Origin of the sequence: Streptomyces lavendofoliae (genome assembly GCF_014649735.1) — a bacterium.
In the GTDB taxonomy this organism is placed as follows: Bacteria; Actinomycetota; Actinomycetes; order Streptomycetales; family Streptomycetaceae; genus Streptomyces; species Streptomyces lavendofoliae.
Window position 1 is genome coordinate 1 of sequence record NZ_BMTP01000013.1, and the last position, 113,276, is coordinate 113,276.

A 113,276-nucleotide genomic window follows, 5' to 3' on the forward strand; every position below is an offset into this window, starting at 1 on the left:
GATCACCGAGCGCGGCGACCACACCACCGGCGCGACCCTGACCGGCGACTACGCGGTCTGACCCGGCCCTCGGCCCGGCGACTCGGCGGGCGTCCCGCCCGGACCACGGCCCCCCCCGGGCACGGCACGCTCGTCGGGGTGGGCCGGCGGCGAGGGGGCTACTCGCCCGTGACCCGGATGCGGACCTCGTCGGAGCGCGCCCCGCCGTCGGCGGTGCGCCAGCCGGCGTCGGACTCCGCCGCGCTCCACACCCGGCCCGCGTACGACACCTCCGCGATCCCCAGGGCGTCCGCCCGGGCCACCGCCCACTGCGCCCGCTCCCAGCCGCCGCGCGAACCGCCGCCCGGCGTGGCGCCCTCGGGGCCGGACGCCCCGGCGGCCACGCTGTGGACCGGCACCGCGATCTCGGGCGCCGCCCCGCCCGGCGGCAGTTCGCCGAACGCCCTCTTCAGCTCCGCCCGCACCTTCGCCGGGTCGCCGGCCCGCACCGGCCCGCGCTCGGTCGTGCACGTCAGGGACGCCGGGGAGCGCCCGGTGAGCGCGGCGGCGAGCAGCGAGGCGTCCGGCTCGTGCTTGGCGTACGCCTGCGGGAAGCCGCTGCGCTGCACGCGCTGCGCGGCCACCGTCAGCGGCAGCCGAGAATAGCCCGGCACCTCGGCGAGGTGGTCGTAGAACTTGCCGGCCGAGAAGACCGGGTCGAGGATCTGCTCCCTGGTGCCCCAGCCCTGAGAGGGCCGCTGCTGGAACAGGCCGAGCGAGTCGCGGTCGCCGTACCGGATGTTGCGCAGCGCCGACTCCTGGAGGGCGGTCGCCAGCGCGATGGTGACCGCGCGTTCGGGCATCCCGCGCGATGTGCCGACCACGGAGATCGTCGCGGCGTTGGAGGCCTGCTCGGGGGTGAACCGGTAGGTGTTGTTCCCGCTGCCCACGAGGCAGTGAGGGGCGTCCTTGCCGCCGGTCGCGTACTGCACGACGACGTATGCGATCAGCGCCAGCAGCACGGCGAGCGCGACGGCGATCCTCGGTCGGCGGGGGCGGGTGGACTCGGACACGGAGCCCACCGTACTGGAGGGCCGGGATAGGCTCGGCACCATGTCCGAGACCATGCCCGCCACCGTGCTGGACCTCACGCAGGACGGCCCGGCGCTCACCGCCGCGCTCGTCGACTTCCCCTCGGTCAGCGGGACCGAGAAGCCCCTCGCCGACGCGATCGAGCAGGCCCTGCGCACCCTGCCGCACCTGACCGTCGACCGGCACGGGAACAACGTGGTCGCCCGGACGCGTCTGGGCCGGGCCGAGCGGGTGGTCCTGGCCGGGCACATCGACACCGTCCCGATCGCCGGCAACGTCCCCTCCCGGCTCGACGAGAACGGGATCCTGTGGGGCTGCGGCACCTCGGACATGAAGTCCGGCGTCGCGGTCCAGCTGCGCATCGCGGCGACCGTCCCGGAGCCCAACCGCGACCTGACGTTCGTCTTCTACGACAACGAGGAGGTCGCCGCCCACCTCAACGGCCTCGGGCATGTGGCCGACGCACACCCCGAGTGGCTGGAGGGCGACTTCGCCATCCTGCTGGAGCCGTCCGACGGCCAGGTCGAGGGCGGCTGCCAGGGCACCCTGCGGGTCCACCTGCGCACCAAGGGGGAGCGCGCCCACTCCGCGCGCAGCTGGATGGGGTCCAACGCCATCCACGCCGCCGCCCCGATCCTGGCCAGGCTCGCCGTGTACGAGCCGCGCCGCCCCGTGATCGACGGGCTGGAGTACCACGAGGGCCTCAACGCCGTCGGGATCGAGGGCGGGGTGGCCACCAACGTCATCCCCGACGTCTGCACCGTGACCGTCAACTACCGCTACGCGCCCGACCGCTCCATGGCGGAGGCCGAGGCCCATGTGCGCGAGGTGTTCGCGGACTGCGGCGTCGACGAGTTCGTGGTCGACGACCACACCGGCGGCGCCCTGCCCGGGCTGTCGCACCCCGCGGCCGCGGCCTTCATGGCGGCCGTCGGCGGCACCGCGCAGCCCAAGTTCGGCTGGACCGACGTGTCGCGGTTCAGCGCCCTGGGCGTGCCCGCCGTCAATTACGGCCCCGGCGACGCGCTCTTCGCGCACAAGCGGGACGAGCACGTCGCCGTCGACCGGATCACGCACTGTGAACGGCGACTGTACGACTGGCTCACTGCCTGACCTCCGTAATTTCGCCTTTTGTCACGTCCTCCGTCCTACCCTGAGCGGGAAACGATGTTCAGCGGAGGGAGCGGATCATGGGCAACCCCGAGGCCGAGGCCGAAGGACTGCGAGCGCTGGCCGAGCAGCGGCTGGGGCCGGTACTGCGCCGGCGGGAGCAGGTCCAGCCCGGCACCACCGATCAGCGGCTGCTGGACACCGCCGGTGACTCCGAGTGGGTCCACACCGACCCGTGGCGCGTCATGCGCATCCAGTCGGAGTTCGTCGAGGGCTTCGGCGCGCTGGCCGAACTGCCCAGCGCGATCAGCGTCTTCGGCTCGGCCCGCACCCCGGCGGGCACGCCGGAGTACGAGGCGGGCGTGCGCATCGGCCGGGCGCTCGTCGAGGCCGGCTTCGCGGTGATCACCGGTGGCGGCCCCGGCGCCATGGAGGCGGCGAACAAGGGCGCGCGGGAGGCCAGGGGCGTCTCGGTGGGCCTCGGCATCGAGCTGCCCTTCGAGCAGGGCCTGAACCCGCACGTCGACATCGGCGTCAACTTCCGCTACTTCTTCGTACGGAAGACGATGTTCGTCAAGTACGCCCAGGGCTTCGTCGTCCTGCCCGGCGGGCTCGGGACCCTGGACGAGCTGTTCGAGGCCCTGACCCTGGTCCAGACGCGGAAGGTCACCCGCTTCCCGATCGTGCTGTTCGGCACGGCGTACTGGTCCGGCCTGGTCGACTGGCTCCGCGGCACGGTCATCGCCCAGGGCAAGGCGTCGGAGCACGACCTGATGCTCTTCCACGTCACGGACGACGTCGACGAGGCGGTCGCCCTGGTCACCAAGGAGACCGGGCCCGGCCACCCCTGACCGGCGGGGACGGGCCGGGACGGGCGGGGACGGGCGGGGACTATGCCAGCCCCCGGCGGGCGACCGCCGGGGGACGGTGCCCCGCGATGGACGCCACCATGTCCAGCACCTGCCTGGTCTCGGCGACCTCGTGGACGCGGTAGACCCGCGCGCCCAGCCACGCCGAGACGGCGGTCGTCGCGAGGGTGCCCAGCACCCGCTCCTTGACCGGCTTGTCGAGCGTCTCGCCGACGAAGTCCTTGTTGGACAGCGACACCAGTACCGGCCAGCCCGTGTCCGTCATCTCGCCCAGCCGGCGGGTCGCCTCCAGACTGTGCCGGGTGTTCTTCCCGAAGTCGTGGCCGGGGTCGATCATGATGCCGTCGCGGCGCACGCCCAGCTCCACCGCGCGCTCCGCCAGCCCCACGGTCACCCGCAGGATGTCCGCCATCACGTCGTCGTACGCGATCCGGTGCGGCCGGGTGCGCGGCCGGGCGCCGCCCGCGTGGGTGCACACCAGCCCCGCGCCGTACCGCGCGGCCACCTCGGCGAGCTTCGGGTCGACGCCGCCCCACGCGTCGTTCAGCAGGTCGGCGCCGGCCTCGCAGACGGCCTCGCCGACGTCGTGCCGCCAGGTGTCGACGCTGATCACCACGTCGGGGAACCGCCGCCGCACCTCGGCCACGAAACCGACCGTGCGCCGCGCCTCCTCCTCGGGCGTCACCTCCTCCCCGGGACCGGCCTTCACCCCCCCGATGTCGATGATGGCGGCGCCCTCGGCCACCGCCTGCTCGACCCGGGCGAGCGCCGGCTCGTCGCGGAACGTGGCGCCCCGGTCGTAGAAGGAGTCCGGGGTCCGGTTCACGATCGCCATGATCACCGGCTCGTGCGCGTCGAATTCACGCCGTCCCAAGCGCAGCATCCCGTGTCTCCTTCTCGCGTTCGGTCGCCTGCGACCTTAACCGTCGGCGGCGCATGGCACGATCGGCACCGTTGGGTTTTCGCTCCCGGTGGAGAGGCACGGTCGTGTTCTGGTTCTTGGCTGTAGCGATGGTCGTGGTCGTTGCCGCGGTCACTCTGGCCGTGGTCGGCGGCGGGGAGAGCGAGGTGCTGCCCGACGCGCCGCCGGAGCACACCGTGGACCAGCTGCCGCTGACCCGGCCGGTGAGCCGTGCCGACCTCGACGCGCTGCGGCTGCCGTTGGCTCCGCGGGGCTACCGGATGGCCGACGTCGACGACGTGCTGGGCAGGCTGGGCGCCGAGCTCGCCGAGCGGGACGCGCGGATCGCCGAGCTGGAGGCCGCGCTGGCGGGCGCCCGCGGGGAGCGGCCCGATGACCCGGCCCCGTACGACGGGCCCGGCGACCCCGGCCCGTACGACGGGCCCGATGACCCGGCCCCGTACGACGGGCCCGGCCGCACGCCGGACGAGGAGCGGGACCAGGAGCGGGGCCGGTGACCGGCGAGGCCGTGCCGGGCCCGGACGGGCTGCCGCGCTGCCCCTGGGGCCTGTCCGCCGAGGACTACGTCCGGTACCACGACGAGGAGTGGGGCCGCCCCGTCCACGGCGACGACGCCCTGTTCGAACGGCTCTGCCTGGAGGCATTCCAGTCGGGCCTGTCCTGGATCACGATCCTGCGCCGCCGCGAGGGCTTCCGCCGGGCGTTCGCGGGCTTCCGGATCGCCGCCGTCGCGGAGTTCACCGACACCGACCGGGACCGGCTCCTGGCGGACACCGGCATCATCCGCAACCGCGCGAAGATCGACGCGTCACTCGCCAACGCGCGCGTACTGGCCGGCTGGGCGCCCGGCGAGCTGGACGCCCTCATCTGGTCCCACGCCCCGGACCCCGCCTCCCGCCCGGTGCCCCGCACGCTCGCCGACGTCCCGGCGGTCACGCCCGAGTCGACGGCGCTGTCCAAGGAGCTCAAGAAGCAGGGCCTGCGCTTCGTCGGCCCGACCACGGCGTACGCCCTGATGCAGGCATGCGGCCTGGTCGACGACCACCTCGCCGACTGCGTGGCCCGCGGCGCCGCCCGCGCCTGACCGGGGCGGTGGCCGGCTCCGGATCACCGCTCCGGAGCGCCGCCCCGGATCACCGTCCCCGATCGTCGGCCGGGCCCGGACCCGCCTCGGACCACCGGGCCGGCCCGGTGGTCAGCGGCCGAGGTACTTCGGCTTCTCCTTGGCCAGGAAGGCCCGCACCGCGATGCCGTGGTCCTCGGACGCGCCCGCCAGCGTCTGGAGCTCGTCCTCCTTGTCCAGCGCCTCGTCGAGCGTGTGGCACGCCCCGTACGCCAGGGACTTCTTCAGCGCCGCGTACGCCAGCGTCGGGCCCTCGGCGAGGGTGCGGGCCACGGACCGCGCCTCGGCCGCCAGGTCGGCCGTGGGAACCAGCCGGGTCGCGATGCCCAGCTCGTACGCCTCTTCCGCCGTGATCGAGCGCGGGAAGAACAGCAGGTCGGCCGCCCGCCCCGGGCCCACCACGCGGGGCAGCGTCCACGAGACGCCCGAGTCGGCGGTCAGCGCCACCCCGGCGAAGGAGGTGTTGAACGACGCCGTGTCGGCCACCACCCGGTAGTCCGCCGCCAGCGCGAAGCCGAAGCCCGCCCCGGCCGCCACCCCGTTCACCCCGGCGACCACCGGCTTGGGCATCCCCGCGATGGCCCGCACGATCGGGTTGTAGTGCTCCTTCACGGTGCTCATCGTGTGCTCGGTGCCGATGAGCGCCACGTGCTCCTTGAGGTCCTGGCCCACGCAGAACGCCCGTCCCGTCGCCGTCAGCAGCACCGCCCGGACGGCGGTGTCCTCCGCCGCCGCGAGGAGCGAGTCCCGGAGGGCGATCTTCGCCTGCGTGTTCATCGCGTTCATGGCGTCGGGCCGGTTGAGCGTGATGGTGGCGAGTCCGTCGCTCACCTCGTACAGCACGGTGTCGGCCATGGCAGGTCCCCTTTGCGGCTCCGGCGGTGATGTCAGGCCCAGCATGGCGGAGATCATCGCGCGCGGACATGTGACCTGCGTCAAAGAAAGCCCGGTCCGGGCGCCGGGCGCGGCGGCGAAGTATCGCAGGCGTACCGCCGAAATGGACGGTTTTGTAAGAGCGCGTTGCGCAAGCGATGCCGACCGATGTTGGTCATCGGGTCCTGCCATGCGGGATAATGACCTGGAAGCAATGTGTTCGATGCCGGTGATGCGTGCCCATGCCAGAGGGCCGTCGGCGACGATGAGCTGGTTTCAGGAAGGGGAACGAGCATGGCGGCCATGAAGCCGCGGACGGGCGACGGCCCGCTCGAGGTGACAAAGGAGGGGCGGGGCATCGTCATGCGCGTTCCGCTCGAAGGCGGCGGTCGGCTTGTCGTCGAGCTGACTCCGGACGAGGCCGACGCGCTCGGCGACGCACTCAAGAAGGTCGTCGGCTGACGCGGACGCCCCCTGTTTTTCCGAGAGCCCCGGCACGGTGCGCGGCGACGCGACCGGCCGGGGCTCTCGCATGCGCGCCCGCACCCGGGTCAGCCCCGCCGCACCGCGCACAGCAGTCCGTCGCCCACCGGCAGCAGCGTCGGCAGCAGCTCCTGGCTCTCCCGCACCGTCCGCAGCAGCTCCCGCAACCTGAGCACCTCGGCCGGCTGGGCCGCCGAGTCCACCGTACGGCCGTCGGCGAAGACGCCCTCGAAACAGACCAGGCCACCCGGTCGCAGCAGACGCAACGATTCGGCGAGGTAGTCCAGGCTCTCCAGCCGGTCACCGTCGCAGAAGACCAGGTCGTAGCCGCCGTCCGCGAGCCGCGGCAGCACGTCCAGCGCCCGGCCGGGGATGAAACGCGCCCGGTTCCCCGCGAAGCCGGCCGCCCGGAACGCCTGCTTGGCGAACTGCTGGCGTTCCGGCTCCAGGTCCACCGTGGTCAGGACGCCGTCGGGGCGCATGCCCTCCAGCAGATAGATCCCGGACACCCCGGTACCGGTGCCGATCTCCGCGACCGCCTTGGCGTCCGCCGTGGCCGCCAGCAGACGCAGCGCGGCGCCGGTGCCTGGCGACACCGAGGGCAGCCCCGCGTCCCGGGCCCGGTCACGGGCCCAGCGCAGGGCGTCGTCCTCGGCGACAAAGGCGTCGGCGAACGCCCAGCTCGTCTGCCGGTTGGCGGTAATGACCCTCTCCTGTCCCCGTAGTTGGCGCAACGGTGACTGTAGCCGTTCGGGCCCGGGAACCCGCAGATGGGACCGCGCGTTAAGAGGGGGTGGGGGGAGCACATGGATCAAGAGCCGAAGACGGTCCCAAATTCACGCAAAGATTCTTATCCGGAGCTAACGGGCGAGGTGGCTATGGTAGGGGCTCCACTGGACACCACCAGAGCCGATAGGGGAGGTGCGGCTGCGCCTGTGGATCGGGGAGGAGTGCTGCGGCGCTTTCTCAGGTCGGCGGGTGAGCCGAAATCCGTGACCGACACCGCTGACCGTTCCATGCCCGCCGACTTCGCACCCACCACCGCGACCTTCGCATCGGATGCGGAATCGCAGGCGTGGACTCCGCCCTCGTGGGAGGAGATCGTCAGCACGCACAGTGGCCGGGTCTACCGCCTCGCATACCGCCTGACCGGCAACCAGCACGACGCCGAGGACCTCACCCAGGAGGTCTTCGTCCGTGTCTTCAGGTCGCTGTCCACGTACACGCCCGGGACCTTCGAGGGCTGGCTGCACCGCATCACCACCAACCTCTTCCTGGACATGGTGCGCCGCAAGCAGCGCATCCGGTTCGACGCGCTCGGCGACGACGCGGCGGAGCGGCTGCCCAGCCGCGAGCCGTCGCCGCAGCAGGTCTTCCACGACACGCACTTCGACGCCGACGTCCAGCAGGCCCTGGACACCCTCGCCCCCGAGTTCCGCGCCGCGGTGGTGCTGTGCGACATCGAGGGACTGTCGTACGAGGAGATCGCCGCGACCCTCGGCGTCAAGCTCGGCACGGTCCGCAGCCGTATCCACCGCGGCCGCTCGCACCTGCGCAAGGCCCTCAAGCACCGGTCGCCCGAGGCCCGGGCCGAGCAGCGCGCCTTCGTGGCCGTGGGCGGGGAGGGCGGACCCGCGTGAGTACCACCGGTCCGACCCCAGCGGAACAGCACCTGGGGGACCGCCTCGCCGCGCTCGTCGACGGGGAGCTCGGTCATGACGCCCGCGAGCGGGTCCTCGCCCATCTGGCGACCTGTCCCAAGTGCAAGGCCGAGGCCGACGCGCAGCGCCGGCTGAAGAGCGTGTTCGCCCAGGCCGCCCCGCCGCCCCCCTCCGAGGGGCTCCTCGCCCGCCTCCAGGGGCTGCCCGGCGGTGGTCCGGGCGGCGACGACCGGGGCGGTCCCTTCGGCGGCGAGGGCCTCGGCATGAGACCCGGCACCTTCGGCTACGCCGGGGGGCCGGACGCGGGCTTCCGCATACACGACGTGGGCCGCCAGGAGGCGGAGCGCTCCTCCTGGCGCGGCCGGAGGTTCGCGTTCGCCGCCGCCAGCGCGGTGTCCTTCGCGGCGATCGCCCTGGGCGGCGCGCTGCCCACGGTCGCGACGGTGGACGCCCGGGGTGACGGCACGGGCAACAACGTGACGCCGGCGCGGTCGTCCCAGCAGACACAGGGCGCCGGTACGGGCACCGGCGACACCAACCGCCGCCGCGGCGGCGGGTACGGGCCGGTCAGGGTGACCGACCGGCCGGCCGGCCCGCTGGCCGCCGTCCCGCTGCACGCGGTGCAGCGCCCCGGCTCCCACCCGTTCGTACCGCCCGTACCGCCGGGAGCGGTGAGCGCGCTGAACGCCACCCCGCCCGCACCGCTGATACGCCCCGCCGCCACCCGTTCGGGGCCCGCTCCCTCGCCCGGCTCCGTCCCGGTCCCCGCGGGGCGCTGACCCGGCCCCCTGCGCGGGGGCCGCCCGACCTGGTTGAATCCTGCGCAGGGGCGCCCCGAGGGGGCGCGGCACGGGCACGCAGCGGGGAGAACATGGACGACGGGAAGCCCACGGGGCCGAAGCCGAAGTGGTGGAGCCGTCCGGCGCGGGAGCACGGGGCGACGCGGCCCCCCGCCCCGGGCGACGGCGCCGAGCGGACGCCCCCGCCCGCCCCCGAGGGCGGCGAGGCGCCGGCGGCGGTCGCGGCGGCGGTCCGCCCGCAGCCGCTGCACCAGCCCGACGAGTACCGCACCCCGCCCTACGGCGAGCCGGGCCCCTGGGCGCCCGCACCGCCCGTACAGCGTCCCCTGGCGACCCCGGCGCACGGCACCGCCGTCCCGCCCGCCCCGCCCGTCCCGGGCACCTCGCAGCCGGGCACCGTGCCCGGGCAGACCCCGCCGCAACCGCACCCACAGCCGCCCGCCCCGGCGCAGGCCGCGCCGGGCGCGTCGCCCGCCCCGCAGCAGGCCCACGCCGGTCCTGCCCCCCACCCGGCGTCCGCCGCCCACGCCGCGCCCGCCGCCCATGCCGGGCCCGCCGCTCCGGCGGTCCCGCAGCAGGCGCAGCCCCTGCCACAGTCGTCGCAGTGGCTCCAGTACGACCCCTGGGGCAGCCCCGGCGGACAGCACCAGCACCAGCCGCTCCTGCACCCCGGGGGGTCCACCACCGGCGCGCCGCGCACGGGGCGGCGCCGCGGCCCCGCCGTGGTCGCCGCGCTGCTGTTCGCCGGGCTGACCGGCGTGCTCGGCGGCGGGGTCGGCGCGTACCTCGAACGGAACGGCGGGCTGACCACGGTCGAGCTCCCGCAGGCCGGGCGGGACGACGGCGACCGCGCGCCCGACAGCGTCGCCGGCATCGCGGCCAGCGCGCTGCCGGGCGTCGTCACCCTCCATGTCAGCGGTGGCGGGGAACAGGGCACCGGCACCGGCTTCGTCCTCGACCGGCAGGGGCACATCCTCACCAACCACCACGTCGTCGACCCGGCCGGCACCTCGGGCGACATCACCGTGACCTTCAGCGGCGGCGAGACGGCCACGGCCGAACTGGTCGGCAAGGACAGCGGCTACGACCTCGCGGTCGTCCGGGTGAAGGGCGTCGCCAACCTCAGGCCGCTGCCGCTCGGCAACTCCGACAACGTCCGCGTCGGCGACCCGGTGGTCGCCATCGGCGCCCCCTTCGACCTCCAGAACACCGTAACCTCCGGCATCATCAGCGCCAAGGAGCGGCCCATCACCGCGGGCGGCGAGAAGGGTGACGGCAGCGACGTCAGCTACGTCGACGCCCTCCAGACCGACGCCCCGATAAACCCCGGCAACTCGGGCGGTCCGCTGCTCGACTCCAAGGCCCGGGTCATCGGCATCAACAGCGCCATCCGCGCCGCCGACACCGGTTCGGGCCCCGACGGCGGGCAGGCCGGCTCGATAGGGCTCGGCTTCGCCATCCCGGTCAACCAGGGCAAGCGCGTCGCCGAGGAGCTGATCAACACCGGCAAGGCCGACCACCCCGTGATCGGGGTGAGCCTCGACATGAAGTACACCGGCGACGGCGCGCGGGTCGGCGAGAAGGCGCAGGACGGCGGCGCCTCCGTCACCCCCGGTGGTCCGGCCGCCAAGGCGGGCGTCCGTCCCGGCGACGTCATCACCAAGGTGGACGGGCAGCGCGTGCACAGCGGGGAGGAGCTGATCGTCAAGATCCGCGCCCACCGCCCCGGCGACCGGCTGCGGCTCACCCTGGAGCGCGGGGGCCGGGAACAGACCAAGACGCTGACGCTCGGCTCCTCGTCGGGCGGCTGACCCCCGGGGGCGGGCCGCACGGCGGAGCCGTCCACCGCGGGGCCACCCGGGGGCCACCCCGAGGTCGCCGGGAGGTACCACGGCGACAGCCGGGCCAGGTACCGTGGTACGGGCCCCGGGCCCGGACGGCCCCGCGGACCTCGTACCACGGATCTCGAACCACGGACGTCGCCACGGACCTCGAACCCTGATCACGGGCCGGACCCCGAAGGAGCAGCAAGGTGTTCAATGACATAGGCGCACTCGAGCTCGTGGTGCTCGTGGTCCTTGCCGTGCTCGTCTTCGGCCCCGACAAGCTGCCGAAGGTCATCCAGGACGTCTCCGGCTTCATCCGCAAGATCCGTGACTTCTCGGAGAGCGCGAAGCAGGACATCCGCAGCGAACTGGGTCCGGAGTTCAAGGACTTCGAGTTCGAGGACCTGAACCCCAAGACGTTCATCCGCAAGCAGCTGACGGAGAACGAGGAGCTCAAGGAGATCCGCGGCAGCTTCGATCTCAAGAAGGAGATCAACGACGTCGCCGACGCCGTGAACGGCCGCGAGCCGGACACGTCCGTCCCGGCCGCGGTCGGGGGCACGGACCTGCTGAAGAAGGGCGACAAGCCCGCCGAGGGCGACCGCCCGCCGTTCGACGCCGACGCCACCTGAAGCCCTCCCGCGCCGCTCTTCCGGAAAGACCCCGCGTCAGGTGGCTATCCTCTCCATCTGTCCGGTTGCGAGAGCGCCCGTCGGGGCGTGCCGCACCGGACTCCACGAACGAGGAGGCGGCCGGGCAGATGGAGACGACGAGTCGAGTGGGGGCGCAAGGTGCCGCACCGGGCACCGCATCGGCGTCCGGGGCGGACACGCCCGCGGCCCGGCGTACGGTCGACGGTTACCTGCGGGCCTCGTTCCCCTGGTACGGGCTGGACGAGGCGTTCACCGGGCCGCGCTGGCTGATGCAGGTCGGCACGTCCGCCGACGGCACGGTGCAGCACGGCTCGATCGGCCACGGTGACGAGCCGTCGATACGGCCTGACCGGCTCGACGCCACCGGGGCCGAGAGGGAGCGGTTCGCCGCCGTCGTGACGGTCGCCGCGAGCCCCGTGCGCCGCAGCGGTGACGGTACGGGGGTGCTGGACGCCACCAGCGTGTCGTCCGCCGCCTGGCTGGCCGGCTCCGGCCTCCTGGCCTACACCTGGCCGCCGCAGCTGGACCACACGCTCAGGGACGACTGGCTGGACCAGCAGACCGAGGCCGCCTTCGAGCTCGCCGACGACCTGGACGGCCCGGAGTGGTCGACGCTCTCCCTGCCCGTCGACGGTGTCCCCACGCCGTTCCACTACCGGGAGTCGGAGTACGGCTGGGTGCTGGCCGGCTCCACGCCCACCGGCGTCCATCTGGGTGCGTACGGACGGGGGATGAGCGCCTACGGTCTGGCGTTCGCGGTGGTGCGGGACATCACGGCGTACGCGTAGCGGCACACGCCCGCACAACCGCACGCCGAAGGGGCACCGCTCACCGAGCGGTGCCCCTTCCGCGTACCGCCCTCAGAACTTGTTGCGCGGGGTGATGCCCAGCGACATGCCCGACAGGCCGCGCTGGCGGCCGCCGAGCTTGCCCGCGATCGAGCGCAGCGCCGCGCCCGCGGGCGAGTCGGGGTCCGACAGGACGACCGGCCTGCCCTCGTCGCCGCCCTCGCGCAGCCGTACGTCGATGGGGATGGAGCCCAGCACCGGAACGGCGGTCCCGGTGGTCTTCGTCAGGCCGTCGGCGACCCTCTGGCCGCCGCCCGTGCCGAAGACGTCGACCATCTCGTCGCAGTGCGGGCAGGGCAGGCCCGACATGTTCTCCACGACGCCCACGATCTTCTGGTGGGTCTGCACGGCGATGGAGCCGGCCCGCTCGGCGACCTCGGCCGCCGCCTGCTGCGGGGTGGTGACGACCAGGATCTCGGCGTTCGGCACCAGCTGCGCGACGGAGATCGCGATGTCGCCGGTGCCCGGCGGCAGGTCCATCAGCAGGACGTCCAGGTCGCCCCAGTACACGTCCGCGAGGAACTGCTGGAGCGCGCGGTGCAGCATGGGACCGCGCCAGACCACCGGCGCGTTGCCGGGGGTGAACATGCCGATGGAGATGACCTTCACGCCGTTCGCCGACGGCGGCATGATCATGTTCTCGACCTGGGTGGGACGGCCGTCGGCGCCCAGCATGCGCGGCACGCTGTGGCCGTAGATGTCGGCGTCCACGACGCCGACCTTCAGCCCGTCCGCGGCCATCGCCGCCGCCAGGTTCACGGTGACGGACGACTTGCCGACGCCGCCCTTGCCGGAGGCCACGGCGTACACCCTGGTCAGCGAGCCGGGCTTGGCGAACGGCACCTCGCGCTCGGCGGTGGTGCCGCGCAGCGCGGTGGCGAGTTCCTTGCGCTGCTCGTCGCTCATCACGTCGAGGGTGACGTCGACACCGGTGACGCCCTCCACGCGGGAGACCGCCTCGGTCACGCGGGTGATGATCGTCTCGCGCATGGGGCAGCCGGAGACCGTGAGGTAGACGGTGACGGCGACCGCCCCGTCCGCACCGATCTCCACCGACTTGACCATGCCGAGTTCTGTGATCGGTCGGTTGATCTCGGGGTCGTTCACCGTCGCCAGTGCTTCGCGCACCGCGTCTTCCGTAACCATACGGAGATGGTACGGCGCCGGACCCGGCCCCCGGAAAGCCCTGTCAGCGGTCGGGTTCGTCACTCCCGCGGGACGCGCCGGGCGGGAATAGATCCCGGCGGTCGTCCCGGCGGCCGTTCCGGCGCTCGTCGAGCTCCCGCACCAGGTCCTCCAGCTCCGAACGGATCCAGTCCCGGGTGGCCACCTCGCCGAGGCCCATCCGCAGGGCCGCGATCTCCCGCGTCAGGTACTCGGTGTCGGCGATGGACCGCTCGTTCTGCTTGCGGTCCTGCTCCAGGTTGACCCGGTCCCGGTCGGCCTGCCGGTTCTGCGCCAGCAGGATGAGAGGCGCGGCGTAGGAGGCCTGGAGCGACAGGGCGAGGGTGAGGAAGATGAAGGGGTACTCGTCCCAGCGCAGCTCGTCGGGCGCCGAGATGTTCCACACCACCCAGACGACGACGATCACCGTCATCCAGACCAGGAACCGCCCGGTGCCGATGAAGCGGGCGACCCGTTCCGACAGCCGCCCGAAGGCCTCGGGGTCGTACTCCGGCAGCAGCTTGGGCCGCCGGATGCGCGGCTGGTCCAGCCGGATGCGGGACGAGGGCGGCTCGCCCGGACGCTCATGCGCCATGCGCGGCCTCGCTCTCGCCTTCCGGATCGAACTCGGTCTCCCGCCAGTCGTCGGGCAGCAGGTGGTCGAGCACGTCGTCGACGGTGACCGCGCCGAGCAGCGACCCGCTCTCGTCCACCACCGGGGCGGCGACCAGGTTGTAGGCGGCGAGGTAGCTGGTCACCGAGGGCAGCGGGGTGTCCGGGGACAGCGGCGCCAGGTCGGTGTCGGCGATCGCCGAGACCAGGGTGAACGGCGGATCGCGCAGCAGCCGCTGGAAGTGCACCGTCCCCAGGTACTTCCCCGTCGGCGTCTCGTCGGGCGCCCGGCACACGTACACCTGGGCGGCGAGGGCGGGGGAGAGGTCCTGCTGGCGGACCCGCGCCAGCGCGTCGGCGACCGTCGCGTCCGGGCGCAGCACGATCGGCTCGGTGGTCATCAGACCGCCCGCGGTGCGCTCCTCGTACGACATCAGACGCCGTACGTCGGCGGCGTCGTCCGGCCGCATCAGCGTCAGCAGCCGCTCCTTGTCCTCCTCGGGCAGCTCGGACAGCAGGTCGGCGGCGTCGTCGGGGTCCATGGCCTCCAGGACGTCGGCGGCCCGCTCCTCCTTGAGCTTGCCGAGGATCTCGATCTGGTCGTCCTCCGGAAGCTCCTCCAGGACGTCGGCGAGCCGGTCGTCGTCGAGGGCTGCGGCGACCTCGGCACGGCGCTTGGGGGTGAGGTGGTGCAGGACGTTAGCGAGGTCGGCCGGGCGCATCCGCTCGAACGTGGCGACCAGGCTCTCGGCGCCCTGCCCGTGCTCCTCCAGCGAGAACCCGGTGACGGCCGACCACTCGACGGTGAGCGTCTCGCCCTTGCGGCGCAGCGCCCCTCCGCCGCCCCGGCGGACGAAGACCTTGTCGATCTCCCAGTCGCGGCGGGCCGGGAGCTGCTGGATGGCCACGTCCAGGACGGTCACCTCCGCGCCGTCCTCGACCAGCCGGACGCGGCGGTCGAGCAGCTCGCCGAGGACCAGGCGCTCGGTGGGGCGCTGCTCGAAGCGGCGGACGTTGAGCACGCCGGTGGTGATGACCTGGCCCGACTCCACCCCGGTGACCCGGGTCATGGGCAGGAAGATCCGGCGGCGCCCGATCACCTCCACGACCAGGCCGAGCAGGCGGGGCGGGCGCCGGCCGACGCGCAGCATCGCGACGAGGTCGCGCACCCGGCCGACCTGGTCGCCGTTCGGGTCGAAGACCGGGATGCCGGCGAGATGGGAGACGAAGATCCGGGAAGCGCCTGCCGCCATGCCGCACACCTCCTCGTCCGCCTGGATCGCCATGGTTTGTGCCGGTTCAGGCTAGCCCGTCCTGGTGCGGGTCGCCCAGGCAGGGCGTCCGTACGGCTCTTGGCCGACGGTCGTATACGGCACCGGTACGCTGCGGTCTGCCAACCCCCCACGGTTTGATGAGAGGCAGTGCGCTGGTGACCTTTCTCGCCCCGGCTTCGCGCGCCCGCCGGGCCGCTCTCCCCGTCGCGCTGTGCGTCGGACTGTCCGCGGTGCTCACCGCCTGTGGAGAGGAACCGCCCGATCCGGACGCCGGTACGAACGGGGTGGGCAAGCTGTCCGCCACCGCGATCGAGTCCAAGGCGCGGGCCGCGGCCGGCGCGGCCCGGGCGGTACGCCTGTCGGGGTCGCTGGTCAGCAAGGGCGGCACGTACGAGCTGAACATGCGGCTGAACCGGGCCGGCGCGGCCGGGTCGGTGGTCACCAGGACGTCCACCTTCGAGCTGCTGCGGGTCGGGGACGCGCTGTATCTGAAGGCGGACGCGGACTTCTGGTCGAGCGCGACGGACGGCGAGGGCGACGAGCCGGACGACTCCGGTACGGGGGCGGCGGACAAGCTCGGCGACAAGTACGTCAAGGTGCCCGAGGACGATCCCTCCTACAAGCAGCTGCGCGGCTTCACCGAGATGAACGTTCTGCTCGACGGGCTGCTGGAGCTGCACGGCGACCTCGTCAAGGGCGACCGTTCCAAGATCGGCGGCATGAGGACGATCAAGGTGGCGGGCGGCCCCAAGGGCGAGGGCGGCACCCTCGACGTGTCCCTGGAGGGCACGCCCTACCCCCTCCAGTTCGCCCGGGGCGGCGGGGCGGGCGTGGTCGTCCTGTCGGACTGGAACAAGGTCTTCCCGCTGACGGCCCCGTCCAGGGACGAGACCCTCGACTACGGCCGCCAGCTCCCCCGCACCAGCGACTGACGCCCCCGCGCCCGGCACCGGCGCGTCCCGGCCCCGGGCCTGGCACCGGCGCGTCCCGGCCCCGGCGCCCGCCCCTAGCGCTTGCGGCGCTTCAGCAGCAGGCGGGGGAGCGCCGCCGGGACCGGGTGCCGGGTGGTGACCGGTGTGGGGAGCGGGGGCGCCGCCAGCGAGCCGTCCGGGTGGGCGGTCGTCGCGTCCCGCGGGGTGAGCCGCAGCACCCGGCACTCGCGCGCCCAGCGTTCGGTCATCGTCTCCGCGTCCGGGGCGTTCAGCCGCTTGCCCTTCAGCTCCGCGACCGCCGCCTCCCACGCCTCGGAGCCGGCGGCCAGCTCCGACACGGCGGCCGTCCAGGCGACCACGCGGCCGCCCTTGTCCTTGCTGCGTACCGTCACCTCGGCCACCGAGCCGTCCGCGAGCCCCGGCAGCGGCTGCTCGCCCGGGCCGTCACCGACGACGTGCGCCGCCCCGTCGACCCACACGTGCCACAGCGCGCGGGCCGGGCCCTCGCCCCGTACCCAGATGAGGCCGGACTTCTTGGTGGCCTCCTCGACGAGGGCCCGGTCGAGCAATGCGCTTGTCATGACCCGCAGCTTAGCCAGTCCGGCTACAGCCAGCCGTTGCGCTTCAGCGTGCGGTGGATGGCGAAGCAGATCCCGATGATCCCGGTGAGCACCATCGGGTAGCCGTACTTCCAGTGCAGTTCCGGCATGTGGTCGAAGTTCATGCCGTACACCCCGCACACCGCCGTCGGCACGGCCACGATCGCCGCCCAGGAGGTGATCTTGCGCATGTCCTCGTTCTGGGCGACCGTCGCTTGCGCCAGGTTGGCCTGGAGGATCGAGTTCAGCAGCTCGTCGAAGCCGATGACCTGCTCCTGGACACGGGCCAGGTGGTCGGCGACGTCCCGGAAGTACTTCTGGATGTCGGGGTCCACCAGCCGCATGGGCCGCTCGCTCAGCAGCTGCATCGGCCGCAGCAGCGGCGACACGGCGCGCTTGAACTCCAGTACCTCGCGCTTGAGCTGGTAGATCCGCCCGGTGTCGGTGCCGCGCGTGGAGCCCTTCGCCGGCGGCGAGAAGACGTCGATCTCGATCTGGTCGATGTCGATCTGCACCGCGTCGGCGACCGCGATGTAGCCGTCCACCACATGGTCGGCGATCGCGTGCAGCACCGCCGAGGGGCCCTTCCCGAGCAGCTCCGGCTCACCCTCCATCCGGTGCCGCAGGTTGCGCAGCGAACCCTGCCCGCCGTGCCGCACCGTGATGACGAAGTCCCGGCCGGTGAAGCACATCACCTCACCGGTCTCGACGACCTCGCTGGTGGCCGTGAGTTCCGCGTGGTCGACGTAGTGGATGGTCTTGAAGACGGTGAACAGCGTGTCGTCGTACCGCTCCAGCTTGGGGCGCTGGTGGGCGTGGACCGCGTCCTCGACGGCCAGCGGGTGCAGCCCGAACTCCGCGGCGATACCCGCGAATTCGGCCTCCGTCGGCTCGTGCAGGCCGATCCACGCGAAGCCGCCGCCGTCGCGCACCCGGCGCATGGCCTCGCGCGGCGTGAGGCACGTGTCGCTGCTGTCGTCCTTCAGCCGGCGGCCGTCGCGGTAGACGGCGCAGTCGACGACCGCGGTGGACGTCGACGGGTCGCGGGTCGCGTCGTAGGAGGCGTACGTGTTGTAGGGGGCACTGCTCCTGCGCAGGGACGGGCGGACCGCTGCGCGCAGGTCACGGATCATCGACATGGCTGGCTCCTTCACGGAGAGGCCGTCGCGGGGCGTGGCACAGCCCGGAATGAGGACGTGGCGTTCCTTACGTCCGCAAAGCGGGCGGCACCGCGGGATCGCGGTGACGGCGTTCGCTACAGACAGGCAAAACGGTGTGCTCTTCCGTCGTGCGAATAGCCGTGACCTCACTCCCAGGCTCCGCCGGGACGAGCGCGAGCGGGCAGGCGGAGTGCCTCTCAGGTCACAGAGAAAAGCCGCGGGCGGAAGAGCGGTTGGTACTGCACGGTCGACTTCGATCCACCGCAGCCCCACCTCCTCCGGCCGGTCCCCCGTAAGGGATGACGTGTTGTCGGGACGGGGAAGCGACTCCCCAGCCACCGCTGGGGACGTACCCCGGCGTGCTGTCCCGACCAGCAGACGGCCAACACTATCAGCCGACTGAGAGTCAATCCCTTACTTTGCCCGTTCCATACGCGCTCTATGCTCCCCGCATGGGAGAAGTTCTTGCTCTGGTCGAGGCCCGGTTGCGTACCGCCCTCGGTGAACCGGACGCGCGCGCCGCGGTGACGTTTCTGGGCACCGACCGCATCGAGGTCCTCCGCTTCCCGGACGCCGCTCTCGGCCTGGTGAGGTACGCCACCCTCGGTATGTCGGCCCAGCCGATGACCGACCCCACCGCCGCCCTCGCCGACCCCGTGAAGGGCCCGCGCGCCGAGCTGCTCCTGAGCGTGCGCGCGGGGCTCGCCGACACCGACAAGGTGCTGCGCCCGCTGGCGGTGCTCGCGGCCTCGCCGCAGGTCGAGGGCGTGGTCGTCGCGCCGGGCGCGTCGCTGGACACCGGCGAACCCCTGTGGCCAGGCGCGCCGTTCACCTCCGTGCTGGTCGCCGAGGCGGGCGGCTTGGTCGAGGATCTGGCGCTGGACGCGCCGATGGACCCCGTGCGGTTCCTGCCGTTGCTGCCGATGACGCCCAACGAGGCGGCGTGGAAGCGGGTGCACGGCGCGCAGGCGCTCCAGGAGCGGTGGCTGGCGGCGGGCACGGACCTGCGCGATCCGCTGCGCGGCTCGGTGGACCTCGGCTGACGCGGGTCAGTCGGCCGCGAGGGCGGGCCGCGGCCGGGCCGCCCGGTGCTCCTCGGCCTCGTGGGTGAGGGAGCGCCGGCGCGCCCACACGATGCCGGCGCCGATCGCGGCCGCGGCGCCCGCCACGACGAACGGCATGTGGATGTCGCTCCACTCCTCGATCCTCGGGGCGAGCCAGGGCGCGGCGGCCGCGGCGAACCAGCGCACGAAGTTGTAGCCGGCGCTGGCCACCGGGCGCGGGGCGTCCGACACGCCGAGGGCCAGTTCGGTGAAGACGGTGTTGTTGACGCCGATGAAGGCGCCGGACAGGACCGTGCAGACGATCGCGGTGGTGTGGTCGCCGTACCCGAGGACGACGACGTCGGCGGCGAGCAGGACGAGGGAGCCGCCGAGCACCTTCAGGGAGCCGAACCGCTCCTGGAGGCGGGGCGCCACCAGCACGGAGAAGACCGCGAGCAGGACGCCCCAGGCGAAGAACACCGCGCCGGACTTGTAGGGGGTCATGTCCAGTACGAACGGGGTGAAGGCGAGGACCGTGAAGAAGGCGTAGTTGTAGAAGAACGCCGAGGCGGCGGCGGACGCCAGCCCGCCGTGGCCGAGTGCCCGGAGCGGGTCGAGCAGCGACGTCCTGCCGGCGGGCTTCGGCTGCTCCCGCAGGAACGCTGCGATGCACAGGAACCCGACCGCCATCAGCGCCGCGGTGCCGAAGAAGGGGTAGCGCCAGCTGGCGTCGCCCAGCACGGCCCCCACCAGAGGCCCGCACGCCATGCCGAGGCCGAGGGCGGACTCGTAGAGCAGGATCGCCGCGGCGCTGCCGCCCGCCGCCGCGCCGACGATCACGGCGAGCGAGGTGGAGACGAACAGCGCGTTGCCGAGGCCCCATCCCGCCCGGAAGCCGACCAGCTCGCCGACCGAACCCGACGTGCCGGAGAGGGCGGCGAAGACGATCACCAGCGCCAGTCCGGCGAGGAGCGTCCTGCGCCCGCCGATGCGGCTGGAGACGAAGCCGGTGAGCAGCATCGCCACGGCGGTGATGAGGAAATACGAGGTGAACAGCAGCGACACCTCGCTGGGCGTGGCCCGCAGGCCCTGGGCGATGGACGGCAGGATCGGGTCCACCAGGCCGATGCCCATGAAGGCGACGACGGACGCGCCGGCGGTCGCCCAGACCGCCCTGGGCTGCCGCAGGATGCTGCCGGCCCCTTCGTCGAACGGATCCTTCTGTCGCATGCCCGCTCCCTCCTGGCGACGGCGCACCGCGCCCACGATTACTTGCTACCTACACATAATAAGTTAGACGCCCTAATGGATGCAATATACATCGACATTCGGGGGCCGGGCGGCACACCGGAGGGGTGATCGTCCTTGACGGGGCGACGGCCGGGGAGGACCGTTGAACCCTATGAGGGGCGAACCCAGTTGTCCGAAGTGCGGAGGCCGGGTCCGGGCGCCCGGTCTCTTCTCCGACTCCTGGCAGTGCGACGCGCACGGCGCCGTGCACCCGCTGCAGCCCGTGATCCCGCCCAGCGTCGAGGCGCTCGGCGTCGTCACGCACCGGGCGCGGGTACCCGTGTGGATGCCGTGGCCGCTGCCGGTCGGCTGGCTCTTCACAGGGGTCGCCTACGCGGGCGACGACCGCGGCGGCGGCCGGGCCACCGTCGTCGCCTGCTCCGGCCCCGCCCCGCTCGGCGGCGTGGGCGAACTGCTCCTGGTCGCCGAGGAACCCGGCATCGGCCTGGGCGCGCGGTACGCCGGGCTCGACGGCCCCGATCCCGGCCCCCACATGTGCACCGGCACCCGGCCGCAGTCCAAGGTCCTCGCCGCCGGCCGCCCCACCCCGCTCTGGCACGTCAGTGACGCGCCCGAGGACCGCGCCGTCTTCGCGGGCGAGGCGCGCGGCCTGTGGCTGTGGGCCGTCGTGTGGCCCGAGAAGTCCGGGCTGCTGATGTACGACGAGCTCGTCCTGACGGACCTGCGCGAAGCCGGCTCGGAGGTGGAGCTGCTGCCGTGCGGCGCGCTCAGCCCCAGGCTGCTGGACTGAGTGCCGGGCCGGCGGGCGGGACCCCGGGCGGAACGCCGGTATCCTCTTAGGCGTCCCCCGTCCGCCCCGAGCCCCGGAGTCCGCGTCGTGCGCATCGACCTGCACACCCACTCCACGGCTTCCGACGGCACGGACACCCCCGCCGGACTCGTGCGCGCCGCCGCCGCGGCCGGGCTCGACGTCGTCGCGCTGACCGACCACGACACCACCCGCGGCCACGCCGAGGCGGTGGCCGCGCTCGCGGACCTCGACCGGGAGATCACCCTGGTCACCGGCGCCGAGCTCTCCTGCCGGATCGACGGCGTCGGCATGCACATGCTGGCGTACCTCTTCGACCCCGAGCACCCCGAGCTGGCCCGCGAGCGCGAGCTGGTGCGCGACGACCGCGTCCCGCGCGCCCGGGGCATGGTCGCCAAGCTCCGCGAACTCGGCGTGGACGTCACCTGGGAGCGGGTCGCCGCCATCGCCGGTGACGGGTCCGTCGGCCGCCCGCACATCGCCGAGGCGCTCGTCGAGCTGGGCGTCGTCCCCACCGTCTCCGACGCCTTCACGCCGCAGTGGCTCGCCGACGGCGGCCGGGCGTACGTCGAGAAGCACGAGCTCGACCCGTTCACCGCCATCCGGCTCGTCAAGGCGGCCGGTGGCGTCACCGTCTTCGCCCACCCCGGCGCCGCCAAGCGCGGCCGCACGGTGCCCGAGCCGGTCATCGCCGAGCTGGCCGCGTACGGCCTCGACGGCATCGAGGTCGACCACATGGACCATGACGAGCCGACGCGCGCCCGGCTGCGCGGGCTCGCCGCCGACCTGGGTCTGCTGACCACCGGGTCCAGCGACTACCACGGCACCCGCAAGACCTGCCGCCTCGGCGACTTCACCACCGACCCCGAGATCTACGGGGAGATCACGCGCCGCGCGACCGGCGCGTTCCCGGTGCCGGGCACCGGCGGACGGCGGGCGTAACCCCCGCATCCCGGCACTTCCTCCGTACCACCCTCTCCCCGCAAGGCCTCACTGTGTTCGACGTCGCCGTCTTCGGCTCCCTGTTCCTCACCCTTTTCGTCATCATGGATCCCCCCGGGATCACCCCGATCTTCCTGGCCCTGACCTCCGGACGGGCCACCAAGGTCCAGCGCCGGATGGCCTGGCAGGCCGTGGCCGTCGCCTTCGGCGTGATCACCGTGTTCGGCATCCTGGGCCAGCAGATCCTGGCCTACCTGCACGTCTCCGTACCCGCCCTGATGATCGCCGGCGGACTGCTCCTGCTGCTCATCGCGCTCGACCTGCTGACCGGCAAGACGGACGAGCCCAAGCAGACCAAGGACGTCAACGTCGCCCTCGTCCCGCTGGGCATGCCGCTGCTGGCCGGTCCCGGCGCCATCGTGTCCGTGATCCTGGCCGTGCAGCACGCCGAGGGCGTGAGCGGCCAGGTGTCCGTCTGGGCGGCGATCGTCGCCATGCACGTGGTCCTCTGGCTGACCATGCGCTACTCGCTGCTGATCATCCGCGTCATCAAGGACGGCGGCGTGGTGCTGGTGACCCGGCTCGCCGGGATGATGCTGTCGGCGATCGCCGTGCAGCAGATCATCAACGGCGTCACCCAGGTGATCCAGGGGACCTGAGACAGCACTGCGCCCCCGTGCGGATTCCGCCCACCGATGGTGGCCGGAGTCCGCGCGGGGGCGCGGTGGCGGAGTGTCGTGTTACGAGGCCGTGGTCGCGGCCGGGCGGATCCAGATGCGCTGGCCGATCGAAGCGGCCTGCTGCACGATCCCGTTGACGGAGGCGGCGTCCACGACGGTGCTGTCCACGGGCGTGCCGTCGACGTCGTCGAGTCGCAGAATCTCGAAGCGCACGGGCTTCTCCCTTCGTCCTGAGTTGATCCTCCGGTAGGAGAACTGTGTTCGTTACTGATAGTGCCAACGACATGTAGGGGGCAAACATTCCCTACGCTAAAGAAAATTTTCGGACTGCTAAATAATCGGTGGGCCGGTGGTGGCGGCCATCCGCGCGGCGGCGGACAATGAGCCCCGTATGAACGACGACCCGCACACTCCCGACCACCCCACCGATCTCGGCATCCGCCTGGAGCGCACCAACGAGCTCCTGGAGCGGATGCTCGCCGAGGTGGCCAAGACCCCCTCGACACACGCCATCTTCGTCGACGCCGGTTACGTCCATGCTGCGGCCGGGTTGCTTGTGGCGGGCACCGAGGACCGCCGCTCCTTCGACCTGGACGCGGAAGGGCTCATCGAGGCCTTCATCGACAAGGCCCGCACGATCTTCGCGGACAGCCGCCTGCTGCGCGTCTACTGGTACGACGGCGCCCGGCGCCGGATCCACACGTCCGAGCAGCAGGCGATCGCCGAACTGCCCGACGTCAAGGTCCGGCTCGGCAACCTCAACGCCAACAACCAGCAGAAGGGCGTCGACTCCCTGATCCGCTCCGACCTGGAGTCGCTGGCCCGCCACCGTGCCATCAGCGACGCCGCGCTGGTCGGCGGCGACGAGGACCTCGTCCCCGCGGTCGAGGCGGCCCAGGGCTACGGCGCCCGCGTCCACCTGTGGGGCATAGAGGCGGCCGAGGGCCGTAACCAGGCCGAACCACTCCTCTGGGAGGTCGACAGCACCCGCACCTTCGACCTCGACTTCTGCCGCCCCTACGTCACCCGGCGTCCGGTGACGACGTACGAGAGTGAGGGCGAGCCGCCGCCGTCACGCGACGAGGTGCGCCTCCTGGGCGCGCAGATCGCCGCGACCTGGCTGGGCGAGCGGGGCTCCGAAGCGCTGGCCGAGCTGCTGCCCGGCCACCCCTACCTGCCCGGTCCGGTCGACCAGGACCTGCTCGTCGAGGCGGAACGGCGGATGGGCCGCTCCCTGCGCGGGCACGCCGTGCTGCGGCGGTCGCTGCGGGACGGCTTCTGGCAGCAGCTTCAGTCGCGGCTCTGACGGGCGGAACGGCTTCGTCGGCCGCCCGGTTCCGACCACCGCCCGTTCCGACCGCCGCTCGGCCGTCGCCCCGCCCGTCGTCTCAGGGACGGTGCCGGTGCAGGTCCCAGAACCCCGCCACGGCAGCCGCGGTCTCCACCGGCCGGTCGGTGTTCGGCGAGTGCTCGGCGCCCTCGACGCGCGTCCGGTGGGCTCCCAGCCGGTCCGCCATCGCGTCGAGGAGCGGCACCGGCCAGGTGTCGTCCCGGACGCCCGAGAGGACGTGCACCGGCAGGGGCGGGCGTACGGCGGCCAGCTCGTCGACCCGGTCCGGTTCGACGGTCAGCCGGCGCCCGGTCGCCAGCAGCTGCGCGGGATTGTGCAGCAGCCAGCGGCGGCGGAGGTCCTCTCGGTGGCTGCCCGCCTCGTCGGCGTCCTCCGGCGGGTCGAGAGCACGCATCGCCTCCCACACCTGCCCCATGGTCATCACCGCGAGCGCGTCGCTCAGCAGCTTGATCTTCTCCTGCTGGGCCGGCTCTACCTGTGCGGGGCCGGACGACATCAGCGTGAGCGTGGTGAACGGCGTCGCGTCGAGCAGGACGGCGGCGCGGGCGATCTGACCGCCGAGGGAGTGCCCGAGCAGATGGATGCCGGCCCCGCCGAGCGCCGCCGCCTGGGCCAGCACGTCACCCGCCAGCTCCACCTGTTCGTACGCCTGCTGGTCGGGGGGACCAGGAGTCTCGTACTGCCCGCGGCCGTCCACGGCGACGGCACGGTAACCGGCGTCGGCGAGCGGTTCGAGCATGGCGATGAAGTCCTCCTTCGACCCGGTGTACCCGGGCAGCAGGAGGGCCGTCCCCTTCGGCTCCGTACCGTCGGCGGGCGCCGCGTCCAGCACGGCGAAGTCGCCGCGTGACGTACGGAGGGCGTAGGCACGGGCACAGGGCGGCGGGGTGAAGGTGGGCGGGCGGCTCATGGCACGAGGCTAGCGGGCGGGCGGCGGCGCGGACACGGCGACGGCCCCGCCCCCGGGAAGGGGCGGGGCCGTCACTCGGGTGCCGGTCGGCCGTCGTCAGTTCTCGGACTGGGCGGCGGCGACCGCCTTGGTCGCACGGCGCCGGCGGGGCTTGGTCTCGGCGACCGGCTCGGTGGCCGTCTCGGTCGCTTCGACGGCCGGTTCGGCGGCCTTGCGGGTGCGGGTCCGGCGGGGCTTGGTCTCGGCGACCGGCTCGGTGGCCGTGGCGCCGGCCTCGACGGTCTCCGCGACCGGCTCGGCGGCCTTGCGGGTGCGCGTCCGGCGGGGCTTGGCTTCGGCGACCGGCTCGGTGGCCGTCTCGGTCGCTTCGACGGTCTCCGCGACCGGCTCGGCGGCCTTGCGGGTGCGCGTCCGGCGGGGCTTGGTCTCGGCGACCGGCTCGGTGGCCGTCTCGGTCGCTTCGACGGCCGGTTCGGCGGCCTTGCGGGTGCGGGTCCGGCGGGGCTTGGCTTCGGCGACCGGCTCGGTGGCCGTGGCGCCGGCCTCGACGGTCTCCGCGACCGGTTCGGCGGCCTTGCGGGTGCGGGTCCGGCGGGGCTTGGCTTCGGCGACCGGCTCGGTGGCCGTGGCGCCGGCCTCGACGGTCTCCGCGACCGGCTCGGCGGCCTTGCGGGTGCGGGTCCGGCGGGGCTTGGCGGGCTCCTCCTCCGCGACCGGCTCGGCGGGCGTCACCGGCGCGGTGGCCACGGCCTCCGTCACCGCCGGGGCGCCCGCGCGGGTCCTGGTCCGGCGCCGGCGCGGGGTACGGGGCTCCGGGGCCTCGTCCGCCACCGGGGTCGCCGTCCCGGTGGTCGTCGCCACCGCGTCCTCGGCCCCGAGGGCGGCACCGCCCCGCGTACGACGGCGCTGACGCGGCGTACGCGTCCGCTCCGGGCGCTCCTCCGAACGCTCCGAACGCTCCGCGCGCTCCGGGCGGTCGGAGCGCCGGCCGCCGCGCGCACCGCGGCCACCCGTCTCGCCGAGGTCCTCGACCTCTTCCGCGTCCAGACCGGCACGGGTCCGCTCGGCACGCGGCAGGACGCCCTTCGTACCTTCCGGGATGTCCATGTCCGCGTAGAGGTGCGGGGAGGTCGAGTACGTCTCGACCGGGTCGTTGAAGTCCAGGCCCAGCGCCTTGTTGATCAGCTGCCAGCGCGGGATGTCGTCCCAGTCGACCAGCGTGACGGCGATGCCCTTCTTGCCCGCGCGGCCGGTACGGCCCACACGGTGGAGGAAGGTCTTCTCGTCCTCGGGCGACTGGTAATTGATCACGTGCGTCACGCCCTCGACGTCGATGCCGCGAGCGGCGACGTCGGTGCAGACGAGGACGTCGACCTTGCCGTTGCGGAACGCGCGCAGCGCCTGCTCGCGGGCGCCCTGGCCGAGGTCGCCGTGGACCGCGCCGGAGGCGAAGCCGCGCCGCTCGAGCTGCTCGGCGATGTCGGCCGCCGTCCGCTTCGTACGGCAGAAGATCATGGCGAGCCCCCGGCCGTTGGCCTGGAGGATGCGCGAGACCATCTCGGGCTTGTCCATGGAGTGCGCGCGGTACACGTACTGCGCGATGTTCGCCACGGTCTTGCCCTCGTCGTCCGGCGCGGTGGCGCGGATATGCGTGGGCTGCGACATGTAGCGGCGGGCCAGGCCGATGACCGCGCCCGGCATGGTCGCCGAGAACAGCATGGTCTGGCGCTTCGCCGGGAGCATGTTGATGATCTTCTCGACGTCGGGCAGGAAGCCCAGGTCGAGCATCTCGTCGGCCTCGTCGAGGACGAGGGCCTTGATCTTCGACAGGTCCAGCTTGCGCTGGCCGGCCAGGTCGAGGAGGCGGCCCGGGGTGCCGACGATCACGTCGACGCCCTTCTTCAGGGCCTCGACCTGAGGCTCGTACGCCCGGCCGCCGTAGATCGCGAGGACACGGACGTTGCGCACCTTGCCGGCGGTGAGCAGGTCGTTGGTGACCTGGGTGCACAGCTCCCGGGTCGGGACGACCACCAGCGCCTGCGGCGCGTCGGTCAGCTGCCCGGGCGTGGCCCGGCCGGCCTCGACGTCCGCGGGGACGGTGACGCGCTCCAGCAGCGGCAGACCGAAGCCGAGGGTCTTGCCCGTGCCGGTCTTGGCCTGGCCGATGACGTCGGTGCCGGAAAGGGCGACCGGGAGCGTCATCTCCTGGATGGGGAAGGGGGACGTGATGCCGACGGCTTCGAGGGCCTCGGCCGTCTCGGGAAGGATTCCGAGCTCTCGGAAAGTCGTAGTCAGGGTGCTGCCTCTTCTGTGAGACGCGGCATGAGGCGAACGATGGGGGTCTTACCGTGCCGGTGACCGCGGGCCGCAGTCCGGCAAGTACACAGCCGGGTGGCACGGGACCACTGCCGTCGCTCGAGCGTCATACCGCTGAGGGGCCCCTCATGTGCGGCTCATGCGCACGGAGGGCTGTCGGGTCGGAGCCGATCGGGCCACCGACCGGGCATCCTCATTCATGAGATGGCCCACCGAGTACGGACGAACATGACTGCATACTCAGCAGGCGCATTACCACTGTACCCCGGATCCGTGCAGGCGTGTTGGGCCAATTCATAAGGAGGGGGAGGTCACACTGGATGACCAGGGCCTTCGGCCCTGCGGCGGGCGGGCTATTGTGCGCTCCATGGAGACGCCTGACAACGCCGCTGCTTCCACCGCCGCCGAAGAACCGACCGGAATCGCCGCCCAGGACTGGGCCGGTGCCTCCGCCGAGCCCCAGTACCGTGCCGCCGTCGTGGACCTGCTCGGCGCGCTCGCCTACGGGGAGCTGGCGGCCTTCGAGCGGCTGGCCGAGGACGCGAAGCTGGCGCCGACGCTCGCCGACAAGGCGGAGCTGGCGAAGATGGCGTCGGCCGAGTTCCACCACTTCGAGCGGCTGCGGGACCGGCTGGCGGCGATCGACGCCGAGCCGACGGCCGCGATGGAGCCCTTCGCCAAGGCACTGGACGACTTCCACCGCCAGACCGCGCCGTCCGACTGGCTGGAGGGCCTGGTCAAGGCGTACGTGGGCGACTCGATCGCCAGCGACTTCTACCGGGAGGTCGCCGTCCGGCTGGACTCCGACACCCGCGCGCTGGTGCTGGCGGTGCTGGACGACACCGGCCACGGCAACTTCGCCGTCGAGAAGGTGCGCGCCGCCATCGAGGCCGATCCGCGGGTCGGCGGCCGGCTCGCGCTGTGGGCGCGCCGGCTGATGGGCGAGGCCCTGTCGCAGGCCCAGCGGGTGGTGGCCGAGCGGGACGCGCTGTCGACGATGCTCGTGGGCGGCGTCGCGGACGGGTTCGACCTGGCGGCGGTGGGCGAGATGTTCTCCCGGATCACGAAGGCGCACACCAAGCGCATGGCCGCGCTGGGGCTGGCCGCCTGACGGGGCGCCACCCCGTGGCCCCCGCCCCAAGGCCCTCCCGGGCGCCCGTCCGGGCACGGCACCGTGGGGTGCCGCTCCGTGGGGCGTCAGGTTTGGGTGGCCGCGGAGCGGCGCAGGCGGCCGGCCGGGCGCAGGAGCAGCGAGAGCACGACCGCCGCGACCGCGACCGCGCCCAGCACGGTGCCCAGCGCGTGGCCCGGGCCGAGCGCCGCGTGGGTGATCAGCGCGCCGAAGAGCGAGCCGAGCACGCCCGCGCCGAGGACCACTCGGCGTGACGGGAGCCGGCCGCCGAACCGGTGGGCGGCTGTCCAGGACAGTGCGAATCCCAGCACGACGGCGCCGACAGCTTCCCAGAACACGCAGATCACCTCGCGGACGGCGGGACGGGCAAAACGGTCACAGGCCGTACTACCCGATGCGGGTGAAACGCAATCCTTCTCGTGAGACACGGGAAAGGCCCGGCGGGTGAACCCGCCGGGCCTTTCCTCTTACTTCCGTACTGCTCAGATCGCTCCGAAGCCCACCCGCGGCTTCGCCGGCTCGCCGATCTCCACGTAGGCGATGCGGTCGGTCGGCACCAGGACCTTGCGGCCCTTGTCATCCGTCAGGCTGAGCAGCTGCGTCTTGCCGGCCAGCGCGTCGGACACCGCGCGCTCCACCTCCTCGGCGGACAGACCGCTCTCCAGAACGATCTCCCGGGGCGCGTGCTGCACGCCGATCTTGACCTCCACGGCTATGTCCCTCCGAACGGTCAGCGTTGCGCGGTCAGCCGCGCCGTACGCTGCACACATTAGCCCGGAGAGACGACACCGATCATCAGTGGGATTCGGAGCCGTGCAGCGGGAACCCCGCGATGCCCCGCCAGGCCAGCGACGTCAGCAGCTGGACCGCCTTGTCGCGCGGGATCGGCGACGCGCTGGACAGCCAGTACCGCGCCACGACCTGGGACACACCGCCCAGGCCGACGGCGAGCAGCATCGACTCGTCCTTGGACAGGCCCGTGTCCTCGGCGATGACGTCCGAGATCGCCTCCGCGCACTGCAGCGAGACCCGCTCGACGCGCTCGCGCACCGCCGGCTCGTTGGTCAGGTCCGACTCGAAGACGAGGCGGAAGGCGCCGCCCTCGTCCTCCACGTACGCGAAGTAGGCGTCCATGGTGGCCGCCACGCGCAGCTTGTTGTCGGTCGTGGAGGCGAGCGCGGTCCGCACGGCCTGGAGCAGCGACTCGCAGTGCTGGTCCAGCAGTGCCAGGTAGAGGTCCAGCTTCCCGGGGAAGTGCTGGTACAGCACGGGCTTGCTGACGCCCGCGCGCTCCGCGATGTCGTCCATCGCGGCCGCGTGGTACCCCTGTGCGACAAACACTTCCTGGGCGGCGCCCAGGAGCTGGTTGCGTCGGGCTCGGCGCGGCAGGCGCGTGCCCCGCGGGCGCGCCGCCTCTGTCTGCTCGATGGCTGTCACGCCGCCTCCCAAAATCGAATGTTGCGCGCTCTGCGCCGCGCCCGCCATCGTACTTTTGGGTAACCCGGCTGTGCGCGGTGCGAGCGCAGAATTTCACGTACCGGACGACCGGGGTAGCCGGAGATTCAACGTTAAACCGACCAAATCACCGGTAGTCGTCCTCGTCCAGCGTCACCACACGCGTCTGTTCGGCCGCGTCGGCCTCGTTCGCGACGGCCGGATCGACCCGGGTCAGCGGCTCGTCGGTGCGCTCCTGCAGGTCCCGGTGCTGTTCGGCGGCGTCGGCCTCGGGCGTCTCCTCGCCCAGCGGGACGCTCGCCCCGCCGTTCTCGTCGGGTTCGAAGGTCTCCGGGTCGGTCGGGTCGACGGTCATGGGCTCCCTTTCACTGGGCGGATCCACATCGGCGTGCGGGGGCCTGGGCGACATGCCCTCAGGTACGAGCCTAGGAGGTACCCCCCTCCGGCGCTATGCGATCTGTGACGGCGAACACATCGGAGGGTGCGTGATCGTCTCGTAACATTGGCGCATGTCTTCGACCGAGCTGCCGGAAGCCGTCGCCGCCACCGCGGCGGGGCCGCGGGTGAGCGCCGTACGGGTCGCGGAGGGGGAGCGGCTGCGCTCCGTGACGCTGCCCGGACTGACGCTGAACGTGCGCCACCGGCCGTCGGAGCGCACCGGACTGCCGCCCGCGCTCTACGTGCACGGGCTGGGCGGTTCCTCCCAGAACTGGTCGGCCCTGATGCCGCTCCTCGAGGACGTGGTGGACGGCGAGGCGGTCGACCTCCCCGGCTTCGGCGACTCCCCGCCGCCCGACGACGGCGACTACTCCCTGACCGCGCACGCACGCGCGGTCATCCGGCTGCTGGACGCCGGTGAGCGGGGGCCCGTCCACCTGATCGGGAACTCGCTGGGCGGGGCCGTCGCGACCCGCGTCGCCGCGGTCCGGCCCGACCTGGTCCGCACGCTGACGCTGATATCGCCCGCGCTGCCGGAGCTGCGGGCCCAGCGGGGCGCCTGGCCGACGGCGCTGCTCGCACTGCCCGGCGTCGCGTCCCTGTTCACCCGCCTCACCCGGGACTGGACGGCGGAGCAGCGGGTACGCGGGGTACTCGGCCTCTGTTACGGCGACCCCGGCCGGGTGACCGACGAGGGCCTGCGCAACGCCGTGGAGGAGATGGAGCGCCGCCTGAGCCTGCCGTACTTCTGGGACGCCATGGCCCGCTCGGCGCGCGGCATCGTCGACGCCTACACCCTGGGCGGTCAGCACGGGCTGTGGCGGCAGGCCGAGCGGGTGCTCGCGCCCACGCTCCTGGTGTACGGGGGCCGGGACCGGCTCATCTCGTTCCGTATGGCACGCAAGGCGGCGGCCACGTTCCGCGACTCGCGGTTGCTGACGCTTCCGGACGCCGGGCATGTCGCGATGATGGAGTACCCGGAGACGGTCGCCCAGGCCGTACGGGAGCTGATCGGCGACGGCCGGGGCGGCGACGACCGCCCCGACGGCGCCGCCGGCATCGACGACAACGACGGGAGCTGATCCGGGGCGTGGGACGACACAGCCGCAAAGGCCCCGCACCTCAGGGCTCCGAACAGGCCGCGCAGCCCACCGCCGCGGTGCGCGAAGGGGCGCGTCCCGGCACCGGGCGCCGGCGCAGGACCGCCGCGGCGCCCCCGGAACCGTACCCCTCCCACCACCGTCACCCCGGCCCGCCGCCCCAGGCCGGGGCGCAGCAGCACGTGCGCGGCGGCCACCCCGAGCAGCCCGAGCCGGGCGCCGGCCGGGGCGAGCCCGGCCGCTACGGCGACTGGCGCGGCGTACCGGGCGCGCCGGGCCGGCAGGCGGCTCCATCGGCGCAGGCGGGCCCGTCCGGTCAGGGCCCGTCCGCTCAGGCCCCGACGGGCCCGCGTCCATCGGGCCGAGGCCCTTCGGGTCAGGGGTCTCCGGGGCAGGGGTCTCCCGGTCAGGGTGCTCCAAAGCGGGGACCGTCCGGTCAGGGCCCGTCCGCCGGCCGGGGTGCCGCGGGTCCCTCCGGCCCTGACGGGCGCTTCCGCGGTCCGGCCACCGGTGTGGGCGCCGGCGCCCGGATACCCGGCCCACGGCGTGAGTTCGTCGAGGCGTTCGACGGCGCCTCGCGCGGAACGCCGCCCGGCGGGCCCGAGCAGGCCGCGCTCGACGGGGACGACCCCAAGGGCCGCACGGACGCGGCCGGCAGGGGGCGCACGATCACCGGCATCGCGGCGGCGGCCGTCACCACCGTCCTCGCCGTGGTCGTGGCCGGTCAGGTCGCCGGTGCGGGGCCGGACGGCTCCGTCGCCCGCCCGCAGGAGGGGGCCGCCGACCGCGCCCAGGCCGAGGGCGGCGCCCGCTTCGACCGGTCCGCCCGGTCCGACGAGCGCGCCGCGCCGCCGCCGGCCGCACGCCGGGCCGCCCCGGTGACGTACGAGCAGCTGATGGCGAAGCCCTTCCCGCTCGACCCGAGGTTCAAGGGACCGGGCGAGTTCGCGGCCGTGCCGGGCACGGACCGCGCGCCCGGCAAGGGGCGCAAGGTGCGCTACCGGATCGACGTCGAGAAGGGGCTCGGGCTGGACGCCGGGCTGTTCGCGCGCGCGGTCCAGCAGACGCTGAACGACGACCGCAGCTGGGCGCACGGCGGCGCCATGACCTTCGAGCGCGTCTCCAGCGGCGAGGCCGAGTTCGTGGTCACGCTGGCGAGCCCGGTGACCACCGGGGTCTGGTGCGCCAAGTCGGGGCTGGACACCACGGTGGACAACGTCTCGTGCGACTCCGCCGCCACCGAGCGCGTGATGATCAACGCCTACCGCTGGGCGCAGGGCTCGGCGACGTACGGCGTCAAGGCCATGCACGCCTACCGGCAGATGCTGATCAACCACGAGGTCGGGCACCGGCTCGGGCACAACCACGTGAACTGCCGGACTCCCGGCGCCCTGGCGCCGGTGATGCAGCAGCAGACCAAGTCCCTGGAGGTCGAGGGCATCAAGTGCCGCCCCAACCCCTGGGTCTTCCCGAACGGCTGACCGGAGAACCCGCCGGTAGCGCGTCGAAACGCGACGGGTGCCGGAAAGTTACGAGCATTCACCCCTTCCGGTGGCGCAACGGACAACCGTCCGTCGCGCCACCGGCATATCCGCTTACGTTCTTCCCGCTGTGAGCCGCCGGACCAACGGTGGCCGCGCACAAGGGAGATCGGGGTGTACTCGTGCGGATCGGACTGCTCACCGACGGTGGCTACCCGTATGCGACGGGTGAGTCCAGGGTCTGGTGCGACCGGCTGGTGCGCGGGCTCGCGCGGCACGACTTCGACGTCTACGCCCTGAGCCGCAGCGCCCGTCAGGAGGACGCCGGCTGGGTCCCGCTCCCGCCCCAGGTGCGGCGCGTGCGGACGGCGCCGCTCTGGGGATCGCGGGACGACTGGCCGGACGGGTACGGCGGGCGCGGGGGCCGCGCGTACGGCCGGCGGGAGCGCCGGCGGTTCACCACCTGCTTCGGGGAGCTGGTCGCCGCGGTCTGCGGAGCGCCGGACGCGGGAGCCGCTTCCGGCTCGGTCGCCGGGGCCGGCTTCGCGGACGGGCTGTACGGGCTCGCGGACCTCGCCCGTGAGTACGGCGGCCTGGCCGCCGCCCTCCGGTCGGAAACCGCCGTCCGCGTGCTGGAATCCGCCTGTCGCGCCGGGGGCGCGCGCCGGGGCGTGCACGGCGCCACCCTCACCGATCACCTCGCCTTCGCCGACCGGGTGGAGCGCGCCCTGCGCCCGCTGTCCGCCGACTGGTACGGCGAGGACGGCCTCGGTGCGGTCGACCTGTGCCACGCGGCGTCCGGGGGGACCGCGGCCCTTGCCGGACTGTTGGCCAAACGCTTCTTCGGCGTCCCGCTGCTGGTCACCGAGTACGGCGTACACCTGCGCACGCACTACCTCACGGTCGCCGGCGCGCCGTTGAGCGCGCCGGTGCGCACCCTGCTCGCCGCCTTCCACGGAGGTCTGGCCACCGAGGTGTACCGGCGGGCCGACCTCATCACGCCGGGCAACACCCACGCCCGCCGCTGGCAGGAGAAGTGCGGTGCGGAGCGGGCCAGGCTGCGGACCGTCTACCCGGGCATGGCGGCCGACCGCTTCGCGGCCGTGGGGGAGAGCGGCGACGGCGGCGACCCCCGCACCCTGGTGTGGGTGGGCCGCGTGGAGCCCGCGAAGGACCTGATCGGCCTGCTGCACGCCTTCGCCGAGGTGCGGAAGGAGGAGCCGGAGGCCCGGCTCAGGATCGTCGCCGCGCCGGTCCGCGACGCCGACTCCGCGACCTACCGCACGCACTGCGAGGCCCTGGCCGCCCAGCTCTTCCCCGACGAGGCCGCCGACGCCCACGCCGTGGGCGACAATCCCGTCTCCTTCGAGGACCTCGGGGGTCCGTACGCGCCCGACGTCACCGACGCGTACGCCGGGGCCGGCGTGGTCGTCCTGTCCAGCGTGGTCGAGGGCTTCCCGGTGGGCCTGGTCGAGGCCATGCTGTGCGGGCGGGCCACCGTGTCGACGGACGTCGGCGCGGTCGTCGAGGTCATCGGGGGTACGGGACTGGTCGTGCCCCCGCGCAATCCTCGGGCGCTCGCCGACGCGTGCCTGGCCCTGTTGCGCGACCCGGCGCGGCGGGAACGGCTGGGCGCCGCCGCGCGCGCCCGCGCACTCGAACTGTTCACGGCCGAGCAGAACGTCGCGGCCTTCCGCGGCATCTACCTGGAACTCATCTCCCGCGCGCCCGTCCACCGCGACGCGGACGCCGTCGGTGCGGACGGCGAGCCCCTGCCGTTCGCCCACCCCGCCGAGGCGTACGTGCCCGGTCACTGGGCGGGGCGAGGGTCGGCGGGCGCCGCCACGCCCGCGTGGGCAGCCCCCGAGGAGGCCGCCGCGCCGCCACCGGCCCCGGCGGGTGCCGAGGCGCGGGGCGCGCGGACGCAGGCCCCGGAGACGCGGACCCCGGTGGGCGCGCCCGACCCGGTGGGCGCCCAGGGCCCGGTGGGGACGGAGGAACCGGTGGGCACCCGGGGTTCGGTGGCCGGCGGGCACGGGCCGGGCGGCGCGCCCGGGCTGGTCGTCGCCTCGCTGCCGGTCGCGGCCTCGTTCCCGGTCGCGGGGAGGGCGGACGGCCATGTCTGACGCAGGGACAGCCGCGCCGGGCGGCCACGCGAGAGGCTTCCGCCCGGCCCACGAGACCGCGCAGGACAGCCGCGCCGAGGCCCTCCTGTCCGGACCCGCGCTCGGGGCGGCCGATGTCCGGGGTGCCGCCGGCGGCACGGCGGGCGACCGGACCACCGGCGACCGGACGGCGGGGCGCGGCGAGCGCCTCGTGGGGCACGCCCGCGCGGCCGTCGCCCGGCACGGCTCCGCCGACCCGGTGAAGGCGCTGCTGCACCGGCACCGGGAGCTGTGCGAGCGGGCCGTCGACCCCCTGGAGATCGCCGCCGGGCTGGAGGCCCACGGCGTGACCGACCGGACCGCCGCCCGCTTCCGGCACCGGGACGTGTTCTCGCTCGCCGAGGAGCTGTACGCGCGCGTGCCGCGCGGTGACGACGTCCCCCGGGACGGTGCCACCGCCCCGGCACCCGGCACGGCCGCCCCGTGGAGCGCCAGGGCGGTCCTCCTGGCCCTGCTGCCCGGCGCGCTGGGCCTGCTCACCGTCGCCGGCCTGGCCGCGACGGACGGGCCGCCGCGGGCGGTGGTCGGCGCGGCCGGCGCCCTCGGGCTCGTCGTCGCCCTCGCCGCGGGTGCCGCCGCACCCGGTGCGCGCGCCTGGACCGGGTTCCTGCTGGGCTACGCCCTGGCCGGCGACGGGCTCCTCGACCGGCTCCAGGCCGGCGGCCCCGACGGACCCTGGCCGCTGGACGTCCCGCCGCTGCTCGGCCTCGCTCTGGCCGCCGCGCCCGCGGCCTGGTGCGCCCGGCTCTTCGCCGTGCGGGCCCGCCGCAGGCTCGCCACCAGCCGCGGCCTGTCCGACTTCTCCTCGGGTGCCCGGCCCCTGCTCCTCGGGGTCGTCGCCCTGTACACGGCCGCCCTGACCGGCCTGCTCGCGCTGGCGGGCGCCATCCTCGGCGGCGGTCCCCCCGGCGCGGGCGCCCTGGCGCTCGGCGTCCTCCTCCTGCTCACCCGGCTGCTCACCGCGCACGGCTTCGCCGGGGCCGCCGCGGCCGGCCTCTCCGCCGCGGGCGCCGCGCAGGCCCTCGCCCTGGCGTCCGTGCTCGCCGCCCGCCTGCCCGGCTGCGACCCGCTGGCCCGTCCCGTCGAGGCGGCCGTCGCCGCCGGGGGGACCGCGGCCGTCCCCACGCTCGTGTGCGGGGCCGCCGCACTCGCCCTGCTGGGGTACGCCACCGCCGTCCTCGGCCGGGCGTCCGCCCACGCGGGCACCTCCGCGCCCTGAGGCGACGGCGGTACCCGCGTACACCCCTCTCATCAGCACCCACCCTCAAGGAGAAAACAGACATGACCCCCCAGATCCCCGCAACGGCCACTCGGCGCGAAGGGGGCGCGCGATGAGGGTGCTGCTGCTCGGTGCCAATGGATTCATCGGCCGCTTCGTCGCCGACCGGCTGCTCGCCGACCCGGCCGTCCACCTCACCGCCCTCGGGCGCGGCGACGACGCCGACGTGCGCTTCGACCTCGCGGGCGGCAGCCCCGGCGCGCTCACCCGCTTCCTGGACGCGGTCCACCCCGGTGTCGTGATCAACTGCGCCGGGACCACCCGGGGCGGTGCCCGCGAGCTGACGCGGCACAACACCGTCGCCGTCGCCACCGTCTGCGAGGCCCTGCGCCGCAGCGGCTGCGGGGCGCGCATGGTCCAGGTCGGCTGCGCCTCGGAGTACGGGCCCTCGCAGCCCGGTTCGTCGACCGCCGAGGACGCGGTGCCGCGTCCCGGCGGGCCCTACGGCGTGTCGAAGCTGGCCGCCACCGAACTGGTCCTAGGCTCCGGTCTGGACGCGGTCGTGCTCCGGGTCTTCTCGCCGGTCGGCCCCGGCACCCCCGCCGGATCGCCGCTCGGCCGGCTCGCGGAGGCCATGCGGCGCGCCATGCAGAGCGGGGACGGCGAACTGAAGCTGGGCGGCCTCGGCGTGCAGCGCGACTTCGTCGACGTACGGGACGTGGCGCGGGCCGTGCACGCCGCCTCTCTGTCCGCCGCGCAGGGCGTCGTCAACATCGGCACCGGCCGCGCCGTACGGCTGCGCGACGCGGCGGCCGTCCTGGCCAGGGTCGCCGGGTACGCCGGATCCCTGCACGAGTTGGACGGGCCCGCCGGCAGGCCGGCCCTGTCGGCGGTCGGCGGCATGGCGTCCATCGGCGCCCAGCGCGGCGAGCACGCCCCGGACCACCTGGTGGCCGCGGCCCCGCACCCGTACCCCGACGGCTGCGGAAGCTGGCAGCAGGCCGACGTCCGCACCGCCCGCGACCGGCTCGGCTGGCGGCCCCGCATCAACCTGGAGGAGTCGCTCGCGGACATCTGGATGGAGGCGGCGTGCCGCATCTGACCCGTACCGGCACCGGGCTCTCCGCGACCGGCGCCGAGCGGCTCGGGTTCGGCGTCCCCGGCTACGCCCACCCCCTGCTGGCCCCCGTCGAGTGGGCGGAGCTGACCCGCCCCGGCACGCCCCTGCACTGGGCCGTCCTCAATGTGGCGGACGGCCCCGGAGCGCGGCCCGACCCGCACTGCCTGGAGGCGGCCGGGAAGCTCCGCAACGCGGGCGTGCGGGTCCTGGGCCACCTCGACCTGCGCCACGGGTCCCGTCCGTTCGGCGAGGTCGTCTCCGACGCGCACCGCTTCCTCGACTGGTACCGGGTGGACGGCTACCTGCTGGACCGCTGTCCCACGGACCGGGCGGACCTGGCCGCCGTGCGGCGCACGACGGCCACGCTGGAGGTGGTCCTGGAACACGCCGACGGCGGTCACCTGGTGCTGGGCCACGGCTCCCACCCGCACCCCGGCTACGCCGAGATCGCCGACCAGCTGGTGACGTTCTCCGGGCCCTGGGCGGACTACCGCTGGTCCCAGGTGGCGGAGTGGACCGCCGACCACCCGCCGGAGCGGTTCGTCCACCTCGTCCACGGGGTGCCGCGCACCCACCTGGACGAGGCCGTGCGGATCGCCCGCTGGCAGGGCGCCGGGACGATCTTCTTCACCGACCGCACGAACGGAACCGGGCAAACCAACCCATTCGCGGCCCTGCCCGGCTACTGGGACGAAATCGTCTCGCAGATCGGACCGGGTGTCTCGGAATGAGGAGCGCCGTGGCAGTGTTACGGAAGAACAACCGTACTGACTACCGACCAGCTGTATTGATGAGGTCTCCGTGTCGCTGCCACCCCTGGTCGAGCCGGCTGCCGAGCTCACCGTAGACGAGGTTCGCAGGTACTCCCGCCACCTGATCATCCCCGATGTCGGGATGGACGGGCAGAAGCGGCTCAAGAACGCCAAGGTGCTCTGTGTGGGCGCCGGTGGCCTCGGTTCGCCCGCGCTGATGTACCTCGCCGCGGCCGGCGTGGGCACGCTCGGCATCGTGGAGTTCGACGAGGTCGACGAGTCGAACCTGCAGCGCCAGATCATCCACAGCCAGTCCGACATCGGCCGCTCCAAGGCCGCGTCCGCGCGTGACAGCGTGCTCGGGATCAACCCGTACGTGAACGTGATCCTTCACGAGGAGCGGCTCGAGGCCGAGAACGTGATGGACATCTTCGCCCAGTACGACCTGATCGTCGACGGCACGGACAACTTCGCCACGCGCTACCTGGTCAACGACGCGTGCGTGCTGCTGAACAAGCCGTACGTATGGGGCTCGATCTACCGCTTCGACGGTCAGGCGTCCGTCTTCTGGTCCGAGCACGGCCCCTGCTACCGCTGCCTGTACCCGGAGCCCCCGCCGCCGGGCATGGTCCCCTCCTGCGCCGAGGGCGGCGTGCTGGGCGTGCTGTGCGCGTCCATCGGCTCCATCCAGGTCACCGAGGCGATCAAGGTCCTGGCCGGCGTGGGCGACCCGCTGGTCGGCCGCCTGATGATCTACGACGCCCTGGAGATGCAGTACCGCCAGGTCAAGGTCCGCAAGGACCCCGACTGCGCCGTCTGCGGCGAGAACCCGACCGTCACCGAACTCATCGACTACGAGGCCTTCTGCGGTGTCGTGTCGGAGGAGGCCCAGGAGGCGGCGCTCGGCTCGACGATCACTCCCAAGCAGCTCAAGGAGTGGATCGACGGGGGCGAGAACATCGACATCATCGACGTCCGCGAGCAGAACGAGTACGAGATCGTCTCGATCCCGGGCGCCCGGCTGATCCCGAAGAACGAGTTCCTGATGGGCGGCGCCCTCCAGGACCTCCCGCAGGACAAGAAGATCGTCCTGCATTGCAAGACGGGTGTCCGCAGTGCGGAAGTCCTCGCGGTGCTGAAGTCCGCGGGCTTCGCGGACGCGGTGCACGTCGGCGGCGGCGTCATCGGCTGGGTCAACCAGATCGAGCCGGAGAAGCCGGTCTACTAGGCCACGCTCGCGGCGAAGGGCCGGACCCGGCGCGGGTCCGGCCCTTCGCCGTCGTCCGTGTCCGGCGTACGGGCCGTCGTCCGGGACGGCCCGGCCATCGGGTGGGTCAGGAGCAGGTCGTGCCGTCCGCCGGAACCTTGCCGTCCAGCAGGTAGGCGTCGACCGTGTCCCGTACGCACGTGTTGTCGCCGGTGTACGCGCCGTGCCCCTCGCCCTCGAAGGTGAGGAGGACGCCCACGCCCTCCCCCAGCTCGTGTGCCATCTTCCTGGCGCCCTCGTACGGCGTGGCGGAGTCGCCCGTCGTGCCCACCACCAGGATCGGCCCCGCTCCCGGGGCGCTCGCCTCCGGTGTGGCGCTCTCGCCCTCGACCGGCCAGTCCGCGCACCAGCCGGCGGTGTCCCAGGCCATGAACTCGGCGAAGACCGGCGAGATCCGGCGGAACTCCGGCACCAGCGCCCTGGCCTCGGCAGCCGTCGGCCTGCTGCTGCTGTCGGCGCACGAGATGGCGCGCTGCGCGTGCGCCTGGGTGCCGTAGGTGCCGTCCTCACCCCGGTCGTTGTACATGTCGGCGAGCCGGAGCAGGGTGTCGCCCTTGCCGGCCTCCGCCTCCTGGAGCCCTTCGGTGAGGTAGGGCCACATCTGCTGCGAGTACAGGGTCTGGGCGATGCCGGTGAGCGCGAGGCTCTGGGTCAGTTCCCGGTCTCCGCCGGTGGGCAGCGGTGCGCGGTCGAGCCGCTTGAGCAGCGCGGTCACGCGCGCGTTGCCCGCCGCCGCGCCCTCGCCGGTGGACGCGAAGTAGTTGTTCAGGGCCCGCTGGAAGCCGGTCGCCTGGTGGCGGGCGTGGCCGGTCGCGTCCGCGGTCGGGTCGACCACCGCGTCCAGGACGGTCCGCCCGACGTTGCGCGGGAACAGGTGGGCGTAGGTCCCGCCCAGCTGGGTGCCGTAGGAGAAGCCCATGTAGTGGAGCTTCCTGTCGCCCAGTACGTGCCGGACGAGGTCCAGGTCCCTGGCGGTGTTGCTCGTGGTGACGTGACGGATGACCTTGCCGGACCGCTCGGCGCACCCGGCGCCGAAGTCGGCGCCGTCCTTCAGGAAGGCGGCCTCCTCTGCGGGTGTGTCGGGGGTGAGGTCGATCCGGGCCAGGGCGGCGGCCTGCTCCTCGCTGTCGCGGCACACCACCCCGGAGCTCCCGCCCACACCGCGCGGGTCGAAACCGACGAGGTCGTACCGGGCGCCCAGCTTCTCGAACCCCTGGGCCGCCCGCGGCATGGCGCTCACCCCGGAGGCGCCCGGACCGCCGAAGTTGAACAGCAGGGAGCCGATCCGGCGGTCCTTGTCGCGGGCCTCCTTGCGGATCAGTGCCACGGACAGGGTGTCGCCGTCCGGCTTCGTGTAGTCGAGCGGGACCCGCACGCTCGCACAGCGCCACTCGGGGCCGGGCTTCTCCCCGCCGTCGGGGGCCTCGCACGCGCTCCACCGGGGTTCCTGGCCGGTGAGCGCGGCGGGCAGGGAGGCCATCGCGCCCTCGGACCTGCCGCCGGTGCCGCTGCCCGTCGCCCCGCCCGTACCGCCGCCGGTGTCCGCGCCACCGCCGCTGTCGCAGCCGGCGGCCAGCGAGACCACCAGCGCCGCCGCGACCGCCGCGCCCCCGGCCCGTACCCGCATGGACATGTGTCCCCCCAACTCCTGTACCGAACAGCCATCCTAGGCGGGTCCGCCGAGAGGACTACGGGCACACGGTTCCCGGCCGGGGGACCTTGCCGTCGAGGAGGTAACCGTCCACGGCGCGCTTCACGCACGCGTCGCCGCCGTTGTACGCGCCGTGCCCCTCGCCCCGGTACGTCAGCTCCACGCCGACGCCCTTGCCCAGCGCGGTCGCCATCGCCCTGGCCCCCGCGTACGGCGTGGCCGGGTCGCCGGTGTTGCCGATGACGAGGATGGGCTTCGATCCGGGGGCGCTGACGTCGGGGTGCTCCCAGGTGCCGGGCACCGGCCACTGCGAGCAGCTGATCAGGCCCCAGCCGAGGAAGGGCCCGAAGACGGGGGACGCCTCGCGGAATTCGGGGAGCTTCGCCTTGGCCTGCGCCACGGAGAACCGCTCCTTGTCGTCCACGCAGTTGATGGCGGCGTTCGCGGCCTGGAGGTTGCTGTAGTCGCCGTTCTGGTCCCGGCCGTTCATGGAGTCCGAAAGGGCGAGCAGCAGACCTCCGTCGCCGCCGTCGGCCTCGTCGAGGCCCTGCTCCAGATAGGGCCAGTACTCCTTGGAGTACAGGGCCTGCGCGATGCCGTTGAGGGCCTGGGACTGGGTGAGCCGGCGGTCGCCGATGCCGGTGATGGGCTTCTTGTCGAGCTCGGCCAGCAGGCCGGTGATGAAGCCCTCGATCTCCTTGGCGTCGCCCCCCGGCAGCTTGCAGGCGTCACCGCGCCGTACGCAGTCCTCGGCGAAGTTGTTCAGCGCCAGCTGGAAGCCCTTGGCCTGGCCGAGGGCGCCCTGTTCGGTGGTGCCGCCCGGGTCCACGACGGCGTCGAAGACGGCGCGGCCGACGGTCCGGGGGAACAGGTGGGCGTAGACGCCGCCCAGTTCGGTGCCGTAGGAGATGCCGAAGTAGTGCAGTTCGGTGTCGCCGAGGACCTGGCGCATCAGGTCCAGGTCGCGTGCGGCGTTGACGGTGCCGACGTGCGGGAGGATGTCGCCGGAGTTCTCCTCGCAGGCCGCGGCGAACTCCTTGAGCCCCTGCTGGTAGGCGGCCTCCTCGCGCGCGTCGTCGGGTGTGGAGTCGAGGGCGAAGAACGCGTCCAGCTCCCGGTCGCCCTCGCACTCGACGCCCTCGCTGCGGCCGACGCCGCGGGGGTCGAAGCTGACCAGGTCGTACCGGGTGCGCAGGGACTCGTAGTCCTTGGCGAAGGAGGGCAGGGCGGTGAGCCCGGAGCCGCCGGGGCCGCCGAAGTTGAAGACGAGGGAGCCGATCCGCTTCGCCGGGTCCGACGCCTTGGCCCGGATGAGCGCCAGTTCCACGGTGTCGCCGCCGGGGTCCGCGTAGTCGAGGGGCGCCTGCATGAAGGAGCACTCCCAGGTGGCCCCGCCGGGCAGCGGGGAGGGGGCGGTCCCGGAGCCCTCCTGGACGGAGGGGGCCGGGCACTCCTCCCACGCGAGCTTCTGGGTGGCCAGCTCCTTGGGCCGGTCCGGGTCCCTGCCGCTCCTGTCGCCGCCGTCCGAGCAGCCGGCCGCCATCAGGACCGAGGCGGTCGCCGCGGCGAGCAAGGCGGCCCGCCGTGGGGCCCGGGCGCCGGCGGGCCGGGTGGCGCGCACGGCGGTACGCCGTGGGGTGCGGGTGGCGGCGGACCGGGCGGCGCGGTGGGTCATGGATCCATGGTGCGTCCGGCTCCGCGCGGGCGCCCGCGACGAGGGCCATGCGGGTGGCCGGAGCGTGACCGGGCAGCGCGCCGGGGCGCCTAGGGCCTGTCTTTCGGATCATGCCGGGCTCGCGGGGCCCGGCACGCACGCTCGCCGCGTTGTCGTCGGTCGCCAACGCTCCGCGTTGGCTCCCTCCTCCGCCTTGCGATCGCACGCGCCGGACCCCGCTCCCCGATCCGGCCTGATCCGAAGGACAGACCCTAGAGGGCGCCCTTCCTGGTGAGGAAGTTGAACGAGAACCATCCCGGCAGCACGGGCAGCCACAGCGTCATCAGCCGGTAGAGGAGCACGGCGGGCGTGGCCACCTCCAGCGTCATGCCGCCCACCCCGACCAGGCCGGCGATCAGCGCACCCTCCACCGCGCCGACGCCGCCCGGCGTGGGCGCGGCCGACCCCAGGGCGTTGCCGGCCAGGAAGACCACGGCGAGGCTGGCGTACGTCAGCGGCTGCGCACCGTGCGAGAAGGCCCGGATCGACGCGTCCAGGCACAGGACGAACGCACCCGTCAGCAGCAGCATGCCGCCGATGCCGGTGACCAGCTTCACCGGCCGCTGGAGCACGTCGAGCATGCGCGGCACCACGCCCGCGAACAGCGACCGCAGCCGGGTCGAGACGAACTTGCGCAGCCCCGGCACCGCCGTGACCACCAGCACCAGCACCGCGACGGTGAGCAGGCCGGCGATGACCGTCCTGGAGGGGGTGAAGTCCTGGGTCTTCTCCGTGCCCGTCAGGTAGCCGAACGACAGCAGCAGCAGGATGTGCGCGCCCAGTCCGAACAGCTGCGACGCCCCCACGCTGGCGACCGCCAGTCCGGGCCGCACCCCCGAGCGCTGGAGGAAGCGGGTGTTCAGGGCCACGCCGCCGACCGCCGCCGGGGCGACGATCTTGACGAAGGACCCCGCCACCTGGGCGATCACCGTCCGCCCGAAGGGCACCCGCTCGGGGACGAAACCCAGCAGGCTCATCGCGGCCGCCACGTAGCTGAGCGCGGAGAAGAGCAGGGCCGCCGAGATCCAGGCCCAGTCGGCCTCGGCGATCGTGGACACCGACAGTGGCGCCTCGGCGATCTGGGAGAGCAGGAAGTACACGGCGATGGCGCCGGCGATGAGGCTGATCAGCGTCCGCGGCCGGATGCGCTCCAGCCGTACGGGTTCCACCGGGGCCTGGGGCCGGATCCGGAGCACCTGCTGCCGGATCTGGGCCAGCAGGTCCTCCTCGCGGACCTCGTCCATCGCCTCGTCCAGGGCCCGCTTCTCGGCCTGCTTCTGCGCCCGTACGGCCTTGCGGTCGGCGCGCCTGTCCTGGTCGCTCTGCTCGGCGTGGTCCTCCGGCCGGGCCCGCTTGGCCGCCTCGGAGGCGGCGAGTACGGCCTCGCGCTCGCGCTGCGAGCGTTCCCGGGCGAGTCTGCGCAGGGTGGCGCGGGTGGAGCGGCTGAGCGCGATCGGCTGGAGCAGCGGGAGGCAGTCGGCGACCTTGTCGGGGCCGAGCACCTCGACCGCAGCGGCCACCGCCCGCTTCGCCCCGACCCGCAGGCCCAGCGTGGTGAGCAGCTGCGCGATGTCCATGCGCAGGACGAGGTCGCCGGCGGCGATCTCACCGCCCCGGAGATCGGTGACGATCACTCTGCCGGAACGATCCACCAGGAGGGCGTCGCCCGTCAGCCTGCGGTGGGCGATGCGCCGCGACTGCAACGCCTTCACCTGCTGCCAGGCGCCCCGTACGACCTCGTCGGTGATCTCCTTGTCGTCCAGCGCGTCCAGCGAACGGCCGCCGAGGTGCTCGTACACCAGCATCACGGCGTCCGGGCCCAGCTCGGCGGTGGCGATCAGCTTCGGCGCGTTGGCGCCGGCGGCGATCGCGGCGTACGCCAGCAGGGCCTCCTGCTCCAGGGCCTGGCGCAGGGACTGCAGGGAGCGGCGGGTCGTGATGCCGCGCAGGGTCATCCTGCGCCAGACCCGGTAGAAGAACCCCTGCGCCTGCTGCTCGCGGTCCACGACCGTGACGTCGAGCGGAGGGCCCTCCTCCAGCGTGACCAGGTAGCGGCGGCCCCGGTCGCCCTGTTCCACCGAGTCGGTGACGTCCTCGGCGCGCATCGCCGTGACCGGGCGGAAACCGACGTGGCGCAGGCCGGCCAGGAGGGTCTGGCCGGTGGGCCGGACGTTGGGGGAGCCGACCGCGTACAGCGTGCCGTAGGCGACGGTCCAGCCGATCAGGACGGTCAGGATGATCGAGAACGGGGTGGTGTAGTCGGCGACCAGCATCGCGAACGCGTCGAGCAGCAGCACCACCCAGAGCGACACCCGCCAGCGCGGCCTGCGGGCCATCCCCACGGCCGTCATATAGGCGATGACGGGTGCGAGGTACCCGTGGACCGGGTCGGACAGCCCGCCACCCGCCTGGGGCTGTGTCAGCGCCTCCTGGATGGTGCCGGGCGCGGCCCTGGCGACCCACAGGTCGGTGGCGAGGGTGACGCCGTGCGCCAGTACGGCGGCGAGGACGCCGTCCGCGATGCGCAGCCCGTCCCGCTTGATCAGACGCTCGATCGCGAAGGCGACCGGGACGAGCAGGACGGCGATGCTGGAGACGAGCCCGGCGACCTTGACGAAGACGTCGGGGGCCTGGCCGGTGCCCTTGCTGATGTCCTCTTCCAGGCCGGTGGTCGTGGCGTGGGCGAAGGCGGCGATGGCGATGACCACACCGATCGCGAGGATGCCGATGAGCAGGCGCAGCAGGTCGGACGGCCGGTGGACACGGGCGGCGAGAAGCGGCTCGTCACCGGAGACGCGGTCGATGGGCCTCTCCGCGTTCACGCATACCGTCTCCTTCGTCTCCTTCGTCGCATTCTTCTCCATCGTCTCAGGAGCCCCCGAAGCGGACGCCACCTCGGGAGGCCGCACATCCTGCCCCTTCGCCGTGTCTGTGTCTTGTTGATCTCGTATCACCGGTCACCGCCCGGAAGATGGTGGCATGACCGGCCGGTACGGGGGGCCATCAGGGTGCATCGCCCGCGTTGTCGGTGGCGTGGTGCAGGATGGACCGGGTGACTGCTGAGGAACTTCCGGAGTACGCGGAACGGGTGCTGGAAGTCGCCGAGCTGATCCCGGCCGGCCGGGTGATGACGTACGGGGACGTCGCCGAGTGGCTCGGCGAGGGCGGCCCGCGCCAGGTCGGGCGCGTCATGGCGCTCTACGGCGGTGCGGTGCCCTGGTGGCGGGTGGTGCGGGCGGACGGCGTGCTCCTGCCCGGCCACGAGCTGCGTGCCCTCGGCCACTACCGGCAGGAGGGCACTCCGCTGCGCGAGGCCCCGCGCACGGCGGAGGGCCATGTGCCGCGGCTCGACATGCGGCGGGCGCGCTGGGACGGCGGCGAAGACTCCGGCGGGGGATCCGGCGGGGGCGGCTCCGGCGGCGCGGCGCGTGCGATGGCTCACAGGTGACAGCTTCGGCCATGCGGCGGCGCGGCGGGCAGGGTGAGCGGCGTGGGCACGACCGTACGGAGTACGCGTAACGTCGTCCCGCGCGGCGTGCTCACCGCACCCCCTTCCCAGCATCCTCAGCACCAGCACACCCACCAGGACCGGCGATCCACGTGAGCTCCTCCTCGATTACCACCGGGCGTACGCCGTCTCGCGGGCGCACTCCGGGCGCGTACCGACTGGTGCGTACCCCGCCGGTTCCGGTGAGCCCCCCTCTTCTGGACGCATCACAGCGCGCCGTGGTTGACCACGACGGCGGACCGCTCCTGGTCCTGGCCGGCCCGGGGACCGGGAAGACGACGACGCTGGTGGAGGCGGTCGCCGCCCGGATCGCCGGGGGCACCGACCCGGAGCGGATCCTGGTCCTCACCTTCAGCCGCAAGGCGGCGGTCGAGCTGCGGGACCGCATGACGGCGCGGATCGGCGGGGTGAGCGCCCCCCAGGCGACCACGTTCCACTCCTTCTGCTACGCCCTGATCCGCGCGCACCAGGACGCCGACCTCTTCGCCGAGCCGCTGCGTCTGCTCTCCGGCCCGGAGCAGGACCTGGCCGTCCGCGAGCTGCTGGCCGGCCAGCTCGACCTGGAACGGGAGGGCCTGGCCCGTGTCCACTGGCCCGACGAGCTGCGGGCCTGCCTGACCACGCGCGGGTTCGCCGACGAGGTACGGGCCGTGCTCGCCCGCTCCCGCGAGCTGGGCCTCGGCCCCCGCGCCCTGGGGGACTTCGCGGCGCGCACCGGACGGCGGGACTGGTCGGCGGCCGCCGCGTTCCTCGCCGAGTACCTGGACGTGCTGGACATGCAGGGCGTGCTGGACTACGCGGAACTGGTCCACCGGGCGGTGCTCCTCGCATGCGAGGTGACGCTGCCCGGCTACGACGCGGTCTTCGTCGACGAGTACCAGGACACCGACCCGGCCCAGGTCCGGCTGCTGCGGGCGCTGGCGGGCGGCGGGCGGACGCTGTGCGCGTTCGGCGACCCCGACCAGTCGATCTACGCGTTCCGGGGCGCGGACATCAACGGCATCCTGGACTTCCCGGCCATGTTCCGCCGCGCGGACGGCACCCCCGCGCCGGTCGCCGTCCTCACCACCTCGCGCCGCTCGGGCGCCGCGCTGCTGTCCGCCACCCGCCTGCTGACCACCCGCATGCCGCTGCCGCGCCTGCCCGCCGACAAGGCACGGGCGCACCGGGGCCTGGCGGCGGTGCGGGGCGGCGGCCGGGTCGAGGCGTACACCTTCCCGACCCCCTCGACGGAGGTCGACAACATCGCGGACATCCTGCGGCGCGCCCACCTGGAGGAGGGCGTCCCCTGGAACGACATGGCCGTGCTGGTCCGCGCGGGCGGACGCACCATCCCCACCTTGCGCCGGGCGCTGACCTCGGCGGGCGTGCCGGTCGAGGTCGACGGCAACGACGTCCCGCTGCGCCACGAGCCGGCGGTCGCGCCCCTGCTGGCCGCCCTGCGCGCGGCGGCGGCCCCGGACGCCGCGGTGGCGGACGTCCCGGCCCCGGACGCCCCGGTGGCGGAGGCGCCGGGGGGTGCGGGGGACGGCCGGGGCGCTCGGGCGGACGGTGCCGACCGGGAGGGCACGCCGGAGCACGGGAGTGCGCCGGGGCGCGACGGTTCCCCCGGGGGCGAGGGCCCGCGGGTGTTCACCCCCGCGGGGGAGGGCGACGACACCCGCGGGGGTGACCCGGCCGCGGACGGTGACGACACCCCCGGGAGCGGAGGCGAGGCCGGCGCCCCGGAGGACGGTGACCTCGCCGACCCGGCGCGGGGCTCCGCCGCCGAGGACCGCGCCCCTGCGGAGACCCGGCCGTGGCTCGACACCGAGACGGCGATCAGCCTGCTCACCTCGCCCCTCGGCGGCATGGACGCCGCCGACCTGCGCCGCCTCGGGCGGGCCCTGCGGGACGAGGAGCGGGCCGGCGGCAACAAGGTCCCGCCGCCCTCCGACGTCCTGCTCGCGCGCGCCCTCGCCGAGCCCGAGCGGCTCGTGGCGCACGACCCCTCCTACGCGCGCGGTGCCCAGCGGCTGGGCGACCTGCTGCGCCGCACCCGCGAGCTGCTCGCCGGCGGCGGCACCGCCGAGGAGGCCCTCTGGCTCCTGTGGAACGGCACCCCCTGGCCCGCGCGCCTCCAGCGCGCCGCGCTCCGGGGCGGCGCGGCCGGCCGCAACGCCGACCGCGACCTGGACGCCGTGTGCGCCCTCTTCGACACCGCCGCCCGGGCCGAGGAGCGCACCGGCGGCCGGGGCGCCCTGAACTTCCTGGAGGAGCTCGACGCCCAGGACATCGCCGCCGACACCCTCTCCAAGCGGCCGGTGCGCCCCGACGCCGTGCGCCTGATGACCGCCCACCGCTCCAAGGGTCTGGAATGGGGCCTGGTCGTCGTGGCCGGCGTACAGGAAGGGCTCTGGCCCGACCTGCGCCGCCGCGGCTCCCTCCTGGAGGCCGACCGCATCGGCCGGGACGGCATCGCCGAGCCGCTCACCCCGGGCGCCCTGCTCGCCGAGGAGCGGCGGCTGTTCTACGTGGCCGCCACCCGCGCCCGCGACCGGCTCGTCGTCACCGCCGTCAAGGCTCCCGCCGACGACGGCGACCAGCCCTCCCGCTTCCTCACCGAACTCGGCGTCGAGCCGAAGGACGTCACCGGCCGCCCCCGCCGCCCCCTCGCCGTGGCCGCGCTCGTCGCCGAACTGCGCGCCACCACCGTCGACCCCGACGCCTCCCCCGCCCTGCGCGACGCCGCCGCCCGGCGCCTGGCCAGGCTCGCCGCGCTCACCGACGACGAGGGACAGCCGCTCGTCCCCGCCGCCCATCCCTACCGCTGGTGGGGCCTGTACGAGCCGACCCGGGCGGCCGTTCCCCTGCGCGACCGCGACCGCCCCGTGGCGCTCTCCGGCAGCGCCCTGGACCAGCTCGCGAACACCTGCGCCCTGCAGTGGTTCCTCGGCCGAGAGGTCAAGGCGGACGCCCCCGCCACCGCCGCCCAGGGGTTCGGCAACGTCGTCCACGTACTCGCCGACGAGGTGGCCTCCGGCCGCACCCCCGCCGACCTGACGGTCCTCATGGAGCGGCTCGACTCCGTCTGGGACGCGCTCGCCTTCGACGCCCCCTGGAAGTCCGCCCAGGAGAAGGAGCACGCGCGCGTGGCGCTGGAGCGGTTCCTGCGCTGGCACGTCATGGACCGTGCCGGCCGTACCCCCGCCGCCACCGAGCACGACTTCGACGTCACCCTGGAGGCGGGGCAGTACGAGGTGCGGATCCGGGGCTCCATGGACCGGGTCGAGGCCGACGAGCACGGCCGGGCCTACGTCGTCGACTTCAAGACCGGCAAGTCGGCCCCCACCAAGGACGAGGTCGCCCACCACCCCCAGCTCGCCGTGTACCAGCTCGCCGTCCGCGAGGGCGCCGTCGACGAGGTCTTCGGCGGCCGCCGGCCCGAGCCCGGCGGCGCCGAACTCGTCCAGTTGCGCCAGCCCGCCCCGAAGAAGGAGGGCGGGGACGAGCTGCCCAAGGTGCAGGCGCAGGAGCCGCTCGGCGGGGAGTGGGTCGGCGAACTGCTCGCGACGGCCGCCGGACGGGTCCTGGACGAACGCTTCACCCCGTCCACCGGCAAGCACTGCGACCACTGCGCGTTCCGGGCCTCGTGCAGCGCCCGGCCCGAGGGCCGGCACATCGTGGAGTGAGACAGGACTGTCAGTGGGGCCGGTTAGCCTCGTTGACCGTGACCACTCGCCTCACCGACCCCGAGCAGCTCAAGGAGCTCCTCGGCATCCCGTTCACCCCGGAGCAGACGGCCTGCATCACCGCGCCGCCCGCGCCGCAGGTCATCGTGGCCGGAGCCGGCTCCGGCAAGACGACGGTGATGGCCGCCCGGGTGGTCTGGCTGGTCGGCACGGGCCAGGTCGCGCCCGAGCAGGTCCTCGGCCTGACGTTCACCAACAAGGCCGCCGGAGAGCTGGCCGAGCGGGTCCGCAAGGCGCTGGTCCGGGCCGGGGTGACCGATCCGGACGTCATCGACCCGGACAACCCGCCGGGCGAGCCGCGCATCTCCACGTACCACGCCTTCGCCGGGCAGCTCCTCACCGACCACGGCCTGCGCATCGGCCTGGAGCCCACCGCGCGCCTCCTCGCCGACGCCACCCGCTACCAGCTCGCCGCCCGCGTGCTGCGCGAGGCGCCCGGGCCGTACCCCGCCCTGACCAGGTCCTTCCCCGCCCTCGTCAGCGATCTGCTGGCCCTCGACGCGGAGCTCGCCGAGCACCTCGTCCGCCCCGAGGACCTCCTCGGTCACGACACCGAGCTGCTCGCCGCCCTGGCGGACGCCCGCCTCACCAACGCCGACCTCCGCAAGGTCCCGGAGGCCGCCGGCGCCCGCCGCCAGCTCACCGACCTGGTGATCCGGTACCGCGCGGCCAAGCGCGAGCGCGACCTGCTCGACTTCGGCGACCAGATCGCGCTCTCCGCCGAGCTGGCCCTCACCCGCCCCGAGGTCGGGCAGATCCTGCGCGGCGAGTTCCGGGTCGTCCTCCTGGACGAGTACCAGGACACGTCCGTCGCGCAGCGGCTCCTGCTGTCCGGGCTATTCGGCGGGGGCACGGGCCACCCCGTCACCGCCGTGGGCGACCCCTGCCAGGCCATCTACGGCTGGCGCGGCGCGTCCGTGGCGAACCTGGACGACTTCCCCGACCACTTCCCGTACGCGGACGGCACCCCCGCCACCCGCTTCTCCCTCAGCGAGAACCGCCGCAGCGGCGGCCGTCTCCTGGACCTCGCCAACGGGCTCGCCGAGCCGCTGCGCGCCATGCACGCGGGCGTGGAGGCGCTGCGCCCGGCGCCCGGCGCCGAGCGGGACGGCACCGTGCGGATCGCCCTGCTGCCGACCCAGGCGGAGGAGCTCGATTGGCTGGCCGACTCCCTCGCCCACCTCGTCCGCACGGGCAAGGAACCGGGCGACATCGCGGTCCTGTGCCGTACCGCGAGCGACTTCCCCCGGATCCAGGCCGCCCTGGTCGCGCGGGACGTCCCGGTCGAGGTCGTCGGCCTGTCCGGACTGCTGCACCTCCCGGAGGTGGCCGACCTGGTGGCGGTCTGCGAGGTCCTCCAGGACCCGGGCGCCAACGCCTCGCTCGTACGGCTGCTCACCGGGCCCCGCTGGCGGATCGGCGCCCGTGACCTGGCCCTGCTGGGGCGCCGGGCCCGGCTGCTGGTGCACCGCTCGCGGGACGACGGCGACGCGGACCCCGACGAGCGCCTGGCGGCGGCGGTCGAGGGCGTGGACCCGGCCGAGGTGGTCTCGCTCGCCGACGCCCTGGACACCTTCCTCGAACCGGCCGGAGCTGACGACGGCCTGCCGTTCTCCGCCGAGGCGCGGGTGCGGTTCGCCCGGCTCGCCACCGAGCTGCGCGAGCTGCGGCGCTCCCTGGCCGACCCGCTGATGGACGTCCTGCACCGGATCCTGTCCGCCACCGGCCTGGAGGTCGAGTTGTCCGCCTCCCCGCACGCACTGGCGGCCCGCCGCCGGGAGACCCTGTCGAACTTCCTCGACATCGCGGCCGGCTTCGCCTCCCTGGACGGCGAGGCGTCCCTGCTGGCCTTCCTGGGCTTCCTGCGCACGGCCGCCCAGTACGAGAAGGGCCTCGACAACGCCCTGCCGGGGGGCGAGAACACCGTCAAGGTGCTGACCGCCCACAAGTCCAAGGGCCTGGAGTGGGACGTCGTCGCGGTCCCGGGCCTGGTGACCTCCCAGTTCCCCAGCACCAGGTCCCGCGAGTCCTGGACCTCCCAGCCCCAGGTCCTCCCGCACGCGCTGCGCGGTGACGCCCCGACCCTCCCGGCCGTCGACGGCTGGGACGCCAAGGCGCTGAAGTCGTTCAAGGACGCCATGAAGGACCACCAGCACACCGAGGAGCTGCGCCTGGGGTATGTGACGTTCACCCGCCCCCGTACCCTCCTGCTGGGCTCGGGCCACTGGTGGGGGCCCACGCAGAAGCGGCCGCGCGGCCCGTCGCCCTTCCTGCACGCGCTGTACGACCACTGCGCGGCGGGCTCCGGCGACATCGAGGTGTGGGCGGACGAGCCGGACGAGGACGCCGAGAACCCGCTGCTGGGGGAGGCCACGGCCGACCACGCCTGGCCGCTGCCGCTGGACCCCACCTCGCTGGCCCACCGCCGCGCGGCGGCCGACAAGGTGATGGAGTACCTGGACTCCCCGCCGGACGCGTCCCCCGAGCCGTCGCCGGACCCGTCGCCCCGGCCGCAGGACGCGCCGGGCGCCTGCCCGGGGTTCCCCGGCCCGGACCTGCCGGGCCGCGAGCACCCGGACACGGACGGACCCGGGCGCCCCGACCCCGTTCACCACCTCGGCCACCCCGATCCGGACGAGGTGTGGCCCGACGACATCGCCGGGCCCGATGAGGAGTGGGCCGACGACCTCGCCGACTGGGACGACTGGTCCACCGAGCTGCCCGGCGGCGGCCCCGTGCCCGCCGAAGGCGCCCACGTCCCCGCGCCGCAGCCGCACGTCCCCGCGCCGCACCCGCAAGCGCCGCAGCCGCAGGTCCCCGCGCCCCGCGCCGGCGGGACCGGCGCCGAGGGGGACGACGGGGGCGCGGCGCACTCCGGGCCGCGCGGCCCCGAGCGCCTCACACCCGAGGAGGCCCGCGCCATCGCCTCCTGGGACCGCGACCTCGACGCGCTCACCGGGGAGCTCCTCCGCTCCCGCGCGACCACCCGGGACGTCCTCCTCCCGGCCTCGCTGTCCGCCTCCCAGCTGCTGCGCCTCGCCGCCGATCCCGAGGGCTTCGCTCAGGAGCTGGCCCGCCCCATGCCGCGCCCCCCGCAGCCGGCCGCGCGGCGCGGCACCCGGTTCCACGCCTGGGTGGAGGCCCGGTTCGAGGCGCTGCCCCTGCCCATGCTGGGCCCCGACGAGCTGCCCGGCGGGGAGGTGTACGCCGACGAACCGGAGATCGCCGACGAGCGGGACCTGGCCGCCCTCAAGGAGGCGTTCGAGAACACCGCGTACGCCCACCGCACCCCCCACCGGGTCGAGGCGCCCTTCCAGCTGGCCCTGGCCGGCCGGGTGGTCCGCGGCCGCATCGACGCCGTCTACCGGGACGTCGACCCGGACACCGGCGCCGTGACGTACGAGATCGTCGACTGGAAGACCAACCGCTCCCGCACCGCCGACCCCCTCCAGCTCGCGGTCTACCGGCTCGCCTGGGCCGAGCAGCACGGTCTGCCCCTGGACGCGGTCACGGCCGCCTTCGTGTACGTCCGCACGGGCGAGGTCGTACGCCCGGCCGGCCTCCCCGGACGCGACGGGATCGAGCGCGTCCTGCTCCGTGGGACGCCCGACGGGACGACCCCGGACGCCGGATAGGCTCGGGGCATGAGCGACACCCCGGACAGCGCCGTCCAGACCGTACGCGGGTACATAGACCAGCACCGCGCCGCATTCCTCGACGACCTCGTCGAGTGGCTGCGCATCCCGTCCGTGTCGGCGCAGCCCGCGCACGCCCCGGACGTCCGGCGCAGTGCCGAATGGCTCACGGCCAAGCTCCGGGAGACCGGCTTCCCGGTCGCGGAGGTGTGGGAGACGGACGGCGCCCCGGCGGTCTACGCCGAGTGGCCCTCCGGCGACCCGGACGCGCCCACGGTGCTGGTCTACGGGCACCACGACGTCCAGCCCGCCGCCCGCGAGGACGGCTGGGAGACCGACCCCTTCGAGCCCGTGGTCCGGGGCGGCCGGCTGTACGCGCGCGGTGCCGCCGACGACAAGGGCCAGGTGTTCTTCCACACCCTCGGGGTCCGCGCACACCTCGCGCTGACCGGCCGCTCCGCCCCCGCCGTCAACCTCAAGCTGCTCGTCGAGGGTGAGGAGGAGTCCGGCTCCCCGCACTTCCGGGCACTGGTCGAGCGCCACCGCGACCGGCTCGAGGCGGACGCGGTGGTGGTCTCGGACACCGGCATGTGGTCGGAGACGACGCCCACCGTGTGCACGGGCCTGCGGGGCGTCGCCGACTGCGAGATCGAGCTGTACGGCCCCGACCAGGACATCCACTCCGGTGCCTTCGGCGGCGCCGTGCCCAACCCGGCCACGATCGCCGCCCGCCTGGTCGCCGCGCTGCACGACGAGAACGAGCGCGTGACGATCCCCGGGTTCTACGACGGCGTCGAGGAGCTGACCGACTCCGAGCGCGCGCTGATCGCCGAGCTGCCGTTCGACGAGACGTCGTGGCTGGCCAACGCCTCCTCGTACGGGACGCTGGGCGAGGCCGGCTACTCCACCCTGGAGCGCGTGTGGGCCCGCCCCACCGCCGAGGTCAACGGCATCGGCGGCGGCTATCAGGGCCCCGGCGGCAAGACGATCGTCCCGGCGTCCGCCCAGCTCAAGCTGTCGTTCCGGCTGGTCTCCGGTCAGGACCCGTACGTGATCGAGGCGGCCGTCCGCGACTGGGTGGCCGCCCGTGTCCCGGACGGCATCCGCCACAAGATCGCCTTCGGCGCGCCGACCCGCCCGTGCCTGACGCCGCTCGACCACCCGGCCCTCCAGGCGGTCGTCCGGTCGATGAGCAGGGCCTTCGACGGCGCGAAGATCCGCTTCACCCGTGAGGGCGGCTCGGGCCCCGCCGCCGACCTCCAGGACGTCCTGCACGCGCCGGTGCTGTTCCTGGGCATCTCCGTGCCGTCCGACGGCTGGCACGCGCCGAACGAGAAGGTGGAGCTGGACCTGCTGCTCAAGGGCGTGGAGACGGCCGCCCACCTGTGGGGCGACCTGGCCGGCGCGCTGCGCTGAGCCGTACGGGAGTCCTGCCCCGCCCGACGGCGCACCCCGCCCGGAGGCACCCCGCCGAGAGGCACCCAGCTGAACAGACGCCCAGGAGAACCCATCCACCGGGGGAGTTGGAAGCACAGTGAGCACCATGAGTAACGAGGCCGGGCACCGGCCGATCGGCCTCACCGCCCCGAGCGGCATCGACCGCGCGGCCCACCACCGTCTCGACGAGGCGTGGCTGGCCGCCGCCTGGAGCCACCCCACGACCCGGGTCTTCGTCGTGTCCGGCGGCCAGGCCCTGATCGACGACACCCCCGACGGGCGCACCGAACTGGTCATGACCCCGGCCTTCGAGGCTCCGGTCACCGAGACCCACCGGTACTTCCTGGGCACGGACGAGGAGGGCGTCAGCTACTTCGCGCTGCAGAAGGACTCCCTGCCGGGCCGCATGGACCAGTCGGCGCGGCCGGCCGGGCTGCGCGAGGCCGGGCTGCTGCTGTCCCCGCGCGACGCGGGGCTGATGGTGCACGCGGTGGCCCTGGAGAACTGGCAGCGGCTCCACCGCTTCTGCTCGCGCTGCGGCGAGCGCACGGTCATCGCGGCCGCCGGCCACATCCGCCGCTGCCCGGCCTGCGGCGCCGAGCACTACCCGCGTACCGACCCGGCGGTGATCATGCTGGTGACGGACGAGGAGGACCGGGCGCTGCTGGGCCGGCAGGTGCACTGGCCCGAGGGCCGGTTCTCGACGCTGGCGGGCTTCGTGGAGCCCGGCGAGTCGATCGAGCAGTCGGTGGCCCGCGAGGTCTTCGAGGAGGCCGGGGTGACGGTCGGCGAGGTGGAGTACGTCGCCAGCCAGCCGTGGCCGTTCCCCTCCAGCCTGATGCTGGGCTTCATGGCGCGTGCGACGTCGTCCGAGATCGACGTGGACGGCGACGAGATCGAGGAGGCCCGCTGGTTCTCCCGGGAAGAGCTGCGGGCCGCGTTCGAGTCCGGCGAGGTCCTTCCCCCGTACGGAATCTCGATCGCGGCCCGTCTGATCGAGCTCTGGTACGGCAAGCCGCTGCCGAAGCCCGGGAACGTGGCGTAGCGCCGGTCGCCGCCGGTCAGGCGCCGATCTTCTGCTTCACCTGGGCCAGCGAGGGGTTCGTCAGGGTCGTCCCGTCCGCGAAGAGGACGGTCGGGACGGTCTGGTTGCCCCCGTTGGCCTTCTCCACGAACGCGGCCGACTCCGGGTCCTGCTCGATGTTGACCTCGGTGTACGCGATGCCCTCACGGTCCATCTGGCTCTTCAGCCGCCGGCAGTAACCGCACCACGTCGTGCTGTACATCGTCAGGCTGCCCTGCATCGTCTGCGCTCCTCGGTGTCGCTGGGGGTGGGTGCCTCGGGGCACCAGGAAGCAGAACGTCCATCCCGGCCCCACCATTCCCGGGACGCCCGGGAACGGGATCAGTACGACCGGGGACACGCACGACCGGGGATAAGTACGACCGCGGCGCCGGCCCTGTGGACAACGGTCCCGTCCGCCTCCGGCGACCTGGCAGCATGGCAGGGTGACAGCAGCAACGCACTCCACTCTCTTCCCGGGGGCACCGGGCCCGAGCCAGTTCCCGGCTCCGCCCCAGGACGCCGACGCGGTGCTCGACGGGCTGGACCCCGAGCAGCGCGAGGTGGCCACCGCCCTGCACGGTCCGGTGTGCGTGCTGGCGGGCGCCGGCACGGGCAAGACCCGCGCGATCACCCACCGCATCGCGTACGGCGTCCGCGCGGGCATACTCCAGCCCAGCAGCGTGCTGGCCGTCACGTTCACCAACCGCGCCGCCGGGGAGATGCGCGGCCGGCTGCGCCAGCTCGGCGCGGGCGGCGTCCAGGCGCGTACGTTCCACTCGGCGGCCCTCCGCCAGCTCCAGTACTTCTGGCCGAAAGCCGTCGGTGGTGAGCTTCCCCGGTTGCTGGAGCGCAAGGTCCAGCTGGTCGCCGAGGCGGGTGCCCGGTGCCGGATCCGGCTCGACCGCAACGAGCTGCGGGACGTCACGAGCGAGATCGAGTGGGCCAAGGTCACCCAGACCGTCCCGTCGGACTACCCGGCGGCGGTCGCAAAGTCGCTTCGGGACGCCCCGCGGGACCCGGCCGAGATCGGCCAGATCTATGCCATGTACGAGCAGCTGAAGCGGGACCGCTCGGCCATCGACTTCGAGGACGTCCTGCTGCTGACCGTCGGCATCCTCCAGGACCGGCACGACATCGCCGACCAGATCCGCCGCCAGTACCAGCACTTCGTGGTGGACGAGTACCAGGACGTGTCGCCGCTCCAGCAGCGCCTCCTCGATTTGTGGCTCGGCGACCGCGACAGCCTGTGCGTCGTGGGCGACGCCAGCCAGACGATCTACTCCTTCACCGGCGCCACCCCCGACCACCTGCTGAACTTCCGCACCCGGCACCCCGGCGCCACCGTGGTCAAGCTGGTCCGCGACTACCGCTCCACACCCCAGGTGGTCCACCTGGCCAACGGGCTGCTGGCCCAGGCCCGCGGCCGTGCCGCCGAGCACCGGCTGGAGCTGATCTCCCAGCGGGACCCGGGCCCCGAGCCGGTCTTCGCCGAGTACGCCGACGAACCGGCCGAGGCCGAGGGCACCGCCCGCCGGATCCGCGACCTGATCGCCGCGGGCGTCCCGGCCGGCGAGATCGCGGTCCTCTACCGGATCAACGCCCAGTCGGAGGTCTACGAGCAGGCCCTCGCCGACGCGGGCGTGCCCTACCAGCTGCGCGGCGCCGAGCGCTTCTTCGAGCGCGCCGAGGTCCGGGAGGCGGGTGTCGCCCTGCGCGGCGCCGCCCGGGCGGGGGGCAACGACTCCCTGCTGGACGACGCCGAGGACCTGCCCTCCCAGGTGCGGGCGGTGCTGTCCACCAAGGGCTGGACCACCGAGCCGCCGGCCGGTTCCGGCGCGGTCCGCGACCGCTGGGAGTCCCTGGCGGCGCTGGTCCGGCTCGCCGAGGACTTCGCACGCGCCCGGCCCGGGGCGACCCTCGGTGACCTGGTCGCGGAACTCGACGAGCGGGCCGCCGCCCAGCACGCGCCCACCGTCCAGGGTGTGACCCTCGCGTCGCTGCACTCGGCGAAGGGCCTGGAGTGGGACGCCGTGTTCCTCGTCGGCCTCACCGAGGGCATGATGCCGATCACCTACGCCAAGACCGACGAGCAGGTCGAGGAGGAGCGCCGCCTGCTGTACGTGGGCGTCACCCGGGCCCGGCTCCACCTCACGCTGTCCTGGGCGCTGGCCCGCTCCCCGGGCGGACGCGCCTCGCGCCGCCCGACCCGGTTCCTGACCGGGCTGCGCCCCGGCTCCGCCGCGCCGGGGGCCCGCACCGCGGGCGGCGGCGCCGGCATCGAGCGCGGCGGCACGGCGACGGCGGGCGCCCGGCGCGGGCGCCGTGGTCCCGTGCGGTGCCGGGTGTGCGGCGCGACCCTCACCGACGCGGGCGAGATGAAGCTGATGCGGTGCGAGGACTGCCCGTCCGACATGGACGAGGCCCTGTACGAGCGGCTGCGGGAGTGGCGCTCGGAGCAGGCCGGGCGGCTGGGGCAGCCCCCCTACTGCGTCTTCACCGACAAGACGTTGATGGCGATCGCCGAGACCGTGCCGGCCACCGACGGCGAGCTGGCCCGCATCTCCGGCGTCGGGGTCCGGAAGCTCGACCGCTTCGGCGCCGATGTTCTCGCCATCTGCGCAGGCCAGGACCCCGGTGAGGGGGACGGGGAGGACTGATCCGAACTCGTCGCGAAAATAGTTTGCGCACGCCCCGTCAGGCCCCATAGGTTCTTAACCACGGAAACAGCGGCTTCTCCGAAGCCCTGTCTTCGTGCTGTACTTATCCGAATACGCGCGGGACCGGTTCCGACCGATCCCCCAGAGACGCCGAGAGGAGGCGATTCCAGTGATCAGCATCAACAGCAGCTCCGTCAGCACCACCGCCAAAATGACCGATCGCGCGGTCGTCTCCGCCTGCTCGCTCGGCCTCTCCGGTTCGGCGCTCATCGGCACCCGTCTGCCCGGCTTCGCCGCCGTGCGTCCTGCCACCCTCCCGACGGCTCTGCCCGTCCGGGAGCGGAATGAGCGACCGACCAAGGCACTGGAAGCAGGAGTAGCAGCAGGCAAGGCCCAGGCCTATGCCTTTGCGGCGACCGGTGCCGAAACCAAGACGCAGACGCAGCAGCACCACACGATGTGGGCCTTCCGTGGGCTCGAACCCTGGAGTGATCCAGCCTGATCCATGATCAGGCCGGCGCCTTCAGGGCCGCGGAACCCCACCCGGGATCCGCGGCCCTTCTGTTTTGCCCGAACGGGCGAGGCGGAGCGAAGGGGCCTCGGGACGACGCAGTACCCGGTACCAGCCCACCGGCCAACAGGCCGGACCGACCAGACGAGGAAAAACGACACCGTGCAACTCGAAGCGCACGCCCCGTCCGTACCGCCTTCCGAAACGATCCCCCCGCCCGGCCTCACGGAGGACTCCGCCTTGATCCCCCTCACCGCGCTCACCGCGCTCGACGACGCCATCGAGAACCTCGGCGTACCCGTCCCCTGCCGCTCCTACGACCCGGAGGTCTTCTTCGCCGAGTCGCCGGCCGACGTCGAGTACGCCAAGTCCCTCTGCCGCACCTGCCCGCTCGTCGAGGCATGCCTCGCGGGCGCCAAGGAGCGCCGCGAGCCGTGGGGCGTCTGGGGCGGTGAGCTCTTCGTCCAGGGCGTGGTCGTCGCCCGCAAGCGGCCGCGTGGCCGCCCGCGCAAGAACCCGGTCACGGCATGAACGTCCGAGCCGGAACCATCGACCGCCCCCTCACGCACGATCCCCAGAAGCAGGCCCCGATGACCTCTTCCACCAGCGAGCCGTCCGGCTCCGCGACCCCAGCCTTCAGCACCTTCGACGCCACCGCTTCGCGTCAGAACAGGAACCGTGAAATGCAACTCATCCAAGAAGCCCTGGCTCGTGCCCATATGCATCAGCGCATGGCGGAAGCCGACGCGGAACGCCAGGCCCTGCGCCTGGTCGCCGCCCGGCGCATGCAGCGCCGCGCCGAGCGCGTGTCGCTGCGCGCCCGCCGCGCGCTGGCCATGGCCGTCATGAACTAGTGCCCACGCGGCACTGATCACCACGTGGGGACCGGTCCTGACGGGTCGGTCCCCGCGGTGCGTTGCGCACGGCCCGGGCCGCCCGGCGGGGTTATCGTCCCGTAGTGAACGAGCGGACTTCTCCTCCCACACAGCCGGGTGCGCGGAGCGTGGTGTGCTCCCGCTGCGGCGCGACGGCCGACGGCCTCCCGGTGACCTGGACCTGCTCCGTGGAGAACGGGGGCCGCCTCTACTTCTGCGACGACTGCGTCCGGGCCCACCTGAGAGCCATCGAGAGCAGACTCGACTCCTCCTGGTGGTGACCCCGGTCACCGCGCCGGGCCGGGCCACCACCACCGGGCCACCACCGCCGCGCCGGCGCCCCCGGACCCGCCCCGCCGGACCGGGCGCCGCACGCCCGGTCCGGCGGGAGACGGTCAGGCGTGCGCCTCGACGGGCGCCGGATCGGCGTCGCCCCCGGGCAGGAAGCCGGGCAGCCACGACTCCAGTTCGTCGCGCATCCGCACTGTCGCGTTCAGCTGGCACAGCACCCCGATGGTGCTCAACGTCACCCGATGGATCAGCAGGTAGGACGGCGGCAGGTTGAGCTGCTTGCCCAACTGGTGCGCCGGAGAGCGCATATCGGCGAGCCGGGCGGCCTGGCCGCGTATCCACTCGCGACTGAAGGTGAACTCGTCGGCCTCCGCGGGCTCGATGATCGGCAGGAGGTACTCCAGCACCGCGTCCGGGTCGAGGTCGATGCCCTCCTTGACGAACCCTTCCTCACGGAGCAGTGCGTAGACCCCTGCCGAGTCACCCTCCAGGGCCAGCCGCAGGGAGACCCCGATGGTCTCCGGCAGGCCGCCCGGCAGCCGGTCGACGGTGCCGAAGTCCAGCACACCGAGCCGCCAGCCCGCCACGTCCTCCTCCTCGTCCCCGTCCGGCAGCAACCGGAAGTTGCCCGGGTGGGGGTCCGCGTGCAACAGGCCGGTCCGCGCCGGCCCCGAGAAGAGGAACCCGGCGAGCAACTGCCCCGCCCGGTCGCGCTGCTCCGCGGTACCGTCCGCGATGATCTCCGCCAGGGGTATCCCGTCGAGCCACTCGGTCACCAGCACCTGGTCGCACTGGTGCACCACACCCGGCACCACCACGTCCGGGTCGTCCCCGAACACCTCGGCGTGCGCCCGCTGGGCCTCGGCCTCCAGGGCGTAGTCCAGTTCCTCGGCCACCCGGTCCCGCAGCTCCGTGATCAGCGGCTTGATGTCCATGCCCGGCACCAGCGGCCCAAGCATCCGGGCGAACCTGCTCAGCTGCGTCAGGTCCGACAGCAGGGCCTCGCCCGCCCCCGGATACTGCACCTTCACCGCCACCTGGCGCCCGTCGTGCCACACGGCCCGGTGCACCTGGCCGATCGACGCGGCGGCCGACGGCTTGTCCCGGAACTCCAGGAACAGCTCGCGCCAGTCCTCGCCGAGCCGCGCCTCCAGCACCGAGTGGACCGTGCGGGTCGGCATGGGAGGAGCCGCTTCCTGGAGCTTGGTCAATGCCGCCCGGTAGGGGCCGGCCATCTCCCCGGGCAGCGCCGCCTCGAAGACGGACAGTGCCTGCCCGAGCTTCATCGCGCCCCCCTTCAGCTCCCCCAGCACCCGGAACAGCTGATCCGCCGTGCGCTGTTGCAACTCGCGGGCGACGATCTCCGCGGACTTGCCCCCGATCCGCTTGCCCAGCCCCCATGTGGCCCGGCCGGCGAAGCCCAAGGGCAACGCGGCCAACTTGACGGTACGGGTTACCGCCTTCCGGGGAAGATCAGACATACGCCCCTCCAAATCCCAGGCTGCCGTTCCGCGTTTGCCGTGGGCGTCGCTTCGTCGGCCGCGGTTACCCCGCCATTGTGTCCTGCCCCTTCACGGGCCCCGAGGCGCGCACCCCCTCCGGTCGCCGGCCCGCCCCGCAGGAACAGCCGGCATGGGGCGACATCCGCTCCGAGCGCCACTCCAGCAACGGCAGTGACACCTCCCAGCGGGCGCCGGTGCTCGCCGGAAGCTCCCCGTCCAGGAACGACACCGCGTGCGCCGCCGCGAGCCCCGCCACCGCGGCCGCCAGTCCCTGATCGCACGCCGGCACCCTGCCGCGCCGCCCCGAACGCCACTGCGCCAGCATCCGCGGCCACGCCGGGTCCCGGTCGGACCGCTCCAGCTCCCCACACCCCGCGCAGGCCGTGCCGCCGGGCAGCACCAGCGGGCCCACCACGCCCGTCGCCTCGATCACCCCCGCGTACAGATGGGGCGTACCGGTGGCCACCCACTCGCCGGCGGGCACCGGGTCGGGGGCGTACGCCGCCAGCCCGTCCCGCGGGGCGACCACGACCAGCGACAACCCCGGCTCCGAGCCCGCCGCCCGGCCGTTCCGCACCGGCCGCGCGGCCCGGCCCCCCGGGGCCGACCGCCCCACCAGCCGCCGGGCCGCCGCGTCACGCCGCTCGCCCACCGCCTCGGCCGGCAGCCCGCCGGGCGCCACGTCCCACGGCTCGACACGATCGCCGTCCCGCACCTCCACCCGGCCCACCCCCGACGCCGACAACAGGGCCGCGATGCCCGCGCCCACCCGTCCCGCCCCCCGCACCTGCACCCGCATACCGCGCCGGGCCGCCAACCGCCGGGCGGCACCGCCCGGTTCGCGGTGCACGACGGACAGCGAACCCAGATCGGCGCGCAGCCGGTCGAAACCGCCGCCCTCCCGCCGCAGCGCTTCGAGCGCCGGGCCGCCGGCCGCCGCGTCCTCCAGCAGCCCCGCCTCCGCCAGCCGGTCCAGCAGTGCCTCCAGCCGCCCGTCGGGAAGCCCCAGCGCCCGCGCCTCCGCGCGGAGCGGATCCAGCCCTCGCGTCCCGTCGAACAGCGCGAGCAGACTGCCCGTCGTCGTGTCCACCGGACCGACCACCACCGCGTGTGCCGGCGCCGCCCCGAACTGCACGCACTGCAGATTGCGCCAGGCGCGCCGCAGCGCCGGCTTCAGCATCGGATGCATATCCGCCCCCGTGATCCTCATCGACCGCCGGTGATCTCCGGTGCGCCCCGGCGGTCTGCGCCGATCTCCCGGCCCGTCGTCAGAATGCCCGGCTCCGGCGCCGGGCGGAAAAAGTTGTCCACAGGTGCGGCGCATTAGTCGTTCGAATGGGGCAGCCTGTGGACGGATCACACGCCAACCGTTCCCCAGGCGGGACTTCCCCTGCTGACAGCGGGTAACGTCGGGGCGTGCCAGCCGACCCTCAGCGCAGTCCCACGAGCGATCCGCCCCGTAGCGCGGGTACGCGCGCGGTCGAGGTCCGCAGGAGCTCCCGGCGCAACAGGACCGTCTCCGCCTACCGCGAGGGCGACCGGACGGTCGTGCTCATCCCCGCCCGGATGTCGGAGGCGGAGGAGCGGCGCTGGGTGAGCGTGATGCTCGACAAGCTCGCCGCCCAGGAGAGCAAGCGCATGCCCGGCGACACGGAGCTGGCCGAGCGGGCGGAACGCCTGTCCGCCCAGTACTTCGGCGGCAGGGCGCGGCCGACGTCCGTGCGGTGGGTGACCAATCAGAACACCCGCTGGGGCTCCTGCACCCCGGCGGAGGGCAGTATCCGCCTCTCGCACCGCCTGCAGGGCATGCCGGAGTACGTGGTGGACTACGTCCTCGTCCACGAGCTGGCCCATCTGCTGGTTCCGGGACACGGGCCACGGTTCTGGCGGCTGCTGGAGGCGTACCCCCGCACCGAACGGGCCCGCGGCTACCTCGAGGGAGTCGTCGCGGCGGCCCGGCTGCCACACAGCCCGGCCGATCGCGGAGAGTGACATTCATCAGTCCTGTACCGAAACAGTCCCGACTTGGCTCATTGTCGTCGCCAGCCGTTAGCCTGACGCGACGCATTCGAAAAATCGGGATGGGGGACGGTCGTTACGCATGGCCAGGGAATTCCAACGGGGCCACAAGGCCAAGATCAGCGATCTCACACCCGGAACCGATCTGTACGTGGGCGTGCAGATCACCGCTCCAGGTCTGACCTTCGACATCAGCTGCTTCGGCCTGGACGCCAATGAGCAGCTCTCGGACGACCGGTATTTCATCTTCTTCAACCAGCCGAAGTCACCCGAGGAGTCCATCCAGCTGCTCGGCGCTCAGGCCGGTGACACCGAGTCCTTCCGCGTCACCCTCGACCGCGTCCCGCCGCACGTCCACAAGCTGTCCTTCACCGCGACGATCGACGGCGCCGGGCAGATGTCCCAGGTGGGGCCCGGCTACCTCCGTATCGTCGCGGGCGGCGAGGAGGTCGCCCGGTACGCCTTCGACGGTTCGGAGTTCAGCACCGAACGCGCGGTGATGCTCGGGGACTTCTACCTCAAGGACGTATGGCGGTTCGCCGCCGTCGGGCAGGGCTTCGACGGCGGGCTGGAGGCGCTGCTGAAGAACTTCGGCGGCGAGGTCGCCGAGGAGGAGCCGGCCGCTCCGCAGCAGCCGGCGCAGTCCGCGGCGCCGTCGTTCGCGCCGCCGCCGTTCGCCGCCCCCGGCACGCCCGCCGCCCCGGCCGCCCCGCAGGCGCCACAGCCCGCGCCGTCGTTCGGCGCCCCCTCGGCACCGGCCCCCGTACCGGCACCGGCTCCCGCTCCGGCGCAGCCCGTGCACGCCGCGCCGACGCTCGCCGCGCCCATGGCGCCGGTCGCGCCGACCCCGCCGCACGGCGCCCCGTCCCCGTACGGCCAGCCGCCCCAGCAGCCGGCCGCGCCCCAGCCGCCGCAGCATCCGCAGTACGGCCAGGTCCCCGGCCAGACCCCGCCGCACGGCGCGCCGGCACCGGCCGCTTACGGCCAGCAGCAGTACGCCCAGCCGTACGGACAGCAGCCGCCCATGGGCATGCCGCCCGGGGGAATGCCACCCATGGGCATGCCGCCCGGCATGCCCCAGGGCGTCCCGCAGGGCGCCCCCCAGGCGGGCGCCGGTCTGCAGGCCGCACTCCAGAAGTACCGGGAGACCGCCACCGGCCAGCGCTGGACGCCACAGAACCAGCAGCTCATGCGGGTCGACCTGGCCATGGGCGGCATGCCCGTCCTGGCCCGGCAGGGCAGCATGGTCATGTACCAGGGCAAGGTCGACTTCGGCTACAAGGGTGCCGGTTTCTCCAGCCGTATCGTCGGCAACGCCACGGGCCAGGAGATGCAGCTGATGCGCTGCACCGGACGCGGCCAGGTGTTCCTCGCCGAGGACGGTGCCCATCTGCACCCCATCGAGCTCCAGGGCGACGGCATCTGCGTCTCCGCGGAGAACGTGCTCGCCTTCGACGAGTCGCTGCAGTACGAGGTCCGCCGCATCGAGGGCCACGGCATCCCCGGCGGCGCGCTGTTCACCATGCAGTTCCAGGGCACCGGCACCGTCGTCGTGAAGACGCACGGCGTCCCGGTCGTGCTGCCCGTCACCCCGACCACCTTCGCGGACTGCAACGCGGTCGTCGCCTGGTCGGCCGCCTCCCAGGTGATCCTCTCCAGCCAGGTCCGCCTGCGCCGGAACGCCTACCCGGGCCACAGCGGGGAGACCGTCAACCTCCAGTTCCGGGGCGCCCCCGGCAACTTCATCGTCGTCCAGCCCTACGAGGTCTGAGGGAGCCCGAACAATGAACCAGCAACTCGCGGGCTACGCCCCGACCCCCGTCGCGGCCCGGATGGAGAACCACGGCCGCCACATGCTCAAGGTCGCCATGGCCTCCGGCCAGGACCTGTACGCGCGCACCGGCTCCGTCGTCGCCTACGAGGGCTTCGTCCAGTACGAGCCGAATCCGCCCGCCGCCCGCCAGATCGCCTCCCAGTGGGTGACCGGCGAGGGCGCGCCGGTCATGAAGTGCTCCGGTGACGGGCTTCTCTACCTCGCCGACTACGGCGCCGACGTCGTCGTCATCAACCTCGACAACGACGCGCTCTCCGTCAACGGCACCAATGTGCTGGCCTTCGACGCCCACCTCCAGTGGGGTGCCGAGCGGGTCAAGGGCATGGCCAAGTTCGCCGGACAGGGCCTGTGGAACGTCCAGTTCGCCGGCACCGGCTGGGTCGCCCTGACCTCGCGGGGCACCCCGATCGTCGTCGACTGCGGCCGGGGCGAGGACGAGACGTACGTCGACCCCGACGCGCTCGTGGCGTGGTCGCCCGCGCTCAAGGTCAAGGGCAAGCGCAGCTTCAAGGCCTCCTCCCTGATCGGGCGGGGCAGCGGAGAGGCGTACCAGATGGCCTTCTCGGGACAGGGCATCGTCGTCGTACAGCCGAGCGAGGACAGCACCGACCGCCTGCGGGTCCGGGGCTGAGGGGGAGCGAGAACAACCATGCAGAGCCCGCTTTTCAGCAACACCGAACAGCAGAGCCAGGAGCGCTACGTCGTGCAGAACCCGCAGCTCCTGCGGGTGGCCCTGACCGGCCATGACGACGTCCTCGCCCGCAAGGGCGCCATGGTCGCGTACCAGGGTCTGATCGACTTCGACGGCGAGTACCGGACCGACAACCAGAGGCGCGCCCGCGCCAACACCGGTGAGGGCCTGGACCTGATGCGCTGTTCCGGGCAGGGCACCGTGTACTTCGCCAACCTGGCGCAGTACATCCACGTCGTGGACGTCGACCAGGAGGGCATGACGGTCGACAGCTCCTACGTCCTGGCGCTGGACTCCACCCTGCACACCGAAGTGATCGCCGTGGACAGCCAGTACGGCATCTCCGGGTCCGGCAAGTACCAGCTGAACATCTCCGGCCGGGGCAAGGTCGCCCTGATGACCTCCGGACAGCCGCTGATGATGCAGGTCACGCCGGAGAAGTACGTCAACGCCGACGCCGACGCGATCGTCGCCTGGTCGTCGTCGCTGCGCGTCCAGATGCAGGCGCAGACCCACTCCTCCCAGGTGCGCCGCCGGCGCGGCACCACCGGGGAGGGCTGGGAGCTGAGCTTCCTGGGCCAGGGCTTCGCGCTCGTCCAGCCCAGCGAGGTCATGCCGCCGCAGAACGCCGAGATCGGGCAGGGGCTCGGCGCCCAGTTCGGCGTCGGCCAGCACGGCGCCCACGCCCAGAACCAGAACAACGCCTGGAACTGACGGGCCCCATGGGCCGGGGTCGGTCCCCTCCGGGAGACCGCCCCCGGCCCGTGTCCTACAGCGCCGCCCGGGCCGCCTCGGCCAGCCGCACGACCGACGCGTCGGCCACGGCCGCCACCTCCTCGTACCCGAACCAGCGCAGGTCCAGCGACTCCTCGCTGATCGCCGCCACCGCGTCCGGCGGGGCGACCGCCAGGTACTGCACATCGAGGTGCCAGTGGCACGGCGCCGGGATCGGATGCCGGTCCAGCCGGACCGGCCCGCCCGGCAGGAGCGTCAGCCCGGAGATACCCGACTCCTCCGTGGCCTCCCTCAGCGCCGCCCCGGCGACCGTCCCGTCCCCCGGCTCGCAGTGGCCGCCCATCTGCAGCCACATGCCCAGCTTCTTGTGCAGGGTGAGCAGGACCCGGCCGCGCGCCGGGTCGACCACCAGCGCGCTGGCCGTCAGGTGCCCGGCGCCGCACGCCTTCCACATCCCGTCCGGGTGGGCCGCGAGGTGGTCCAGATACACCTGCCGCAGCTCCGGCTGGTCCTCGTACCCCTTCAGTACGAGGACGGCGTCATCGTGCAGGCTCACTTCTCGGAGTCGTCCTCACCCTGGTCGCGCCGGTCCCGCTCGTCGCGCCCGTCCTGCCCGGCGGCCTCGCCGAGCATCTTGTCGAGCTCGGAGAAGTCCAGGTGCTCGCGGTGGACGAAGCCGTCCGGGTCGTCCAGGTCGGACGCGGTCGGCAGCATGTCCGGGTGCGCCCACAGGCCGTCACGGCCGTCGACACCGCGCGCGTCCGTCAGCGACGCCCACAGCCGGGCGGCGTCCCGCAGCCGGCGAGGCCGCAGCTCCAGACCGATCAGGGTGGCGAACGTCTGCTCGGCGGGACCGCCCGACGCGCGGCGGCGGCGCAGCGTCTCGCGCAGGGCGCCCGCCGACGTCAGGCGGCTCTTGGCGGCCTCGTGCACCACCGCGTCCACCCAGCCCTCGACCAGCGCGAGCGCCGTCTCCAGGCGCGCCAGCGCGGCCTTCTGCTCCGGTGTGTCCTCCGGCTGGAACATGCCCTGCTGGAGGGCTTCCTGCAGCTGCTCCGGGTTGGACGGGTCGAGCCCGCCGACCGCGTCCTCCAGCTTGCCGGTGTCGACCTTGATCCCGCGGGCGTACCCCTCGACCGCGCCGAACAGGTGCGAGCGCAGCCACGGCACATGGGCGAAGAGCCGCTGGTGAGCGGCCTCGCGCAGAGCCAGGTACAGCCGTACCTCGTCCTGCGGCACCCCGAGGTCCTTGCCGAACGCCGCCACGTTCAGCGGCAGCAGCGCGGCCTTGCCGGCCGGCCCCAGGGGCAGACCGACGTCGGTGGAGCCGACCACCTCACCGGCCAGGGCACCCACGGCCTGGCCGATCTGCTGGCCGAACATCGCGCCGCCCATGGAGCGCATCATGCCGATCAGCGGGCCCGCCATGGCCTGCATCTCCTCCGGCAGCACATTGCCCATGGCCGCGCCGACCTGCTCGGCGACCGGGTCCACCAGCTGCTGCCAGGCGGGCAGGGTCGCCTCGACCCACTCCGCGCGGCTCCACGCCACGGCGGTGCCCGCTCCGGACGGCAGCGACGTCACGCCGTCCAGCCACAGGTCGGCCAGGCGCACGGCCTCCTCGACGGCCGCCCGCTCGGCGGGGCCGACGCTGGCGTCCTTGGTGCCGTCGGGCGTGCCCTGGGAGACCGCCTGGCGGGCGATCTGCTTGGCCATGTCCCAGTTGACGGGCCCGCCCTCATAGCTCAGCATCTGGCCGAGCTGCTGGAAGGCCGCCCCCAGGTCCGTGGGGTTCAGCGAGCCGAACATCGCCGCGAACGGGTTGTCGCCCGGCATGCCGCCGAACCCGAAGGGGTTGCCACCGGCACCCTGGCCACCTTCGGCAGGTCCCTTCTTCTTGCCTTCGTCGCCGTCCTCCGGCTCCTCCGGCGGAAGGCCGAATCCGAATGGGGTGTCACTCACGGGGTTCCTCGGCTCGTAGGGCCGCCGGCTTCCTGCCGGCGGCGGCTGCCCGACAACACCACCAGCGTAGACATCCGAGCCGGATGTGGGCTCGGTGCTCCGCCGGCTCATGGCCTGGGGCAGGATGGACGCCACCTGGTACGTACGCGTCATACACGTACGTACTGAAGACAACCGCTGGAGACGCCCGGTGAGTTCCCCAGATCCACAGGTTCCCGCAGCGCACGACGCTGAAGTTCGCCAGAGGCGAAACAACTCGACCCCGTCCGCCGGCCGCGGCCCCGTCGTCGCGGTCACCGGTGCCGCGTCCGGCGTAGGCGACCTGCTCACCCGGCGCCTCGCCGAGTCCGAGGAGGTCAAGCAGGTCATCGCCATCGACGAGCGCCGCGGCGAGGTGTCCGAGGCGCAGTGGCAGATCCTCGACGTGCGCGACCCGGCCATCGCCGAGAAGCTGCGCGGGGCCGACGTCGTGGTGCACCTGGCCCTCGACCTCGACCTGGAGACGGACGCGGCCGCCCGGACGGCGTACAACGTGCGCGGAACCCAGACCGTCCTGACCGCCGCCGCCGCGGCGGGCGTCCACCGGGTCGTGCTGTGCACCTCCGCCATGGTGTACGGGGCGCTGCCCGACAACGACATCCCGCTGTCCGAGGACGCCGAGCTGCGGGCCACCGCCGAGGCCACCGGTGTGGGCGACCTGCTGGAGATCGAGCGTCTGGCGCGCCGGGCGCCCCGGGCGCACCCCGGCCTGAACGTCACGGTCGTCCGCCCCGCCGTCCTCGTGGGCGGCACCGACACGGCACTCACCCGGTACTTCGAGTCGCCCCGCCTGCTGGTGGTCGCCGGGTCCCGGCCGGCCTGGCAGTTCTGCCACGTCGAGGACCTGGTCAGCGCGCTGGAGTACGCGGCGCTGGAGAAGGTGGAGGGCGAGTTCGCGGTCGGCTGCGACGGCTGGCTGGAGCAGGAGGAGGTCGAGGAGCTGAGCGGCGTCCGCCGCATGGAGCTGCCGTCCGCGGTGGCCCTGGGGGCCGCCGCCCGGCTCCACAGGATCGGGCTCACCCCCTCACCGGCCGGGGACCTGGCGTACACGATGCACCCGTGGGTGGTCAGCGTCGGGCGGCTGCACGACGCCGGCTGGCGGCCGAGGTGGACCAACGAGGAGGTCCTCGCCGCGCTCCTGGAGGAGGTCGAGGGCCGCCACACGGTCGCGGGCCGCCGCCTCGGCCGCAAGGACGCCACCGCGGCGGGTGCCGCGGGCGCCACGGTGGCCCTGCTGGGCACCGCCGCCCTGGTACGCCGGGCCCGCAAGCGCCGGGGGCTGTGAGGCTCCGGGGCGCGGCCCTGTAGGAGGCTCCAACGCGCGCGTGGCCTGGCAGGTCGAAAACGCTATTCCGCGATGTCAGTGCCGTGCGGCACGATGGGCTGCATGGCACCCATGTACGACCACCCCGGCGAGCGCGCGGCGGCGGATCCGATCCGGCTGCTGGCGATCCGTGACACCCCGCTCTCCCTCGACGAGGTCTTCCGGGCCGTCGGCGACGACGCGGCCGGGGGGACCGCCCTCTTCGTGGGCACCGTGCGCAACCACGACGGCGGCGCCGACGTCGACGCCCTCGGATACTCGCGGCACCCCACCGCCGAGGCCGAGCTGCGCCGGGTCGCGGAGAAGGTCGTCGCGGACCATCCGGTGCGTGCGCTGGCCGCCGTCCACCGGGTGGGCGACCTGGCCGTCGGCGACCTGGCCGTCGTCGTCGCGGTGTCGTGCCCGCACCGGGCGGAGGCGTTCGAAGCGTGCCGCAAGCTGATCGACGACCTCAAGCACGAGGTGCCGATCTGGAAGCACCAGCGCTTCTCCGACGGTACCGAGGAGTGGGTCGGCGCCTGCTGAGCCGATCCGCAGGGTGGGCAAGCGTCCGATTTGCGTAACCGGACCCCTGGCGTGAGCGTTGAACCGACGGATGGTTAATCTGCTGATCAGTCAGCGCGCGTTGTGCTCACTGGGGACGGGAGGTCGCGATGGCAGTCCTCGCCTGGTTGTTGATTCCGCTGTTCGCTGCCATCGGAGCCGCTATATGGGGGAGCTGGGCCTCACGGGACCGGACCACCGGTGACGTGGCCGAGCTGGCCGGTTACGCGCGCTTCCGCGAGGTGATGGAGAAGTCCCACTCGGGCAGCGGCACGGTCTGAGCCCGCTCCTGGGCGTCCCCCCGGACGGACCGGCCCCAGGGGTGCACGGACGCACGCGTCCCGTACTGTCGTTCCATGCCACGCCGCACCGCGACGATGCTCGCCTCCACCCTCGTCCTGATCGCGCTGCTCTGCGCGGGTGTGTTCTTCCCGGTGCCCTACTCGGAAATGAGCCCGGGTCCGACGGTCAACACGCTCGGCGAGGCCGACGGCGAGCCGGTGCTGCAGATCTCCGGTCACAAGACCTACCCCACGTCCGGGCACCTCAACATGACGACGGTCAGGGTCACCGGTGCGGGCTATCGGATGAACCTGGTCGAGGCGGTGTACGGATGGCTCGCCCACGACAGCGTCGTGGTGCCGCACGACACGCTGTACCCGAACGGCAAGACCGAGGAGCAGTCGACCCAGGAGAACGCCGAGGAGTTCAGCCAGTCCCAGGAGAGCGCGAAGGTCGCCGCCCTCCGGCAGCTGGGCATCCCCGTGGCGTCCCGGGTGGTCGTCTCCTCCGTGCAGAAGGACAGTCCCGCCGAGGGCACCCTGCACGCGGGCGACGTGGTCAGGGCCGTGGACGGTACGCCGGTCAAGGAGCCGCAGGACGTGGCCAAGCTCGTCACCAGGCACAAGCCGAAGGAGCCGGTGGTGTTCACCATCGTCCCGGCGAAGGACGCGGCGGCGGCGGAGAAGGCGGGCCGGGAGCCCACCACCACCCAGCGGGTCACCGTCACCACCAGGACGTCCGACGAGGGCGACCGGGCGATCGTCGGCATCCAGGCCGGCACCGACCACACGTTCCCCTTCACGGTGGACATCAAGCTCGCCGACGTGGGCGGTCCGAGCGCGGGCCTGATGTTCTCGCTCGGGATCGTCGACAAGCTGACACCGGGCGACCTGACGGGCGGCAGGTTCGTCGCGGGCACCGGCACCATCGACGACGCGGGCAAGGTCGGTCCGATCGGCGGTATCGAGATGAAGCTGGTCGGCGCGCGGAACGCGGGCGCCAGGTACTTCCTGACACCGGCGGAGAACTGCGCCGCCGCGGCCTCCGACACGCCCGACGGGCTCACCCTGATCAAGGTCGACACGATCAAGGACGCGGTGGCGTCGCTGGAGAAGGTCCGCAAGGGCGCCACCACGGGCCTCCCCGGCTGCTCGGCCGGCTGACCCGGTCCCGGGCCACGCCCTGCCGCCCGGCGCGTGCGAGGGGACCCGGCGCCGGCCGTCGGGTGGGACGCCGTCCGGTGGGACGCACCACGCCGGGCGCCCGGTGGGACGCGCCCGCCGGGCGCGCCCGGCCGGGGCGGGTCGGTCAGGCGAAGGTCGCCGCGAGGGCTTCGGCCAGGCCGGGGACCAGGTCGGCGCCGGTGAGGACCTCGGTGGGGGAGTCCTTCTCCCGCAGCCGGAGCGCCGACTCGCGGGCGCCGTCGCGCAGCACCGCCACCGTCATACGGACCTCCTGCCGGTCCGGGTGGGCGGCGACCCACTTCGCGAGGCCCGCCTCGTCGAGGCCGTCCGGGACGGAGGCCTCGGCGGACGGCGGGAGCATCAGCCGCTCCACGGTCATCGCGCAGCCGGCCACGGAGTCCGGCCAGGCGATGGTGCCGAGGAACTCGTCGAGCGGCCGGCCGGCCGGGATCTCGTCCTGCTCGATCGGGGTCAGCGGGGCGGCGGCCTCACCGGAGCCGAGGCCGAGCTGGGCGGCCAGCCCCGGTTCCTGGGAGCGCAGCCGCGCGGTGTCGACGAGGGCGAACAGCCGGGCCGGCTGGTCCCAGCCGAGGCCGGAGGCGTACTCGTCGATCTCGAGCACCGCGCGGGTCAGCGGGCTGGCGGCCATCGGGGGGCCTGAGGGGGAAACGTTGGACATGGTCAATATCCTGCCTCCTTTCGACCCGGGAACGGGAACTAGGTAAAGCTTCAGTAAGTTGCATCAGTGGGCTCTACGATCGCTGGGCCTGCTACACCACACGACCGCGAACTCGAGGGGCGCACGTTGGCTTTCCAGATGCCGGACCGCGGCGGAGGCCCGACCGGGCCACGGATCAGAGTCGGCCGGCCGTCCCGGCGGGCCCGTACCTTGCTCATGACACTGGGCGTCCTGGCCGTGCTGGCCATGCTCTTCGTCATGTTCGCCGGGTTCTGGACGGACTGGCTGTGGTACAGGTCCGTCCACTACTCGTCCGTCTTCACCACCACCCTGTGGACCAAGATCGGCCTGTTCGCCGTCTTCGGCCTCCTGATGGCCGTGGCGGTGGGACTGAACATCTGGCTCGCGCACCGGCTGCGTCCGCCGCTGAGCGCGATGTCGCTGGAGCAGCAGAGCCTCGACCGGTACCGGATGGGGGTCGCCCCGTACAAGAAGTGGGTGCTCCTGGCGATCACGGCCCTGATCGGGCTGATCGCGGGCGCCTCCGCCTCCGGGCAGTGGCGCACCTGGCTCATGTGGGTCAACGGCGTGCCCTTCGGCCAGAAGGACCCGCAGTTCGGGCTGGACGTGTCGTTCTTCGCGTTCGACCTGCCCTGGTACCGGTTCCTGCTGGGCTTCGGGTTCGCCGCGACCGTGCTGTCGCTGATCGCCGCGGCCCTGACGCACTACCTGTACGGCGGGCTGCGCATCACCAGCCCGGGTGCCCGCGCGACGGCCGCGGCGACCGGGCACCTCTCCGTGCTGCTGGGCGTCTTCGTCTCCCTGAAGGCCGTCGCGTACTGGCTCGACCGGTACGGCCTGGCCGTGAAGTCCAGCGACTTCAAGGCGACCGGCAACTGGACGGGCCTGCGGTACGTCGACGCCAACGCCTACCTCCCGGCGAAGACGATCCTCTTCTGCATCGCGGTCATCTGCGCCGTGCTGTTCTTCGCCACCCTCTGGCGCCGCACCTGGCAGCTTCCGGTGATCGGCTTCGGGCTCATGGTCCTGTCGGCGATCCTCATCGGCGGGCTGTACCCGGCGATCGTGCAGAAGTTCCAGGTCCAGCCGAACGAGCAGGCCAAGGAAGCGCCGTACATCGAGAAGAACATCGACGCGACCCGCAAGGCCTACGACATCGACCAGACGAAGCCGGAGAACTACTCCGGCAAGTCCACGGTCAAGGCCAAGGACCGGCTGCGGGCGGACGCCGACTCGGCGGCCAGCTACCGGCTGGTCGACCCGAACATCGTGTCGCCGACCTTCCAGCAGCTGGAGCAGCGGCGGAAGTACTACCAGTTCCCGACCACGCTCGACGTCGACCGGTACCAGGGCAAGGACACGGTCATCGGTCTGCGTGAGCTCAACATCAAGGGCATCCCGAAGCGGAACTGGATCAACGACCACTTCACCTACACCCACGGCTACGGCGCGATCATGGCCACGGGCACGGCGACGGACGCCAACGGCTCCCCGGTCTTCACCGAGTCCGGCCTGCCCACCAGCGGCCAGACGCCGAAGTACGAGCAGCGGATCTACTACGGCGAGAAGACCGAGCAGTACTCGATCGTGGGCGGGCCGCAGAAGGAGCTCGACTACGAGGAGAACGGCGAGAAGACCACCAGCTACCAGGGCCGGAGCGGGGTCAACCTCGGCAACGCGTTCAACCGGGCCGCCTACGCGGTGGCCTTCAGCGAGCCGCAGATCCTCTACTCGGGAGCCATCGGCGACGGCTCGCGGATCCTGTACAACCGCACGCCCAAGCAGCGGGTGGAGGCGGTCGCCCCCTGGCTGACCATCGACGGCGACGCGTACCCCGCGGTCATCGGCGGCCGGATCCAGTGGATCGTCGACGCGTACACGACGACGAACGGCTACCCGTACGCGTCCCGCACGACGCTGGGGGACACCACGACGGACTCCCTCACCGCCGGCAACCAGACCCGCGCGGTGGTCGCCCAGCAGAACCAGGTCAACTACATCCGCAACTCCGTGAAGGCCACCGTCGACGCGTACGACGGCACGGTGAAGCTGTACGAGTGGGACACCAAGGACCCGGTCCTCAAGACCTGGATGAAGGCGTTCCCCGGCACGGTCGAGCCCAAGAGCGCCATCAAGGCGGATCTGCGGGAGCACCTGCGCTACCCGCAGGACATGTTCAAGGTCCAGCGCGAGCTGCTGACCCGCTACCACGTCCAGGACGCCGCCCAGTTCTACAGCGGCAGTGACGCCTGGCAGGTGCCGGACGACCCGACGAACAAGGACGGCAACGCGGTACCGCCGTACTACCTGAGCATGAAGATGCCCGGGGACACCAAGCAGGAGTTCGCGCTGACGACGACGTTCACCCCCAACGGCCGGCCCAACCTGGGCGGCTTCATGGCGGTCGACGCCGACGCCGACAGCGAGGACTACGGCCGGATAAGGCTGCTCAGGGTCACCCAGGACGTGCCGGGCCCGGCGCAGGTGCAGAACAAGCTCAACAGCCTGCCCTCGGTCGCCCAGTTCGTCCGCGACCTCAAGGGCGCCGACTCCGACATCCAGTACGGCAACCTGCTGACGGTGCCGCTCGACGGCGGCTTCCTGTACGTCGAGCCCATCTACGCGCAGGGCCGCAACGCCCTCTACCCGCTGATGCGGAAGGTGGCCGTGTCGTACGTCGACGCGGACCAGCCGGAAGGCGACACGACCAAGGACACCACCGTGTTCGAGGACAACCTCGCCAAGGCGCTGAACGCGGTCTTCGGGGTGGACGGCGAGACGCCCACCACGCCGCCGCCGAGCGACCCGACCAAGCCGCCGGTCACCGGCGAGGCGGCGCTGGCCCAGGCCATCGCGGACGCCCAGAAGGCGTTCTCGGACAGCGAGGCGGCGCTGAAGAAGGGCGACTGGACCGCGTACGGCAAGGCGCAGGACGAGCTGGCCGCGGCGTTGCAGCGGGTCGCCGAGGCGGACGCCCAGCGCAAGGCCGACGCAGGCAAGAACGCCGACGGCAAGCCGGCGGCCGGAGCGGCCAAGCCGGCGGCCGGCGCCCGAGCGGCCGGAGCTGCGAAGCCCGCCTCGGACGGCTGAGGCACGGCATCCCCTGCCCGTCTTCCGGGGCGGGCAGGGGGTCCCCGCAGGCGTGATACGGTAGTGACACAACGACGCGGGGTGGAGCAGCTCGGTAGCTCGCTGGGCTCATAACCCAGAGGTCGCAGGTTCAAATCCTGTCCCCGCTACTGAAAGCAAGGGCCCGGATCCTTCCAGGATCCGGGCCCTTGTCGTGTTTCGGGGTAGGTGTACAAGCGTCGGTGCTCATCCGAAGAACAGCCCTGGCGGGGGCAGTTGAGGTGAGACGTGTTTGACTTGTCTCCCTGTGGGCATGTCGACAAAACGCTGAAGTGACCTCACTGGCTGCGGTATACCAGGTGTACGCGGGTAGCAGGTGGTGCGACGATGGGAATTATGGGGGACAGGGCAACTCTGTTGGAGACAGGGCGGTTTGTGCAGCGGTACGCCGAAAACGCCGCAGATGTGATGAGGGACGCTGCCATGGAGTCCACCGCCATGGACAGCACTGAGACCGTCGACCCCGTCGAGACCGAGGAGCGTCACCGCCGCGCCGCCGAGAACGGCGACACCGCCGCCATGAGCGTCCTCGGGGCCCTGCTGCTCCGCCGCGGCGACCTCGACGCGGCCGAGCCCTACCTGCGTGCCGCCACCGCCGACGGCGACCGCGCCGCCGCCAACAACCTCGGTGTCCTCCTCCACCAGCGCGGCTACGCCGACGAGGCCGCCGGCTGGTGGCGCATCGCCGCCGTGGCCGGTTCCGCCGCCGCCGCCCACGCCCTGGGCCGCCACTACCGCGAGCGCGGCGACGAGCCGGCGGCGGAGTACTGGCTGCGCCAGTCCGCCGAGCAGGGCCACGCCCTCGGCGCGTACGCACTCGCCGACCTGCTGGAGCACCGCAGCGACGTCGGCGCCGAGCGGTGGCTGCGCGCCGCCGCCGAGCAGGGTCACCGGGAGGCCGCCTACCGGCTGGCCCGCGCCCTGGAGCGCCAGGAGCAGACCCGGGCCCAGGCGGCCGACGACACGGCGTCCACCACGGGCACCGAGACCGCCGAGCAGTGGTACCGGCAGGCCGCCGCCCGGGGGCACCGGCGTGCCGCCCTGCACCTGGGCGCCATCCTGGAGCGGAGGGGCGAGCTCAAGGAGGCCGGCCGCTGGTACCTCACCTCCGCCAAGGACGGCGAGTCGCGCGCCGCCTGCGCGCTCGGGTTCCTCCTGCGGGACGCGGGCGACGAGGAGAGCGCCGCCGTCTGGTGGCTGCGCGCCGCCCAGGACGGCGACGGCAACGCCGCCAACGCGCTGGGCGCCCTGCACGCCGCCCGGGGCGAGCACCAGACCGCCGAGCGCTGGTACCGGGCGGCCACCGACGCGGGCGACGTCAACGGCGCGTACAACCTCGGGCTGCTGTTCGCCGCGCAGAACCGTGTCGCCCAGGCCGAGCAGTGGTACCGCCGCGCCGCCTACGCGGGTCACCGCGAGGCCGCCAACGCGCTGGCCATCCTGCTCCTCCAGGGCGGCGACCCGAACGGGGCGGAGCCGTGGTTCTCCAAGGCCGCCGAGGCCGGCAGCGTGGACGCCGCGTTCAACCTGGGCATCCTCTACGCGGGTCGCGACGACGACGGGACGGCGTTGCGCTGGTACGAGCGGGCCGCCGCGGCCGGCCACACCGAGGCCGCGCTCCAGGTCGGCATCGCCCGCCTGCGGGACGGTGACGAGCAGGAGGCCGAGCGGCACCTGCGGTGCGCGGCGGGCGGTGGCAGCGCCGAGGCCGCGTTCCGCCTCGCGACCGTGCTGGACGCCCGGCAGGCGCCCTCCGGGCCGCCCGCGCTGGGCGAGCCGCAGGCGCCCAAGAGCGAGTGCGAGGAGTGGTACGAGCGGGCCGCCGAGCAGGGCCACCGCCGCGCCCAGGTACGGGTCGGCATGCTGGCCGCCGCCCGGGGGGACACCGCGGAGGCGGCCCGCTGGTACCGGGAGGCCGCCGACGCCGGCAGCCGCAACGGCGCCTTCAACCTGGGTCTGCTGCTCGCCCGCGACGGCAACGAGCGGGAGGCGTCGCTCTGGTGGACCCGGGCCGCCCGCGCGGGTCACGGCCGGGCCGCCCTGCGCCTGGCGCTGCTCGCCGCCCGCCGGGGGGAGCTCAGCGAGGGCCGCCGCTGGTGCGCCCGCGCGGTGGAGCTGGGCCCCGCCGAGGTCGCCGAGCGGGCCGCGCGGCTCAGCGAGGCGCTGCACCAGGAGCTGACCGCCTAGGGGGTGTCCGGGCGGTCACGTTCGGAGCCGGATGGTGAGGGCTGCGGTGGTACCGGTCCTCATGAAGCCGGGTGGCCGTCAGCCGCGTGAGTCTTTGCGCAGGCGGGCGGCCCGGCTGTCGGTCCTCTCCGGGGCCGTGTGCCGGATGCCCCGGTGCCGCGAGCTCACCTGCCGCGTCGGCCTCGGCCTGGACCCGCTGAAGCAGAGGCTGCCACGTTCCGTCCGCCGACCACAGAAGGGAGCGCTGGAACGGCCGCAGCCCTCCCACTCCGCATCGCCCAGGTCACCCCGCCCCATGTCCACCCGAAACGATGCGCGGCCGGAGCGGTCACGTGATCGACCCGGTCTGGCCGGGACCGATCAGGGATCACTCCTGGGGCGGGCCGATGACCGACCGACCGATCCGCTCTGCCAGCCAGGAAGCATGCCGTTCACCGGACCCGTCGCGACTCCTACGGCGCACGTGGACGAGCACAGTGTGGTCGTCGGAACGCTGGTCGAGGCCCAGGGTCCGGCAGTTGAACAGCAAGGAGATCCGGGCGTTGTCGGCTTCGCCGCGGATGCCACGGTCCGGTGCGTCGGGCCAGATCAAGCCGGACCACCAGATCTCGCCGATGTTCGGGCCCACCAAGGCAGCGAAGCCCTCCTCGACGCTGTCCACGGGCCGGTACTCCATCGACGCCCACAGCGGCAGGTGCGAGGAGAGGAAGTCCGGATCACCGGAAAGGTCGGGCGCGTGCACTCCGCGGTGCAGACCCGTCGGGTCGGAAGGGTCCCGCGCCCAGTCCTCGACATCCTCCTTCCGGAACCAGGCGTCCGGCAGCGCCTCGCGCATCCGCAGCACTTCCGGGACGGTGCACAGCTCGACGTCCACCGACACCTCCGCGTACCGCCGGTCACCCACTCCCACAAGCTGACGAGCCACCCGCAGCGCCAGCGCCGGGTTTGGGGAACGGAAGATCGGGTACGCGATGGGGCTGGACATGCGAGCACCTTGCCACAGCCGGCAGCGGACGAAGATCCGTTCCCGGTGGAGCCCAGCCACGACCGCTCCCGCCGAACTCACGTGATCGCCCGCGCAGGCGCCCCGCACGCGTGCGGTCCGCCCGAACCGGCGGGCGGCCCCCTCCGGGCGGCGGACGGACCGCTCCTGCGGCGGCAGCCCAAGGCCCTCTTATGGATTTGCGCTGGTCCACGCGGTCCCGTAAGGTTGTGTTCATCGACGCGGGGTGGAGCAGCTCGGTAGCTCGCTGGGCTCATAACCCAGAGGTCGCAGGTTCAAATCCTGTCCCCGCTACTGAAACCGAAGGCCCGGATCCTCAGGATCCGGGCCTTCGGCGTGTCCGGGGTCGATTTCCCCTCGGCGGCTCCGCGGTCCCGGGGCCCCGCCCCCGGCCGTCCGCGCGTCCGGGCCCGCTCTCCCCGCCGCCGGGCACGCCGAAGCCCCCGGCGCGGGTGGCGTCCGGGGGCTTCGGTACGGGTCTACGGGTCGGTGCCATGGCCGGGTGGCCCTGGCGGCGGCACGGCGGCGCCGGAGTTCAGGCGGAGACGCAGTTCGGGCAGACGCCGCGGTAGGTGACCTCGACGTCCGAGATCGTGAAGCCGAAGCGCTCGGTCGCCGGCAGGTCGCCCAGTGGGTCGCCCGTGGGGTGCACGTCGCGGATGGCGCCGCAGCGGGCGCACACCAGGTGGTGGTGCGGGCGGTGGGCGTTCGGGTCGTACCGCTTGGCGCGGCGGTCCGTGGAGACCTCCAGGACCTCGCCCAGCGTCACCAGCTCGCCCAGCGTGTTGTACACCGTCGCCCGGGAGATCTCGGGGAGCCGCTCCACGGCGCGCGCGTGCACCTCGTCGGCCGTCAGGTGGACGTGGTCCCCGTCGAGGACCTCGGCCACGACACGCCGCTGTGCGGTCATACGCCAGCCGCGTCCGCGCAGTCGTTCCAACAGGTCACTCATGAAAACCAGCCTAACAGCAGGGGACCCAAGTCCCGAATCGGTGTGGCTTTGGAAGCGGACTTGACTTAGACAATGTCCATTGTAGGATCGGGGACGGCATTAGCCAAGGGACAGGACTTGCAGGACTTCGCAGGACACACGCAGGAGGCGCACGTGACGCAGGGACCGCTCACCACGGAGGCCGGCGCGCCGGTCGCCGACAACCAGAACAGCGAGACCGCGGGCGTCGGTGGTCCGGTTCTGGTGCAGGACCAGCTGCTGCTGGAGAAGCTCGCGCACTTCAACCGCGAGCGCATTCCGGAGCGTGTGGTCCACGCCCGCGGCGCCGGCGCGTACGGCACGTTCACCGTGACGGCGGACGTCACCCGGTACACCCGGGCCAATTTCCTCTCCGAGGTCGGCAAGCAGACGGAAACGTTTCTTCGCTTCTCGACCGTGGCCGGCAACCTCGGTGCGGCCGACGCCGTCCGCGACCCGCGCGGCTTCGCGCTGAAGTTCTACACCGAGGAGGGCAACTACGACCTCGTCGGCAACAACACCCCGGTGTTCTTCATCAAGGACGCCATCAAGTTCCCCGACTTCATCCACACCCAGAAGCGCGACCCCTACACCGGCTCCCAGGAGGCGGACAACGTCTGGGACTTCTGGGGCCTGTCGCCCGAGTCGACGCACCAGGTGACCTGGCTGTTCGGTGACCGCGGCATCCCGGCGAGCTACCGCCACATGGACGGCTTCGGTTCCCACACCTTCCAGTGGAACAACGAGGCCGGCGAGGTCTTCTGGGTCAAGTACCACTTCAAGACCGACCAGGGCATCAAGTGCCTCACGCAGGACGAGGCCAACAAGCTCGCCGGCGAGGACCCGGACTCGCACCAGCGCGACCTGCGCGAGGCCATCGAGCGCGGTGACTACCCGTCCTGGACGGTCGGCGTGCAGATCATGCCGGCCGCCGACGCCGCGACGTACCGCTTCAACCCGTTCGACCTCACCAAGGTGTGGCCGCACGCGGACTACCCGGTCATCGAGATCGGCAAGCTGGAGCTCAACCGCAACCCGCAGAACATCTTCGCCGAGGTCGAGCAGTCGATCTTCTCGCCGGCGCACTTCGTGCCCGGCATAGGCCCCTCGCCCGACAAGATGCTCCAGGGACGCCTCTTCGCGTACGGCGACGCCCACCGCTACCGCGTCGGCATCAACGCCGACCACCTGCCGGTGAACCGTCCGCACGCCACCGAGGCGCGCACCCACAGCCGCGACGGCTTCCTGTACGACGGCCGGCACGCCGGAGCCAAGAACTACGAGCCCAACAGCTTCGGCGGCCCGAACCAGACCGGCCGCCCGCTGTGGCAGCCGGTTCCGGTCACCGGGGTGACCGGCGACCAGGAGGCCCCCGTCCACGCCGAGGACAACGACTTCGTCCAGGCGGGCAACCTCTACCGGCTGATGACGGAGGAGGAGAAGGAGCGCCTGATCGCCAACCTGTCCGGCTTCATCGCCAAGGTCTCGCGCGACGACATCGCCGAGCGCGCGATCAACAACTTCCGCCAGGCGGACGAGGACTACGGCAAGCGGCTGGAGGCCGCGGTCCAGGCCCTGCGCGGCTGAACAGCACTGGATCGCTTGTCGTGAGCAGAGGGCCGGCTCCCGTACGCGGGGGCCGGCCCTCTCGCGCGTCCGCTATCCCACGGCCAGCGTGGCCTCGCGGAGCCGCACCGGCGCCCAGCAGCGGATGATGTCGCGCACCGAGACGACGCCGACCGGTCCGTCGCCGTCCAGCACGATGAGGTGGCGGAAGCCGCCGTGGGCCATGGCCTGGGCGGCCTCGGCGAGGGTCCAGTCGGGTGCCGCGAAGACGACGTCGGTGGTGGTGTGCGAGCCGGCCGTCTCCAGGTCGGGGTTCTGGCCGGCTCCCACGGAGGTCAGGATGTCGCGTTCGGTGAGGATGCCGAGGCCGCTGGTGTCGTGGTCGAGGACGACGGCCGCGCCGACGCGGCGCGCCGCCATCAGGGCGGCCGCCTGGCGGAGTGTGTGTGCGGGACCGATGGTGAGGACCACCGTGCTCATGGCGTCACGGACGAGCATGGGCGAAAGCCACCTCCTTGGTGAACCCTCATGAGAAAGGATTCACAAATTCACAAGTGGGGGGACTCTCAGAGTGGCAGCCGCCACGGGTCGCAACAAGAGGTGTGCGGCACCTGGCGCGCGCACGCCACTACGGCCGGTACGCGCGCACGCCCCCACGGCGCGCACGCGGACCCGTACGCTTCACCGGCCCGTCCGTACGCGATCCGGTCCGGGCCCCGGGCGCGGACCCGGCGGGTTCAGCGCCGGCCGAGGTGGCTCAGCAGCTCCTCGTGCAGGAGCCCGTTCGACGCCGCCGCGTTGCCGCTGTGCGGGCCCGGCTTCCCGTCGAGGCCGGTGTACACGCCGCCCGCCTCCTGGACCACGATGGCCGGCGCCGCCATGTCCCACAGCGACAGCTCCGGCTCGGCGCAGATGTCCACCGACCCCTCGGCCACCATCATGTACGACCAGAAGTCGCCGTAGCCGCGGGTCCGCCAGCACGCGCGCGTGAGGTCGAGGAACCCGTCGAGGCGCCCCTGCTCCTCCCAGCCGCCCAGCGAGGAGTACGCGAACGAGGCGTCCGCCAGCTCGCCGACGGCGGACACCCGCAGACGGGTCGCCGACGACAGGCTGCGGCCCGCGTAGGCGCCCGACCCCTTCGCCGCCCACCAGCGGCGCCCGAGCGCCGGCGCCGACACCACGCCCACCACGGGCTGGTAGCCGCCCGGTCCCGCTTCCATCAGCGCGATCAGCGTCGCCCACACGGGCACCCCGCGCACGTAGTTCTTGGTGCCGTCGATCGGGTCGATCACCCAGCGGCGGGGGCCCGTGCCCTCCACGCCGTACTCCTCGCCCAGGATGGCGTCGCGCGGGCGGGCCCGCTGGAGCTGACCGCGGATCAGCTCCTCTGCCGCCCTGTCCGCCTCGGTCACCGGGGTCATGTCCGGCTTGGTCTCCACCTTCAGGTCCAGAGCCCGGAACCGCTCCATGGTGGCGGCGTCGGCGGCATCCGCGAGGACGTGGGCGAGACGCAGATCATCGTGGTAATCGGCCATGGGCCGACTCTATCCCGGGGGACCGGCCGCTTCGGCAGGGCCTATTGACAGCCCGTGGCCGCCCGTCAACTCTGAGCGCAGAGCCGGAGCGACGGTGCGGGAGGTGACGATGCCCACCACGCGGGAAGCACTGCTGAACGCCGCCCTGGCGGCACTGCGGGGACTGCCCTGGTCGGCCGTCCGGATGGTCGACGTGGCCTCCGCGGCCGGGGTCTCCCGGCAGACGCTCTACAACGAGTTCGGCAGCAAGGAGGGCCTCGCCCGCGCCCTGGTGCGGCGCGAGGCCGACGCCTATCTGCGGGGCGTCGAACGCGCCCTCGGGGCCGGGCCCGACGCCGCGACCCGGCTGGTGTCCGTCGCCGAGTGGACCGTGGGGGAGGCGGCGGAGCGGCCGCTTTTGAGGGCCCTGCTCACCGGCTGCTGGGGCGACCGGCTGCCGGCGCCGCGCGCCGCCGCCGTCCGCTCCCGCGTCCTGGCTGGCACCCCGGCCCAGCGGCGCGCCGACGCCGGACCGCCCGCGCCTGGCGAGCTGCTGGCGGCCGTACGGGAGCGGTGGCGGACCGCCCTGGGGCGCGACGGCGCGGGGCCGGGCGAGGAGGCGTGCGAGCTGGCGGTGCGGCTGGCCCTGTCGTACGTCGTCGCGCCGGACAGCCGGGGGCTCGGCGCGCTGCTGCGGCACACCCTCAGTGCGACGAGCCGGACAGCTGAAGACCGATGACGCCGACGATCACCAGCGTGATCGAGACGATCTTCAGCACCGACACCAGGTCGCCGAGGAAGATCATCCCGTAGACCGCCGTGCCGGCCGCCCCGATGCCGGTCCACACCGCGTACGCCGGTCCGATGTCGAGCTTCCGCAGCGACAGGGTCAGCAGGCCGAAGCTCCCGAGGGCGAAGCAGGCGAACGCGATCGTCGGCCACAACCGGGTGAAACCGTGCGACAGCTTGAGGCAGACCGCGAAACCGGTCTCCAGGAAACCGGCGACAATCACCAGCAGCCACGCCATCGTCTGTGCCTCCCGCGTCGGTGACCCCGGTGAGTGATGCCGGTGACTGCTTCGTGTCACTTGGTGCGATTATGCACTTACCGAGCGGAAGCGTCCGCCAAGGTGCGCGACTCAGTCGCCCTCGCGTCGCTCACGCGTGGAGAGCAGCCGCCGCAGCGAGAACAGCCGGGCCGCGTCGGCGTGCCCCTCGGCCACCCACCCGTCCAGCCCGCAGTCCGGCTCGTCGTGGCTGCACGCGCGCGGACAGCGCTCCGTACCCGGCACGAGGTCCGGGAAGGCGTTGATGACGCGGGACGGGTCGACGTGGTGCAGCCCGAAGGACCGCACGCCCGGGGTGTCGATCACCCAGCCCTCGGCACGGTCCAGCGGCAGCGCCAGCGCCGAGGTGGTGGTGTGCCGGCCGCGTCCCGTCACCGCGTTGACGAGTCCGGTGGTCCTGCGGCGTTCCTCCGGTACCAGGGCGTTGACCAGGGTCGTCTTGCCGACGCCCGAGTGGCCGACGAACGCGGTGGTGCGGCCGTCCAGGTACTCGCGCACCCGGTCGGCGGCGGTGTGCCCGTCGTACAGCTCGTCCTGGCTCGTGACGACGTACGGGATGTCGAGCGCGCCGTACAGCTCCAGCAGCTTCTCCGGCGGGGCCAGGTCGGACTTGGTGAGCACCAGCAGCGGCTCCAGGCCGCCGTCGTACGCCGCGACCAGGCACCGGTCGATCAGCCGGGGACGGGGCTCGGGGTCGGCCAGCGCCGTGACGATGGCCAGCTGGTCGGCGTTGGCGACGACCACCCGCTCGAAGGGGTCGTCGTCGTCGGCCGTGCGGCGCAGCACGGAGGCGCGCTCCTCGATGCGGACGATCCGCGCGAGGGTGTCCTTCTTGCCGGACAGGTCACCCACCAGGGAGACCCGGTCGCCCACGACGGCCGCCTTGCGCCCCAGTTCGCGGGCCTTCATCGCCATGACGACCCGGTCGTCCACCAGGCACGTCAGCCGCCCGCGGTCCACGGTGAGGACCATGCCCCCGGCCGCGTCCTCGTGCTTGGGGCGGATGCTGGTACGGGGCCGGTTGCCCTTGCGGTTGGGGCGGGACCGGATGTCGTCCTCGTCGGTGTTCTTGCCGTAGCGGCGCATGTCGTCAGGCCTCGAGCATTCCGGTCCACATCTGCGGGAAGTCCGGCAGCGTCTTCGCGGTCGTCGCGACGTTCTCGATCTCCACGCCGGGGACGGCGAGGCCGATGACCGAACCGGCCGTCGCCATCCGGTGGTCGTCGTACGTGTGGAACACGCCGCCGTGCAGCGGGCGCGGCCGGATGTGCAGGCCGTCCGCGGTCTCGGTGACGTCACCGCCCAGCCCGTTGATCTCCTTGGTGAGCGCGGCCAGCCGGTCCGTCTCGTGGAGGCGCAGGTGGGCCACGCCGCGCAGCGTGGAGGGCGAGTCGGCGAGGGCGGCGACCGCGGCGATGCCGGGCGTCAGCTCGCCGACCTCGCCCAGGTCCACGTCGATGCCGTGGACGCGGCCCGTGCCGGTGAAGGTGAGGCCCTCCTCGGTGAGCTCGCAGGAGCCACCCATCTCGGTGAAGATCTCCCGCAGCGCGTCACCGGGCTGGGTGGTCCGCTCCGGCCAGTCGGGGATGGTGACCCGACCGCCGGTGACCAGCGCGGCGGCCAGGAACGGCTGCGCGTTCGACAGGTCGGGCTCGATCGTCAGGTCCCGGCCCAGCAGCGCCGAGGGGGAGACGCGCCAGACGTCGGGCTCGCCGCCCGTCTCCGGCTCGTCGACCTGCGCGCCGACCGCGCGCAGCATGTCGACGGTCATGCGGATGTGCGGCATGGACGGCAGCCGGGAGCCCGTGTGCCGCACCTCCACGCCCTGGTTGAAGCGCGGCGCGGACAGCAGCAGGGCGCTGACGAACTGGGACGACGACGAGGCGTCGATCTCCACCGGGCCGCCCTCCAGGGCACCCGCCCCGTGCACCGTCATCGGCAGGGCGCCGCGCGCCTCGTCGTCGATCCGGGCGCCCAGGACGCGCAGGGCGTCGATCACGCCGTGCAGCGGCCGCTCGTAGGAGCGCGGGTCGCCGTCGAAGCGGACCGGGCCGGTGGCGAGCGTCGCGACCGGCGGGAGGAAGCGCATGACCGTTCCCGCGTTGCCGACGTCGATCGTGGCGGGGCCGTGCAGCCCCGCCGGGATGACCCGCCACCGCTCGCCGCTGCCGTCGGGGCCCACGCCCTCCTCGATGCCCACGCCCATCGTGCGCAGCGCCTCCGCCATCAGCAGGGTGTCGCGCGAGCGCAGCGGGTGCCGCAGCCAGCCGGGCTCGGAGGCGAGGGCGGCGAGCACCAGAGCCCGGTTGGTGACCGACTTGGACCCGGGCACGGTGACGGTCGCGTCCACGGCTCCACTCGCGTACGGGGCCGGCCAGAGATCGAGCTGCGCGGGGGTTTCGGTCATGCCCCTCACTTTAGACGGGGCGGATGGTCACGGCCGATCACAGGCCGAGCAGCCAGCGCCCACCGCCGATCAGGGAGCACAGCGACACGGCGTGGAAGAGGAACAGCCACAGCGCCGCCGGCACGTGCGTGAGCCGCGACAGCTGGTCGGCGTCCGAGTCCGGGGCCCCGCCGTGCCGCCGCTTGGCCTGGAGCTCGAAGACCGGGCGTACCCCGCCCAGCAGCAGGAACCACACCGCGCTGTACGCGAACGCCGCCTGCACCTCCGGCCCCGTCAGCAACGACACCGCCAGGAAGGCCGCCCCCGCCGCCACCACGGTGAGCATCCCGTAGGCGTTGCGGACCATCACCAGCATGGCCAGCAGCAGCGCGGTGGCGATCCACAGCAGCAGCGTGACGCGGTGCGCGGCGAGCAGCCAGGCGCCGCCGAGGCCGAGCAGGGAGGGCGCCGTGTAGCCGGCCGCGGCGGTCAGGATCATGCCGAGGCCGGTCGGCCTGCCCCGGCTGACCGTCAGGCCGCTGGTGTCGGAGTGGAGCCGGATGCCGTCCAGCCGGCGGCCCGTGAGCAGGGCGATCAGCCCGTGACCGCCCTCGTGGGCGATGGTGACGGCGTTGCGCGCGACGCGCCACACCCGGTGCGGGGCGGTCACGGCCAGCGCGGCCACGGCGGTGACGACGACGAGCCACAGGTCCGGGGCGGGCTGGGTACCGAGGAGATCGGTGCTGGCCATTTCTCGGACGGCTCCTCATGGGGTCGGTGGTACGTGGCAATGTTGGCAAGTATGTGCGGACGTTATTCGGCGAGTCGTAGGCCCGAGGATCTGACCGGCCTCTTCCGGATAGAGAAGTGGGAGCCGGAGGAGACCCTGGCCCCGGACTGGAACGTGGCCCCCACCAAGGAGGTGTACGCGGTCCTCGAGCGCCCCCTCAAGGAGGAGGACGCGGATCCCGACCGTCCGGTTCGGCAGCTGCGGGTCCTGAAGTGGGGTCTGGTGCCGTCCTGGTCGAAGACGCCGGAGGGCGCCGCCCGCATGATCAACGCCCGCGCGGAGACCGTGCACGACAAGCCGTCCTTCCGGCGGGCCTTCGCCCAGCGCCGCTGCATCCTGCCCGCCGACGGCTATTACGAGTGGGTGACCGGCTCCGCCGAGCGGCAGCTGGAGGAGCAGGGCGGGAAGAAGCGTCCCCGCAAGCAGCCCTACTTCGTCACGCCCGCCGACGGGTCGGTCTTCGCGATGGCGGGGCTGTACGAGTTCTGGCGCGACCCCACCCTGCCGCCCGACCACCCGCGGGCGTGGTGGGCCACCTGCTCGGTGATCACCACCGAGGCCGACAAGGAGCCCCTGGGCGTGGCGCCGGACGAGGGGCCGCACTCGCTGGCCGACATCCACCCCCGGATGCCGCTGATGCTGACGCCCGACCGGTGGGACGCCTGGCTGGACCCGGCCCGCACGGACGCGGACGACCTGCGCTCGCTGCTCACCCCGCCGCCCGCGGGCCTCATGCGGGCCTACCCGGTGGCCACCGCCGTCAGCAACGTCCGCAACAACGGCCCCGAACTGCTGGAGGAGATCGCCGCCCCCGAGGAGCCGACGCTGTTCTGAGCCCCGCACACGGCAGGATGGCCGGGTGACCACCACCGAAACCGTTCCGACCGGCGCCGGCGAGGCGCGGATCACCTGGTACGAGGCCGGGGACCGCGCCGCACGGCTCGTCCTGGCCCTCGGCCACGGCGCCGGAGGCGGCATCGAGGCCCGCGACCTGCGGGCGCTCGCCGCGAGCCTGCCCCCCGCCGGGGTGACCGTCGCCCTCGTCGAGCAGCCCTGGCGGGTCGCCGGCAAGAAGCTGGCCCCCGCGCCCAAGCGGCTCGACGAGGGTTGGCGCGACCTGTGGCCGGCGCTCCGGGCACCCGGTCTGCCGGTGGTGGCCGGCGGCCGCAGCGCGGGGGCCCGGGTGGCCTGCCGCACCGCGCGGGAGCTGGGCGCCCCCGCCGTCCTCGCGCTGTCCTTCCCGCTGCACCCGCCCGGCAAGCCGGAGAGCTCCCGCGCGGACGAGCTGCTCGGCGCCGGGGTGCCGACGCTGGTCGTGCAGGGCGGCAACGACCCGTTCGGCCGGCCGGAGGAGTTCCCGGCCGGGGAGCACGAGCTGGTCGAGGTGCCCTTCGGCGACCACGGGTTCGCCGTGCCCAAGCGGGCGCCCGTCACCCAGGAGGACGCGCTGGTGACGATCACCGACGGCGTCGGCGCGTGGCTGGACGCCCTGCGATGAGGCGACGGCGGCGTGCGGGAATGCCGGACGGCCCGTCCGGTGTTGTGACGGGCGTCGGTAGGAGTACGGAGCCAGGAGAGGGAGTCCGTCGCATGGGTTCGACCATCTGCCCGAGCCGGTCGCAGTCAGCCACGGAGCTGGACTGGACCGTGCTGCCGGCGGCCAGGACCGCCCCTGGCCTGTCGGGTCGCACATCGGGCGGGAAGAATCGGAAGGACCTGTCCCCGGAAGGTCGACTATTCTCCGATTCGAGCGGGTCCGCACTCGGTCTCGCCGCCGCAGCGCTGGAGGAGGTGGGTCCGGTCACTGGGACCGACACAGGGACCGACGACGGCCACGAGGAGACGACGGCCGAGCGCAACGCGCGTTTCGAGCGCGACGCGCTGGAGTACCTCGACCAGATGTACTCGGCGGCGCTGCGCATGACGCGCAACCCCGCCGACGCGGAGGACCTGGTACAGGAGACGTACGCGAAGGCGTACGGGTCCTTCCACCAGTTCCGCGAGGGCACCAACCTCAAGGCGTGGCTGTACCGGATCCTGACGAACACCTTCATCAACTCGTACCGCAAGAAGCAGCGCGAGCCCCAGCGCAGCGCCGCCGAGGAGATCGAGGACTGGCAGCTCGCCCGCGCCGAGTCCCACATGTCCACCGGTCTGCGGTCCGCCGAGTCCCAGGCGCTGGACCACCTGCCCGACTCCGACGTGAAGGAAGCCCTCCAGGCGATCCCCGAGGAGTTCCGCATCGCCGTGTACCTGGCGGATGTCGAGGGCTTCGCGTACAAGGAGATCGCGGACATCATGGGGACACCCATCGGTACGGTGATGTCCCGGCTGCACCGCGGCCGCCGCCAGCTGCGCGGGATGCTCGAGGACTACGCCCGCGAGCGCGGACTGGTCCCGGCGGGCGCCGGAGAGTCGAACAACGGGAAAGGCTCGGGCTCATGAGCTGCGGAGAGCCGCACGAGACGGACTGCTCGGAGGTGCTGGACCACCTCTACGAGTTCCTCGACCACGAGATGCCCGACAGCGACTGCACCAAGTTCGAGGTGCACTTCGAGGAGTGCTCGCCGTGCCTGGAGAAGTACGGGCTGGAGCAGGCCGTGAAGAAGCTGGTCAAGCGGTGCTGCGGTCACGATGACGTCCCGTCCGACCTGCGGGCCAAGGTCATGGGCCGGATCGAGCTGATCCGCTCGGGCGAGGCCGTGCCGGACCACGACGTGACGGCCGCCACCCAGGAGTGACCCCCGGCCGCCTCGTCCCGGCGGCCCCGCGGCAGCCTCGCCGTACCCCGAGACCGTCCCGCGCGCGTGCGGGACGGTCTCCGTGCGTGCGGGGGCGCGCGGCCGTCCGGGGCGGGGAGGTTGGTCGCGGGCGGGCCCGGCGGCCCGCTGAGCCCCGTTTCCGGCCGCTCATGCCTCACATCACCCGAAGGTGCTAATCAGGTTCGTCCCGCCGCCGCCTCCCGGGCAACTCGTTAGCCTGACGGTCCACTTGGTCGACGTGAGCCGACGAGAGGCCGACGAGCCGGCGGGAGACGGTGGTGGGTATTCCGGTAGCGGCGCGCGCGTACATCGCGGGAGCCGTGGTGTGCGCCGCCGGGTGCGCGCTCCCGGCGTTCGGTCCCGGTGCCGGAACCCCCTGGTGGCCCCTCGCCCTGCTCGCCGCCCTGTACGCCGTGAGCGAGTGGCCCGCCCGCCGCTCCCGGCTCGGCGGAGTGGTCGGCGCCGGATCCTTCCTGTCCGTCCTGCTCGCCGCCGCCCTGCTGCTGCCTCCGGCGGCGGCCGCGCTGGTCGCCGTGCCGGGCGCGCTGATCTCCCGCGTCGAGCGGGGGCCCGCCCCGCCCCGCCGGATCTGGCGCGCCGCGCGGCTCGCCCTCGCCGTGTGGGCCGCCGCGCACGCCGCCCTGCTGCTGGACGGTCCGGCCGCGGTGGCCGCCTCCGACTTCCCGTACGCGCTGGTCCCCGCCGGCGCCGCCGCGCTGGCCTTCTGCCTGGTGCTCACCGCCCTCGACGGCGGCATCCTGGCCGCGGCGGAACCGGTGCCGCTGCGCGGCGCCTGGCACGGCCTGCTGCCCCGGGCCCTCGCCCCGCACGCGGTGCACGGGCTCGCCGGACTGATGATGGCGGTGCTGTGGCGCAGCCCGTACGGCTGGCCGGCCGCGCTGTTCGTCCTGCTGCCCATGTGCATCTCCTGCTGGATGTACGCGCAGTACCACCGCGAGCGCGCCGCCCACCAGGCGACGATCCGGGCGCTGGTGCAGGCCGTCGACATCAAGGACGCCTACACCCGGGGACACAGCGAGCGGGTCGGCCGGGCGTCCGTGCTCATCGGCCGCGAACTGGGTATGGACGAGGCCCGGCTCGACGTGATCCGGTTCGCCGGGATCCTCCACGACGTGGGGAAGCTCGGGGTGCCGACGCGGGTGCTGCGCAAGGACGGGCCGCTGACCCCGGAGGAGCGGCGGGTGATCGAGCTGCACCCGGAGTACGGGCACGAGATCGTGCGCGGCATCGGGTTCCTGGGCGAGGCGCGCGCCGCGATCCTGCACCACCACGAGCGGATGGACGGCAGCGGCTACCCGTACGGGCTCAGCGGCGACCGGATCCCGGAGGCGGCGCGTGTGGTCGCCGTCGCCGACGCGTTCGACGCGATGACGTCGACCCGCTCGTACCGCAGGGCGCGGCCCGTGGCGACGGCGGTCGCCGAGCTGGAGCGGTGCGCCGGGCGGCAGTTCGACCCGCGGATGGTCCGGGCGCTGGTGCGCGCGCTGGACCGGCACGGCTGGCAGACGGCGGTCACGGCGGACGAGAACGGCCCGGCGGCCACCGGTACGGGTACCGGTACCGGTACTCCTCCCGCCGACGCGCGCCCCGTGCCCCCGGCGCGGTCGCGGGGGAGCGTCCCCGTGGGCCGGCGACCGCGTCCCGGCCGTGGGCACGGCCAGGCCTGGGGCGGCGCCCGGTGACGCCCCGGCCGCACGGAGCCCCGGCCCACCGGCCCGGCGGCGACTCCGGGGCCGGGGCGGGCGGCACTGGGGCCGGGGCGGCCAATGGGGCGGGCGGCACCGCGGACGGCGGCGGCGTGGCGGGCGGCACCCCGAGCCACGGCGCCGGAAGCCGCCCCGGGAGCCGCACTCCCCGGAGCCGCCGGGCCGGGGGGACACCCGTTCGGCTCATGGTGGGCGCACTGCTCCGGGGGGTCGCCGGCGCGGTCGCGGCGGCCGGGTTCGGCTGGACGCTGTGGCACGGGGTCGCCGAGCCGGGCATCGCGCTCGCCTTCGGCGTCCTCGTCGCGGCCGGCGAGCTCGCCCGCTGGGGCGCCCGGCCGGAGGCGGGCGCGCCACCCGTGCTCGAGGAGCCGCGGGGCAGGGAGCCCGCGCCCCTCGCGGCCGCCGGGGCCCTCGCGTACGCCCTGCTCGGCGAGTCCGCCGGGCGGCCCACCACCCACGGGGTCGCCCAGACAGTCGCCGTCGTCGTCGCCGGCGCCCTCGTCGGAGCCGTGCCGCAGGTGGCCCGGGGCCGGGGGGCCGCCGCGCTGGACCACCTGGCCCGGCGGGTGCTCGCGGTCGCCTTCGCGGCCCTGTGCTTCCAGCCCCTGTACAACTCGGGCGAGCTGATGCGGGCCGTCGGGCGCGGGCCCCGCTACGCCCTGTTCCTGCTGGTCCTCCTGGTGTTGACCGCCCTGTGCGACGCGGTGCTCGCCGCTTCGCTGCTGCGCGCCCGTACCGGCCACCCCTACGGTCCGCTGCTCCGCGACGAGCTGCGCGCGCTGCCGGGCATCGGCTCCGCCGTGTGCGCCACCGGCGCGGTGATGGCCCTGGCCGTGGCCGTCGCCGGCCTGTGGGCGCTGCCCGTCTTCTGCGTACCGCTGCTGCTCACGCACCTGTCGTTCCGCCGGTACGCCGCGGTGCGCGACACCTACCGCCAGACCATCGCCTCCCTGGCGCGTGCCACCGAGATCGCCGGGTACACGTCCCCCGGACACGCCCACCGGGTGGCGGCGCTCAGCCGTGCCGTAGGACGCGAGCTGGGACTGTCGGGGCCCGATCTGACCGTTCTGGAGTACGCCGCACTGATGCACGACATCGGACAGCTGTCCCTGGTCGACCCCGTGCCGGAGGGGGTAACGGCCCGCCTCACCGAGGCCGAGCAGCGACGCATCGCCCTGCTCGGCGGCGCCGTGGTGCGCCGGACCGGCGCCCCGGCCGCCGTCGCGGTCGTCGTGGAGCGGCAGGCCGATCCGTACCGCGAGCAGCCGCTCCCGGCGCGGATCGTCCGCACCGTGAACGCGTACGACGAGCTGAGCAGGGAAGGCGCGGAGCACCCGGACGGGGCGCTGTGCGCCCTCGAACGGCTGCGGCTCGGCGCCGCGCGGGACCATCACCCGAAAGTGGTGGAGGCACTCGCCAGAGTCCTCGCCCGGGGCGGCGTCACGGGGTCGACCCCTGGGTAACCCATGGGTAATGAGCGAGCGTGCGACCCGGCATGGTTGGATGCGAACAAGAGGGTGTCCGGGGGCAGAGACCTTCAGCGACCGGCGGACCGGCAGGCGGGAATCGTGAGGATCTTCGGGAAGGTACGGCATCGGCCCTCCGCCTCGTGGCGGCAGGCCACCGACCGCGCGTTCACGCTGATCGGGGACGGGCGGTACGAGGACGCGGGCGCGCTGCTGACGCGGGCGGCGGACCTGGAGCCCTGGCTCTCGGAGTCCTGGTTCAACCTGGCGCTCCTGCACAAGTTCCGGCACGACTGGGAACAGGCGCGCACCGCGGGGCTCCGGGCCGTCGCGCTGCTCGACAAGGAGACCGGTGCGCCCGACTGGTGGAACGTCGGCATCGCCGCCACCGCGCTCCAGGACTGGCCGCTGGCCCGCCGCGCCTGGCAGGCGTACGGGCTGAAGGTGCCCGGGGCGGCGGCGGCCGGCGGGGAGCCGACCGGGATGGAGCTGGGCAGCGCCGCCGTGCGGCTGTCGCCGGAGGGCGAGGCCGAGGTGGTGTGGGGCCGGCGCCTGGACCCGGCCAGGGTCGAGGTGCTGTCGATCCCGCTGCCGTCCTCGGGGCGGCGCTGGGGTGAGGTCGTGCTGCACGACGGTGTCCCCAACGGCGAGCGGACGACGTCGGCCGGGCACAGCTTCCCCGTGTTCGACGAGATCGAACTGTGGGCGCCGTCCCCCGTGCCGACCTGGGTGGTGCTGCTGGAGGCGGCCACCGAGGCCGACCGCGACGCGCTGGAACGGCTGGCGGCCGACGCCGGGTTCGCCGCCGAGGACTGGTCGTCCTCGGTGCGGTTGCTGTGCCGGGCCTGCTCGGAGTCGCGGATGCCCAGCGCCGAGGGCGAGGGCGAGCACCTGGACCCGCACGACCACAGCGAGCCGGGGCATCCGGGGCCGCTGGGCCACCGGTCGCCGGGTGAGCTGTGGGTGCCGGAGCGGGAGTGCGGCATCGCGGCGCCCGCCGGGCTGGTGCGGGGGCTGCTGGACGGCTGGGTGGCGGACAGTCCGGACAGCCGCGAGTGGCGGGATCTCGAGGAAGTCTGCTGACTCCTGCCCGTAGGCTGTACGGGCACAACGCGCCGTGCTGCACGGGCACGGCGCCGCATCGGGTACTCAGGAAGGCGCAGAGCGGACATGGCGCAGCAGGAGACGGCTCAGCAGGTCGACGACGAGGGCTTCATCGTCGACACGGAGGACTGCGAGGAGCGCGAGCGCGCGTACCGCGAGCGCGGCACCTCCCGCCCGATCACCGTGGTCGGCAATCCGGTGCTGCACAAGGAGTGCAAGGACGTCACCGACTTCGGCGACGAGCTCGCGCGGCTCGTCGACGACATGTTCGCCAGCCAGCGGACGGCGGAGGGCGTGGGCCTGGCCGCCAACCAGATCGGTGTCGACCTGAAGGTCTTCGTCTACGACTGCCCGGACGACGAGGGCGTGCGGCACGTGGGCGTGGTGTGCAACCCGGTGCTGGAGGAGCTGCCGGCCGACCAGCGGCGCCTGGACGACTCCAACGAGGGCTGCCTGTCCGTGCCGACGGCCTACGCCTCGCTGGCGCGCCCCGACTACGCGGTGGTGCGCGGACAGGACGTGCACGGCAACCCCATCAAGGTGCGGGGCACCGGGTACTTCGCCCGCTGCCTCCAACACGAGACGGACCACCTGTACGGATACCTCTACATCGACCGGCTGTCGAAGCGGGACCGCAAGGACGCGCTGCAGCAGATGGCCGAGGGGACGCCCCGCTACCCGGTCGTCCCGAACGACTGACCCGCCTGCCGACGGCCCCGTTCCGGTGACCGGGACGGGGCTTTCGCGCGACCGCGAGCCGGCGGGGCGATGACGGGTGGGTACGGCCTGTTGACGCGCGTCGACCGCTGCGGCCAGTCTTTTGGGCGGTGTTCCTCACCGGACCCGGACCCGGACCTGGAGGCTCGATGCCCGGAAGAACCGCACGACTCCTGCTCTCCTTTGTCATGCTCATGACTGCCTCGGTGGCCGGGGTGGTCGCCACCGCCGGCACCGCCCACGCGGACGGCTGCTACACCTGGTCGCGCACCCTCTCCCAGGGCGCCTCCGGCGCCGACGTCACCCAGCTCCAGATCCGGGTCGCCGGTCACCCGGGCTACGGCGCCGTCCTCGCCGTCGACGGCTCGTACGGCCCCGCGACCACCGCCGCGGTCAAGCGCTTCCAGGCCGCCTACGGCCTCACCGCCGACGGGGTCGCCGGACCCGCCACCTTCAGCAAGCTGTACGCCCTCCAGGACGACGACTGCACGCCCGTGCACTTCACCTACGCCGAGCTCAACGACTGCAACACCACCTGGGCGGGCGGAGCCGTGAGCGCCGCCACCGCCAAGGCCAACGCCCTGCGCACCATGTGGAAGCTGGAGGCCATGCGGCACGCGCTCGGCGACCAGCCCATCACCGTGACCAGCGGATTCCGCTCCCACGCCTGCAACGACGCGGTCGGCGGGGCGTCCGGCAGCCGCCACCTGTACGGGGACGCCGCCGACCTGGGCGCGGGGCCGCACTCCCTGTGCAGGCTCGCCCAGCAGGCCCGCTACCACGGCTTCAACGGCATCCTGGGCCCGGGATACCCCGGCCACGGCGACCACACGCACCTCGACCACCGGGCCGACCGCTTCTGGTCCGCCTCCTCCTGCGGCGTCTGACGGCTCAGGCCACCCGCACCGGCCCGCGGAAGGTGCGGCGGTACGCGTTCGGGGTCGTCCCCAGGGTGCGCAGGAAGTGGTGCCGCAGCGCGGCGGCGTTCCCGAACCCCGACCGGCTCGCGATCGCGTCCACCGTGTCGTCCGTGGCCTCCAGCAACTCCTGCGCCAGCAGCACCCGCTGGCGCAGGAGCCAGCGGTAGGGCGTCGTCCCGGTCTCCTGCTGGAACCGGCGCGCGAAGGTGCGCGGGGACATGTGGGCGCGCACCGCCAGCTGTTCGACGGTGATCTCCCGGTCCAGATGCCGTTCCATCCAGTCCAGCACGTCCCCGACCGTGTCGCACCGGGTGCGCGGCAGCGGCCGGTCGATGTACTGGGCCTGGCCGCCGTCCCGGTGCGGGGGCACCACCATGCGGCGGGCGATGGTGTTGGCCACCTCGTGCCCGTACGCCTGCCGCACCAGGTGCAGGCAGGCGTCGATCCCGGCGGCCGTTCCCGCCGAGGTGACGACCGGGCCGGCGTCGACGTACAGCACGTCCGGCTCCACCCGTGCCAGGGGATGACGCCGGGCCAGCTCGTCCGCGTGCCGCCAGTGCGTCGTGCAGCGGCGGCCGTCGAGCAGCCCCGCCGCACCCAGCACGAAGGCGCCGGTGCAGACGGACAGCACCCGCGCGCCACGGACGACGGCGTCCCGCAGAGCCGTCAGCAGGGGCTCCGGGTAGGGGCGGCCGACATAGTTGCCGCCCGCCGGCACGACGATCAGATCGGCATCGGCCAGCCGGTCGAGGCCCTGCTCCACCTCCAGGGTGAAGCCCGCGTGGGTCCGCAGCCGGGAGCCCTCGGCGGACACCACGGCGAAGTCGTGCACGGGCAGCCCGTCGTCACTGCGGTCCAGCCCGAAGACCTCGCAGACCACGCCGAGTTCGAAGGGGTGCACGCCGTCGAGCACGACGGTGGTCACGTTCTTCAGCATGCGGGCAGTGTGGCAGTAATTCGATGTGCGATGACAGTCCTGCCACTGACTTTCCTCGCGCGGGACGAGGAGGATGGGGACATGGACACCCTTTTCACCTACCTCGTCGTCTCCGCGTTCCTCGTCCTCCTGACCCTTCCCTCGTTCGTGGGCCACGCCCGCGACCGCGCCGTCGACCGGCAGCTGCGGCGGGCGGAGCACCCGGCGGGCGCCGACCGCCCGGTCGCCGCCCGCCCGCCCGGCGCCCGGCCGGTCGCCGCCCGCCCGGCGCGTACGGCCCTCGCTCAGAAGTCCTCGTCGAGGTCGACGGAGCCCTCCACCGCCACCTGGTAGGCGGACGGGCGCCGCTCGAAGAAGTTGGTCAGCTCCTGCACACCCTGGAGCTCCATGAACGAGAACGGGTTCTCCGAGCCGTACACCGGGGCGAAGCCCAGACGCGTCAGGCGCTGGTCGGCCACGCACTCCAGGTACTGGCGCATCGACTCGGTGTTCATGCCCGGCAGACCGTCGCCGCACAGGTCGCGGCCGAACTGCAGCTCCGCCTCCACGGCCTCCTTGAGCATGTCCGTGACCTGCTGCCGCAGCTCGTCGTCGAAGAGGTCCGGCTCCTCCTTGCGGACGGTGTCGACGACCTCGAAGGCGAAGTTCATGTGCATCGTCTCGTCGCGGAAGACCCAGTTCGTGCCGGTCGCCAGGCCGTGCAGCAGACCGCGCGAGCGGAACCAGTACACGTAGGCGAAGGCGCCGTAGAAGAACAGGCCCTCGATGCAGGCGGCGAAGCAGATCAGGTTGAGCAGGAAGCGACGGCGGTCGGCCCTCGTCTCCAGCCGCTCGATCTTCTCGACGGAGTCCATCCAGCGGAAGCAGAACCGCGCCTTCTCCCGGATGGACGGGATGTTCTCGACGGCGTCGAACGCGGCGGCGCGGTCGTCCGGGTCGGGCAGGTAGGTGTCGAGCAGCGTCAGGTAGAACTGGACGTGCACGGCCTCCTCGAACAGCTGGCGGCTCAGGTAGAGCCGGGCCTCGGGGGAGTTGATGTGCTTGTAGAGCGTCAGCACCAGGTTGTTCGCCACGATCGAGTCGCCGGTCGCGAAGAACGCGACCAGCCGGCCGATCATGTGCTGTTCGCCCGGGGACAGCTTCGCCAGGTCGGCGACGTCCGAGTGGAGGTCGACCTCCTCCACGGTCCAGGTGTTCTTGATCGCGTCCCGGTAGCGCTCGTAGAAGTCCGGGTAGCGCATCGGGCGCAGGGTCAGCTCGAAGCCCGGGTCGAGCAGGTTCTTCTCGGTGGTGCTCATTACTGGCAGGCCTCGCAGGACTCGGGGTTCTCCAGGGAGCAGGCGACCGCGTCCTCCGGGGTCACCTGCGGGGGGACGGGGGAGGCGACGGCGGACGCCCGGGCGGCCCGCGCGATCCGGGTCGCGGGGCGCGAGCGCAGGTAGTACGTCGTCTTCAGCCCCTGCTTCCAGGCGTACGCGTACATCGACGACAGCTTGCCGATGGTCGGGGTCTCCAGGAACAGGTTCAGCGACTGCGACTGGTCCAGGAACGGGGTGCGGGCCGCCGCCATGTCGATCAGGCCGCGCTGCGGGATCTCCCACGCCGTCCGGTACAGCTCGCGCACCTCGGCCGGGATCCAGGTGAAGCCCTGCACCGAACCGCTCGACTCGCGCAGCGCCTCACGGGTCTGCGCGTCCCACACGCCGAGCCGCTTCAGCTCGGCCACCAGGTAGGAGTTGACCTGGAGGAACTCGCCCGACAGCGTCTCGCGCTTGAACAGGTTGGACACCTGCGGCTCGACGCACTCGTACACGCCCGCGATCGAGGCGATCGTCGCCGTCGGCGCGATGGCCAGGAGCAGCGAGTTGCGCAGGCCGACCTCGGCGATCCGGGCGCGCAGCGCCTCCCACCGCTCCGGCCAGTTCAGCTCCACGTCGTAGTGGTCGGGGTGCAGCACACCGCGCGCGGTCCGGGTCTTCTCCCAGGCCGGCAGCGGGCCGTTGCGCTCGGCGAGGCCGGCGGACGCCTCGTACGCGGCGAGCATGATCCGCTCGGCGATCCGCGTCGACAGGGCACGCGCCTCCGGCGAGTCGAACGGCAGCTTCAGCTGGAAGAAGACGTCCTGGAGGCCCATGGCGCCCAGGCCCACCGGCCGCCACTTGGCGTTGGAGCGCCCGGCCTGCTCGGTGGGGTAGAAGTTGATGTCGACGACCCGGTCGAGGAAGGTGACGGCGGTGCGGACGGTCTCGTCCAGCCGCTCCCAGTCGATGTCCCCGCCCGCCACGAACGCGCCCAGGTTCACCGAGCCCAGGTTGCAGACGGCCGTCTCCCCGTCGTCCGTGACCTCCAGGATCTCGGTGCACAGGTTGGACGAGTGGACCGTGTGGCCCGGCTCGGCTGTCTGGTTGGCCGTACGGTTCGAGGCGTCCTTGAACGTCATCCAGCCGTTGCCGGTCTGCGCGAGCGTCCGCATCATCCGGCCGTACAGGTCACGGGCCGGCATGGTCTTGCGCGCCAGGCCCTTGGCCTCGGCGGCGCGGTACGCGGCGTCGAACTCCGCGCCCCACAGGTCGACCAGTTCCGGCACGTCGGCCGGCGAGAACAGCGACCACTCGGCGTCGGCGTCGACCCGGCGCATGAACTCGTCGGGGATCCAGTGCGCCAGGTTCAGGTTGTGCGTACGCCGGGCGTCCTCACCGGTGTTGTCCCGCAGCTCCAGGAACTCCTCGATGTCCGCGTGCCACGTCTCCAGGTACACGGCCGCCGCGCCCTTGCGCCGCCCGCCCTGGTTCACGGCCGCCACGGAGGCGTCCAGCGTCTTGAGGAACGGCACGATGCCGTTGGAGTGCCCGTTGGTGCCGCGGATCAGCGAACCGCGCGCCCGGACGCGGGAGTACGACAGACCGATGCCACCCGCGTGCTTGGAGAGCCGCGCCACCTGGTGGTAGCGGTCGTAGATGGAGTCCAGCTCGTCCAGCGGGGAGTCCAGCAGGTAGCAGGAGGACATCTGCGGGTGGCGGGTGCCGGAGTTGAAAAGCGTGGGGGAGGAGGGCAGGTAGTCCAGCCGGCTCATCAGCCCGTACAGCGCGACGACCTCGTCCAGGGCGCGCACCGAGTCGTCCTCGGCCAGCCCGGCCGCCACCCGCAGCATGAAGTGCTGCGGGGTCTCGATGACCTTGCGGGTGATCGGGTGGCGCAGCAGGTAGCGCGAGTACAGCGTCCGCAGCCCGAAGTAGCCGAACCGGTCGTCACCGTCCAGGTCGACGGCCGCGTCCAAGCGGTCCGCGTGCCGTGTGACGAACGCGGCCGTACGGTCCGCGATCAGGCCCTCCCGGTGCCCCACGGCCACCGACGCCGAGAACGACACCGCGCCCTGCCCGGCCGCCTCCTGGGCGATGGTGCGGGTCAGCAGCCGCGCCGCGAGCCGGGAGTAGGAGGGGTCCTCGGAGATGAGCCCGGCGGCCGCCTCCGTGGCGAGCTCGCGCAGCTCGGCCTCGTCCGAACCGGCGTGCCGGCCCCGCAGCGCGGCGGCGGCCACCCGGCCGGGGTCGGTGTCGGGCAGATCGGCGGTGAGGTCGGTCAGGGTCCGCAGCAGTACGGTCCCGGGTCCGTCGTTCCCGTCGCCTTCGATCGCTGAGACCGGATCGGCTGGCGCGATGGTCACTGGGGGCTCTCCCTCGCTCGGTGCGGGGCCACCGGCGGCGCGGGCAGGGGAGCGGGCACACCCGGGCACGAGGGTGCGGGGCACCGCGTCCACCGGCCCATTCCGCGAGGCCCGGACGTCTGGGCACCCGGGCCGGACGGACCGGGCGCGCTGTCGGCAGGTCTTCGGACTCGCAGGTACACAAAGGCACACCAACACACCGTTGCGGGACAGTTCCGGATTTCCACCGGATTCCCCTGCGGCGACAGCGAGCACGAGCATACATGTGGGGGGCGCCTGTTGAGGCACCCCCCACATGTTGTGTCTCGTGTGGCTCAGATCTCCAGCGCGTACGTGAAGAGCGTCACGCCCGGCACCGGCTGCCAGTCCCGTCCGGGGGTCCGTACGAACCCCAGCCGCTCGTAGATCCGCTGCGCCTCCCGCATCGACTGCTGCGAGGACAGCACCAGCCGCCGGCAGCCCTCCACCTCACGCGCCCGCTCCACGCACGCCCGCACCAGCGCCTCGCCCGCACCCCGCCGGCGTGCCACCGGAGTCACCGCCAGCATCCGCAGCTCCGCCTCCCCGTTCTGCGCGAGGTCGGCCCACGGGGTACCGGGTCCCGCCACGAACGTCACCCCGCCGAGCACCCGCTCGTCCTCCCCGACCGCGACCAGCACCTGTGCCTCGGCGGCCCGCCGGGGCACGTCCCGCAGATCGATGAGGTACTCGTCGCTCTCCCCGAAGGCCAGCAGCCCGTCGCCGAGGTAGGCCCGAGCCGTGACCTCGGCGAGCGCCCGGTGTTCCTCCGGCCGTACCGCCCTGATGGTGATGTCCATGGACCGAGTGTGGAGGGGTACGGCGACGGGCCGCCGCATTTCCGTCCCCGGAAACACGGCGGCCCGTCGTGCGGTCACCCGCTCAGCAGCAGCGGAACCCGTCGCGGGGGTCCGCCTCCCGCGCGTCGGTGCGCCTGCGCTCGAACTCGCGCCGGGTCATGACCTCGGCGTCCGGATCGCAGGAGCGGACGTGGGCGACGTACGTGTCGTACGCGGCCTCGCCGGACACCTCGCGCACGTACCAGCGCACCCACCCCACCGCGCGCCGCAGGCGGCCACCCGCGCCCGTGCCCGTGCCCGGGTTCGCGGCCGGGCCCGCGCCCGTGTTCGCGGCCGGGCCCGCGCCCGTGTTCGTGGCCGGCGCCGCGGTCACCGGGAGCCGGTCCCGGCCGGTGCCTGGCCGCCGGTGCCGTCCCCGCGGACACCGCCCTCGGGACCGAGCCCGGCGGCGACCAGTTCGGCCTTCTCCTCCGCCGTGGGAATGAGCCCGGCCGGGGCGACGATCCGGGACTCGGTGTACGGGGCCTCCGACAGCTTCACGTCGGCGGGCCGGGTCACGGCCCGGTAGCAGACCCGTCCGGCGTCGGCGATGACCACGATGATGAGGAGGGCGAAGAGGGCCGAGAGGACCCCGTCGACCGTGGAGTTGGTGACGACGGTGTGCATGTCGTCCATGGACTTGGCGGGGGGCAGCACCTGCCCGGAGTCGATGCCGGCCTGGTACTTGTCCCGCTGGGCGAAGAAGCCCACCCGCGGGTCGTCCGAGAAGATCTTCTGCCAGCTGGCGGTCAGCGTGACCGCCACGTCCCAGGCGAGCGGCACCCCGGTGACCCACGCCCACTTCAGGCGTCCCGACTTGACCAGCAGCGTCGTGCAGACGGCCAGCGCCACGGCGGCCAGCAGCTGGTTGGCGATGCCGAAGAGCGGGAACAGCTGGTTGATGCCGCCCAGCGGGTCGTGCACGCCGACCCAGAGGAAGTAGCCCCAGCCGCCGACGACGACCGCGCTGGCGATCCAGACGCCCGGCTTCCAGCTGACCTGCTTGAAGGGCTTGTGGACGTTGCCGAGCATGTCCTGGAGCATGAAGCGGCCCACGCGGGTGCCGGCGTCCACCGTCGTGAGGATGAACAGCGCCTCGAACATGATGGCGAAGTGGTACCAGAACGCCTTCATGGCGGTACCACCGACGACGGCGGAGAAGATCTCCGACATGCCGAGGGCGAACGTCGGCGCGCCGCCGGTCCGGGACAGCAGCGACGCCTCCTCCACGTCGGCCGCGGCCTTGGCCAGCTGGTCGGGGGAGATGGTGAAGCCGAAGTTCGACACGGCCTCGGAGGCGGACTGCACCGTGGTGCCGATCACGCCGCCGGGCGAGTTGATGGCGAAGAAGAGGCCGGGGTCGATGATCGACGCCGTGATCATCGCCATGACGGCGACGAACGACTCGGTGAGCATGGCCCCGTACCCGATCATCCGGATCTGGGTCTCCTTCTGGACCATCTTCGGAGTGGTTCCCGAGGAGACCAGGGAGTGGAAGCCGGAGAGGGCGCCGCACGCGATGGTGATGAAGACGAACGGGAACATCGAGCCGGCGAAGACGGGGCCGTCGCCGCGGCTCGCGAAGTCGGTGACGGCCGGCATCTTCAGGGTCGGCAGGGCGACGAAGACGCCGACGGCGAGCAGGACGATCGTGCCGACCTTCATGAAGGTCGACAGGTAGTCGCGGGGTGCCAGCAGCATCCACACCGGCAGGACGGAGGCGAGGAACCCGTACACGATCATCCAGATGACCAGGGTGCCCGGCTCCAGGGTGAAGGTGCCGGCGAGGGAGGACTCCGCGACCCAGCCGCCCGCGACGATGGCCAGCAGCAGCAGCGCGACGCCGATGACGGAGACCTCGGTGACCCGGCCGGGCCGCAGCACCCTCAGGTACACGCCCATGAACAGGGCGATCGGGATGGTCATGCCGATGGAGAAGACACCCCAGGGCGAGTGCGCCAGGGCGTTGACGATGACCAGGGCCAGCACCGCCAGCAGGATGATCATGATGGCGAAGACCGCGATCAGCGCGGCCGCTCCGCCGAACGGGCCGATCTCGTCGCGGGCCATCTGGCCGAGCGAACGGCCGTCGCGGCGGGTGGAGAAGAACAGCGTCACCATGTCCTGGACGGCGCCGGCGAAGATCACGCCGACGATGATCCAGATGGTGCCCGGCAGGTAGCCCATCTGCGCGGCGAGGACGGGGCCCACCAGGGGACCGGCACCGGCGACCGCGGCGAAGTGGTGCCCGAACAGCACCCGGCGGTCGGTGGGGTGGAAGTCGACACCGTTGTCGAGCCGTTCGGCCGGGGTCGCGCGGGTCTTGTCGACCTTGAGCACCCGGTTCGCGATGAAGCGGGAGTAGAAGCGGTAGGCGATGGCGTACGAGCCGAGCGCCGCCGCGAGCATCCAGGCGGCCGAGATCTCCTCACCGCGGGAGACCGCGAGCACGGTCCAGCCGGCCGCCCCGGCCAGCGCCACGAGCGACCAGATGACGATCGACCGCGGAGTGAGAGTCGTCCGCCGGGAGTTGGGTGGTGCCGTCGGCTCTGGCATGGTGCACGTCCCCTCGCTGATCACCTGTAATGCGCAGGAAATCTAGGGGAGCGCCTCGCGCAGCGTCACCCCCCGTCCGCATATCGGTACGGCAACGCTTTGGGACGCCTGGCGCGGCGGGGCCCGGCTCTGCCCGGCGCCGGCCGGGCCGAAACCTCAGCCGTTGGGGCGCTTGAGCCGCGCCACGAACTTGTACCGGTCGCCCCGGTACACCGAGCGCACCCACTCCACCGGCTCGCCGTTCCCGTCCAGCGAGTGCCGGGAGAGCATCAGCATCGGCAGGCCCACGTCGGTGCCGAGCAGGCCGGCCTCGCGGGGCGTCGCGAGGGAGGTCTCGATCGTCTCCTCGGCCTCGGCGAGGTGGACGTCGTACACCTCCGCGAGGGCCGTGTAGAGCGAGGTGTACTTGACCAGCGAACGCCGCAGCGCCGGGAAGCGCTTGGCCGACAGGTGCGTCGTCTCGATGGCCATCGGCTCGCCGCTCGCCAGCCGGAGCCGCTCGATGCGCAGCACCCGCCCCCCGGGCGAGATGTCGAGCAGCCCGGCGAGGGTGTCGTCCGCCGTCACGTACCCGATGTCCAGCAGCTGCGACGTCGGCTCCAGGCCCTGGGCGCGCATGTCCTCGGTGTACGAGGTGAGCTGGAGCGCCTGCGAGACCTTCGGCTTCGCGACGAACGTGCCCTTGCCCTGGATGCGCTCCAGGCGCCCCTCGACGACGAGTTCCTGGAGTGCCTGCCGCACGGTCGTGCGGGAGGTGTCGAACTCGGCGGCGAGCGTGCGCTCCGGCGGGACCGGCGTGCCCGGCGGCATGGTCTCCGTCATGTCCAGCAGGTGCCGCTTGAGGCGGTAGTACTTGGGCACGCGCGCGGTGCGGGTGGCTGCCCCGCCCTCGGTCTCGGTGCCGCCCCCATCCGTGGCCATGGCCCGCCTTCCCGACTCCTGTGCTGTTGCCGTCACCGGCTCCTCCGTCTATTGCGGCTCACATGGTGGCACGGACCGGTCACAGGTCGTCGCCCTCCCTCAGGTGTCGGTCCGGTAACGGACCCGACTGCCCTTCTTATACACCCTTGACACCCCTAAAGGTCTAGGCCAAGCTCCCGGTTACTGGTCTAAACCATTAAAGACCAGGTCCCAGTCCCACGGGCAGCACGGGCAGTACACCGGTATGGCTTCGCGGTGGGGGCAGGGTTTGCAGGCATCCCTGAGGAGGGTGGCGTGAAGCGCAAGCTCATCGCGGCGATAGGCGTCGCGGGCATGATGGTCGGTATTGCCGCGTGTGGCTCGGACGACGGCAAGGGGGGCGGCGCCGACGCCGGTGGCGACAAGACCCTCACCGTATGGGTGATGGACGGCTCGGCTCCGGACGCCTGGATCAAGAACGTCAACAAGGAGTTCGAGGCCAAGCACAAGGGCGTCAAGGTCAAGGTCGAGATCCAGCAGTGGAACGGCATCCAGGAGAAGGTCACCACCGCCCTCTCCGAGGACACCCCGCCGGACGTCCTGGAGCTCGGTAACACCCAGACCGCCGGCTACGCCGCCACGGGCGGCCTCGCGGACCTCACCGAGGACAAGGCCAAGCTCGGCGCCGACGGCTGGAACAAGGGCATGCTCGCCTCCAACGAGCTGGACGGGAAGCTCTACTCCGCCCCCTGGTACGCCGCCAACCGCGTCGTCGTCTACGACAAGGCCGCCTTCAAGAAGGCCGGGGTCACCCCGCCGAAGACGCGCGCCGAGTGGATCGACGGCCTCAAGAAGCTCAAGGCGTCCGACGCCAAGACCCAGCCCATCTACCTGCCCGGCCAGAGCTGGTACGTCTACGCCGGCTTCGTGTGGGACGAGGGCGGCGACCTCGCCGTCAAGGACGGCGACAAGTGGAAGGGCAACCTGTCCTCCCCGGAGGCCGTGGCCGCCATGAACTTCTACCAGGAGCTGCAGTCGTACTCGACCGCTCCGAAGGACAAGGACGAGGCCACCCCCCAGCAGTCCACCGACATCGTCCCCAAGGGCGGCGTCGCGTCCTGGATCGGTCTCGGCTGGGAGGCCGGCGGCGCGATCGACGCGATGAAGAAGGCCGGCAAGACCGCCGACTTCGGCTACTTCCCGATCCCGGGCAAGACCGCCGACAAGCCCGGATCCGTCTTCTTCGGCGGCTCGAACCTCGCGGTGTCCGAGCGCTCGCCCAACAAGGACCTCGCCAAGGAGTGGCTGGCCCTGGCCGCCGGCAAGGAGCACATGGCCAAGTACGCCGAGGCCACCCAGGGCGCGCTGCTCCCCAACAACGACGCGGCGCAGTTCAAGCCCGCCGCCGGCTCGTTCGCGGAGGCCATGGCCAAGGCCGCGCCCGTCGGCAAGATCACCCCGGTCACCCCGGGCTGGGCGAACGTCGAGACCGCGCCCAACCCGATCAAGGACTACATGACCAAGGTGCTCAAGGGTGAGGACGCCAAGAAGGCCGGCGAGGCGGCCGACAAGGTGATCACCGAGCGCGTCAACCAGCAGTAGCCGAACAGCCGAGGCCGGCCGTCGGCGGGCGCCCCCGACGGGGCGGACCGCCGGGGTCGGCCCGCTGCGAGCGGCCCGCCGCCCGCCCCGCCGCCGCCCGGCCGACACCGGCCCGCGGGGCCGGCCGCGGCCGGCCACAGCCGCCCGGTGGGACGACCGTCGACTTCGTGCCGGTCGTCCCACCGGGCCCATGACCCGGTCAGCACAGAACCGCGAGGAAGAAGACCATGACCGTGGACTCCCCGGGAGCGGTGAGCGCCGCTCCCCAGGACGCGCCCGGGAGCGCGGCAGGGACGCCGAAGACCCCGCCACCCCCGTCCGGCTCGAAGCACGTCCTCCAGCCTCCTCGCGGCAGACGCTCCCTGCCCCACGGGGTGCTGCCCTACCTGCTGGTCGCGCCCGCCATCCTGTCCATGGCGGTGCTGCTCCTCTACCCGCTGATCCGCAATGTGATCCTCTCCTTCCAGCAGGTCAACCGGAAGGAACTGATCACCCGTAAGCCCGAGTGGATCGGCGTCGAGAACTACACGGAACTGCTGGGCGACTCCGCGTTCTGGACCGTGGTGCTCCGCAGCGTCGTCTTCACGGCCGCCAACGTCGTCCTCATCATGGTCATCGGCACCCTGGTCGGCCTGCTGCTCAACCGGCTCGGCAAGAAGATGCGGCTGGTCCTGTCGCTGTCGCTGATGCTCGCCTGGGCCATGCCCATCGTCGCCTCCGTCACCGTCTTCCGGTGGCTGTTCGACGAGCAGTTCGGCGTCGTCAACTGGCTGATGCGCTCGCTCGGCTTCTCCGGCTACGAGCAGCACAACTGGTTCGAGACCGGCTTCTCCACCCTCGTCATCGTCACCGTCCTGGTGGTCTGGGGCTCGATCCCCTTCGTCGCGCTCAACATGTACGCCGGTCTCACCACCGTCGGCACCGAGCTGTACGAGGCGGCCAGGATGGACGGCGCGAACGGCTGGCGGACCTTCTGGTCCGTGGTCTTCCCCAACCTGCGGTCCTTCTTCCTGATCACCACGTTCCTGGAGATCATTTGGGTCTTCAAGGTCTTCGCCCAGGTGTACGCCATGAACTTCGGCGGCCCCGACCGCTCGTCCGAGACCCTCCCCGTCTTCGCCTACATCGAGGGCCAGGGCCAGGCCCACTACGGCCTCGCCGCCGCCATCTCCGTGCTGACCATCGCGATGCTGATCGCGGCCATGTCCTTCTACTTCCGCCTGATCCTGAAGCAGGAGGAGGAGCAGTGAGCACCACCGCCACCACCCCCGCCCCGGCCCCGCAGGTCCTCCGCCGGAGGAAGCCGCTGCGCCCCGGGACGGTCGCCAAGAACCTCGCCGCCCTCGTCCTCGCCGTGGTGTTCGTCTTCCCCGTCTACTGGATGTTCAGCTCCTCGCTGAAGCCGCAGTCGGAGATCCTCACCAAGGACCCGGTGTTCCTCTTCACGCCGACGTTCGAGAACTACCCGACCGCCACGGGCGTCGACCTGTTCTGGACGTACGTGGGCAACAGCCTCACCGTCACCGTCGGCGCGGTGCTCCTCGCCCTGGTCGTCGCCCTGGCGGCGAGCTTCGCCATCGCCCGGATGAGGTTCCGCGGCCGCAAGGGCCTGGTCCTCGGCGTGATGATGGCGCAGATGGCCCCCTGGGAGGTCATGGTCATCGTGATGTACATGATCGCCCGGGACGGCGACATGCTGAACAGCATCCCGCTGCTGACCGCCATCTACTTCGTGATGGTGCTGCCCTTCACCATCTGGACCCTGCGCGGCTTCATCGCCGCCGTCCCGGTGGAGCTGGAGGAGGCCGCCCAGATCGACGGCTGCACCCGCGGCCAGGCCTTCCGCAAGGTGATCTTCCCGCTGCTCGCGCCCGGTCTGATGTCGACCTCGCTCTTCGGCTTCATCACCGCCTGGAACGAGTTCGCCATGGTCCTGATCCTCAACAAGGACAAGACCGCGCAGACCCTGCCCCTGTGGCTGACACAGTTCCAGACGGCCTTCGGCAGCGACTGGGGCGCCACCATGGCCGCCTCCTCGCTCTTCGCGCTGCCCGTCCTCATCGTGTTCCTCTTCCTCCAGCGCCGGGCCGTCGGCGGCATGACCGCCGGCGCAGTGAAGGGATAACGGCACCCATGACGACCCTCGTACGCGGCGCCTCCCCGACCCTCGTCAGGGACGCGCTCACCGTCCTCCAGCCCGGCTTCACCGGCACCACGCCGCCCGACTGGCTGCTGCGGCGCATCGGCGAAGGGCTCTCCTCCGTCGGCCTGTTCGGGCGCAACATCGCCTCGGCCGGCCAGCTGGCGGCGCTGACCGCCCGGCTGCGCGCCGAGCGGGAGGACGTCCTCGTGGCCATCGACGAGGAGGGCGGCGACGTCACCCGCCTGGAGGCGCGCACCGGCTCCTCCTTCCCCGGCAACCTCGCCCTGGGCACGGTCGACGACACCGGACTGACCCGGGAGGTGGCCGCGGAGCTCGGCCGCCGGCTCGCCGCGTGCGGCGTCGACTTCAACTGGGCGCCGTCCGCGGACGTCAACTCCGACCCGGCCAACCCCGTCATCGGCGTACGGTCCTTCGGCGCCGACCCGTGGCTGGCCGCCCGCCACACCGTGGCGTACATCGAGGGCCTGCAGTCCGTCGGGGTCGTCGCGTGCACCAAGCACTTCCCCGGGCACGGCGACACCAACGTCGACTCGCACCTGGCGATGCCCCGCATCGACGTGGACCTCGCCACACTGCACGCCCGTGAGCTGGTGCCGTTCCGCGCCGCCATCGAGGCCGGCTCCAAGTCGGTGATGAGCGCGCACATCCTGCTCCCCGCGCTCGACCCGGACCGCCCGGCGACCCTGAGCCCGCGCATCCTCACCGGCCTGCTGCGCCAGGAGTTGGGCTACGAGGGCCTGATCGTCACCGATGGCATGGAGATGCAGGCCATCGCCTCGACGTACGGCATCGAGCGCGGCTCCGTCCTCGCGCTGGCGGCGGGCGCCGACGCCATCTGCGTCGGTGGCGGCCTGGCGGACGAGGAGATCGTCCTGCGCCTGCGCGACGCGCTGGTCGACGCGGTACGGACCGGCGAGCTGCCCGAGGAGCGGCTGGCCGACGCGGCGGCCCGGGTGCGGGCGCTCGCGTCGTGGACCCGGGCGCACCGGGCCGGCGGGGCGGCGGCGGTGCCGGGCGCGGCTTCGGAGGCGGGGCTCGCCCCGCAGCCACGAGGAGGGGCCGCGCCCGGCACCGGCATCGGCCTGGTGGCCGCGCGCCGCGCGCTGCGCGTCACCGGGGAGGGCGAGCCGCTCACCGCGCCCGCCTACGTCGCCGCCTTCGCCCCGGCGACCAACATCGCCGTCGGTGACGAGACCCCGTGGGGCGTCGGGGCCGAGCTGGCGCGCCTGATGCCGGGCACCCTTTCCGGGACGTACGCCTCCGACGCGGCCGTGGAGCGGGTGCTGCGGGACGCGGGGGAGCGGCGGATCGTCGCGGTCGTCCGGGACACGCACCGCCACCCGTGGATGGCGGGCGCGCTGGACGGCCTGCTGGCGGCCCGCCCCGACACGGTGGTCGTCGAGATGGGCGTGAACCAGGCCCCCGCCCGGGGGGCGCTGCACGTCGCCACGCACGGGGCGGCGCGGGTGTGCGGGATCGCGGCGGCGGAGGTCGTCGTGGGCGCGGTCTGAGCGGGCGTACGCGAAGGGGCCCGGTTCCGGAAGACGGAACCGGGCCCCTTCGCCGTGCCGGGACCCGCGCGGTGCGGGGGCCCCGCGCCGGACCCCCGCGCCGGGGCCGGGCCCTACAGCCCCTGCCAGGCGGGCTTGTTGGCGTAGGTGTGGCGGAAGTAGTCGGCGAGCTTCAGCTTGGAGGCGGCGGCCTCGTCGACGACCACCGTGGCGTGCGGGTGCAGCTGGAGCGCGGAGGCCGGCACGAGGGCGGCGACCGGACCCTCGACGGTCTGCGCCACCGCCTCGGCCTTGCCCTCGCCGGTGGCGAGGAGGACCAGGTGGCGGGCTTCCAGGATGGTGCCGATGCCCTGGGTGATCACGTGGTGGGGCACCTGGTCGATGTCCCCGCCGAAGAACCGCGCGTTGTCGACGCGGGTCTGCTCGGTCAGCGTCTTGATGCGGGTGCGCGAGGCGAGCGAGGAGCACGGTTCGTTGAAGCCGATGTGCCCGTCGGTGCCGATGCCGAGGATCTGGAGGTCCACGCCGCCCGCCTCGGCAAGCGCCGCGTCGTACGCCTCGCACGCCGCCTGGACGTCCTCGGCGGAGCCGTCGGGGCCCAGGAAGGCGTCGGGGCGGAGCCCCAGCGGCTCGACGACCTGGCGCAGCACGGTGGACCGGTACGACTCGGGGTGCCCGGCGGGCAGCCCGACGTACTCGTCCAGCTGGGCGATCCGGGCGCGGGAGACATCCACGTCGCCCGCGGCGACCCTGGCGGTCAGCGCTTCGTAGATGGGCAGCGGGGTGGAGCCGGTGGCCACGCCGAGCAGCGCGTCGGGCTTGCGGCGGAGAAGGCCGGCGATGCCCTCGGCGATGAGCTCGCCGCCTGCCTTGGCGTCCTGGACGATGACAACTTCCACGCTGGGCCTGCCGATCTCAGAGAACATGTGTGGTATAGACCAATCTAGCAGAATGGCCCCGCCGACTGGCGGGTTCTCCGGCGCCCGTGCTCGACTGGAGCACATGAGCGATCGGCCGGGCCGGATCATGTCGGGCGAGATGGCGGAGCAGCCCCGGGTGCTGCGCCGCGTCCTGGAACAGGGCGCGCCCGCGATCGGCGCCGTCGCGCGGGCCGTCGCCGCCCGCCGGCCCCGCTTCGTCCTGCTCACGGCGCGCGGCACGTCCGACAACGCCGCCCTGTACGCCAAGTACCTGCTGGAGATCCGGCTCGGTCTGCCCTGCGGGCTGACGTCCATGTCGACCACGACGGCCTACGGGGCGAAGCCGGACCTGACCGACGTCCTGGTCGTCACGGTCAGCCAGTCCGGCGGTTCGCCCGACCTCGTCGCCTCCACCGAGGCCGCCCGCGAGGCGGGGGCGGTCACCCTCGCCGTCACCAACAACGCGGACTCGCCGCTCGCGGCGGTGTCCGAGCACCACATCGACATCCTCGCCGGTCCCGAGAAGGCCCTGCCCGCGACCAAGACGTACACCGCCTCGCTGCTCGCCCTGTACCTGTTCGTCGAGGGCCTGCGCGGCGACGGCGGCGGCACCGCCGCCCGCGCCGTACCCGACCTGGCGGCCGAGGTCCTCGACCGCCGCCCGGAGGTCCGCGCCCTGGCCGGCCGCTACCGCTTCGCCGAGCGCATGGTGATCACCTCGCGCGGCTACGGCTATCCCACGGCCAAGGAAGCCGCGCTGAAGATGATGGAGACCAGCTACATCCCCGCCCTCGCCTATTCGGGGGCGGACCTGCTGCACGGCCCGCTCGCCATGGTGGACAACATCTCGCCGGTCATCGCGGTCGTCCCCGACGGCAGGGGCGGCACCGCGCTCCAGCCCGTCCTCGACCGCCTGCGCGGCCGGGGCGCGGACCTCGTGGTGATCGGTCCGCGTCCCCAGGTCGAGGCCGCGTCCGCCGGTTTCGTCCTGCCCACCGAGGGCCTCCCGGAGGAGCTCCAGCCGATCCTGGAGATCCTGCCGCTCCAGCTCCTCGCCCATGAGGTCACCATCGCCCGCGGCCAGGACCCCGACGCCCCCCGCGCCCTCGCCAAGGTCACCGAGACGCGCTGACCACCGCCCCGCCTACGGCAAGGAGCCGTTCGTCGCGTCGATCCAGCGCCCGTCACCGCTCGCGCGCCGTCGGACGCCAGGGACACCACGTCCGCGATGTCCGACGGGGTGCCCACCTTCCCCAGCGCGGAGAACGCCTCCGCCCGCGCCCATGCCTCGTCGCTCCCGCGCAGCCAGCCCGCGCGTTGATGTCCGTGCCGACGATGCCGGGCGCCACGGTGTTGACGGTGATGCCCCGGGATCCGAGCACCTTCTGGAGGTAGGACGTGAACAGGTCCAGCGCGCCCTTGCGTGTCCCAGCAGGCGCGCGACGGCGCGATCAGGGAGGAGCTGGAGGCGGTGGCCGAAGCGGCCATGCGGGCGTGGCCCGGGTCCCGGGCGGCGGCACCCGCCCCCTGACGCACCCGCGGGCCGCGGCGCCAGG

At 73.0% G+C, this 113,276-nt stretch carries 103 protein-coding genes, 2 tRNA genes, 2 pseudogenes and 1 riboswitch; of the genes and pseudogenes, 64 read left to right on the top strand and 43 right to left on the bottom strand.

The genetic code is table 11. The features are described from left to right. Positions 1-158: 158 nt before the first annotated feature. On the bottom strand, positions 159-1,094 hold the full coding sequence (locus IE109_RS23135) for a VldE C-terminal domain-containing protein (RefSeq protein ID WP_373297759.1): 936 nt from the start codon (positions 1,092-1,094) through the stop codon (positions 159-161). 10 nt (positions 1,095-1,104) lie between these two features. On the opposite strand from IE109_RS23135, the gene dapE reads away from it, so the two are divergent. Both dapE and IE109_RS23145 read left to right on the top strand, forming a co-directional pair. Further along, positions 1,105-2,184, top strand: a complete 1,080-nt coding sequence (gene dapE, locus IE109_RS23140) for a succinyl-diaminopimelate desuccinylase (RefSeq protein WP_189553266.1) — start codon at positions 1,105-1,107, stop codon at positions 2,182-2,184. Positions 2,185-2,261: 77 nt separating this feature from the next. After that, on the top strand, positions 2,262-3,032 hold the full coding sequence (locus tag IE109_RS23145) for an LOG family protein (protein ID WP_189552961.1): 771 nt from the start codon (positions 2,262-2,264) through the stop codon (positions 3,030-3,032). Positions 3,033-3,072: 40 nt separating this feature from the next. Here the strand turns inward: IE109_RS23145 and folP are convergent, their stop codons facing one another. After that, positions 3,073-3,933: a dihydropteroate synthase gene (folP, locus tag IE109_RS23150; protein WP_189552962.1), complete on the bottom strand. Its 861-nt coding sequence runs from the start codon at positions 3,931-3,933 to the stop codon at positions 3,073-3,075. 104 nt (positions 3,934-4,037) lie between these two features. Between folP and IE109_RS23155 the strand changes: the two genes are divergently transcribed. Beyond that, complete coding sequence (locus IE109_RS23155) at positions 4,038-4,469, top strand: hypothetical protein (protein ID WP_189552963.1); 432 nt, start codon at positions 4,038-4,040, stop codon at positions 4,467-4,469. After that, positions 4,466-5,056: a DNA-3-methyladenine glycosylase I gene (locus tag IE109_RS23160; RefSeq protein WP_189552964.1), complete on the top strand. Its 591-nt coding sequence runs from the start codon at positions 4,466-4,468 to the stop codon at positions 5,054-5,056. Before IE109_RS23155 ends, IE109_RS23160 begins: the two co-directional genes overlap by 4 nt. A 111-nt stretch (positions 5,057-5,167) precedes the next feature. On the opposite strand, the gene chcB is transcribed toward IE109_RS23160, so the two are convergent. Further along, a complete protein-coding gene (gene chcB / locus IE109_RS23165) occupies positions 5,168-5,950 on the bottom strand; it encodes a 2-cyclohexenylcarbonyl CoA isomerase (protein WP_189552965.1) in 783 nt (260 codons plus the stop codon). Between the two features lie 312 nt (positions 5,951-6,262). Here chcB and IE109_RS23170 point away from each other — a divergent pair, with 312 nt between their 5' ends. After that, positions 6,263-6,430, top strand: a complete 168-nt coding sequence (locus tag IE109_RS23170) for a DUF3117 domain-containing protein (RefSeq protein WP_003966491.1) — start codon at positions 6,263-6,265, stop codon at positions 6,428-6,430. 89 nt (positions 6,431-6,519) lie between these two features. Here IE109_RS23170 and IE109_RS23175 read toward each other — a convergent pair whose 3' ends face one another. After that, complete coding sequence (locus tag IE109_RS23175; protein WP_189552966.1) at positions 6,520-7,185, bottom strand: O-methyltransferase; 666 nt, start codon at positions 7,183-7,185, stop codon at positions 6,520-6,522. Positions 7,186-7,329: 144 nt separating this feature from the next. On the opposite strand from IE109_RS23175, the gene sigE reads away from it, so the two are divergent. The 5 genes from sigE (at position 7,330) to IE109_RS23200 (ending at position 12,179) form a co-directional block, all read left to right on the top strand. Then, positions 7,330-8,091, top strand: a complete 762-nt coding sequence (sigE, locus tag IE109_RS23180; RefSeq protein ID WP_189552967.1) for an RNA polymerase sigma factor SigE — start codon at positions 7,330-7,332, stop codon at positions 8,089-8,091. Next, entirely contained in the window at positions 8,088-8,891 is an 804-nt protein-coding gene (locus IE109_RS23185) for an anti-sigma factor family protein (protein ID WP_189552968.1), read from the top strand. Before sigE ends, IE109_RS23185 begins: the two co-directional genes overlap by 4 nt. A gap of 92 nt (positions 8,892-8,983) precedes the next feature. Then, entirely contained in the window at positions 8,984-10,723 is a 1,740-nt protein-coding gene (locus tag IE109_RS23190) for a S1C family serine protease (RefSeq protein WP_189552969.1), read from the top strand. Between the two features lie 221 nt (positions 10,724-10,944). Beyond that, positions 10,945-11,370: a sec-independent translocase gene (locus IE109_RS23195; protein WP_189552970.1), complete on the top strand. Its 426-nt coding sequence runs from the start codon at positions 10,945-10,947 to the stop codon at positions 11,368-11,370. 128 nt (positions 11,371-11,498) lie between these two features. Further along, on the top strand, positions 11,499-12,179 hold the full coding sequence (locus IE109_RS23200) for a hypothetical protein (protein WP_189552971.1): 681 nt from the start codon (positions 11,499-11,501) through the stop codon (positions 12,177-12,179). 72 nt (positions 12,180-12,251) lie between these two features. Here the strand turns inward: IE109_RS23200 and IE109_RS23205 are convergent, their stop codons facing one another. From IE109_RS23205 to IE109_RS23215, 3 genes are read right to left on the bottom strand one after another with little or no spacing between them, the layout of a single operon-like run. Beyond that, entirely contained in the window at positions 12,252-13,385 is a 1,134-nt protein-coding gene (locus IE109_RS23205; protein WP_189552972.1) for an Mrp/NBP35 family ATP-binding protein, read from the bottom strand. Positions 13,386-13,428: 43 nt separating this feature from the next. After that, the gene (locus IE109_RS23210; RefSeq protein ID WP_189552973.1) at positions 13,429-13,998 is read right to left on the bottom strand and encodes a DUF1003 domain-containing protein; all 570 of its coding nucleotides are present in this window, start codon (positions 13,996-13,998) and stop codon (positions 13,429-13,431) included. After that, a complete protein-coding gene (locus IE109_RS23215) occupies positions 13,988-15,268 on the bottom strand; it encodes a magnesium transporter MgtE N-terminal domain-containing protein (protein WP_189552974.1) in 1,281 nt (426 codons plus the stop codon). The genes IE109_RS23210 and IE109_RS23215 overlap by 11 nt, the downstream gene beginning before the upstream one ends. Before the next feature lie 176 nt (positions 15,269-15,444). Between IE109_RS23215 and IE109_RS23220 the strand changes: the two genes are divergently transcribed. Then, a complete protein-coding gene (locus tag IE109_RS23220) occupies positions 15,445-16,221 on the top strand; it encodes a hypothetical protein (protein WP_189552975.1) in 777 nt (258 codons plus the stop codon). A 74-nt stretch (positions 16,222-16,295) separates the two neighbouring features. Here the strand turns inward: IE109_RS23220 and IE109_RS23225 are convergent, their stop codons facing one another. Together IE109_RS23225 and IE109_RS23230 are read right to left on the bottom strand one after the other, a co-directional pair. Beyond that, positions 16,296-16,802: a hypothetical protein gene (locus IE109_RS23225; RefSeq protein ID WP_189552976.1), complete on the bottom strand. Its 507-nt coding sequence runs from the start codon at positions 16,800-16,802 to the stop codon at positions 16,296-16,298. A 23-nt stretch (positions 16,803-16,825) separates the two neighbouring features. Further along, complete coding sequence (locus IE109_RS23230) at positions 16,826-17,959, bottom strand: magnesium and cobalt transport protein CorA (protein ID WP_189552977.1); 1,134 nt, start codon at positions 17,957-17,959, stop codon at positions 16,826-16,828. A 473-nt stretch (positions 17,960-18,432) separates the two neighbouring features. Here IE109_RS23230 and IE109_RS23235 point away from each other — a divergent pair, with 473 nt between their 5' ends. Next, positions 18,433-19,023 carry a suppressor of fused domain protein gene (locus tag IE109_RS23235; protein ID WP_189552978.1) on the top strand — a complete coding sequence of 197 codons (591 nt, stop codon included), beginning with the start codon at positions 18,433-18,435 and terminating at the stop codon, positions 19,021-19,023. Between the two features lie 6 nt (positions 19,024-19,029). Here IE109_RS23235 and IE109_RS23240 read toward each other — a convergent pair whose 3' ends face one another. Further along, a complete protein-coding gene (locus tag IE109_RS23240; RefSeq protein WP_189552979.1) occupies positions 19,030-20,253 on the bottom strand; it encodes an MFS transporter in 1,224 nt (407 codons plus the stop codon). A 172-nt stretch (positions 20,254-20,425) separates the two neighbouring features. Here IE109_RS23240 and IE109_RS23245 point away from each other — a divergent pair, with 172 nt between their 5' ends. From IE109_RS23245 to IE109_RS23255, 3 genes are all read left to right on the top strand, one after another. After that, complete coding sequence (locus tag IE109_RS23245) at positions 20,426-21,064, top strand: DUF6758 family protein (protein WP_189552980.1); 639 nt, start codon at positions 20,426-20,428, stop codon at positions 21,062-21,064. Positions 21,065-21,151: 87 nt separating this feature from the next. After that, positions 21,152-22,024, top strand: coding sequence for a PHP domain-containing protein (locus tag IE109_RS23250; protein ID WP_189552981.1), 873 nt, complete (start codon positions 21,152-21,154; stop codon positions 22,022-22,024). Positions 22,025-22,077: 53 nt separating this feature from the next. After that, positions 22,078-22,683, top strand: a complete 606-nt coding sequence (locus IE109_RS23255; protein WP_189552982.1) for a MarC family protein — start codon at positions 22,078-22,080, stop codon at positions 22,681-22,683. Between the two features lie 81 nt (positions 22,684-22,764). Here the strand turns inward: IE109_RS23255 and IE109_RS23260 are convergent, their stop codons facing one another. Then, the gene (locus tag IE109_RS23260) at positions 22,765-22,917 is read right to left on the bottom strand and encodes a DUF8834 family protein (RefSeq protein ID WP_189552983.1); all 153 of its coding nucleotides are present in this window, start codon (positions 22,915-22,917) and stop codon (positions 22,765-22,767) included. A 178-nt stretch (positions 22,918-23,095) separates the two neighbouring features. Here IE109_RS23260 and IE109_RS23265 point away from each other — a divergent pair, with 178 nt between their 5' ends. Continuing rightward, positions 23,096-24,010 carry an NYN domain-containing protein gene (locus IE109_RS23265; protein ID WP_189552984.1) on the top strand — a complete coding sequence of 305 codons (915 nt, stop codon included), beginning with the start codon at positions 23,096-23,098 and terminating at the stop codon, positions 24,008-24,010. Between the two features lie 82 nt (positions 24,011-24,092). On the opposite strand, the gene IE109_RS23270 is transcribed toward IE109_RS23265, so the two are convergent. Continuing rightward, positions 24,093-24,965 carry an alpha/beta fold hydrolase gene (locus tag IE109_RS23270; protein ID WP_189552985.1) on the bottom strand — a complete coding sequence of 291 codons (873 nt, stop codon included), beginning with the start codon at positions 24,963-24,965 and terminating at the stop codon, positions 24,093-24,095. A gap of 96 nt (positions 24,966-25,061) precedes the next feature. Then, a complete protein-coding gene (locus IE109_RS23275; protein WP_229891470.1) occupies positions 25,062-27,167 on the bottom strand; it encodes a DEAD/DEAH box helicase in 2,106 nt (701 codons plus the stop codon). A 481-nt stretch (positions 27,168-27,648) separates the two neighbouring features. Here IE109_RS23275 and IE109_RS23280 point away from each other — a divergent pair, with 481 nt between their 5' ends. Beyond that, positions 27,649-28,392 (top strand): ferritin-like fold-containing protein, encoded by a 744-nt coding sequence (locus IE109_RS23280; RefSeq protein WP_189552986.1) that lies wholly within the window; start codon positions 27,649-27,651, stop codon positions 28,390-28,392. A gap of 86 nt (positions 28,393-28,478) precedes the next feature. Here the strand turns inward: IE109_RS23280 and IE109_RS23285 are convergent, their stop codons facing one another. The 4 genes from IE109_RS23285 to IE109_RS23300 form a co-directional block, all read right to left on the bottom strand. Beyond that, entirely contained in the window at positions 28,479-28,751 is a 273-nt protein-coding gene (locus IE109_RS23285; protein ID WP_189552987.1) for a hypothetical protein, read from the bottom strand. A gap of 144 nt (positions 28,752-28,895) precedes the next feature. Further along, a complete protein-coding gene (locus tag IE109_RS23290; protein ID WP_189552988.1) occupies positions 28,896-29,123 on the bottom strand; it encodes a DUF3107 domain-containing protein in 228 nt (75 codons plus the stop codon). Positions 29,124-29,208: 85 nt separating this feature from the next. Continuing rightward, on the bottom strand, positions 29,209-29,850 hold the full coding sequence (locus tag IE109_RS23295) for a TetR/AcrR family transcriptional regulator (RefSeq protein WP_189552989.1): 642 nt from the start codon (positions 29,848-29,850) through the stop codon (positions 29,209-29,211). Positions 29,851-29,995: 145 nt separating this feature from the next. After that, complete coding sequence (locus IE109_RS23300) at positions 29,996-30,223, bottom strand: Rv3202a family protein (RefSeq protein ID WP_189552990.1); 228 nt, start codon at positions 30,221-30,223, stop codon at positions 29,996-29,998. Positions 30,224-30,377: 154 nt separating this feature from the next. On the opposite strand from IE109_RS23300, the gene IE109_RS23305 reads away from it, so the two are divergent. The 7 genes from IE109_RS23305 (at position 30,378) to moeZ (ending at position 39,371) form a co-directional block, all read left to right on the top strand. After that, the gene (locus IE109_RS23305) at positions 30,378-31,388 is read left to right on the top strand and encodes an alpha/beta fold hydrolase (RefSeq protein WP_189552991.1); all 1,011 of its coding nucleotides are present in this window, start codon (positions 30,378-30,380) and stop codon (positions 31,386-31,388) included. 8 nt (positions 31,389-31,396) lie between these two features. Further along, positions 31,397-32,887 carry a DUF3152 domain-containing protein gene (locus IE109_RS23310; RefSeq protein WP_189552992.1) on the top strand — a complete coding sequence of 497 codons (1,491 nt, stop codon included), beginning with the start codon at positions 31,397-31,399 and terminating at the stop codon, positions 32,885-32,887. Positions 32,888-33,069: 182 nt separating this feature from the next. Beyond that, positions 33,070-35,013: a DUF3492 domain-containing protein gene (locus tag IE109_RS23315; protein ID WP_189552993.1), complete on the top strand. Its 1,944-nt coding sequence runs from the start codon at positions 33,070-33,072 to the stop codon at positions 35,011-35,013. Continuing rightward, complete coding sequence (locus tag IE109_RS23320; protein WP_229891472.1) at positions 35,006-36,271, top strand: hypothetical protein; 1,266 nt, start codon at positions 35,006-35,008, stop codon at positions 36,269-36,271. Before IE109_RS23315 ends, IE109_RS23320 begins: the two co-directional genes overlap by 8 nt. Positions 36,272-36,383: 112 nt before the next feature. Next, positions 36,384-37,373, top strand: coding sequence for an SDR family oxidoreductase (locus tag IE109_RS23325; RefSeq protein ID WP_189552994.1), 990 nt, complete (start codon positions 36,384-36,386; stop codon positions 37,371-37,373). Further along, positions 37,361-38,122 carry a spherulation-specific family 4 protein gene (locus IE109_RS23330; RefSeq protein ID WP_189552995.1) on the top strand — a complete coding sequence of 254 codons (762 nt, stop codon included), beginning with the start codon at positions 37,361-37,363 and terminating at the stop codon, positions 38,120-38,122. The genes IE109_RS23325 and IE109_RS23330 overlap by 13 nt, the downstream gene beginning before the upstream one ends. A 70-nt stretch (positions 38,123-38,192) precedes the next feature. Next, positions 38,193-39,371: an adenylyltransferase/sulfurtransferase MoeZ gene (moeZ, locus tag IE109_RS23335; protein ID WP_189552996.1), complete on the top strand. Its 1,179-nt coding sequence runs from the start codon at positions 38,193-38,195 to the stop codon at positions 39,369-39,371. Between the two features lie 106 nt (positions 39,372-39,477). Here moeZ and IE109_RS23340 read toward each other — a convergent pair whose 3' ends face one another. The 3 genes from IE109_RS23340 to IE109_RS23350 form a co-directional block, all read right to left on the bottom strand. Further along, entirely contained in the window at positions 39,478-41,043 is a 1,566-nt protein-coding gene (locus IE109_RS23340; RefSeq protein ID WP_189552997.1) for an alpha/beta hydrolase, read from the bottom strand. 55 nt (positions 41,044-41,098) lie between these two features. Continuing rightward, positions 41,099-42,604 carry an alpha/beta hydrolase gene (locus IE109_RS23345; RefSeq protein WP_229891497.1) on the bottom strand — a complete coding sequence of 502 codons (1,506 nt, stop codon included), beginning with the start codon at positions 42,602-42,604 and terminating at the stop codon, positions 41,099-41,101. 383 nt (positions 42,605-42,987) lie between these two features. Next, positions 42,988-45,639: a lysylphosphatidylglycerol synthase domain-containing protein gene (locus tag IE109_RS23350; protein WP_189552999.1), complete on the bottom strand. Its 2,652-nt coding sequence runs from the start codon at positions 45,637-45,639 to the stop codon at positions 42,988-42,990. Positions 45,640-45,818: 179 nt separating this feature from the next. On the opposite strand from IE109_RS23350, the gene IE109_RS23355 reads away from it, so the two are divergent. The 5 genes from IE109_RS23355 (at position 45,819) to nudC (ending at position 56,131) form a co-directional block, all read left to right on the top strand. Continuing rightward, on the top strand, positions 45,819-46,223 hold the full coding sequence (locus IE109_RS23355; protein ID WP_189553000.1) for an MGMT family protein: 405 nt from the start codon (positions 45,819-45,821) through the stop codon (positions 46,221-46,223). A 146-nt stretch (positions 46,224-46,369) separates the two neighbouring features. Continuing rightward, on the top strand, positions 46,370-49,954 hold the full coding sequence (locus IE109_RS23360; protein WP_373297766.1) for an ATP-dependent helicase: 3,585 nt from the start codon (positions 46,370-46,372) through the stop codon (positions 49,952-49,954). 38 nt (positions 49,955-49,992) lie between these two features. Beyond that, positions 49,993-53,649 carry an ATP-dependent helicase gene (locus tag IE109_RS23365; RefSeq protein WP_189553002.1) on the top strand — a complete coding sequence of 1,219 codons (3,657 nt, stop codon included), beginning with the start codon at positions 49,993-49,995 and terminating at the stop codon, positions 53,647-53,649. A gap of 9 nt (positions 53,650-53,658) precedes the next feature. Continuing rightward, positions 53,659-55,065 carry a dipeptidase gene (locus IE109_RS23370; protein ID WP_189553003.1) on the top strand — a complete coding sequence of 469 codons (1,407 nt, stop codon included), beginning with the start codon at positions 53,659-53,661 and terminating at the stop codon, positions 55,063-55,065. Between the two features lie 127 nt (positions 55,066-55,192). Continuing rightward, a complete protein-coding gene (gene nudC / locus IE109_RS23375) occupies positions 55,193-56,131 on the top strand; it encodes an NAD(+) diphosphatase (protein WP_189553004.1) in 939 nt (312 codons plus the stop codon). A gap of 16 nt (positions 56,132-56,147) precedes the next feature. Here nudC and IE109_RS23380 read toward each other — a convergent pair whose 3' ends face one another. Next, positions 56,148-56,390: a mycoredoxin gene (locus IE109_RS23380; RefSeq protein WP_064068479.1), complete on the bottom strand. Its 243-nt coding sequence runs from the start codon at positions 56,388-56,390 to the stop codon at positions 56,148-56,150. A gap of 205 nt (positions 56,391-56,595) precedes the next feature. On the opposite strand from IE109_RS23380, the gene IE109_RS23385 reads away from it, so the two are divergent. The 5 genes from IE109_RS23385 to IE109_RS23405 all read left to right on the top strand — a co-directional run bounded on the left by IE109_RS23385 (position 56,596) and on the right by IE109_RS23405 (position 60,476). Beyond that, the gene (locus IE109_RS23385; RefSeq protein ID WP_308431386.1) at positions 56,596-58,809 is read left to right on the top strand and encodes an ATP-dependent DNA helicase UvrD2; all 2,214 of its coding nucleotides are present in this window, start codon (positions 56,596-56,598) and stop codon (positions 58,807-58,809) included. A gap of 169 nt (positions 58,810-58,978) precedes the next feature. Continuing rightward, entirely contained in the window at positions 58,979-59,311 is a 333-nt protein-coding gene (locus IE109_RS23390) for a hypothetical protein (protein ID WP_189553005.1), read from the top strand. 171 nt (positions 59,312-59,482) lie between these two features. Next, complete coding sequence (locus tag IE109_RS23395; protein ID WP_189553006.1) at positions 59,483-59,851, top strand: WhiB family transcriptional regulator; 369 nt, start codon at positions 59,483-59,485, stop codon at positions 59,849-59,851. After that, on the top strand, positions 59,848-60,174 hold the full coding sequence (locus IE109_RS23400) for a putative WhiB-interacting protein (RefSeq protein ID WP_189553007.1): 327 nt from the start codon (positions 59,848-59,850) through the stop codon (positions 60,172-60,174). The genes IE109_RS23395 and IE109_RS23400 overlap by 4 nt, the downstream gene beginning before the upstream one ends. 104 nt (positions 60,175-60,278) lie before the next feature. Next, a complete protein-coding gene (locus tag IE109_RS23405) occupies positions 60,279-60,476 on the top strand; it encodes a hypothetical protein (protein ID WP_189553008.1) in 198 nt (65 codons plus the stop codon). Between the two features lie 114 nt (positions 60,477-60,590). Here the strand turns inward: IE109_RS23405 and IE109_RS23410 are convergent, their stop codons facing one another. Together IE109_RS23410 and IE109_RS23415 are read right to left on the bottom strand one after the other, a co-directional pair. Next, a complete protein-coding gene (locus IE109_RS23410; protein ID WP_189553009.1) occupies positions 60,591-61,967 on the bottom strand; it encodes an ABC1 kinase family protein in 1,377 nt (458 codons plus the stop codon). Positions 61,968-62,031: 64 nt separating this feature from the next. After that, positions 62,032-63,177 (bottom strand): ThiF family adenylyltransferase, encoded by a 1,146-nt coding sequence (locus IE109_RS23415; protein WP_189553010.1) that lies wholly within the window; start codon positions 63,175-63,177, stop codon positions 62,032-62,034. 227 nt (positions 63,178-63,404) lie between these two features. Here IE109_RS23415 and IE109_RS23420 point away from each other — a divergent pair, with 227 nt between their 5' ends. The 4 genes from IE109_RS23420 (at position 63,405) to IE109_RS23435 (ending at position 67,246) form a co-directional block, all read left to right on the top strand. After that, positions 63,405-63,980, top strand: coding sequence for a M48 metallopeptidase family protein (locus tag IE109_RS23420; RefSeq protein ID WP_189553011.1), 576 nt, complete (start codon positions 63,405-63,407; stop codon positions 63,978-63,980). A gap of 109 nt (positions 63,981-64,089) precedes the next feature. After that, entirely contained in the window at positions 64,090-65,778 is a 1,689-nt protein-coding gene (locus IE109_RS23425; RefSeq protein ID WP_189553012.1) for a TerD family protein, read from the top strand. 13 nt (positions 65,779-65,791) lie between these two features. Further along, complete coding sequence (locus IE109_RS23430) at positions 65,792-66,472, top strand: AIM24 family protein (RefSeq protein WP_189553013.1); 681 nt, start codon at positions 65,792-65,794, stop codon at positions 66,470-66,472. A gap of 18 nt (positions 66,473-66,490) precedes the next feature. Then, positions 66,491-67,246 (top strand): AIM24 family protein, encoded by a 756-nt coding sequence (locus IE109_RS23435; RefSeq protein WP_189553014.1) that lies wholly within the window; start codon positions 66,491-66,493, stop codon positions 67,244-67,246. A 55-nt stretch (positions 67,247-67,301) separates the two neighbouring features. On the opposite strand, the gene IE109_RS23440 is transcribed toward IE109_RS23435, so the two are convergent. Continuing rightward, positions 67,302-67,823 carry an NUDIX hydrolase gene (locus tag IE109_RS23440; protein WP_189553015.1) on the bottom strand — a complete coding sequence of 174 codons (522 nt, stop codon included), beginning with the start codon at positions 67,821-67,823 and terminating at the stop codon, positions 67,302-67,304. Further along, complete coding sequence (locus IE109_RS23445) at positions 67,820-69,229, bottom strand: zinc-dependent metalloprotease (protein ID WP_189553016.1); 1,410 nt, start codon at positions 69,227-69,229, stop codon at positions 67,820-67,822. The genes IE109_RS23440 and IE109_RS23445 overlap by 4 nt, the downstream gene beginning before the upstream one ends. Before the next feature lie 190 nt (positions 69,230-69,419). Between IE109_RS23445 and IE109_RS23450 the strand changes: the two genes are divergently transcribed. The 4 genes from IE109_RS23450 (at position 69,420) to IE109_RS23465 (ending at position 72,580) form a co-directional block, all read left to right on the top strand. Next, complete coding sequence (locus IE109_RS23450) at positions 69,420-70,553, top strand: SDR family oxidoreductase (RefSeq protein WP_189553017.1); 1,134 nt, start codon at positions 69,420-69,422, stop codon at positions 70,551-70,553. A gap of 102 nt (positions 70,554-70,655) precedes the next feature. Beyond that, entirely contained in the window at positions 70,656-71,117 is a 462-nt protein-coding gene (locus IE109_RS23455) for a molybdenum cofactor biosynthesis protein MoaE (RefSeq protein WP_189553018.1), read from the top strand. Between the two features lie 128 nt (positions 71,118-71,245). Next, entirely contained in the window at positions 71,246-71,416 is a 171-nt protein-coding gene (locus IE109_RS23460) for a hypothetical protein (protein WP_189553019.1), read from the top strand. A gap of 75 nt (positions 71,417-71,491) precedes the next feature. Further along, complete coding sequence (locus tag IE109_RS23465) at positions 71,492-72,580, top strand: YlbL family protein (RefSeq protein ID WP_189553020.1); 1,089 nt, start codon at positions 71,492-71,494, stop codon at positions 72,578-72,580. A 145-nt stretch (positions 72,581-72,725) separates the two neighbouring features. On the opposite strand, the gene IE109_RS23470 is transcribed toward IE109_RS23465, so the two are convergent. Beyond that, positions 72,726-73,280, bottom strand: a complete 555-nt coding sequence (locus IE109_RS23470) for a PPA1309 family protein (RefSeq protein ID WP_189553021.1) — start codon at positions 73,278-73,280, stop codon at positions 72,726-72,728. Between the two features lie 138 nt (positions 73,281-73,418). Between IE109_RS23470 and IE109_RS23475 the strand changes: the two genes are divergently transcribed. The 3 genes from IE109_RS23475 (at position 73,419) to IE109_RS23485 (ending at position 78,617) form a co-directional block, all read left to right on the top strand. Next, a complete protein-coding gene (locus IE109_RS23475) occupies positions 73,419-76,391 on the top strand; it encodes a UPF0182 family membrane protein (protein WP_189553274.1) in 2,973 nt (990 codons plus the stop codon). A gap of 75 nt (positions 76,392-76,466) precedes the next feature. After that, positions 76,467-76,540, top strand: a tRNA-Met gene (locus IE109_RS23480). A gap of 217 nt (positions 76,541-76,757) precedes the next feature. Beyond that, entirely contained in the window at positions 76,758-78,617 is a 1,860-nt protein-coding gene (locus IE109_RS23485; protein WP_189553022.1) for a tetratricopeptide repeat protein, read from the top strand. Between the two features lie 367 nt (positions 78,618-78,984). Here IE109_RS23485 and IE109_RS23490 read toward each other — a convergent pair whose 3' ends face one another. Beyond that, a complete protein-coding gene (locus IE109_RS23490; protein ID WP_189553023.1) occupies positions 78,985-79,491 on the bottom strand; it encodes a hypothetical protein in 507 nt (168 codons plus the stop codon). A gap of 349 nt (positions 79,492-79,840) precedes the next feature. Here IE109_RS23490 and IE109_RS23495 point away from each other — a divergent pair. Next, positions 79,841-79,914: transfer RNA gene (locus IE109_RS23495), tRNA-Met, on the top strand. Between the two features lie 241 nt (positions 79,915-80,155). On the opposite strand, the gene IE109_RS23500 is transcribed toward IE109_RS23495, so the two are convergent. After that, positions 80,156-80,572: a Fur family transcriptional regulator gene (locus tag IE109_RS23500; protein ID WP_189553024.1), complete on the bottom strand. Its 417-nt coding sequence runs from the start codon at positions 80,570-80,572 to the stop codon at positions 80,156-80,158. A 153-nt stretch (positions 80,573-80,725) separates the two neighbouring features. Here IE109_RS23500 and IE109_RS23505 point away from each other — a divergent pair, with 153 nt between their 5' ends. Next, on the top strand, positions 80,726-82,177 hold the full coding sequence (locus tag IE109_RS23505) for a catalase (RefSeq protein WP_189553025.1): 1,452 nt from the start codon (positions 80,726-80,728) through the stop codon (positions 82,175-82,177). A 72-nt stretch (positions 82,178-82,249) separates the two neighbouring features. Here the strand turns inward: IE109_RS23505 and IE109_RS23510 are convergent, their stop codons facing one another. Next, positions 82,250-82,654 (bottom strand): CBS domain-containing protein, encoded by a 405-nt coding sequence (locus tag IE109_RS23510; RefSeq protein WP_189553026.1) that lies wholly within the window; start codon positions 82,652-82,654, stop codon positions 82,250-82,252. A gap of 239 nt (positions 82,655-82,893) precedes the next feature. Next, the gene (hisN, locus tag IE109_RS23515) at positions 82,894-83,691 is read right to left on the bottom strand and encodes a histidinol-phosphatase (RefSeq protein WP_189553027.1); all 798 of its coding nucleotides are present in this window, start codon (positions 83,689-83,691) and stop codon (positions 82,894-82,896) included. Positions 83,692-83,800: 109 nt separating this feature from the next. On the opposite strand from hisN, the gene IE109_RS23520 reads away from it, so the two are divergent. Then, positions 83,801-84,409, top strand: a complete 609-nt coding sequence (locus IE109_RS23520; protein ID WP_189553028.1) for a TetR/AcrR family transcriptional regulator — start codon at positions 83,801-83,803, stop codon at positions 84,407-84,409. Here the strand turns inward: IE109_RS23520 and IE109_RS23525 are convergent. The 4 genes from IE109_RS23525 to IE109_RS23540 all read right to left on the bottom strand — a co-directional run bounded on the left by IE109_RS23525 (position 84,375) and on the right by IE109_RS23540 (position 87,874). After that, complete coding sequence (locus IE109_RS23525; RefSeq protein ID WP_189553029.1) at positions 84,375-84,698, bottom strand: DMT family transporter; 324 nt, start codon at positions 84,696-84,698, stop codon at positions 84,375-84,377. The genes IE109_RS23520 and IE109_RS23525 overlap by 35 nt on opposite strands. Before the next feature lie 111 nt (positions 84,699-84,809). Continuing rightward, positions 84,810-85,823 carry a ribosome small subunit-dependent GTPase A gene (gene rsgA, locus IE109_RS23530; protein ID WP_189553030.1) on the bottom strand — a complete coding sequence of 338 codons (1,014 nt, stop codon included), beginning with the start codon at positions 85,821-85,823 and terminating at the stop codon, positions 84,810-84,812. Positions 85,824-85,827: 4 nt separating this feature from the next. Further along, a complete protein-coding gene (aroA, locus tag IE109_RS23535; protein ID WP_189553031.1) occupies positions 85,828-87,144 on the bottom strand; it encodes a 3-phosphoshikimate 1-carboxyvinyltransferase in 1,317 nt (438 codons plus the stop codon). 37 nt (positions 87,145-87,181) lie between these two features. Next, positions 87,182-87,874, bottom strand: coding sequence for a M50 family metallopeptidase (locus IE109_RS23540; RefSeq protein WP_189553032.1), 693 nt, complete (start codon positions 87,872-87,874; stop codon positions 87,182-87,184). A 51-nt stretch (positions 87,875-87,925) separates the two neighbouring features. On the opposite strand from IE109_RS23540, the gene IE109_RS23545 reads away from it, so the two are divergent. The 9 genes from IE109_RS23545 (at position 87,926) to IE109_RS23585 (ending at position 96,576) form a co-directional block, all read left to right on the top strand. After that, a complete protein-coding gene (locus tag IE109_RS23545; protein WP_189553033.1) occupies positions 87,926-88,747 on the top strand; it encodes an SOS response-associated peptidase in 822 nt (273 codons plus the stop codon). A 25-nt stretch (positions 88,748-88,772) separates the two neighbouring features. Further along, on the top strand, positions 88,773-89,411 hold the full coding sequence (locus IE109_RS23550; RefSeq protein WP_189553034.1) for an alpha/beta hydrolase family protein: 639 nt from the start codon (positions 88,773-88,775) through the stop codon (positions 89,409-89,411). A gap of 293 nt (positions 89,412-89,704) precedes the next feature. After that, entirely contained in the window at positions 89,705-90,358 is a 654-nt protein-coding gene (locus IE109_RS23555; RefSeq protein WP_189553035.1) for a sigma-70 family RNA polymerase sigma factor, read from the top strand. Then, positions 90,355-90,654, top strand: a complete 300-nt coding sequence (gene rsrA / locus IE109_RS23560; protein ID WP_189553036.1) for a mycothiol system anti-sigma-R factor — start codon at positions 90,355-90,357, stop codon at positions 90,652-90,654. The genes IE109_RS23555 and rsrA overlap by 4 nt, the downstream gene beginning before the upstream one ends. Before the next feature lie 296 nt (positions 90,655-90,950). Continuing rightward, positions 90,951-92,378 carry an HD-GYP domain-containing protein gene (locus IE109_RS23565; RefSeq protein WP_189553037.1) on the top strand — a complete coding sequence of 476 codons (1,428 nt, stop codon included), beginning with the start codon at positions 90,951-90,953 and terminating at the stop codon, positions 92,376-92,378. Between the two features lie 209 nt (positions 92,379-92,587). Continuing rightward, positions 92,588-93,865 (top strand): HD-GYP domain-containing protein, encoded by a 1,278-nt coding sequence (locus tag IE109_RS23570; protein WP_189553038.1) that lies wholly within the window; start codon positions 92,588-92,590, stop codon positions 93,863-93,865. A 105-nt stretch (positions 93,866-93,970) separates the two neighbouring features. Then, positions 93,971-94,951: a tetratricopeptide repeat protein gene (locus IE109_RS23575; protein WP_189553039.1), complete on the top strand. Its 981-nt coding sequence runs from the start codon at positions 93,971-93,973 to the stop codon at positions 94,949-94,951. 87 nt (positions 94,952-95,038) lie between these two features. Further along, complete coding sequence (gene def, locus IE109_RS23580) at positions 95,039-95,671, top strand: peptide deformylase (RefSeq protein ID WP_189553040.1); 633 nt, start codon at positions 95,039-95,041, stop codon at positions 95,669-95,671. A gap of 167 nt (positions 95,672-95,838) precedes the next feature. After that, positions 95,839-96,576, top strand: coding sequence for a D-Ala-D-Ala carboxypeptidase family metallohydrolase (locus tag IE109_RS23585; RefSeq protein ID WP_189553042.1), 738 nt, complete (start codon positions 95,839-95,841; stop codon positions 96,574-96,576). Between the two features lie 4 nt (positions 96,577-96,580). Here IE109_RS23585 and IE109_RS23590 read toward each other — a convergent pair whose 3' ends face one another. Continuing rightward, complete coding sequence (locus tag IE109_RS23590) at positions 96,581-97,546, bottom strand: helix-turn-helix domain-containing protein (RefSeq protein WP_189553044.1); 966 nt, start codon at positions 97,544-97,546, stop codon at positions 96,581-96,583. 81 nt (positions 97,547-97,627) lie between these two features. On the opposite strand from IE109_RS23590, the gene IE109_RS23595 reads away from it, so the two are divergent. Then, positions 97,628-97,879 (top strand): hypothetical protein, encoded by a 252-nt coding sequence (locus tag IE109_RS23595; protein ID WP_189553046.1) that lies wholly within the window; start codon positions 97,628-97,630, stop codon positions 97,877-97,879. On the opposite strand, the gene IE109_RS23600 is transcribed toward IE109_RS23595, so the two are convergent. The 6 genes from IE109_RS23600 to IE109_RS23625 form a co-directional block, all read right to left on the bottom strand. Continuing rightward, the gene (locus IE109_RS23600; RefSeq protein WP_189553048.1) at positions 97,831-98,844 is read right to left on the bottom strand and encodes a ribonucleotide-diphosphate reductase subunit beta; all 1,014 of its coding nucleotides are present in this window, start codon (positions 98,842-98,844) and stop codon (positions 97,831-97,833) included. The two genes, IE109_RS23595 and IE109_RS23600, sit on opposite strands and share 49 nt — an antisense overlap. Next, positions 98,844-101,210, bottom strand: coding sequence for a ribonucleoside-diphosphate reductase subunit alpha (locus IE109_RS23605; protein WP_189553050.1), 2,367 nt, complete (start codon positions 101,208-101,210; stop codon positions 98,844-98,846). The genes IE109_RS23600 and IE109_RS23605 overlap by 1 nt, the downstream gene beginning before the upstream one ends. 138 nt (positions 101,211-101,348) lie before the next feature. Further along, positions 101,349-101,471, bottom strand: a riboswitch (cobalamin riboswitch). Between the two features lie 53 nt (positions 101,472-101,524). Next, the gene (locus tag IE109_RS23610; protein WP_189553052.1) at positions 101,525-102,028 is read right to left on the bottom strand and encodes a GNAT family N-acetyltransferase; all 504 of its coding nucleotides are present in this window, start codon (positions 102,026-102,028) and stop codon (positions 101,525-101,527) included. 82 nt (positions 102,029-102,110) lie between these two features. After that, positions 102,111-102,299 carry a YbdD/YjiX family protein gene (locus IE109_RS23615; RefSeq protein WP_189553276.1) on the bottom strand — a complete coding sequence of 63 codons (189 nt, stop codon included), beginning with the start codon at positions 102,297-102,299 and terminating at the stop codon, positions 102,111-102,113. Between the two features lie 98 nt (positions 102,300-102,397). Beyond that, on the bottom strand, positions 102,398-104,623 hold the full coding sequence (locus tag IE109_RS23620) for a carbon starvation CstA family protein (RefSeq protein WP_189553054.1): 2,226 nt from the start codon (positions 104,621-104,623) through the stop codon (positions 102,398-102,400). Positions 104,624-104,779: 156 nt separating this feature from the next. Continuing rightward, positions 104,780-105,544, bottom strand: a complete 765-nt coding sequence (locus IE109_RS23625; RefSeq protein WP_064068516.1) for a GntR family transcriptional regulator — start codon at positions 105,542-105,544, stop codon at positions 104,780-104,782. A 294-nt stretch (positions 105,545-105,838) separates the two neighbouring features. On the opposite strand from IE109_RS23625, the gene IE109_RS23630 reads away from it, so the two are divergent. The 4 genes from IE109_RS23630 (at position 105,839) to IE109_RS23645 (ending at position 110,800) form a co-directional block, all read left to right on the top strand. Further along, on the top strand, positions 105,839-107,125 hold the full coding sequence (locus IE109_RS23630) for an extracellular solute-binding protein (RefSeq protein ID WP_189553056.1): 1,287 nt from the start codon (positions 105,839-105,841) through the stop codon (positions 107,123-107,125). Positions 107,126-107,352: 227 nt separating this feature from the next. Beyond that, a complete protein-coding gene (locus IE109_RS23635; RefSeq protein ID WP_189553058.1) occupies positions 107,353-108,375 on the top strand; it encodes a carbohydrate ABC transporter permease in 1,023 nt (340 codons plus the stop codon). 56 nt (positions 108,376-108,431) lie between these two features. Further along, positions 108,432-109,250: a carbohydrate ABC transporter permease gene (locus tag IE109_RS23640; protein WP_189553278.1), complete on the top strand. Its 819-nt coding sequence runs from the start codon at positions 108,432-108,434 to the stop codon at positions 109,248-109,250. Between the two features lie 8 nt (positions 109,251-109,258). Further along, positions 109,259-110,800 carry a glycoside hydrolase family 3 protein gene (locus tag IE109_RS23645; RefSeq protein ID WP_189553060.1) on the top strand — a complete coding sequence of 514 codons (1,542 nt, stop codon included), beginning with the start codon at positions 109,259-109,261 and terminating at the stop codon, positions 110,798-110,800. A 113-nt stretch (positions 110,801-110,913) separates the two neighbouring features. Here IE109_RS23645 and nagB read toward each other — a convergent pair whose 3' ends face one another. Further along, positions 110,914-111,699 carry a glucosamine-6-phosphate deaminase gene (nagB, locus tag IE109_RS23650; RefSeq protein ID WP_189553279.1) on the bottom strand — a complete coding sequence of 262 codons (786 nt, stop codon included), beginning with the start codon at positions 111,697-111,699 and terminating at the stop codon, positions 110,914-110,916. A 103-nt stretch (positions 111,700-111,802) separates the two neighbouring features. On the opposite strand from nagB, the gene IE109_RS23655 reads away from it, so the two are divergent. Continuing rightward, positions 111,803-112,852: an SIS domain-containing protein gene (locus tag IE109_RS23655; RefSeq protein WP_189553061.1), complete on the top strand. Its 1,050-nt coding sequence runs from the start codon at positions 111,803-111,805 to the stop codon at positions 112,850-112,852. 12 nt (positions 112,853-112,864) lie between these two features. Here IE109_RS23655 and IE109_RS33310 read toward each other — a convergent pair. Next, positions 112,865-113,141, bottom strand: a pseudogene (locus IE109_RS33310) (SDR family oxidoreductase); the annotation flags it as partial. Between the two features lie 2 nt (positions 113,142-113,143). On the opposite strand from IE109_RS33310, the pseudogene IE109_RS23660 reads away from it, so the two are divergent. Continuing rightward, a pseudogene (locus IE109_RS23660) lies at positions 113,144-113,251 on the top strand (TetR/AcrR family transcriptional regulator); the annotation flags it as partial. Between the last annotated feature and the right edge of the window lie 25 nt (positions 113,252-113,276).

What these genes read in the sequence shown, in the direction of transcription:
- IE109_RS23135 (WP_373297759.1), bottom strand. Translation starts at nt 1,094, where the DNA reads ATGGTGCCGAGCCTATCCCGGCCCTCCAGTACGGTGGGCTCCGTGTCC.
- dapE (WP_189553266.1), top strand. Translation starts at nt 1,105, where the DNA reads ATGCCCGCCACCGTGCTGGACCTCACGCAGGACGGCCCGGCGCTCACC.
- IE109_RS23145 (WP_189552961.1), top strand. Translation starts at nt 2,262, where the DNA reads ATGGGCAACCCCGAGGCCGAGGCCGAAGGACTGCGAGCGCTGGCCGAG.
- folP (WP_189552962.1), bottom strand. Translation starts at nt 3,933, where the DNA reads ATGCTGCGCTTGGGACGGCGTGAATTCGACGCGCACGAGCCGGTGATC.
- chcB (WP_189552965.1), bottom strand. Translation starts at nt 5,950, where the DNA reads ATGGCCGACACCGTGCTGTACGAGGTGAGCGACGGACTCGCCACCATC.
- IE109_RS23170 (WP_003966491.1), top strand. Translation starts at nt 6,263, where the DNA reads ATGGCGGCCATGAAGCCGCGGACGGGCGACGGCCCGCTCGAGGTGACA.
- sigE (WP_189552967.1), top strand. Translation starts at nt 7,330, where the DNA reads ATGGTAGGGGCTCCACTGGACACCACCAGAGCCGATAGGGGAGGTGCG.
- IE109_RS23190 (WP_189552969.1), top strand. Translation starts at nt 8,984, where the DNA reads ATGGACGACGGGAAGCCCACGGGGCCGAAGCCGAAGTGGTGGAGCCGT.
- IE109_RS23200 (WP_189552971.1), top strand. Translation starts at nt 11,499, where the DNA reads ATGGAGACGACGAGTCGAGTGGGGGCGCAAGGTGCCGCACCGGGCACC.
- IE109_RS23205 (WP_189552972.1), bottom strand. Translation starts at nt 13,385, where the DNA reads ATGGTTACGGAAGACGCGGTGCGCGAAGCACTGGCGACGGTGAACGAC.
- IE109_RS23210 (WP_189552973.1), bottom strand. Translation starts at nt 13,998, where the DNA reads ATGGCGCATGAGCGTCCGGGCGAGCCGCCCTCGTCCCGCATCCGGCTG.
- IE109_RS23215 (WP_189552974.1), bottom strand. Translation starts at nt 15,268, where the DNA reads ATGGCGGCAGGCGCTTCCCGGATCTTCGTCTCCCATCTCGCCGGCATC.
- IE109_RS23225 (WP_189552976.1), bottom strand. Translation starts at nt 16,802, where the DNA reads ATGACAAGCGCATTGCTCGACCGGGCCCTCGTCGAGGAGGCCACCAAG.
- IE109_RS23230 (WP_189552977.1), bottom strand. Translation starts at nt 17,959, where the DNA reads ATGTCGATGATCCGTGACCTGCGCGCAGCGGTCCGCCCGTCCCTGCGC.
- IE109_RS23235 (WP_189552978.1), top strand. Translation starts at nt 18,433, where the DNA reads ATGGGAGAAGTTCTTGCTCTGGTCGAGGCCCGGTTGCGTACCGCCCTC.
- IE109_RS23240 (WP_189552979.1), bottom strand. Translation starts at nt 20,253, where the DNA reads ATGCGACAGAAGGATCCGTTCGACGAAGGGGCCGGCAGCATCCTGCGG.
- IE109_RS23245 (WP_189552980.1), top strand. Translation starts at nt 20,426, where the DNA reads ATGAGGGGCGAACCCAGTTGTCCGAAGTGCGGAGGCCGGGTCCGGGCG.
- IE109_RS23265 (WP_189552984.1), top strand. Translation starts at nt 23,096, where the DNA reads ATGAACGACGACCCGCACACTCCCGACCACCCCACCGATCTCGGCATC.
- IE109_RS23270 (WP_189552985.1), bottom strand. Translation starts at nt 24,965, where the DNA reads ATGAGCCGCCCGCCCACCTTCACCCCGCCGCCCTGTGCCCGTGCCTAC.
- IE109_RS23275 (WP_229891470.1), bottom strand. Translation starts at nt 27,167, where the DNA reads ATGACGCTCCCGGTCGCCCTTTCCGGCACCGACGTCATCGGCCAGGCC.
- IE109_RS23280 (WP_189552986.1), top strand. Translation starts at nt 27,649, where the DNA reads ATGGAGACGCCTGACAACGCCGCTGCTTCCACCGCCGCCGAAGAACCG.
- IE109_RS23300 (WP_189552990.1), bottom strand. Translation starts at nt 30,223, where the DNA reads ATGACCGTCGACCCGACCGACCCGGAGACCTTCGAACCCGACGAGAAC.
- IE109_RS23305 (WP_189552991.1), top strand. Translation starts at nt 30,378, where the DNA reads ATGTCTTCGACCGAGCTGCCGGAAGCCGTCGCCGCCACCGCGGCGGGG.
- IE109_RS23320 (WP_229891472.1), top strand. Translation starts at nt 35,006, where the DNA reads ATGTCTGACGCAGGGACAGCCGCGCCGGGCGGCCACGCGAGAGGCTTC.
- IE109_RS23325 (WP_189552994.1), top strand. Translation starts at nt 36,384, where the DNA reads ATGAGGGTGCTGCTGCTCGGTGCCAATGGATTCATCGGCCGCTTCGTC.
- IE109_RS23340 (WP_189552997.1), bottom strand. Translation starts at nt 41,043, where the DNA reads ATGTCCATGCGGGTACGGGCCGGGGGCGCGGCGGTCGCGGCGGCGCTG.
- IE109_RS23345 (WP_229891497.1), bottom strand. Translation starts at nt 42,604, where the DNA reads ATGGCGGCCGGCTGCTCGGACGGCGGCGACAGGAGCGGCAGGGACCCG.
- IE109_RS23350 (WP_189552999.1), bottom strand. Translation starts at nt 45,639, where the DNA reads ATGGAGAAGAATGCGACGAAGGAGACGAAGGAGACGGTATGCGTGAAC.
- IE109_RS23355 (WP_189553000.1), top strand. Translation starts at nt 45,819, where the DNA reads ATGGACCGGGTGACTGCTGAGGAACTTCCGGAGTACGCGGAACGGGTG.
- IE109_RS23370 (WP_189553003.1), top strand. Translation starts at nt 53,659, where the DNA reads ATGAGCGACACCCCGGACAGCGCCGTCCAGACCGTACGCGGGTACATA.
- nudC (WP_189553004.1), top strand. Translation starts at nt 55,193, where the DNA reads ATGAGTAACGAGGCCGGGCACCGGCCGATCGGCCTCACCGCCCCGAGC.
- IE109_RS23380 (WP_064068479.1), bottom strand. Translation starts at nt 56,390, where the DNA reads ATGCAGGGCAGCCTGACGATGTACAGCACGACGTGGTGCGGTTACTGC.
- IE109_RS23400 (WP_189553007.1), top strand. Translation starts at nt 59,848, where the DNA reads ATGAACGTCCGAGCCGGAACCATCGACCGCCCCCTCACGCACGATCCC.
- IE109_RS23410 (WP_189553009.1), bottom strand. Translation starts at nt 61,967, where the DNA reads ATGTCTGATCTTCCCCGGAAGGCGGTAACCCGTACCGTCAAGTTGGCC.
- IE109_RS23415 (WP_189553010.1), bottom strand. Translation starts at nt 63,177, where the DNA reads ATGCATCCGATGCTGAAGCCGGCGCTGCGGCGCGCCTGGCGCAATCTG.
- IE109_RS23425 (WP_189553012.1), top strand. Translation starts at nt 64,090, where the DNA reads ATGGCCAGGGAATTCCAACGGGGCCACAAGGCCAAGATCAGCGATCTC.
- IE109_RS23430 (WP_189553013.1), top strand. Translation starts at nt 65,792, where the DNA reads ATGAACCAGCAACTCGCGGGCTACGCCCCGACCCCCGTCGCGGCCCGG.
- IE109_RS23435 (WP_189553014.1), top strand. Translation starts at nt 66,491, where the DNA reads ATGCAGAGCCCGCTTTTCAGCAACACCGAACAGCAGAGCCAGGAGCGC.
- IE109_RS23455 (WP_189553018.1), top strand. Translation starts at nt 70,656, where the DNA reads ATGGCACCCATGTACGACCACCCCGGCGAGCGCGCGGCGGCGGATCCG.
- IE109_RS23460 (WP_189553019.1), top strand. Translation starts at nt 71,246, where the DNA reads ATGGCAGTCCTCGCCTGGTTGTTGATTCCGCTGTTCGCTGCCATCGGA.
- IE109_RS23465 (WP_189553020.1), top strand. Translation starts at nt 71,492, where the DNA reads ATGCCACGCCGCACCGCGACGATGCTCGCCTCCACCCTCGTCCTGATC.
- IE109_RS23470 (WP_189553021.1), bottom strand. Translation starts at nt 73,280, where the DNA reads ATGTCCAACGTTTCCCCCTCAGGCCCCCCGATGGCCGCCAGCCCGCTG.
- IE109_RS23475 (WP_189553274.1), top strand. Translation starts at nt 73,419, where the DNA reads ATGCCGGACCGCGGCGGAGGCCCGACCGGGCCACGGATCAGAGTCGGC.
- IE109_RS23485 (WP_189553022.1), top strand. Translation starts at nt 76,758, where the DNA reads ATGGGAATTATGGGGGACAGGGCAACTCTGTTGGAGACAGGGCGGTTT.
- IE109_RS23500 (WP_189553024.1), bottom strand. Translation starts at nt 80,572, where the DNA reads ATGAGTGACCTGTTGGAACGACTGCGCGGACGCGGCTGGCGTATGACC.
- IE109_RS23510 (WP_189553026.1), bottom strand. Translation starts at nt 82,654, where the DNA reads ATGCTCGTCCGTGACGCCATGAGCACGGTGGTCCTCACCATCGGTCCC.
- hisN (WP_189553027.1), bottom strand. Translation starts at nt 83,691, where the DNA reads ATGGCCGATTACCACGATGATCTGCGTCTCGCCCACGTCCTCGCGGAT.
- IE109_RS23520 (WP_189553028.1), top strand. Translation starts at nt 83,801, where the DNA reads ATGCCCACCACGCGGGAAGCACTGCTGAACGCCGCCCTGGCGGCACTG.
- IE109_RS23525 (WP_189553029.1), bottom strand. Translation starts at nt 84,698, where the DNA reads ATGGCGTGGCTGCTGGTGATTGTCGCCGGTTTCCTGGAGACCGGTTTC.
- rsgA (WP_189553030.1), bottom strand. Translation starts at nt 85,823, where the DNA reads ATGCGCCGCTACGGCAAGAACACCGACGAGGACGACATCCGGTCCCGC.
- aroA (WP_189553031.1), bottom strand. Translation starts at nt 87,144, where the DNA reads ATGACCGAAACCCCCGCGCAGCTCGATCTCTGGCCGGCCCCGTACGCG.
- IE109_RS23540 (WP_189553032.1), bottom strand. Translation starts at nt 87,874, where the DNA reads ATGGCCAGCACCGATCTCCTCGGTACCCAGCCCGCCCCGGACCTGTGG.
- IE109_RS23545 (WP_189553033.1), top strand. Translation starts at nt 87,926, where the DNA reads ATGTGCGGACGTTATTCGGCGAGTCGTAGGCCCGAGGATCTGACCGGC.
- rsrA (WP_189553036.1), top strand. Translation starts at nt 90,355, where the DNA reads ATGAGCTGCGGAGAGCCGCACGAGACGGACTGCTCGGAGGTGCTGGAC.
- IE109_RS23570 (WP_189553038.1), top strand. Translation starts at nt 92,588, where the DNA reads ATGGTGGGCGCACTGCTCCGGGGGGTCGCCGGCGCGGTCGCGGCGGCC.
- def (WP_189553040.1), top strand. Translation starts at nt 95,039, where the DNA reads ATGGCGCAGCAGGAGACGGCTCAGCAGGTCGACGACGAGGGCTTCATC.
- IE109_RS23585 (WP_189553042.1), top strand. Translation starts at nt 95,839, where the DNA reads ATGCCCGGAAGAACCGCACGACTCCTGCTCTCCTTTGTCATGCTCATG.
- IE109_RS23590 (WP_189553044.1), bottom strand. Translation starts at nt 97,546, where the DNA reads ATGCTGAAGAACGTGACCACCGTCGTGCTCGACGGCGTGCACCCCTTC.
- IE109_RS23595 (WP_189553046.1), top strand. Translation starts at nt 97,628, where the DNA reads ATGGACACCCTTTTCACCTACCTCGTCGTCTCCGCGTTCCTCGTCCTC.
- IE109_RS23600 (WP_189553048.1), bottom strand. Translation starts at nt 98,844, where the DNA reads ATGAGCACCACCGAGAAGAACCTGCTCGACCCGGGCTTCGAGCTGACC.
- IE109_RS23610 (WP_189553052.1), bottom strand. Translation starts at nt 102,028, where the DNA reads ATGGACATCACCATCAGGGCGGTACGGCCGGAGGAACACCGGGCGCTC.
- IE109_RS23620 (WP_189553054.1), bottom strand. Translation starts at nt 104,623, where the DNA reads ATGCCAGAGCCGACGGCACCACCCAACTCCCGGCGGACGACTCTCACT.
- IE109_RS23625 (WP_064068516.1), bottom strand. Translation starts at nt 105,544, where the DNA reads ATGGCCACGGATGGGGGCGGCACCGAGACCGAGGGCGGGGCAGCCACC.
- IE109_RS23635 (WP_189553058.1), top strand. Translation starts at nt 107,353, where the DNA reads ATGACCGTGGACTCCCCGGGAGCGGTGAGCGCCGCTCCCCAGGACGCG.
- IE109_RS23645 (WP_189553060.1), top strand. Translation starts at nt 109,259, where the DNA reads ATGACGACCCTCGTACGCGGCGCCTCCCCGACCCTCGTCAGGGACGCG.
- IE109_RS23655 (WP_189553061.1), top strand. Translation starts at nt 111,803, where the DNA reads ATGAGCGATCGGCCGGGCCGGATCATGTCGGGCGAGATGGCGGAGCAG.